Here is a 108,511-nt window from a genome sequence, read left to right as displayed (position 1 = left end):
GCCACCGGCTCGACCGGAGCAACCGGTGCCACAGGCGATACGGGCGCCACGGGTTCGACCGGAGCAACCGGAGCCACAGGTGCGACCGGCGATACGGGTGCCACCGGTTCGACTGGTGCTACCGGTGCCACAGGTGCCACTGGCGATACGGGTGCCACCGGCTCGACTGGGGCGACCGGAGCCACCGGTGCGACTGGCGATACGGGTGCAACAGGTTCGACTGGAGCAACCGGTGCCACAGGTGTAACCGGCGATACAGGCGCCACGGGTTCAACCGGAGCAACCGGCGCCACAGGTGCCACCGGCGATACGGGCGCGACCGGAGCAACCGGTGCCACAGGTTCAACTGGCAGTACCGGAGCAACGGGCTCTACTGGTGCCACGGGTGCTACGGGCTCGACCGGGCCGAAGGGCGACACCGGACCGAAGGGCGATACCGGACCCAAGGGCGCCACGGGTGCTACTGGCGCAACAGGTTCAACCGGAGCGACCGGGCCGAAGGGCGATACCGGGCCCAAGGGCGCCACGGGTGCGACTGGCGCCACGGGCTCGACCGGAGCAACCGGACCGAAGGGCGACACCGGACCGAAGGGCGCCACGGGTGCAACCGGCGCCACGGGCTCGACCGGAGCGACCGGGCCCAAGGGCGATACCGGGCCCAAGGGCGCCACGGGTGCGACTGGCGCAACAGGTTCGACCGGAGCGACCGGTTCGACCGGAGCGACCGGGCCCAAGGGCGCCACGGGTGCAACCGGCGCCACGGGCTCGACCGGAGCAACCGGGCCCAAAGGCGATACCGGGCCGAAGGGCGCGACGGGTCCGACCGGCCCAATCGGTCCGACTGGACCCTCGAGCGGTCATCACGACTCGGTTGTCGCTTCGACCACAACCCTGGCAACGACGACCCAAACGACCACCAAGGTCACGTCCGACTCGCTCGGCTTGAAGGACACCGGGCAATTCCTGCAGTCGGGCTCGACCGGCAATGGCAGCGGCGGCCTGCCGTCGCTACGCCACCTGATCGGCCTGGCGGCCGGTTCGGTGACGACCGATCTCCTGAATATCCTCAATACGATCAAGGGATTTGGTCAGAACCTGAACAAGCCGTCGGGCGCGAGTACGGACCAGACCTTGGATGTGACCAAGCACGGTACCGGCTATGCCAGTACCGACCACACCGCCAAGGCGACCCTGAAGGATCTTCTGAAGCCGCATGAGTGAGCAAGAATCCTGGCGACAGACCACCGAAGGGAAACGCGCGAACGTCGCGGGAGAGCGAGGTTCGCGCGTTAGACATGCCGGGACACGGATTGGCATGAGAGTCGCGCGGCCGATCAATTCGGAGTATAATGGCGGCATGATCGAAAACCTCGGCAGAGGCACTTCGGCCCGGGCATTGTCGAGTCCGCTCGCCTGCCGGAAGGCACGTCCATGGTGAACATCCCTCTGAATGCCGAAAACCAACCGGTCCCGATCGACGCCGGCATCGAAGCCGACACGACCGGCAAAGGTGGGGCTGTGAGCGAAGTGGGGCGGATTCCTGGCGGCCCCGCCGAATTCGACAAGATCGCGCTACGCCTCAAGGCGATGCTGCGGGCCGCCCGCTATCACGGTGTCGAGCTCGATCCGAACGAATTCAGGTCCGCGAGCGCGGTTCCGGCCGCTGCCGACCTGTCGCAGTGGGCGCAGGACGCCGGCATGTGGTCACGCGCCGTGCGCATCCGCTGGTCTCACCTTTTGCGTTTCCAGGAAGCCGGACCGGTCGTCCTGTTGTTCAATGATGGCGGCGCGGCTCTCCTTACCGGGGCGAGCGCCGAGCGAAACATCGTCTTCCTCAAAAGTGTGGATGCACCCGACGATGGTGAAGCCACCGCCATCGACGAGTTGCGGCTGTCGCAGGTGTGGACGGGCGAGGCGCTGTTGCTGCGCGCCGCCCGGTCCTATGTCGCGGCGGACGCGCCCTTCACCCTTCGCTGGCTCGCCGAACTGGTGCGGCTCGAGAGTCACGCCCTGCGCGATATCACCATCGCCTCGTTCACGCTGAGCGTCCTTACCATCCTGCCGCCGCTCATCGTCATGACGGTGGTCAACAAGGTGCTGCAGTTCAACAGCATCTCGACATTGGTGCTGCTGTCGGCGGTGATCGCCGTGGTGTTCGCCTACGAGACACTGCTTGGCCATGCGCGGCGACTGATCATCAATGTCGTCGGCGCCCGTCTGGACACCAAGCTGCAACTGCACGTCTTCAGCCGGCTCCTGCGCCTGCCGCTCGACTATTTCGAGCGGCATCCGGCCGGCGAGACGATGTATCACCTCGCCCAAGTCTATCGTATCCGCGAGTTCCTGACCGGAAAACTGCTCAGCACGTTCCTGGATATGATCACGCTCTGCGTGCTGGTGCCGGTCATGTTCTACATCAACGCCTCCCTCGCCTGGATCGTGCTGGCCTGCGCGGTGGTGATCATGCTGATCATCCTCGCCTTCCTCAAGCCGCTGCGCCGCAGATACCAGCGGGTGGTCGAGGCCGAGACCTGGAAGTCGGCGGCGCTGGGCGAGACAGTCGTCGGCATCAAGACGGTTAAGGCGCTCGGTCTCGAGCCCCAGCGCAAGGCGCTCTGGGACGAGCGGGTGGCGGAATCCGGAAAGGCGCGCCTCGCCTTCGGACAGCTGGCAAGCTGGCCGCAGACCCTGGTCACGCCGATCGAACGTGTGATGGTGCTCGGCACCATGCTGATCGGCGCCTATCTCGCGATGAACGACCGCACGGGCTACATGGTCGGCGGCCTGTTCGCCTTCATGATGATCGCCCAGCGCGTGGCGCAGCCACTGGTTGGCCTGGCGCGACTGGTCGAAGACTACGAGGAGGTCGGTGCGGCGATCGGCGAGGCAGCGTCCGTCCTAAACCGGCCGCTGGAGAGCAGTTCGAATTCAGCCGGCCTGAGACCCAGGCTCGTCGGCGAGGTCGCGTTCAGCGACCTGACCTTCAGCTATATCGCTACCAAGACACCGGCGCTCGATCGGGTCAGCTTCCACATTCCAGCCGGCACCATGTTTGGCATTGTCGGCCGCAGCGGGTCGGGAAAATCGACGATTGCGCGCCTCCTGCAGGGGATAAACCGCGACTACAGTGGTTTCCTCAAGCTCGATGGCGTCGACCTCAAGGAAATCAACCTGCGCCATCTTCGCCAGGGTCTCGGTGTGGTTCTCCAGGACAATTTTCTGTTCCGCGGGTCGATCCGCGACAACATCATCGCCGGGCGCCCGGGCCTGACGCTTTCCGACGCCATGCGCGCGGCGCATCTCGCCGGCGCCCAGGAATTCATCGAGCGGATGCCGAATGGCTACGACACCTACATCGAGGAAGGTTCGCCTAACCTGTCAGGCGGCCAAAAGCAGCGACTGGCGATCGCGCGCGCCCTCATACACGATCCGACCATCCTCATCCTTGACGAAGCGACCAGCGCACTCGACCCGGAGAGCGAGGCGGTGGTGAGCGCCAACCTCATGCGCATCGCCAGCGGACGCACGATGATCATCGTTTCGCACCGGCTCTCCTCGTTGACCGAGTGCGACAACATCCTGGTCATGGATCAGGGCAAGGTTCTCGACGTCGCGCCGCACGCGACCCTGCTCGAACGATGCGCGCTCTATCGCCAGCTGTGGTCGCAGCAGAACCGGCACCTCGACGGCCGCCACGGCCGCCCGGTCGCCGTTCCGCCGCGGTTGGTTTGACCATGTCGCGCGGCTCATATTCGCATCAGGTCCGGTAATCATGGGTAGCAGCACCTCTCTCACGGCCCTCCCCGCCCGGTGGCATCGGATGGAAACGAGGGATCCGACGACGCCGGCCATACTCGAGTTCCAGTGGCCGTCGACGGCTGTCGCCAATGCTCCCATTCCGCGGGCGGCGCGCGGCATCGTCTGGATCGTTTCTAGCCTGGTCATCGCGCTGATCGCCCTGGCGGGGCTGATACCGGTCGACCAGGTCGTAACGACCAGAGGGCTGGTGGTCTCGCAATCTCCCAACATCGTCGTGCAACCGCTGGAGACGGCGATTGTCCGCTCGATCGAGGTGCGGGAGGGACAGCGCGTCCAGGCCGGCCAATTGCTTGCCCGCCTCGATGCGACCTTTGCCTCCGCCGATCTGGCGGCACTGGCGATGCAGGTCTCGACGCTTGAAGCCGAGGTGGCGCGGTTGAAGGCCGAGGCCAGCGGTCAAGCGTTCACCTACAACGGCCTTGACCCGAGTTGGACCCTGCAGGTGTCTATATTCGAGCAACGCAAGGCGGTCTACGACGCCAAGGTGGAGAATTTCGAACGCCAGCGTGACGAACTCAGCTCGGTGATTTCGCGATCGCAATCGGATGCCGACGGCTATCGGCAGCGGCTCACGGTCGCCGACTCGATTGAACAGATGCGTAAGCAGCTCGAGGCAAGGCAGGTAGGAAGCCGCCTCAATACGCTCCTTGCCGAGGACAACCGGGCGGAAATGTCCCGGGCGCTTGGCAATGCCGAGCAGACCGCGGAAGCCGCCAAGCGCCAGCAAGCAGCGGTGGCCGCCGAGCGCGACGGCTATATTCAGGGCTGGCGAGCTGAAGTCTCGCAGAGTCTGTCGGAGGCGAGCTCGCGGATCTCCGACGCCCGCGAACTCCTCAACAAGGCAAAGCTTCGCAAACAGCTGGTCGAATTGAAGAGCCAATCGGACGCCATCGTTCAATCGGTGGCAAAGGTCTCCGTCGGCTCGGTCATGCAGTCAGGGGAACGCTTCATCACGCTGGTGCCGGCCGACGCGCCACTCGAGATCGAAACAAACATCGTTGGCAGGAGCAGTGGTTTTGTGCATGTCGGCGACCCCGTGGTCATCAAGTTCGACACCTTCCCCTATTCGCAATACGGCCTCGCCCACGGCACCGTGCGGGCACTCAGCCCTGATTCCTTCTCGGCACAGGAACAAGCGCGCGATCCGAACAGCTCGCTGGCCATGCTGCCTTCCGACTCCGAGCCGTTCTATCGCACGCGGATTTCCATCGACCAGATCGCCCTCCACGGCGTGCCTGCCGGTTTCGCCGTCAGCCCCGGCATGCCGGTGACCGCCGACGTCAAGGTCGGCCGGCGCACGATACTCAAGTACATTCTCGGTGTGATGCTCCCGATCGGCCAGGAGGCGATGCGGGAGCCATAGGGCACTGGAGGAATCAGGGGCTCGGATCGATGACAATCCTGGATCGGCTGACTGGACTGGCCTTCCCGGCGGCGGCGTTGCGCCGGGCGATCCAGCTCTCTGACAGCGGCAAGGCCGCTGAAGCCTTTCCGCTCATGGCCACAGCGGCGCGCGCGGGGATCGCCGACGCCGAGTACCGGGTCGCGCGTTGCTATCTCGAAGGCTCGGGTGTGCCGCCGAGCCGCATGGAAGGCGCGCGATGGCTGCTGCGGGCAGCCAACCACGGGAACGCCGATGCCCAGGCGCTCCTCGCCGCACTCTACGTCACCGGGCTAGTGACGGCGGAAACCGACGGCGAGGGCGCCGGATCGGAGCACTTGTTCAAACGGGATTCTGCGGGCGAACCGAACTTCACGGCTGCGTTCGGCTTTGCCACGAAGGCGGCCGAGGCGGGCTCGGCCACGGGACAGGCGATCCTCGGTTACATCCTGACCAGCGGCCCAGAACCGTTGCGCAATGCGGATGCAGCGCATGGCTGGTACGAGAATTCGGCTTCCGCCGGCTGCGCCGAGGGATGTCTGGGCCTTGCCCTGTCGCTGGCCCGGCGCGGCAGGCAAGAAGATCGGGCCAGGATCGCAAGCGAGGTCAGACGCGCGGCCGATGCTGGCCTGCCGACCGCGATCTATCTTCTCGCGGTCTTGAGCGAGAACGGGCTCGGCGTGACACGCGACATGGCTGCAGCCGCGAGACTTTATCAGGCCGCCGCGGAGAAGGGGCTTCCCTCAGCTCAGTTCCGGTTGGGATTAGCACTGATTGACGGCGCACTCGTAGACCAAGAGATCGCTGCCGGAGAAGCTTGGCTGCGGCGTGCCGCCTTGGCTGGCAATGTCGAGGCAGCCTATCTCCTGGGCGATCGCTATGTGAAGACGCAGCGGCCGGATTTTGCAGAAGCCGCAAACTGGTATCGGCGGGCAGCCGAAGCGGGCCACCAGGCCGCCGCCCGCGCTTTGGCCTCCCTCTACCTGACGGGAAACGGCGTGGCCGAGGACGTCGAAGAGGGAGCACGCTGGCTGCGCGCTTCCGCGAATGGCGGCAATCAGGAGGCGCAGATCGACCTCGCCAATCTTGTCCTCGGTGGAGCCGGCGAGACGGATGACGGTGCAAGCGTTGCCGGATGGTTCGAGGCAGCCGCGTCATCGGGCGACCTCATCGCGGCATTCAACCTTGGGCTCTGTTTCGCCAAGGGCGTCGGCGTCCGTCAGGACGAGGGGCAAGCGGCGCACTGGCTCAGGCGCGCGGCCGAGGGCGTCGCCGAGGCGCAATACATGTATGCCCGCCTCCTCCAGGATGGACGCGGCGTGGCGGCCGACCCAACGCAGGCCCGTGTGTGGTTTGCGCGGGCGGCCGAAGCCGGTGTGCTCGACGCGCGGGTGGCGCTTGCCGAGATGCTGCTCAACGGGCGTGGAGGCACGCGTGAACCAACGGCTGCGATTCAGCTGTTTGAGCGGGCCGCCGTCGACGGTCACGCCGGGGCGATGTTTGCGCTTGGCGCGCTGTACGGAGCCGGCCACGGCCTGTCGGTCGACCAGACGGCAGCGCAGAGATGGTACGCTGCCGCTGCTGGACGTGGGCATAGCCAAGCCCAACTTATGCTTGGTCGTTATCTCTCCAAAGGTCTCGCCGGGGAGTACGACCCGGCCGCCGGTCGCCTTTGGCTCGAGCGTGCAGCCGCGCACGGTATCAGTGAAGCGGTCGACGAACTCTCTGAGTTCGCTTCGGGTTGAGCCCTGCATGTGCAAGCACGCCAACCCACGCAGGTCCGCCACGCACGAGGATAATCAGAGAATTTTAGGTTTCGTGCGGCAGCTTTGAGTCTGTAGCCGAGGAACAGATCGCCTAATTGCACGTCGTTGCCGCCGATTACCGCACGCGTCGATGCACGGTCTTTCGAAATCGGGAGGGTTGAGCTACGTGAGACAAGTGCCATCAACTAGCGGAGAAACTTTACAAACAGGCCGACAACCGCTTCATTCAAAACTCCTGACAAGTAGCACAATAGGTAACACAAATGAGTGAAATGAAGCGGGATCGACGACCAGATAATTGAAATTATCCAGCAAATTCAATCACTTATTTGATAGTTCCGATGGTACCGTTGGCTGGGATCGACACCCTCACCAAGTTATTGTTTTTATTCTATTTTTTTCGTTCAAAAGCCAAATTTGTATCACAAAAGGTATCACAATATGTAGCACATTCTCGGCGAACTAACCGGCCGCAGGCGAGTGTCGAAGCCAGGGCACCATCCTCGCACAGCATCGACACCTCGGCGTCCTGCTACCCACTCCCTTGCGCTGGGCTGAACACTCTTCATCCACATGAAATTGGTTGGCCCGGACGGACGGGATTTTCAAAAGAGGCTTAAGGTTTCAGCGGCCGGTTCGCCAATCCATCAACGCCACGCTCGGCGAGAAAATCCCGCCTCGCCGCGTCTCGCGCCAGCGCCTCAACAATTCGCTTTACGAGCTCATCCTTGTGAGGGCCAGCCAAATCGAGGATGGTATCCACCTCAACACCATCGGCCGTAAAGAATCGAACTTGCGGGTCTTTTTTCTTTCGCCCCATTGTGAGCCTCTCGACTACCTCTCGACTAAAAGCATACCCGTACAAAGGCAATGCGAAACCGAAAAGGACGCGGCTGATTTCGCAACGTTGCCAATCTTCGCCACCCTGCCGCTTCAACACCTATCCGCACTGGTCGGCATTCATCTCATCCCTGTGGGATGACTATACTGGCCAAGCCGTCGTTTTTGCACGCTACTGGATGGCTTCGGCGCACGCGTGTGTCGCAGGCATTCCGGCGTTAAGTCGGATACGCATAGAATGCGTTGCACGCGAGTAACCATCGTCACGCGCAAGATGCGGTTGCATGGGCCAAAATGACGGGACGGAACGGTGATGTTGCGATGCCGGAGCCAGGAGATCTTCGACACCATCGGTTAGTCCCTCGCCGGGACAGCGGCGCCCGATATTGCGATGAAGCCGCGTAGGCCAATTTTTGAATGGATACGAGATGGTAGCGCCCTCCCGCTACCATCAATACAGCGTTAGGCGCCTCTCCTGGTTTCCGGTTTGCCAGGTTGAGGAGCTCCGCCAGCGCACCGTGGACCTTGAGCTCAATCTGCCCCCTGCCCTCGGTCGGAATGATCTCGATCTTCGCAACTAGCGAACGGACAATCCTCGCTGCCTCGTGACGCTCGCTTTCGTCGGATTGCAGCGCCCGCTGGAGTTCTGACACTTTCCGACGATAAGCCTCGATCGCCGCCGGGTGAAACTCCACGATGCTTTCAGCGGCTGCCATGGCTTGAAGCTCTCGCGCTAGACTTTCCTTCTCGCTCTCGAGGTCCAGCAACTTCGATCTCATGCTGGCCGTCGAGACACCGTCGGCAATGGCATCGACGATATTGGCGATCTGCCTGTCGATGCCGATGAGCCGCTTCTCAGCTTCCTTATTCCGTTGGCGGTTCATCGCATTCAGCCGCTTTTGCTCGGCGTGATATTCGGCAAGGAAGCCCGCAATGGCATCTGGCGCCAGCAATCGCCGCTGGACGCCAGCAAGCACACGCTTTTCAAGGTCGCCAACGCGGATCGTCCTGCTGTTGGTGCAGGTCCCTTTCTCACGATGCGCAGCACAGGCCAGTTGGTCTTGATTCTTCACGGTATAGGAAGCGCCACAGCAGCCGCACCGTACGAGCCCTGAGAACATATGTTTCGGCCGTCGGCGATGATGGAGCTTCGCACCTCCATACAGCTTCTTGCGAGCTTGGGCTGCTTCCCATAGCGCATCATCCACGATGCGCAGATGCGAGACCTCCATGACCTGCCACGTTTCGGGCGGGTTCGGCCGCGAGATGCGCTTGCCGGTTTCTGGATCCTTCACCATCTTGATACGGTTGAAAACGAGCAGCCCGATATAGATTTCGTTGTAAAGGAAGCCGCTTCTTCGCTTAAGATTGCCGTTGATCGTCGAGGCGCCCCAAGCGCCACCAAAGGGCGATGGGATACCTTCTTTATTGAGGTCAGCAGCTATCGCACGCGCTGATCGACCAACCGCGAACTCCTGAAAGATTCTGCGCACGACCTGAGCTTGATTCTCATCGATCTCGCGCAGACCGCGGATCGGTTCGCCGCTTTCATCGAGCTGTTTGACCACGCGATAGCCATAGGAAAGGCCACCAGCCGCATAGCCATTCAATATTCGTCCGCCTTGTCCGCGCCTGATCTTAACCGCAAGGTCACGCAAGAAGAGCGCGTTCATCGTTCCCTTGAGGCCCACATGAAGTTCGTCGACTGCACCCTCGGAGAGGGTGACGAGGTTGACGCCGGCGAAGCGCAGCCGTTTGAAGAGACCAGCCACATCTTCCTGGTCGCGTGAGAGGCGATCAAGCGCCTCGGCAAGAACGATCTCGAACTGCCCGCTTTGAGCATCACTCAGGAGCCGCTGAATGTCTGGTCGACGGACGATGCTTGCACCTGAGATGGCAGCATCGACATATGTCCCAACGACAGTCCATCTCTCTTTAAATGAGTGTTCTCGGCAAAGTCGCAGTTGGTCCTCGATGGAGGCTTCCCGTTGGTTGTCGGACGAATAGCGGGCATAGAGTGCAACACGGGTCATGGCGGCGGATCCTCTCTCCTGTTCCCAGAGGGTTTGCCATCCGGCTCCCTGGCCTCTCCCTCTCGGCGGCCCGGCCGATTGTCGTTGGCCACCAGCCCCGCCTCGAATGCCTCCCGCGCCAGCTGCCGGCCGATCAGCCGGGCAATATCCAGCACGACCCGATCCAGCCTGGCCGCCATGTTTTCTGCGCGACCCCCAGGGCTGGCGGGATCGCCGTTGTCGTTCGCCGGAACCAACTCCTGTGGGCCGGTCCTGGTTTCCTCTGCCATCGCGCGGTCGCTCTCCCAATGGTGGATCGACCTGCTATCAGAGGCGTCCGGATGGCGAAGAAAAGCACGAAGTTCATGTCGTAGGGTCACAGCGTGCAATGACTTGCGCGGTGCGATTTCGGCGTGTCAGGAGACCGCGACGTCATCACGGTACTCGGCCGCGCCTTCCTCTCTTAGCGCCGCGACCAACTTGACCGCCGCCCCCCAATGCTTGGCAACGTCGCTTCGCGTCATTTCCCGGCTCCGGCCACCAATCGGCAAACCTCCCGCGATCGCCTTTAAGTCACGCAGTACGGAAGCTATGTGCGGCCAAGGAAAGTCCGTAGGGTCACCAATATCTCGATCAGCCCCGACGATCATTTCTAACTTAGCGATGACGCCGACGAGCGACGTAGCCGCGACTTCGGGGATCGAATCTTGAAGTTTTAGAGCTTCAGTCATCGCAAAGACCTCGGCCTCCCGCGCAACCACATACTCCCGTGGATCACCGAGAGTACGCACAGTTTGGTTTCGAACCCGCGTCTGTGAATCTGCAGTCAATACCTGAATTCCGGGGTTGACCATGATTTGGCTCTCCAGCCGCTGCTGCACGCGGCATAGCAGCATGGAGACGTACCGAGCCATTCGCCAATCACTCAAAAGAACCAGTGCGGGATCGCGTAAGGATGCGGGTTGCAATTCTGGCTCGTTGCGGCTTGCGGCGAGAACAATCGGCTTTTTCGCTGGCACAGCATGGTCTCCTTCCGTGGGCACTCCCGCTGAGCGGGTCCAAAACCAATCACAGAACCCGGCTCTCCGAACGTTTGTCGAGAATACTCCGTGGTGAAATACTCTGCAAGGCGCTGTTCTCGAATTCATGGAAATCCGAGAAGTGTTTGCTCAAAACCTAAGAGCCTTGCGGCGGGCCAGAGGCCTGTCACAGGAAGAGCTTGCCCACCAAGCTGGGATTGATCGCACCTACATCAGTGCGTTGGAACGCAAAGTGTACAACCCGAGCATCGATGTCGTTGACCGGTTGGCTGAGGTGCTGGGCGTGGATGTCGCAGATTTGCTGAAACGACCATCAGGCGATCCGCAGAGATCGAAGTCTGAGCTTGATGAATAAAGACTGGCCTGCTGCCGGTTTTTCGGACACCAGGTTAAGCTAGCATAGCTTGTTCCTCGAACTCCACGGGGCTCAGATAGCCCAGCGTCGAGTGCCTCCGCCGAGGGTTGTAGAAGCGCTCGATATCGTCGAACACATCCGCCCTGGCGGCATCTCTCGTCCTGTAGACCTTGCGGGCTGTCCGCTCGGTTTTCAACGACGAGAAGAAGCTCTCCATCGCAGCATTGTCCCAGACGTTGCCCGACCGGCTCATCGAACACGTAATGCCGTGATCGGCCATCAGGCGCTGGAACTGCTCGCTTGTGTATTGCGATCCCTGGTCGGAATGATGCAGCAGGCTGTCGGGCTTGCCCGGCGCCAGATCGCCATGATGAGGGCGTCGGTGACGAGTTGCGCTGTCATCTCGGCCTTCATCGCCCAGCCGACGACCCGCCTGGAGAACAGGTCGACCACGGCGGCAACGTAGAGCCATCCTTCGGCGGTCCAGATATAGGTGAAGTCGGCGACCCATTTCTGGTTCGGCGCCGAGGCCTCGAAAGCGCGGTCAAGGAGGTTGTCCGACACAACCGCTCGCTCGCCAATATCCTTCGGGAGTCCTCGGCGCCGAGGCCTGGCACGCAGACCGTTCTCCCGCATCAGCCTCTCGACGCGATGCAGGCCGCAGGACAGCCCCTCAGCCAGCACGTCGTGCCAGACGCGACGGGCGCCATAGGTTCGGTCGCTGCTCTTGAAGCTATGGTCGATCCTGGAAACGAGGATCTCGTCATGGCGGGAGCGAGCGCTGGGGCTGCGGTTGAGCCAAGCATGGAAGCCCGAGCGAGAGACATCCAGCGCGTCGCACAGCCATGCCACCGGCCAGATGCTCCGGTGCCTGCGATGAAAGCGAACCTCATGTCACTTCCCTCGCGAAGTAGGCTGCGGCCTTTTTTAGGATGTCGCGCTCCTCCTTCAGCTTCGCCACTTCCTTGCGCAGCCGGTCAATCTCCTGCTGCTCCGGTTTCATTTGCCCATGACCGGGAAACGCATGCTGCGGATCGGACGAGAGCTCGCGCACCCACTTGCGCAGCACATTCTCGTGGAGATCGAGGTCGCGGGCAGCCTGGGCCACCGCAACGCCCCGATCCTTGATCAATCTCACCGCCTCAAGCTTGAACTCGCGGCTGAATTTTCTTCTCTGCATTCCAACTCTCCAGTTCCGTTAAACACCTTATCTCGGTGTCCACGAAACCGGCAGCAGGCCATGTCGTCGAACTTGCAGTAGGAGCTATATTCGGAGCGCCAATGGAGACCTGCCAGGTGTGAGTACTCTTGGTTGAGCTCGAAATAATTCCTGCCCGCACCGCTCCACCCTTCGCGTCGGCACCCTTGTCGGTCGCGACCTAAGAAAACACGCGCGACAGGAGCGGGCTCCCGCCCCCGATCAGTGAGCGATCTGCGCGCTCTTGTGGCTTTCGACCGAGTTGAGATAGCTTGCCACAGGCACAACTCCAGTCGGTTGCCTCCAAAAGCGAAGGGCATATCCTTCGGAGACTCTTGGCGATTTCAACGTGTCGGACCGATGCCCCCAACATCCTCCAAGCTAGTTCCTTTGCCAATTGACGCGGTGGCGGCACGGCCAACCCGAGAGTTGCCGCGCGTCCTGCTCTTTTTTGCCAATGACGACGAAGTTGGACACACCTACTTGCGCAACCTTGAGGCCGAGAGCGAGGCGTTGGCCGATGCGATGCGAAGAGCCGAATCGCTGGAGCTCTGCAAATTTTTCGAAGTACGCCAAGCGACGGCTTCAATGATTTTCGATTTGTTTGCAGACCCTGCGAATAGGGGGCTCGTCGCGGTGTTCCACTATGCAGGTCACGCGAACTCGTTCCAGCTTCTGTTGAGGTCAGCCGAAGGGGGATTGCGAACGGCTGATCGTAGGGGCCTCGCAGAGTATCTGGGTCAGCAGCAGAGCTTGCGCCTAGTCTTTCTCAATGGATGCTCGACAAGGATGCATGTCGAAGATTTGCTGCTCGCAGGCGTAGACGCGGTTATTGCCACGGATCGGGCAGTTGCCGACAGGACTGCAACAGACTTTGCTACCCGTTTTTACAGGAATTTTGGAAACGGTGCCTCGATCGGCACCGCGTTCGCCGAGGCAGTGGCAGCCGTCAAAACGGATCACGGCGCCGACCCTCGGGATCTGTACCATCCCGATCAGGTCGAGTGGAGCGCTGACCGATGGCCATGGAGCCTTCATCTACGACCCGGGGCGGCTGAAGCAGCCAACTGGAGCCTCCCGGTGGCGGTCGGAGATCCATTGTTTTCGCTCCCGCAGCCAGTGCCTAGAGAATTGCCCGAGAGGCCATTTCGAAATCTGCAAAGCTACGGGGAAGAGCATGCCGAGCTGTTTTCGGGTCGCGCGGACGAGATAAGATACCTCTATGACTGGTTAGCCGGTCCAGATCGAGCGCAGATCATGTTGGTCACAGGTCAATCTGGGGCCGGCAAGTCCTCCCTGCTTCAAGCAGGTCTCTTGCCACGACTAAGGGCGTTTTCGGCTCGATTTGTCGTGTGCGATGCGGGGCTGGGAATCGAGGCCTCCCTGACGAGCGCTCTGGGGGCAACGTCCCGCATAACTTTGGAGGAAGCCTGGCGGACTGCAGAGCAAGAGGCAGGACCCTTGTTCGCGGTGCTGGATCAGTTGGATCGGGCACTGGCCGGTGCAGATGAAAGGCAGAGTGGATCCCTGCCGTCATTTCTTGATGCTTTGGCGGAACTTTTCGGCGCCCCGCGCGATCGTCCGCGGGGACGCCTGATCCTCGCGTTCCGCAAGGAATATCTCGCGGACATCGAAGCGGGTCTTATCCGTCGTTCAATTCCATTCGAAATCTTCTCCATTCCTGACCTTTCGCGCCACGGCGTGGTCGACATAGTCATGAGTGCCACACGCACCGAGCGTCTACGCAGCGCTTACAAGCTCTCGATTGATCCCGCTTTGCCCCACCGTATGGCCGAATATGTGCTCAGCCATGAGGTGTCGAATGTCACTCCGCTCCTACAGGTTCAATTGTCTCGGATGTGGGATGACGCACCCCAGACGCCAACGGGTGAAAGGCATTTATCCGTCGACCTCTTCAGAGACCTAGTCGACAGGCAGCGTTTCCTCCACGATTTTTTCGACGAGCAGATCGAGCGACTTCGACAAGAAATGCCAGAGGCCGTCGGCACCGGGCTCGCGCTCGACCTCTTGGAGTACTTCACGAATGCCAACGGCACGGCTCGCGACCGTACGGAGACGGACCTAGTGGCCAACTTCGGTTCTTCGATCGTCAGCCTTGTTCGAAAATTAAGCGGATTATATTTTCTCGTGGCCTGCACCCACGCGGGACAGCCGGCGAACCGGTTGGCGCATGACGTCATCGCCTCATATGTGCGCAGCAGGTTCGAGGAATCGCAATCCCCAGGGCAGCGCGCACGCCGCATCCTCGAAGGGCGCGTTAGGCCTGTTGACGTCTCCACCCTCGAGGCCCTCCGGGTTTCGAGCCCGGACGTCCTCCGACCACTGGGCGAACGCGACCTGGAGCTGGTGGAACTCGGCCTTTCAGGGATGCGCCTGCCGACGCCGGATCAGATAAAGCTGATCGAGGTCAGCAAGGAGGCGCGCAGAAGTGCACGATTGCGCAGAATTGGTGTGGCTTCCGGGGCCATTGCAGCCGCTCTGCTGATTGCAGTCCTAGTTTTCGTGGCATGGGTGACCGACCAGCAGAGAGAATATCAGAGGCAGGCCGCCACGATCCGAGCTCTCGCTCAGCGCGCATTGCGCGATGCCCCGCAGTACAACCAAGCATCAATACTGATTGCCGAAGAGGCCTTCGAACTCAGCAGACGGGCCAAAGGGGTTGGCATGCTCGAGGTTGCGGATGTCTTCCGGCAGATTCTATCTCAACCCTTCCATCTAAGGAGCGTTGAGGCTGCCGACTTGTCGGTCGTCTCCGCCCGGAGTGACTCCGCTGAACGCCGCGCCGTACTTGTCGATAGAGATGGCGGCTTAGCTTTCCTAGACATCGAACAGCGCAGAACGTTTAGTCTTGCCCGTATCGAGGGCGAAGAGACCGTGGCGGCGGACATCCACCCATCCGGCACGATGATTGCGAGCGCGGCAAGGAGCGGCAAAATATACTTGCGCACCGGCAGCGCATTTGAACATATTGAGACGCTGTTTGACGAGAAGCAGGTAGAACCGACAGCTGTTGCTTTTTCGAGCGACGGCTCCGCACTCTTGGTGGGCGACGCGCAGGGTGGGATCGTCGAATGGATCGCGAACGAGGCAACCACTCCTGCTTTCGCCAACCCAGAGAGACTCGACCAGAAATGGCCGTCAGACCTGAAGTTACCACGCGTCACGACGATTGTGTCCGTACCAGATGGGTTCTACGTCGGCGGCGGTGACAAGGTATTATTCATCGCTAGAAGCAATCCGAACAAGGCTTTCGAGGTCTGCCGCCTTCCCGACAGCGGCGAGATTTCGACAATTACGATCGACGCGACTTCTCGTGATCCTGTTGTGGGAGCTCTCGATGGTTCAGTGCACGAATGCGATCAGGGTCGTCCTCAGACGATGCGCAAAGTGCTACCCTCAAGGGCGAGTGCCGTCGTTGGGATCGTCTCAGTATCCGACCCAGCCAGCCTCCTGATCTCGACACAGAGCCATGGTGCAACCCAGTATATCGCCTCCCGAGGAGAGGAAAGCGATCTCGGTGGAGACGGATTGCAAGTCCTTGCCTCGCTTGAGAAACGCCACTCATTGCTCGTGGCAGATTTTGGGACATTGGCCCTTCTGGAGGCTGCGGATGTGCTGCACCTCTCCCAAGCAATCCTGATGCGGGACCGTCCCGATGGCGGCCAGTCGGAGACCCTGTCGTACCTAGCGTTCGCGCGAAAAGATAATCTCTTGATTGCGGGGGTGCTACAAGAGGTCCCGAACGCTTTGCGGATGTGGGATATTTCTGGCGCCAACGCGTATGAGCTCCCTCCAATCCCACAACCAGTGCACGTCATGTCAGCGTATGTCCCGCCCGACGCTTCGCATGTCATCACAATCGATCCCTACAGCGTTGTTCGGGACTGGGACTTAGCTACTTACAAAGCACGCATTGTTCGCCCAGGGACAAGCGGCGTGGGATGGTCCCTTGCCGTGGATTCAATCGGCAACACCCTTGCCGTTTCAGTCGACGATTCCCGCTTAGAACTGATTGACATGGCTTCGGGCCATAGCCGTCAGATCGATTCGAACGGAATTGGCGTTACGACACGCGCGGTGGGCTTCTCTCCCTGGGACACGGACATCGTTTCTGGAGGGGAGGACGGAATGCTCAGGTTTTGGAGGCGGAACGGGACGGGCCAGTCAAGGGCTCCGATTCAGTTCGGCAATCCGGTGATGTCGCTCGCCGTAGATACGACGTCAGGCTCGGTTGCGGTTGGGGCAGGATCGACGGTTTATCTTCTCCGCAAGACCTCTGAAGTGAGCGTAACGAAAGAATTGCCAATGCTGAGCGCAGTAATGAAGCTGGCCTTCTCCCCATCTGGAAATTTACTTGCGGCCACCGATTCGGATGGCGGCGTGCTAGTATGGGACCTGCGTTACCTAGGCGGGGAGCCGCTCGTCTTCTCAAACAAGCAAGCATGGGCCTCCCGAGCTTTGGCGCTGGACGGCAAGGGAAGGCTCGGAGCCGGCACGGTCAACGGGCGCATCATTTTGGATACCGTTGATCCTTCGGTGCTCGCTGCCATCGCCTGTGCTCTAGTAGAAAAAGCAGCAACTGAGGATTGGAGTTGGACACAAAGCGTGACAGCGCTCAATGACAAAAGCTTGCTGGCTCCAATTTGCGTCAGGCCGGGACCGATGTGACGTAAGAATCCAGACGGGGTTGTTGGTCAGCCGTCGTAGCGAATGCGCGCTCTGCGAAGCCTGGTGAACCAATAGTATGGAACGCGCCCGTTGACCCAGAGACCCTCGGTGCAAGGAAAGTCAACGCGAAAATACGGAACGCCACTTCGTTGGCGCTAAGCCGGAGCACCCTGAACATTGCTACGCATATGGTGTACCCGTGGCGAGAAGGATGATGTAGCGTTCGCCTCCAGCCAAGTTCATTGGCCAAACACGCAATCTGCGCGGCGTTCTGCTGGAGCCGCTGCATTTCCGCATCGAAGTGAGCGACGAAAGCGATCGTTCCATTTTGGAGATGGATACCACATTTGTGGCGACCCAAGTCGGCTGCGGTAGTGAAGTCTTTTGAGCGGTTGGTGGGCTGCGATTTACTGACCCGCGTTTGCTCGCGTGGCTGGATTGCAGTTCGTCAGCCAGCAGAAAAAGCCAGGTTGAGCGTCCTCAGCGGTCAGCTTTTCAATCCGAGCAACTTCCTCTGCCGGGAGCCGAACTGTCGTAATCTCGTCAGCCATCTTTCCGCCGCCGGTCAACACAAGTCGCTCTACCTTTCGCCACGAGGTGTCGTTCGCGACGACCCATCTGTCGGAGATGCGTTGCAGGTAGGGCGCAACAAGAACTTCATCGAGTTTGCCCGACCAAACCGTTTGGTCAGAGGCTGGATCGAAAAGTGAATAGACCCTTTGGCCGTCATCGTCAGAGTAATGCCGGAATGTCATAAGGATACTGTTGGACGAATCGGCGCGTGCATCTACTAGGTCTGAATCCGAGACGTGCTCATGCCAACTAACAGCACGACCACCGTCGCGGGACCACGTCCCAACCGCCACTGCGGATGGGGAAAAGCGAAATACGATGCCAATACGATTATCCTTCAACGGCATGACATCGAAGATTTCGAAAATCTTCCGTCCAGGAGCCAGCGCGGCTTCTGGAAGAATGTAGCGTTGTTGAATTTCACCGGAGATACCGTCTAGTTGCCAAAGAACAGGTGTGACGTCCGGATCGTTTGCGCCACTTAGCATCAAGACAACGTTCGGGTTGTGCAACCGGCGCAGGGAGCTCCAGCCGCGAACCGGCAGCTCTTTGCTCCACATCCGCACAAATTTTAGAGGTCCGGGGGTTGGTTGCGCCGTCGCCTCCCACGCCTCCAGACGGCCCTGATGAACCTGAAATGCCCGGATTTTGTTTTCTTGCGAGTAATAGTCCGGCAATTGGGCCAATGATACAGGTCCGTAAGAGTCGAGTTCATTGTCAGGTATCTCAAGAGATGCCTGACCGTTATCAGTCCACCCGATCGTCAGGAGGGTCGTACGATCGAAGAGTATGATCCTGTTCGCCGTTCGCACGGACAGTGTCGTTTCGGCAATGGAGGCGTTCTCCGCCGGCGATTCCAACATTCTCGTCTGCAGCAGCATTCCGTCTTTGAAACGCGCAATTCTTTTGCTTGTTGCAATGTTCAATTCATTGCCAAAAAACGCGGCGGCCAAGATTCGCTCTCCTGGCAAAAGCTGTTCCAAGCGAGTTTCGTTGCCTGTGGCGAGATCGTATAGACGGTGATCGCTTTCGCCATATCGGACGAGCCAGTATCGGCGGTCCTCGCCCACAGAACGAACACCAGGAGCAAGGCGATCATAAAGGGCCTCAGGTATTCTTAGTCCTATGCTCAGGCTTGGCGGCCCAGCCGTCCGAACCCGAAACACGCTGACGGTGCCGAGCGCATCCAGAACAGCGATCCGACTTGAATCGGCCGCATACGCGATCCTGACTGCATGCGCTTGACTGGAAACGATTAGCGATGACCCATCGGGGTTGTTGTCGGGGAGAAGCGTCAGGTTCCAGCTCTCTAACGTCCCACGTCCCTCCTGATCACCCGACGTGCCCCGCACGTCGTTGGCAACGACGGCGAAACGGCCATTCGGAGAAACAGCGATGGTCTGGACATTCGCCATCGCGGTCGCCGGCAAATCTCCAAAAAGCAATCCGCTTTCGCGACCTTGGAGCGCCTCAACGACTTTGCCCCCATCCGCCACGTCATTCGAGCTATCCGGCCAGCGCAACGTAAACACCTCTGGTGCCATGCCCCTTTGTTCCTGGCTACGGACCCACACAATACGATTCCCATGGAGGTCCGAGGCCAATGCCTGTCGCCCAATGCCGCTGTCTTCCCACACAGCCTCCCGCAATATCTGCGTTCGACCGCTCAAAGCGTTGACTGCGGTAAGGATCGCTTTTCCGGCCGATTGCGACGCTGAATCCGAAGCCACGATTTCCAAAGCTACCAATTGGTTTGGGGCAGGTCCCCACACAATCCAGGGAAATTCTTCCTTGTAGATGTACCAGTTGCCAACCGCCAGGTTGAGGTTTCGCTGAATGATGCCTGCTGGAGACTTGAGGCCCCCGACCCATATTACCTGCTTGGCTGCTGTAGTCAGAAAAAAGGATTCGCCGGTTGGATGTAACTTGATGCGGGTCAGGCCAGGCCATATGCCAATTTCGCGAGAATCAATGGCCCCGGAATTGTCGCGCGAAAAAATCAGAACCGTGCCGTCGGCCTTGCCAACCACACATGGCCAAGCACCATTTGCGCAGCTGTAAACCATCCCGTCGTCTACTGTGACGCTGGGGCTCGCCAATCCTGCGGGACTCAGATCAAAAATTTCGAGACGTGGGCGGTTGCCCGGATTTTGTTTCAGCAAGGCTACGAGCTGCCTCGCATAGGGCTCGTCGTCCAAGAGTGTCGCCGACTTCAAGCTGAGATTCGCGACAATGGTCGACTGCGCAACGTCATAAAGAGCAAGTTCTGTTTCATCGGTGGGATGACGCATCAGGACATATGAGATATCCAAGTTGGCGGCAAAAGGCTGCTCCGACTGCTCGTATACCGGAGGGAATAGCGTCGTGGCATTTTTGTCGACCCGATCGGGTGGGAGACGCGCCCAGACCGGATTTTTGTAGGCTGCGCGCACATAAAGACCGCGAAGCTCATTTGTCGAAAGATTTGGATCCAGACGATCTGCGGCTTCAGCTAGGCGAATAGAGACAGCCGGGTCGTAGGCAAGTTTTGTTTCGCCGAGCTGCAGCATGCGCCCGGCGGCTTCTTCAATGGCGGTATTTAGCCGTCCGAGCGCAACTGTGGTTTGCGTTTGAGCATATTTTGCAGCAATCACCGCAGCTCCAAGGAGAAAGACCAGTGCGGATACCGTGATCGATCTCAAGATCGAATTTCGCCTGGCCCGTCTGACGCTCGATTCGGCAAATCTGCTTTCTATCCCGTTAAGCCCAGGGGTACTCGCAGCCCGCAATTCTTTCACGGTCGCAACCCGGGCAGCATCCGACCACAATAGGCCCGTTTTTTTCTGTGGCGAGGTCGCCCATTCCTCGGCGTTTGGCGTTAATAGCCTTAGCGCGGCGATACGTTTCGCATCCTCGCGGACCCAGTTGAGCAGCCGGTCCCAACCGAGGATCAGCGCATCGTGCGCCAGTTCCAGATAGGTGTCGCCGTTGACACTGTCGGTGACAGTCAGGCGTGTTTCGTCGAGACGCTTCAGAGCTTTTTCGATGCAGGTGTTTTCCGCCGCGCTTGCTACCTCAAGCTCGCGCTTCAACACCCGCCGTCGAGCAAAAGCGCCAGCCTCGATAGATACGAAGCGCTCCAGGATGCGGCGTGCCGTCGACTCGCCGATCTCGTCGACGATCTGGTTGGCGCGCACCCGAAGAGATCCGGTTACGCCGCCTCCGAGTGCATCGTAATCTTCACTGGTCAGCGTCCTGTCATCGCTCGACCGTTTCAGGTAATGGGCGTACATCTCGCTCAGCGCGAACGACAACATCGGCAGCGCGCCAGGCATCTGCACGACGTCATTGACGAGTTGGTCGACCAGCGCTTCCGATTCGAATCGCATTACTTTGACACTAGCCGGGCCTTCTACTACCCGCTGTAACTCGTCCTGTGTCATTGCCGGGATCAGATAGCGAGCGGCGGGCCAGCGATCCTTCAAGGCCGATTGCGCGAATTGCGGCTCGAATTCCGAGCGCAGCGTGAACACCACGCGAAGCCGCTCGCCGGCTTTATCAAGTGCAGCTGCGATCAGGTCGAGATATTTCTTGTCTTCGCGGCCCATGGTTATCAATTCTTCGACCTGATCGACGACGAGCAAAATCTCATAGTCGCCCGGCTGGGCCTTAACCCAGTTGGCCAAGGCCAGCCGGTCTGACTTCAACGTCTGTTCGTCGATCAAAGGCATTTGCGTGAGCGCGGCATTGCGAAGCCCCGCGGCGAGACTCGCGAAAGGCATCGGGCCAGGCCGGACGACGATCGAATGAAACTGGGACGCGTCAAGCCGCGGCAACAGGCCGGCGCGAACTAAGCTTGATTTGCCGAGTCCGGAGGCGCCGGTAACGACTATGAAGCGTTCCCGCAGGACGCGTGCAAACAGGGCGTCACTGGCTTTGCGACGGCCGAAGAACAAATCCGACTGCGCAGTGTCGTAAACCCTCAGTCCGCGCCATGGGTTTGCATCCGGATCGAGAGGTGGGGCGGGCGGAAGGTCGAGCTTTTGGCCTGGGACCAGGAAAACGAACTCACCCTTGCCGTGTTTCTGCAGCGGCCAAAGAATGGGATCCTGCCTTGGCCGGCCACCGCCCGCTGGCGGCATAAGTTTGTCTTCCAGATATAGAAAAAGCTCCGTCGCTGTAATCACGCCGTCGCCCTTGTCCTGATCTGCCCGATGCAGGTCGGCTGCACCCTCCAGCCCTTTGATCAGCGCACCGGCAAAGGGAGAATGTTCGGCATTTTGAACTCTGAGCCCCAGCGGCTGCTCGGATGCAACATCCATTGCCTTCTGATCGTGGGCGGCGGACGCGATCGCTTGCCAGGCCGCCCCCTCGATGAACCACTGATAGCGCTCCTGGCGCAGATCTCCCGGAGCGATCACAATGTCCCGTGTCGCGGCCCAGCGGAACGCGCCGGCAAAACAGCAGTCGAGAATGACTAGCATGTGCCGGCACGGAAGCGCCGACAAAGCCTTGTTCAGATCGACCATAGACAGATAGCGATCAGTCAAATCGCGGTCGGCATCTTGAGGGAGAATATAGCCTTTCGGGCCTTCATCGCTGGATAACGCGATGCCATGGCCTGCAAAATAGAACAGAACTCGGTCGTTGCTCCCTATCCGGTCCGGCAAGCTCGCTAGCAGCTCCGTCAGCTTGTCGAAGGTAGCATTGGCGTCCGTGACGATTTCCGTGTCGAACCCATGGCTATCGTGCAGCACCCTCGCCAGATCCGCAGCGTCGCCGATAGGTGTCTTGAGGGTCGGCACGCTTGCGTAGTTATCGATCGCCACGAGAATGGCTAGGTTCTTTCTGAAACCCTCGATCCTCTCGACCGGGCTCATCTTGGTAGGAGGGCTTGCATCAGCGCTGCACGCCCAGCCTCCGTTGTAAAAAATGTTAGGTGATCGCAAGCGACCTCAAAGGCGAGCAATGCGGGGTTGCGGGGTTCCGGGAGTGCCCTTGCGCTGGCGACGGCTACTGCGATGTCGTTGGGCTTATTCAGGAAGGCCAGCGCCGTCACGTCGTGCAGGACATGCTGTGGCGATAGCCGCTCTAGCAGGGACCGCAATGTGCCGTTTGCAACTGCAGCGGGAATAATCGAGGTGTTGCCTATCAAAAGCGAATAGGGCGTTCGAGGATCGTCGCTTTGCCCCAGCTCGGTCAGAAATGGCGAGCCTGGTGCCATTTCGTCGAGAGCGACGTCAACCCTTTCGGCTGCCGCTGCAAGATCGCCCAAGAGTTGCAGCGGCCATGCAACACTGCTCAAGCCATTCAGCCCAATGGCTAGCGCGGCATTTGCCCAGTTCTGGATCGTTGGCCAGGGCGACCCTCCGTTTGGTGTGCCCAGCATGACCAAATGCTGCACGACCCGATTGCCGCCTTCCTTTTCAATGAACCAGCGTGTGACCAGTCCACCCATAGAATGCGCGGCAACGTGCAGCATCTTGCCGTGATCGACGCCCAACCCCACCGCTTCAAGGCGGCTTTTCATGCTGCGCGCATTATCCTTGATGCTGGTATTGATGTTCTCATAGTCGAATGCGAGTACCAAATCATAATCGTCGGCGATGCGTTTCGATACCAAGCCGGGCATCGCAACCTTCGCCTTCGAGGCTGCCGTCATACCCAAGGTGTCCCCGAGGATGCCATGAACGTAGAGCAGGATCCTCTGCGCCTGACCGACCTTGCCGCGCGCCAGGGTCACGTCCGTTTCGTAGACAGGTTGATCCTTGGCGTTGAAGCTAACGGCGGCAAGGTGCGGGTAGTCGTATCCGACAGCAAGGTATGGGCTGACGATCTTTTGAAACAGAATGCGAAGCGAACTGACGATCCCCCGCTCGACGTCTGCGGCTGTGCTGAACACGGGAATTTGCCTGAGTTCGATCTCCAGCGCACCGTCGACCGGTCGGCCAATCCCAAGCGGCAGGTAGAATTCGCCGTCCCAAGCGTAGGGAAGCACATGCTCGCCCGGTGCAAGACTGGTTGCCACTCGAAAACGCAACGGTGCTTCGGTCGTCACCGATGCCGCATTCTCAATGCCGCTGAGTTGCAGCGCTCCGAGGCCGGGATCGGTTCCGCGCGCAGTCTCGAACAGGAACGGCTGCGACGTTACCGGATCGTCGCGGAAAATTGCCGGCGTTCCCAAGGCACCCAGGGAGCGTCCAACCTCGGTTGTCGAGACGAGGCTCACCTGCGCTTCGAAGGCGGGGTGACCCAAGAGCATTACCCCGGAGCCGAGCTCGACCTGTTCACCAGCTTGGGGAACCTGTGCTGCTTCGAGCGGCCGCACCACCGTTAAGGCCATATCGCTTGTGGCCCAATCCCCAAGCTTCTCGTCACCATCCGGTTGGGCAGAGATGTCGCGATAGTAAACACGTTTGGCCAGACGCTCGAGCATCGATCGCGGACGCTCGAACTCTCGGTTCAGGCTGCGCGTACGGGTATAGGTTTCAATGGCGCCTTGATTGAACAACGTTGCGTCGAACTGCTCCCGGCTGACGATCAGCTTGAGCTGATCCGTCAGTTCGGTCCGGCCCGTCTGCCATTTCGCGTCTGGGATGGTCATGCAAAGATCTCGTCCACCTGCCACAGCAAGCGACTCTCCTGAGGGAACAAGCTGAGCACCGGTGGGGAACAGGTTTGAGCTCACCGAATAGTCTTCACCGAGCCACAGCAGCGCGCAGTACAAGTCGAAATCGCTCGAATTCGTCAGCGTCAGGCGAAGCCGAGGTGCACGCCATTTGCCATTGGCGGACCGGGTGTAGTAGAGGCGGCTTTCAGCGCGCGGATCAACTTCATTCCAGGCGTTGGCCCTGCCGTCCGCAACCGGCAAACGCATCGAAATTGTCACCGGCGCTTCGCCCAGATGGCTGTCGAGGTTGCTCAGGGAAGACACAGCCTGCCAACGCGCCACATGTTCGAGACGCTCGACCACAAGGGCCGCTCCATCGGCATTGGCGCCCTCTATTTCCGCAACTAATGGACGGTCGGCAGAGGACCGGCTGATCTGATAGCCGGCCGTGGTCGCAAGCACGCGGAAGTTGGCGGTGTCTTCCGTCCTTGCCTCCTGGACCAGAAGCGAAGCGCTGCCTGCATCGCCGGCACGACCCAATGCTTCTCTGACAAGCTGGAGTGCGGACTCTTCGCCAGAAAGATAGACCAGTTTGGCCGGCAAAGGCGTCGCGACCAAGATCGCGCGATATGTCAGATTGCGATCGAGGTCGCCATGGCCGGAGGGCCGGATGTCGACGCAACTGAGTTCTGGTCTCACGTCGTGCACATCGGCCAGCGCCACAGCCGCATCGAGCGACCGCCATGCCGTAGGATCGGCATCGAGCGGGAAAATCGCAAAACTGGTGGTTTGCGAGCCTTGAGGCGGGGCGATGCCGTGAATCGCCCCGCCATCGATGATCCATTGCAGGCCACCATCGAAGCTCATCGTAAAAGTGGCTCGGCCTTGATGAACCGCGCCGTCGAGGAAAAACAGCTGCAGATCTTGGGGATCGCTGCTCTCGATCTGCGGCACTTGCTGAGCCACGCGCATGCGGAGTTGGGCTTCGGCACGCTTCATCAAGTCTCGGTAGCTGATCGATCCGCGTGTCTGTCGCAGGGCCGCAAGCAGTGCCGCGGTGAATGCACCGTGCGGTCTGCCATCGTCGTTGACCTCCTTGGCTGTCTCACTGGAGCGGCAGGCAGCCAGCAGCACATGCCGGCCCTCGGGCATTACAACCCAATTGGTGTCGGAGGTCGCTTTGTCGTTACCGGCTTTTGTCAGAAGCGAGCCGTTCAGGAATGCCGCGATCGGGCGTTCTCGTCGATCTGTCGGTGCTCGCCGGATTGCCAATCCTTCTTCCAGCGCCGCGCGCGTTCCACTTCCCGAATGACAACAGTCAAGGACGCATAGAAAATGCGGGGCGCGGCCTGCAATTTCGGCGATCAGGACGGCCAGCTCTTTGTCGGCGAGGTCCCAGTTGCCGCTGCTTCTGCTGTCGAAGCAAACCAGCGTCTCGTTGAGATGGTCGGGCTCGATATTCCAGAACTCAACCGGGGCGTTCTCCTGTGACCCATGGCCACTAAAATAGAAGAGCGCCACATCGTCCGGGCCTGCCTTGCCAAGATGGTCACGAAAACCGCTTATGACGTTCGAGCGAGTTGCCTGATCATTTTTCAGCAGCTGCGCATCGATGGCAAATGCTCCCGTCTGCCCAAAATTTTGAAGCAGGGCGGCGATCGCATCGATGTCATTGACACATCCCCTCAAGCCGGGAACGGGCGCGGGGTAGTCATCGATGCCTACCAGGACCGCATAAACCGTCCGGCCCATGAGTTTCCCGCCCCTATCTGGGGTTGATCGTGAATGGCCGCTCCAGCTCAAAGGCCGGATTGGGTTCACCGACGAAAAAATAGTTGGGCGTCTGGTCTCTCGGCATTCTTCTGACAATTGCGCTATGGAATTTTTGATAGTCCCCGTCAAACTTGCCACCGTTCCAGACTAACTTCAGCGTTCCCGTGAAGCGTCCGTTGAACGCGCCGTCAGCAGACAGCTGATTGTCCTGGCAGCCAGAAATCAGCAACGCGGAGGCCTTCACGTCCGCTCGGCTGTTCCGGAAGCGCGGGTCATTTCCAATGCCATCATAGAAGGCTCGATTGGCCAGATAGGTTCGTTGGGCGACCTCGGGCGGCATGGCGCGATAGCGCGTAGGATCTTTTTTGGTGGTGTCGCCGATGGCTTGCATCAGGGCCATGTCTTTGATCACGGAGCCGCTGTGGCAACTGTCTGACAGGATCAACAGTCGAACGCCTGCAGCAAACCGGCCAATGAAGTAGTAAATTTCGTCGTCGACGAACTCGCCATCGAACAGGCACCAGGTTTCATCGAGCCCGTCAGGCTCATCACCGTCGGTATCCGGCACTTGGCCACCGTGACCCGAATAGGTCAGGAAGAAAATGTCGCCCGCCTCAAGTGCCGCCGCGGCGTTCTCCAGAACATTCGTCACGGCTTGTCTTGATGCTCCTTCGGTCAGCAAAACAGTGGCCCCAAATCCAGACGCCTCGGCGATCATTGCCATGTCGTTGGCATCCATCTCACAAGCCGCCAATTCCCCTGACCATCCCTGGTAGTGCTTGGGGTCGACGGCATTCAATCCGACATGGAGGGAGATTCCTTTGCCCATGGTATTTTTCCCCTACTAAACTCCCGGCAGCGCATTGCTGCTCGTTTGAACTGGGTATTCGCACCAGAACACCAGCCGCGTCGCAAAAGGTGCTTATTTACATATGGCTAAATATCTATGCACCACGGATCGGTCCGCGGATCACAGTTGTCGTGATTTCGAGCGGCCGCCTTTAGACCAGTTGTCTTGGGTGGAGCCGCGATCCCATTCTGCGTCACGAATTCTTTTATTTTAGCCGCGAGCGTAGGGGACAAAGTGACGGTCACATCTTGATTGCCGAGCGCTCCCTGAAACTGGCCCTGAACATCCTTGCCGGCGGCGTCGATAGCCTTCAGTAGATGGCCCAGTCCATAAAGCCCCACCCGAACTGGGCCACGACGGCCGCCCGCCCTTTTGCCGTCGCCGGCAGACCCGCCTGCCGCTCGCCGGCTCTTCGGTACCTTCGCCATATTGGTCCCCTCTGATGTTCCGTTCAGTTCTCACCCCGGAAAATCTTTTGCTTCAGGAACTGATCTACCGCTGTGGCAGCGCCTTGCTCGGCCGGCCCACCAGCCGCCGTAATCAGGCCCAAGAAGATATCCGCCCGCGCTTTCTCGATTTGCTTTACACCAGAAGTGTCGAGATAAAGGCCGACAGTCAGCTTATGAGTATCAGTTCGCGAATTTGTAACTCCCAAAGCCGCCTCGGAGATATGAAAATCAGGACCACCTGGTGAGAACGTCACCGAAGGGTTCACAGTGCCGCTGACGGTCGTTTTGAATTCGAGTTGGTCAACCATTGTTGGCGGACCTTTTACTGCGGTAACGTCCTTGCTGTCGCTTCCAGCAAGGTTTCCAAAAAGCGCAAGCACGAGGAAGTCATCCACTGCGCGTTCCATGCCAACCTTGCCCGCTATGGGATAAACTACATTGGCTTCGACGATCTTGTCCTTGCAGTATCTGGCATCCGTTTTATTGATTAGATTTCCGAAATTGTCCGTCACTGTAAATGATCGTTCGTTACCTCGTTGCCTATCAAAACTTCCTTGAAGTCCCAGCGAGAATCCTGACTGTGGAAGCGTTCGAAGAATTTTCATCGACGGATCGACGTTGTTCACTATAACCATGTTGAGGTCAAAATTGTAGGCGATGCCGGTGCTCCACAGCAGCCCTATTACAACTTTCGAGAACCCAGAGAGCGCGTCTGGTTTGAACTGACGTATGGTTTGGGGATTCGTGTTGTACAGTTGCTGGAACGATAGGCCGATCTGTCGTGAACGGTCGTCAACTTTCCCGGCGTCGTGGTTTGCCTCGCTGGTCAGGTAGGTAAAGAGCGAGTCAATCACTGCTTGCCGAGTCTCGCACCGTATCTGGCGGACAATGTTGTATGTCGACAGCCCTGTCACATCGTCGGGGAGTGGATGAATTCCGCAGGCAGTCAAAACAAAACATGTCACAGCCAAGAATGGGATGTGCTTTGTGCTGCGGCTACGCATGCATTGAATGCGCCGCCGCCACGACCGCACGGCGTCCACTATAGTGCCCATCGTCTTTGTCGCAGCCCCCGCCAATCCGATAGAAATCAATATACAGTTCTTTTTGGCGCCACTTGCAAGCGATTTATTCTACGCAAGAATTGTAGGCAAACCGCAGGCGCACGGGGCTCGGTCGAAGCTTGCGCGGAAAGTCACTAGGTAATACGAGGAAAACTCCTTGTTCCTAGCGATATAGTGTACTGCATTCGCCAGAGTCGTCTGAAATTCAGACAGCAATTATACCCATATAGAACGAAATCAGAAAGCACAAAATAAAGCCATTGATGGGAAAAGGTTAGGTATTGCATCGTTAGTATTCTTCCAAGATGCTTTCAATACGGCTAGATTTTTCAAATCGCGACCATTAACGAGTGTCGGCATCGGTGGTTTCTGTCCGTGACTTGAACCCGCACCCGTTCCCGACGAAAACTTGACCGGAGGCAGACCGGCTAGAACGGAGGGGAGCCACACCAAGGCGATGGGAGAACACGGCACTTGCCTATGCTGCAAGAGCTTCGGCGTCTGCCTCCTCGTCAGCCATGACCTCAGGAAACAATCGCGAAAGAGCAGCCCCTCTTGCCGGGCGATCGAGGGCGTACGATGTTCGCGTATGCTAATGGCAGCTGCTTGGAAATCATAGTGCCAAGCACGCAAGAGACCTCTGGTCCTTATCGTGTTTGAGCTGACGGCATGGTTTCTGACGTAAGGGCGCACCTGTGGAATATGTCGTAGACCAAGACTCTGGAGAATGATCCGAGTAGATTGGGCGCGTACATTTGCGTGTCAGGAAGCCGATGTCGGACAGCGATGAGACCTACTTCTGGGGCCGATTGCCCCAGACCACCTATTACTCAAAGCGCATCACCCAAATCGGTGAGAAGGACATACCTCCTAAAAGGTTCATGTATCGGGTGGTTGAGGGCAAAGGGGGGATCATCGCAGTGAGGGAAGGCAAAGAGGTCGTCCTGCGCAGGAGCAATGCCGAGCGCTACCAGTTCAAGGCGACACTGCACGAGGACAGCAGCAAGATCAGCACCTTGACCTTCCAGAAATGGAACAGCAAGGACATGCCCTACGCTGTCGATACCTTCCCGCTGTACGGGAAAGAGATCGATGAGCTGCTGACATTCATTAAGGCCTGCGAGACGATGATTTTTGTGGGCGAGGATGGCGGCAAACTGCCCGACCGCGCCCAGGTCCAGTCGTCGTTCGATCGTCGCCAGATTGCCAAGGCCCTGGTGGAAGATCCCAAGCTCCTAAATGCGGTGCTTGAAACCGATGTGCAGGCTCAGGAAATCTACAGCCTCGCCCGTCGCAAGAAAGAGTTGGCCTACTTCAAGCGGATGCTTGATGACGATGAATTCCGCGAGAGCCAGAAGGTGGCGGCCAACGGGCGCATGGAGGACGCGTGGCAGGCCTTCTTTGAGCGGAACCCATGGATATTTGGCTACGGTCTCTCATACATCCCGATGAGCAAGCTGGACGGCCAGACGCTGAAGTCCAAGGTCGCCGGATACAACATCACCGGCCGGGGCAAGGAGGTGGACGGGCTCATGAAGACCGTCGCCGCCATCAACTCGCTGTGCTTCGTAGAAATCAAGACCTCCGAAACCGACCTCGTAAGGAGCTATCGACCCGGCGTCTTTGCCCCGAGCTTCGAGCTTGCAGGCGCAGTCTCACAGATACAGGTTACGGTCCAACGAGCGCTGGAAGACCTAACGGAAGTGTTTCGGCCCACCCATTCCGAGACGGGCGACTTGACCGGAGAGACCCTTTTTCAGTTTCAGCCCCGCTCATTTCTGGTCATTGGCAACCTTGGAGAACTCGATAGCCCGAACGGCGCCAACAAAGATAAGTTTCGGTCGTTCGAGTTGTTCCGTCGCTCGCTCCGCTGGCCCGAAGTAGTGACGTTCGATGAGCTATATGCCCGGGCCAAATTCATAGTAGATGACTCTGAGACCGTGACGAAATAGCCCACCGCTATCTGCGCGCTTACGCCGACGGCTACGCCCTCACGACGATCAACCCCAAAGCGGCAACTTTTGGCTCATGCTTACGAGCAGATCGCAGATGGCCAAGAGAGGGTCGGATCCCGACCGTTCACCGCGCGCGCCCGCTGTGCCCCGGAACGGCTCGACAGGGTGGATAGCGGGAATGGCTGCAATGCGGAGGGCTCCCACATAATGCTGCCACTAACGATCCCGTCTGCGTGATCTGAACAGGGCTAAGGTATAGAGTTGTCACCTACAGGGCGTCTTGGCCCGCACGGAGACAACAACGCGGTCGACCGCCCGAGTTCCTTCATCGGCGATTTCAAGCTGGCCGACAATGTCGGGCACAGCCTCGACGTAGTCCGTACATTGCGTACGCTACGGGAAGAAGCGAACCCCGCCCGGAAACGCTACCTCCAAAAGCCGATGATCATCCTGAACGTGGCGATCATCGAGGCCCTGCTCTACGACCTCCACAAGCGGGTCAAATGGTTCACGCATGAAGGCGTAATGGGTATGCCGGCGAATATCATCACCTACATCCGCGGCCAACAGATCGACAAGCTGGAGACCCTCATCGCGAGTTGCCGGAAGCACGACCTGTTCGATGAACCCGGATCGACGTTTTACGACGACCTTGACCTTCTCAGGCGGATTCGGAACCGGGTGCATCTGCAAAACGAGAAGAACGATCTGGAGCCGGACGACTCCAACGCGTTTTCGGCCGAACGGCTCGCGCTCTCCGAGCGGGCGGTGGAATTCGTCATGATGACGCTCGAAGCCAAGCATCCGCGGCCTGGCAACACCTACACTCAGCCGTTTCATCTGCCGTCGCTCCTACGCGGCGCTAGCCCGCCACGCGGATAGTTCGGAAACAAGGAGCGACGGCTTTCGGGAAGCCGCCAATGACCTTGGAACGACTGCAATGGAGGTCGACATCAGAATGGCAACTATCTGATGTTGGTCCCATAAGCCGACAGACGGCTCACGGCCCGAACTGGACATAGAGCAGATAAGTAGGCAGCGGCGGTTACCAGAGGGGATTGCTCCCCAGCGTCGTCAGGCGAAACGCCTAAGCTCGAAGGCGGTCCATCGCCGATCACCGGATGGCCGAATGGGCCATGTGAACGCGTATCTGATGGGTGCGGCCTGTCTCCAACCGGCATTCGACCAGGCTTGTGGCTCGTGCTGAAGGTTGTTTCGAAGCTTCATGCTAAGGCCGCAATCTGATCTGAAGTTCATCGAACTCGCTTGCATCGAAGCCATTGCCGACCAGCCGGACAAGGTGGGCCAGGAGATCGTCCTGTCTTGGCTGCCCAAACGCCAGTCGGTAGACCGTCAGGCTTCGTTTCAGCCATTGGAGCCGCTTCTCCTCTCGGCTCAATGGTATCAGCGGCACGCGCCGCTCTACCTTAGTCGAGCCCTCAAAAATCCAATATGGAATGAGCTCGTCGCGGCTTTTGGTAGCGCGTCGTGCTGCGGCGAACATGGCGGCCCAGGGGTCTGCAGGGGGCTTTCGGCCTTGTCGAACTGCGTGAGCGTGTGCCTCGGCGACGTTCAGGCGAATGGCGTGGCCCTTGAAGCGGTGGACCCGCCCTTCGCGCTGCTCCAGATCGACCGGGTTGCCTGGCAAGTTCCAGTGATAGACCCGGTGGCAATACGGATGGAAGTCCAAACCCTCCTGGCCGATCGAGGTCGTGGCAAGGACGAATGGCCTGAAGGGCGAGTTAAAGGCTTCGCGGACCGTTGACAGCCGAACGGCACCACCTTCCTCATCCTTGAGCTCGGCCAGGCGCATCGCAAACCGACCGCGCATCTTGATTGGCTTTCTGAAGACAATGCGCCCGTTCTCGGCCCTGACGTCGTCGACCTCGATCTGAGATGGGCGAATGGACAGCGCCCTGACCATGGCCTCTGCCACTCCTTTGGCGCGCTCGGTCGGCGACTTGGCGACCAACCCTTCGCCTTCTACGAGGTAATGGGCGTATTCGTCGAGAACGGATTGGAGATTGTGTGCTGCGGAATGGGCGAGAACGCTGCGCCAATAATGCTCATCGCTCTCCTGGCGTAGCAGCGCCACGGTCTCGTGCTGGTTGAACAGGGTCCTGAAACCCCACGCCACGTGGGCCGCGGCCTCCAGAAGCTCTGGGGCATCCCAGGCAAGTTCGGGCGCAATGCGTCGAATGGCGCGGACCGCGCACACCGCGGGGCTTCCCAGCGCAACATCCACGAGCAATTCCAATGCAGTTTCGCTGCCGTCTTCTCCGATACCTTTTGCGGAGATCAGCACGGCGACGTGGTCTCGGAAACCTGCTTCATTGCCGGTCGAGGCGAAGGCTCCGCTCCGCAGCCATTCCGATGCCCTATTGCCAGCCGCGACGTCCAGCAACGCTGCCGTCGACCATTCCCAGTCTCGCGCGCTCAAGGTTTCGCCATCCTTGGCCTTGGGAAGCCCAGCAAGACGTTCGGCGAGCTTGTTGCGCAATGCGGTCCGCATCTCCTCGATGGAGGGCCGTTTGGCAGCGGCCGCAAAAACCGCAAATGGGTCGCCCAGTTCGGCCAGCAGAGGGGAGGGATAGATGAGGTTGAGCGTGCGCAGCGTGGCCGGCCGATTGTTGGCATCCAGCCGAAACTGCAAAGGCCGGCGTTTCGCTGCGTCGGAATAGGCCAGCTTTGTTTCCGCAGCGCCCATACGTCGTTCGGCTTCGTAGGAGATGAGGGCTGCGAGCGCGTCCGGGACCATCTGCCAAGCGGAGAAGACCAACGCCTTGGTCAGCGGCGGCGCCTTGGCCGCTTCCCCATAGTAGGGGAGCGACGGGGTGATCCAGAGGTGCTGATCAAGCTTGGCGTCGAACAGGTCCGACATCAGTGCTCTCAGCCGGGCATTACCCGGCTCCACTGGCTGGTACTTCTCGATGTCGTCCGTCCGCAGTGCCAACGCTTCCGCCTCGGCAACTGCTGCGACAAGAGCGGGGTTGGGCTTCGCCACCGCGTCCTTAAGCAACTTCTTAAGTTTGTAGTCGCGCATGAAGTTCAGCAGGTAGGGCGCGGACTTCCAGTATTCGATGATCTCCGGCGCCCCAGCGCTTCGCGCGACCTGCGCCGCCACCATCGCTTGACGAAGATCCTCCGCGGCTACCTTCGCTTCCATCTGTGGCTCGCTCAGCATCGAGTCCCTCTCGATGGTGCTGTCGACCCTTTCGGTGCGGCTCATCACCTTCTTGAGGCGAGCTTCGATGCCCTTACGAGCCTTCTTCGCTTGCTTGGTCGCCGCCGGCAACTGCTGGAGGAAGCGTCGAAACTGGCGCATCTCCAGGTCGAGTTCATCAGCGACCGCGGAGGCGCGATCACGACCGTGCAGGAAGCCGATCGTCTTAAGGAAGTCCTTGTAATGGTCGCCGTCATCGGGCGAGTCCGCGGACAGCGTCAGCATCTTGTATGGGGTGGCCGAGAGCAGCAGGGTGCGGGCACCCGTTTCCTGATCGCCATACTCGAAGAGGGCGCGCGCCAGCTCGGCGGCATCGTCCTCGCCCGATAGCAGCTCGCGGAAACGCTGAAATTCGTCGAGGATGATCAAGTCTGGTTGTAACGCCATTACGCAAGCGTGCGAGAGCGTCTTTCTCAGTTTGGCGACCAGGGACGTGCGCGCCCAATTGGATGGCTTCGGGTTTTTCTTCCGGTACGTGCTGAAGAGCTCGCACACCTCGCCCAATTCGGCCATGAGCACTTTGTTCTTCGAGACGGCGGACTGGAAGCGATGGACGGTCGTCTTGTCGATGCCGTCCAGGGTCATCTGGCTGACCTGCCAGTTCCAATTCTTTCGGCTAGCGCCCACCTGCAAAGCGTTCTTTAGCGAGGCCAGTGGCGCCAACGGTTCGAGTAATCGCAGCAGCAGCGCGCGCTCTTCCATCACGCCGTTCGACGAATGCAGGTTGAAGGTCGTGCCGGGCGTGAGGCTGATGAAGTTCACGCCGTTCGCGTTGATTGTGTTCTTCTCGCGCATCCGCAGCGGCATCAACGTGATGCGCGTGGGCAGGGCCATCGCTTCCTTGCCCATCACGTTCAGCCGGTTGAGGTTCTGTGCCGCAATCGACTGATTGGAGCAGATGTAGACGATGTCGATGCGCTTCGCTTTGGGCCAGAGCATCTCGATGGTCTTGGCGACGATACCGCGGGCGACCATCGTCTTGCCAAGGCCGACCTCGTCGGCAACTAGGAATTGGCGCACTTGGTCGGACCCGTGCAAACGGTCGAAGACGTAGTCAACCGTTCTGCGTTGGAAGTGCTTGAGCTGTGCCAGCGACAACGACGCATCGAAAGGCTCACCGCGCATCTTGAGTCTCCAAGACCGTGCGGAACACCCGCCAGAGTTCCTTGAAGTGCGGTGGGAGGCGGTCGTCGGTGCCGTCCTTGGCGCTGGCTTCCATCCGGGTCACGAGCCTATCGACGGCGCCGAGGCGCCCGTCACCAGCGCAAAGGGCACGCATGAGATCTTCAAGGATTGGCTCGTCATCTGCGCCGGATCCCCAATCCCCCTTGGAGTTGCCGTTCGTCTTGTTGGGCGGTGGCAGTGGATGTTCGATGAAGGACGCCAGAAGGAGCCGAAGGTAAGCCATGAACTTTTGTCGGCTGTCGACGACCCAATTGAGGATGGCAAGATCGCGCTCCTCCGGCATGCCCTCGACGTCGAGACCCGTGCTGAAGATCTCGCTGCGACCCGTTGCGAGATCAGTGATCTCCATCGCGATGAAGCGGGTGAGGTCAACCAGCGGGACCGAACCGAGATCGATGGGAGAGTCGGTTCGGATGCCGTCAAGCACGTCCTTGGCGTGACCCTCTCCAAGAGTGATCGGCCACGCGCGAATCCGACCGAGCTCTTCAAGCTGCAAACCGTCACTCGGGATCAGCCACAGCCGCCAACGCTTGGTATCGTCCTGCAGCGCTTCGCAGCGAAGCGACAGTACTCCGCGTGCCAGAGTTCTTCGTGCATCAAGAAGGCGCTGCTCGGCAGCGACCTCTTGGGCTGCAGTCGCTTCGACCTCGTCCGGCTCGAATGCCCTCAACATCCTACCGAAGCCCTGGTCGCCCAGGATGTCGTCGATGGAGCCGAGCTTGGACTTCTGACCATGGAGGCTCGCGAAAACCTCCACGTTCCGAGTCGACTGTCCCCGTTTGTTGAGAAGGGCGGTACGGGTGGCGTTGCCCGACCCCAGAGTGAGCGTCGTACGTCGGCCTTCTTCCTGAACGAAGATTTTGGCGTGAAGGCCCTGCTGCTCATTCGGCAGAGGCTCCTCGCCATCGTCGCCTTCTGCCATTTCGTCGAGCACCAGGACCTGCTTGAACTTGCCCAACGTCGCCTTAGGGATGCAGGCAAGCTGGTCGGGCCTGCTGATCAGTTTCTTAGCCGCGCGCGGTGCCAAGGCAGCCAGATGCTCCAGGGCCTCTTCGTCAATGAATGGGGACATCACGGCGATGCTCCTGCTCTTGGCTGGCTTCCAGCCCCCGGCTCCAATGCCATTGACGTGTAAATCTAAGGCGTCGCAGCCCGGAGGCATGTCCCATTCGGCGTATCTGAGTTCGTCGGCCATTGCCAAGGTCATGCGTCGCCGCGCGTCGTCCATCGATCCAACGGCCATGCTTGGCAATTGTTTAAGCAGATCGTACAGTGGCCTGTTGCCAGCGGAGGGCCTCGATAGGACCGTCCCATCGAGCGACAGCGCAGCGTCCCAGGATCTATCGCGCGTCAGGTTGCGCGACAGGATCAGCAAGCGCATTTTAATTGGATCGTCGTGGTCGAGCGGCTTGAAGCGCATTGCCCACAACTTGGGATGGAAGCTGCCATCGCCCGGCGACTTCACTTCAACGATGGTCTTCTCAAGGAGTGAGGTCAGGCGTGATCCCTCGCCCCTGTCGGCATGGATCTGCCCGGCATCGGCGTAGACGACAAGTCTTTTAGCGGTGCGTTCAACGGCTTCGAGCAGTGCGACGTGGTCGCTCAGGACATCGTCTCGGTTCTTAGACACCAAGAAGGCAATGCTGACCGAGGTTGCCAAGGCAGTCTCGAAATCCATCGAGAAGGTTGTGGCCACCCCGCAATCGAACTCGTAGCCCGGGGGAGCCTTCAGGCTATCGCCGTAGAGAAGCCGCGTTTCCGGATCCAACGTCGACCTAGCCACGGGCAAGGTCCTGCAGATGACGGCTCGCTTGCGACCAGCGGAACTGGAGGCGGTAGGCGCCGGACGCCCCCTTCCAGCGGCTCAGTGCTGCCTGGTTGGTAAAGCGCGACAGTCCCTTCTTGAGGCGCCGCTCTCGCTCCTTCACCAATGCCAGCCCCTTGGCCTTGTTTCGCTTGAGGCCGCCACTGATCTTGAGCAGGTCGGTCCAATCGGTTACGAACCGTCGCGCCGGTTCGAGCACCCGATGCGCGGGGTGGCGGATCTCGTCCCAGAAGTCTTCCAGCGACCAGTGCTTCAACCGGGCAAGATCAAGGTCCTGCTGCCACTTCGCGATGCCCGACTTGTAGTCCTCGACCCAGTCCTCCTTGCCCCGGAGCTGGCTGAGCTGCAGATTGTAGTGAAGGGCAGCACCGTACATGGCCTCCGAGAAGATCGAGGCGTGCTCGACGAGCCGGCGCATGCGGGCCGGGAATTCGGAGACGTGCGGATGTGCCCAGATGTAGCCGGCCCGAGCATTGCCGCCCTTCCGAGCGAGGAAGGTCAGCAAGCTATCGGGATTGCTGGCGTTGAGGCGGTCCACGATGAATTCGGCTTCCTCATCGCTCAGTGCAAAGCTCGTGTTTTCGAAGAGGCCCTTTGGCGCCGCGGGAAGCTGCGGATGCCACAGCGCTAGCCTGGAACTGTTCGCATCATAGTCGTCTTCGGCGTGGTCCCTGCTGGACTCTTTCGGCCAGGACGGCAGCGAAGCGGCATAGGAGTCGATGGATCCGGGGAACAACCGGATGCCCCAATTTTCCAATCCAGCCCAATAGACGCTGGCCGGCGGCCTCTTCAATTCGCGGCCGGCATTCACGCCGATGACGCCATTGCTCTCCTTGCCCGCGACCAGGGCATTACGAAGCTTGAGCTGATCGGACCGCATCTGATCAAGCACCTCGATGGAGCTGCGATGCCGAGGAAGCCGGGAGAAGATCCAAGGCACGAACAGCATGTAACGGAGGCGAGTTTGAACGGTGCTGGTGCCGGGGAAGAGGTGATCGGCAATTGAATCCCGGATCGCGCCCAGCCCCAGCTCGTCCCTTGCCTCATGCTCGGTGAAGAGCTGCATCAGGGCGTTCGCCCGGTCGCGCTCCTTTTCGTCGAAATCAATCCATCCGATTGAAGACAAGAGTATCCCCTCATGTGCGGTGCACACAAAAACTAAATGTATGAAGCGCTTGGTGCGCCCCTTCACCAGCCATAGCAACGTGCACGAATAAATAGATTCGAGCAATTAGGGGGTAGAGGTTATTAGTCAGGTTTTTGCTGTTTTGACGCGCAGTGGAAGAATGCGTCGAATTATGACGGGTAATCGATAGAAGGGCCTCGCATGTATGAGCTGCGTGGTTCGCCGCGAGCTCCAAGCAGCGGGGATGATGGCGCAGGATTGGCTCTAATGAAAGAGGGGTGCGTAGCAAGAGTTAGGGGGCAGCGTCGATGCTTCTCAACCGGCCCCTTCGCTTCACGGAAGCGGGCACCTTAACGCCAAGCGCTTTCCGAAAGCGGACAGTCCGGATACGGTCCCAAACAGGACCATCTCTTTCTTTAGGATCTAATCCGGCTTGAGATTGTTCCCCTAGGTACTGACGACACACGGGGCTAGCATGGGGCTTACTGGGAGGTGGGGGATGACAAACGTCTCGATCCGCCGGGCAGACTTCATGATGGTCCTGGCCTATGCTTCGGACCTCGCCACGGGCCATTCTCGCGATTTTGCGCTGAAATCCTGCGTGCTTGCGATGCGGATCGCCACGCTTTCGGGCCTTTCCGACGAGGTTCGCCGTAACGCATATCACCAATCTATGCTGCGTTATGTCGGCTGCAATGCCGATACAGACCTGCTGTCAGCTACCTTCGGCGACGAAATCGCGCTCCGCCAGGACCTTGTCGGTCTCGACATGGGCAACCGTGCGGAGCTGGGCAGGGTTTTCGTGCAGGCCTTCAAGCGGGTCTACTATGATCTAGCCCCTGACGCGCAGGCTAGGGCGATCGAGGCCGCCATGTCGCAGGCGCTCGCGGTGGCCCGCCCGGTGCTCACCGCGCATTGCGAGGTAGCGCAACGGATCGGAGAGCGGCTTGGCCTGTCCGAGAACATAAGGCGCAATCTTGGCCAGATCTACGAACGCTGGGATGGCAAGGGCCTGCCGCGCGGCTTGAGCGGCGAGGATGTCTGATCACGCTGGCGCAGGATGCCATCGCGCTCAGCGAAGCAGTCGGTATCGACGGGATGGCCCGAACCATCGCCAGCCGCGCCGACGGCCCCTACGAAGCGGATCTGGCCCGGCTCGTCTCGGCCAATGCGGCGGGCCTGATGGAAGGCATCGGTGCGACGGTCGACCGCGAGACGATCTTGGCGCTGGAGCCCGATCCGCCGGTGACGCTGGATGAGGCCGCTTGCGATGAGGCGTTCCTTTCCATCGCCGACATGATCGACATGCGCATGCCGTTTACGCAAGGCCATTCGCGGATGGTATCGGAACTGGCCGCGGGTGCGGGTGAACGGATCGGGTTGCCCGGGACTGATGTGCGCGCGCTGCGCTGGTCGGGCTGCATCCATGATATCGGCGAACTCGTAGTGCCGGTGGCGACCTGGATGCGCAATGGCCCGCTGTCGGTGCGCGAGCGCGACGCGGCGCAGCTGCACGCTTATTACGGTGAGCGGGCGCTGGCTTCCTTCGGCCACGATGGCGATGCTATGGGCGCGCTCGTGCTGCGCCATCACGAGCGCCTAGACGGTTCGGGATATCACCGTAAGGTCAGCGGTTCCGACCTATCTCCGGCGGCCAGGATCCCCCCCCCCGCCGAGGCCTTTCAGACGTCGCGGGAGGAACGTCCGCACCGCAACGCACTGTCCAGCGAGGCGGCGGCGACGCAGTTGCGTGCAGCTATTCGTGACGGCTGTATCTGCCCCGACGCTGCCGAGGCCGTATTGTCCTTCGCCGGGCAGCAGTCTCGCCGGGCTTTGCCGCAGGCGCTAGCCGGCATGACGCGGCGCGAGATCGAGGTGCTGCGCCTGATCGCCGCCGGCCTTACGGTGAAGGAGACGGCTCGCAAGCTCGATATCTCGCCCAAGACCGCCGACCACCACATCCAGAGCGTCTACTCCAAGATCGGCGTGGCCACCCGCGCCGGTGCCGCGCTCTATGCGGTCGAGCACGGCCTTGTCCGGCCGGGCGAAATGCCGGCATAGGGAATCCACCCCATGCGCGCCCGCTCCGGCACGCGCATCGTGATCCTGTCGACGGACCAATGGTGGCCGCGACCGACAGGAGGAAATCAGATGCTTCTCGCAACGACCAAGGTGGCGGACGTCGACCACTTCATCCGTATCTTTTCGACCAAGGGCGCCGACAAGCGTCGGCTGCACGGCTCGAATGGCGCAACCGTGTTCCGCGACCCGAGCGAACCTGACCGCGTCTGGGCGATCTTCGACTGGGACGCCGAGGGTTGGAAGAACTTCGTGTCGGATCCGGAGGTCCCCGCGATCCTGCAGGAAGCCGGCCATGTCGGCAAGCCGCAGGCGGCATTGCTGCTCGGCCACTACGAGGCCTGAGGTCAACCCTGCGCGCCGCCTGCCATCGGCGTCGGCGCCCCCGACGAACGCCAGAAGACGAAACCCAAGCATCGGAGAAATCAGATGGATCCGAAACCTATCAAGATCGGCCTCATCGCCGAACTCACCGGCCCGTTGTCCTTCATGGGCATCGCCAACGCCAATCTCACGACCATGCTCGTCGACGACATCAATGCCAAAGGCGGCTTGCTCGGCCGGCCGGTGGAACTCGTCATCGAGGATGGCGAGACCACAGACAGCGTTGCCAAGGCAAAGGCCGCGAAACTAGTCGACGTCGACAAGGTCGACGTGGTCGTCGGCGGCATTTACAGTTCGACCCGCCTGGCCATCAAGAGCGAGGCGGTCACCCGGGGCAGGACGCTCTACATCTACACCGAGCAGTATGAGGGACAGGAAAACGATCCCCTGATCTTCTGCACCGGGCCCGTACCCGCCCAGCAGGTCGAGCCGCTGATACCATGGCTCATGAACAGCACCGGCGCGAAGCGGTTCTATTTGCCGTCGGCCGATTACATCTGGCCGCATTTGCTGAACAAGGCCGCGAGCCGGGCGGTGCGCGCCAATGGCGGCGAGATCGTCGGCGAGGAGTATTTTCCGCTGGACACGGTCGATTTTCGCCGGACGGTGCAGCAGATCATGGCGAGCGGCACCGACGTGGTTTTCAACACCCTCGTCCCGCCGGGCCTGACGCCGTTCCTCGAAGAGTTGCACAAGGCCGGTTTCGGCAAACGCGGCGGCAAGATCGTCTGCACCTACTTCGACGAGAATTTCTTCAATCTGGTGCCGTCCGATCAGATTGAAGGCCTCTACAGCTGCCTCGACTACTACCAGGAACTCGACGAGCCGTTCGGCCGCGCGCTGTTGCGCCGCTACGGTGAACGGTTCCCCGGTGGGGCTACCCTGACCGCGGGCAGCGGATGCACCGGGCACTACCGGGCGATCAAGATGTGGGAAGCGGCGGTGAAGGAAGCCGGGAGTGCCGAGCGGGACGCGGTCGTCCGGGCGCTCGATCACGCCCGCATCAGCGAGGGACCGGGTGGACCGGCCGAAATGGTCCCCAGCCAGCACCATGTGCGGATGAACATGTACATCGCCCAGGCACAGAATGGTCGTTTCAAGGTGGTGAAGAACCTGGGGCCGATCGATCCGAACGAGCGCATCCTTACCGACGAATGCCAACCGAGCAACGTGGGGTGAACTGCGCGGTCCCTGATCACCGCGCTTCCAATCCGCGAGGGCGGCAAGGTGCCCTCGCCATCCACCTTGTAGTCGCGACCAGCAACGGGCCTGCCCCGAGATGGGGACGCGAGCTGAAAGACACCTTTCAGGGCTATTCGTGCCCGAATTGGACCGCCAGCTTCCGGCCCGGTGCAGACGTTTGAAAGACAAGAGGCGAACCCAGTATAGCCAGCTGATGCGCTTCGCACCTTGTAGATTCTCACACCAGATCAATAAGTTATTATAAAATCGCACATTGAAGCAATGGCTCGCAATGTGCGAGAAATGGCGAAAACGCCAGCAAAAACAACCAACCGACCGTCGCGCAATGTGCGCCCTTTTATCTTGCCATCGTCCTCGGTCGGGTTTCGCAGCCTTCCCTCGATAATACCAAACCATCGCTCCACCGCGAGGCAAGGTCCGGCAGACCCTCTATTGGCCGAAGATCTACGAAAAGAAGCAGATGATCTCGAAGCATAGCGCTGATACCTGCGGAGACTGGAGTTTCAGCTGAGCTCGATCTGCAGTCGCCTTGATGCTGGAAGCGCATTCCTGATGCAATCGAGGGCACGTTGAAAACGCCGGAATTGACCTCGGGAGCGAGTGGCCGGCCTGTCACATCGACACTGCGAAGACGTGCCAAAAGCAACCTGGCTGAACAACATGGAGGTAAGCCGACGTGTGGCAGAAAGACATTCTTGTGTTGCCAGACGATCTGATTGCGTTCGCCTGGTCTGCGCCAATGCGGGACTTGGCGGCGAAGCTCGAACTGTCCGACGTCGGACTGAAGAAACTGCTGACGCGATGTGGAATTGCGTCACCACCGCAAGGCTATTGGAACAAAATACGTGCCGGAAAGAGAGTGCCAGCACTACCGAAGGCGCCACCGCGGCGCCCCGGTGAAATGGGCCGAGCAAGTGTCGACGCGCGCTTCAAAAAGGTTCTGCCGATTGCAGCCCCTCTTGCATCTAATGGGCCATTTGCATCCGCTCTGGTTCCAGAAGACCTCGACGAACTCCACGCACAGGAATTGAAGGCGATTGGCAAAGTTTCTGTCCCTCAGTCGTTGGACAGACCTCACAAAGGGCTCGTTCAAATACTCAAGCAGGAGCGGCGCCGGCGCGATAAAAATGCAGAACGCGAGTGGACCTTTGACGAACCCAAGTTCGACAATCCACTAGGCAAGCGCCGGCTGAAAATCTTCAATGCGCTGTTTGCGGCACTCAGCAAGCGCGGCCATGACGGCGATGCCTACGAGCACGATGGAGAAATTCACGCGCGAGCAGCCATCGGGGACACCTATCTTGGTTTGGACATAGGAATAGTCGGCAGCCACCGCACCCTGCGTCAGCACGGGTACCTCCGGCCGGCGCCAGACCTGCCAGCATCAACCCCGCTAGCGCTGCGGATCGATCCGGGTTTTGACCGCAAGAATACAGTTTCTTGGCAGGATGACGGTGACGCCAAGCTTGAGTCAAAGATCGCTGAGATCGCGGCTGCAATCATCGTGGCGGGCGAGAAAAAGTTTCGCCTTAGTCTGCGGGAAGCCAAGGAGCGTGCAGAGCGGGAGCGGATTGAAAAGGAGAAACAGCGCCAGGAATGGCTGATTCAACTCAACCAAAAGCGCCTGCAAAATCTGCGGAACAGCGGCGAGCTTCTACGTCAAGCCGAAGACATTCGCGCGCTTGTTGAGCGCGTCCGTCGCGCGATCGATGATGGTTCGGCTGATATCGATCCCTCAGTGCTGGAAGCATGGCAACGTTGGGCACTCGAAGAGGCCGACAGGATCGATCCAGTGCGGTCTGGTCAAATTTTAACGCATCTCAATGAGCCGTCGAAATAGTAAGTCGGTGACGCCTTTCTGACCGACAGCCCGACTGTAGGCGAACATGGCTGGAAGCGATATGGAATAGCGGAATGAAGAGACGTACGACCCCATAGATGGCGGCATCAATAAGTGCAGAACGGTCCTTCCCACGACTGGCGGGAACGCAACAATGGCATGGGAATCCACGACAGAAATTCCTCTTGGAATGGCGATCTCTTTCCTCAGTATATTCGGTCGCCATGCAGACGCCGGTTTTCAAAGTGGTGGCCAATCGAAGCGAGGCGCCACCCTATGATCACATGCGAATCAGCTGGATAGGCTGGAATTCAGCAGATGCAATTCGGCGCAGAAGCAACATCACCAGGGAAAATTTTCGCAACAAAGCCGGCAGAACTCGCCGCGCCACTACCATCCAAGGTTAGTTAGGTCCTCGGATTGGCGAGGCCAAGCGGCCCTCTTTCATCCTGAGTTTCCTTCCCAACCGTATCGGTCACGGCAAAATGGAGACATCGGCTGCAGCAATCTGCAACAAACTCGGCCATTTCGAAGGATCGTTTTCGGGCGTACCTTTTGCCCACACCCTCACCACTTCGGCGGGTATTAAATCGTATGAGGCGATAGAGCCAGACTGTTGCACCACGTGGGCAAAGATCACGTCGATCCGCATCTCTGGTGCTTCCCGCTGTTTAACGTCAACCAAATTCCAGCTGCCTGGGTAAGACCAGTCTATGCCTATGCGCTGAGGTAGGTCCGAGTTACTGATGGACAGAAGCATTTGAGGGTAGTCCCTGTTGGGACGCGTGTTGAACGCGAAGATTGGCCGGAGACAGACGATTGCACCCGAACCATCACCTAGGGCCGCTGCGATTACTGCATCAATTGTTGCGCCAGGGTTGCGCGGCTCGATACCGGAGGCCTTAAGCCCGGCAAGGCGATCGAGGCCGCTGACATGCACGAACCAAGAATGGCTGTTGATGACGATCGTGCGGGCTCTTGCCATCCCCCCCGGCGTTAGCAGCTCGATGTGCGTGGCACTCAGCATATTTTCCTGCTCTGAGTAATCGGGATAAAGGAAGGTACGATCTATCGCTGAAGGAGGTCTTTGACCCTACGGTAGGCTAATTGTCTTCTCGAGGGTTCGCCGCAGCGGTGGGAACCTTGATCTCCACGAGAAGGGCGGGACCGCCTCCCAATGTGAAATCGCAATACGAGACATCAGAACCACTTTCATGACCCGAACTCCTCATCTCCAACAATCCGAAGCACTGACGTGAAGGAAGCTATGACGGCGTTATGTGGTGTTATCGTGTGAAGATCGTCATTTTCGAAATAATACTGTGTGATCCCGCCGAAAGTATCTGGCGAAATCGGATTGCGAGCATTCGGGTTGTGAAATATTTGCAGTTCGTCCGACCAGTATTCCTCATAATCTGGGGATAAAACATCTTCCTGAAAAGGGATACCGACATATGCATCAGGTGACGGATCGTATCGGTAACCGTGACGAAAATACATGTGTTTGTCGGGTACAAAGCCTGCGCGGAGCCCCATACGGTTGAATTTCGGCAAGGTGCCCGCATTCGAGAAAAGCACAGCTGATACGTTCTCTGCGCCTGGTAGGTCAAAGAAGCCTGTTGGAACGGTCTTACCGCCATATATGTGCTCGTCACCTTTCACCATGCGCCAATATCCGCCGCCGCCCTCTTCTTTCACCTCGAACACCACACGCTTGCCGTACAGATATGGCCAAAGCGCTGAATGGCTGTAGGTCATCGAACCCAGCTTTTCTAAGTCAGCCGGTTTATGGAAGTCCGCGACAGCGATGATGAAAGGCTTCCCCCGAGTTTCAGAACGGTCCCAGTAGGGCTCTCCCGCAGCGTTCTTTTTGTTGAGCTTACTGGTCAGGCTCGAGCCGAATTTCATCGGCATGTAGTTCTTCAAGAACTCTGCCTGCTCTTCTGGTGTTGTCGGCTCGGGATGCACCGCCAGTGGCCCCGCATTGGATGGAGAGACTGCTGTAGCTTCGACAGTGAAAGCAATTCCTGGTGCGCGGCATGAAAAATCTGGTGCTTCGGGTTGCGTAACGTCGAAACCAAGTTCTCTGAAGGCCGCCCACAGATAGAGTTCCCAAATTCTCTGATCGAACGCCGTAGTCTGAAATTCTTTGACGAAGTGCGGATCGGAAGGCGCGAGCCATGGCCCGATCTCTTTTAGTGCTGCGCGAGCAGGCATATGGCCAGCATCGTTCAATACCTCGAAGTAAGGGTGCAGTTTTTCGCCATGGTTAACACTAAGAAGGTCGAAAGGCGCGTTCGGCTCATCCCCCTGCCAACCGAAATCGGCGGGAATTCCCTCCTTCACCAGCCTTGCCATTTCTTGGAGCATCATCTCTGTCGCTAGAGGTTCGCTTTTGATACTGGCTTCTACTCTGCAACACCTAAACCGCCCGATCCGGTCTCGTGCGAGTATCATCCAAACGAAGTCCTCATCGGTAAAGTCGATACTGATCAGTCCAAGGATTCTCTCTTCATGATCCGCCCAGTACGAGATTTCGCCCGACAACAGACGACTGACGGCCATCCGGACTCCGATCGAGAGCAAGTTAAAGCGGGCCTCGCTGAGCGGCTTTATGAGCTTCTCGTTTTCTGACCGTTGCGCCGAACGCTTTTTCGCTTCACCCATTTTCCATACTCCCACACACGTTGCGACGAGAACTAGCATCCTGCTGAGACCTTCAACAAGAACAGGATAAGAGTATTGAATGCCTCGACGTAGGCAGTCGGTCTTCGCCCCGAAATAGACGCTGCGCGAACTGTCCTGTTGGCCGCATCGGGTGCCAAGAGCCCAAGACCAACGGCAAGGCCAAGCGGTTCATCCAGACCACGCAAAAAAGTAATGGGCCTATGCCATAGCTATCCGACCTCGGACCACCGCGCGGCCGAACTGTCGGTATGACTCCACCGATACAAATTGCGTCGCCCGCACAGCAGCTTAAAGTCCAAAATGTCGATCAGTCGCCTCGCCATAGCCGGGACAACCTGCTGAGGCTACACATCTAGGCCACCTTCTGAAAATGCTTCTGGAAAGCTGTCAGCAAGCCGTCATCGTTTGTGGCCTTGCAGAGGAGCGCAATGTCTGAGCCGGTCCTTAAGCGCACCGTGTAACGCGACGGTTTAATGGTCGCCGCTGCCTTATCGAACAGGGCTAGAGCTGTATCCTCTAGGGGAGCCGTCGCCCAAAACTCAAACTCATCCGCGGCAGCCATGTATCTGCCTGTGGCGCGCTCCCCGGACGGTCAACCGGGTCTGGGCTCGTAGATCGGGAATGCCTCGCAAAGCTCCTCGACCGACCGCCGAGCCGCCTTCTCCTGTTCGGCGCCCCATTGCGTTCCGACCGCATCCAGCACGTCGGCTATGAGATTGCCGACACGGGCAAACTCGCCCTCGCCGAAACCGCGCGTGGTGGCGGCCGGTGTGCCCAGCCGTATACCGGAGGTGACGGCAGGCGGCGCCGGATCGAAAGGAATGCCGTTCTTGTTGCAGGTCAGCCCTGCCCTGCCCAACGCCTCCTCCGCGTCCTTGCCGGACAGGCCCTTGCCGCGCAGGTCGACCAGCAGCAGATGCGTATCGGTTCCGCCGGAGACAATGTCGAATCCGCGCTCGCCAAGCGTCGCGGCCAGCTTTCTGGCATTCGCCACCATCTGCCGGGCATAGGTCTTGAACCCGTCCTCCAAGGCTTCACCCAGGGCAACGGCCTTGGCAGCAATGACATGCATCAGCGGGCCTCCCTGCAGGCCAGGGAACACCGCCGAATTCAGCTTCTTGGCGATGTCCTGGTTGTTGGTCAGGATCATGCCGCCGCGCGGGCCGCGCAGCGTCTTGTGCGTCGTGGTGGTGACGATATCGGCGACCTCCACCGGGTTGGGATGCACGCCGCCGGCGACCAGGCCGGCGAAATGCGCCATGTCGACCATCATCAGCGCGCCGACGGCATCGGCGATCGCCCGGATGCGCTTGAAGTCGATGATGCGCGGATAGGCCGATCCACCCGCGATAATCAGCTTTGGCCGTGTTTCCCGCGCCTTGGCCTCCAGCTCCTCATAGTCGATAAGGCAGTCGCTCTGGCGCACGCCGTATTGCACGGCGTTGAACCATTTTCCCGACAGTGTCGGCCGGGCACCGTGCGTCAGATGCCCGCCGGCGGCGAGCGACAGACCCATGAAGGTGTCGCTCGGCTTCAGCATGGCGAGCATCACCGCGCCATTGGCCTGGGCGCCGGAATGCGGCTGCACATTGGCGTGCGCCGCGCCAAACAGCCGGCAGGCCCTGTCGATGGCAGCCGCTTCGGCCAGATCGACATATTGGCAGCCGCCGTAGTAGCGGTGCCCCGGATAGCCCTCGGCATATTTGTTGGTCATCACCGAGCCTTGTGCCTCCAGCACAGCCGGCGAAACGATATTTTCGGATGCGATCAGCTCGATTTCGGACCGCTGCCGGCCCATCTCGCGTGCAATCGCATCGGCGACCACCGCATCCTGGAGCTTGAGGTTCCTCTGGAAAAAGCCGGTCATTCTGCTCGTCTCCTGGCGGCAAAAGGCGGACACGGTTTTCGGCGTCGCCATTGCCTGGTGTTGGAATTGAAACGGGGAGCTAGTTCACCGCGTCGGGCGGGGTGCGGCCTTCGAAGAAGGCCGACAGATTGTCGATCACCCGCATGCCCATTGCGATGCGCGTTTCGCTGGTGGCGCTACCCAGATGGGGCAGCAGCACGACATCTTCACGCTCCGTCAAGGCGCGCGGCACGGACGGCTCCGTCTCGAACACGTCGAGCCCGGCACCAGTAATCCGACGCTCACGCAGCGCCTGGACCAGTGCGTCCTCATCCACCACATCGCCACGCGCGGTGTTGATCAGGAAGGCTGATTTCTTCATGCGGGCAAGACGATGTTCGTTGATGAGGCGGGTGTTTTCGCCACCGCCCGGACAATGCAGCGACACGAAATCCGAGGCCGCCAGCACCTCGTCCACAGTCGCCAGCTGCCGCGCCGGCATGCCGGGGTGGGGAACCGGCTGGCTGTCGAAGAAGACGACCTCCATGCCGAAGCCGAAGTGACAGCGCCTGGCCATGGCCTGGCCGATCCTTCCCATGCCGATGATGCCGACGGTCTTGCCGCTGACCTGGGTGCCGCAGAGATGCGTCGGCCGCCAACCGGTCCATTTGTCGGAGCGCAGCTCGCGCTCGCCCTCTCCGGCACGGCGCGCGCACATCAAAAGCAGCGTCATGGCGAGATCGGCGGTGGCATCGGTCAACACGGCGGGCGTGTTGGTGACGATCAGCCCTGCTGCGCTGGCAGCGGCAATGTCGATGTGGTTGAAGCCGACACCGAAATTGCCAAGTATTCTTGCCCTGACTCCGCCTGCAAAGAGATCCGCGCCAAGCCGGTCGGTTACGGTCGGCAGCACGGCATCGGCAAGCAGCAGGGCCTGGCGAAGCTCTTGTTGCTCATAGGGCCGATCGGCTTCATTCAGCGTGACATGGAAATGGTCGCCAAGGCGCTGTTCGACGTCATGCGGCCAGCGCCGGGTAACGATTACCTTCGGTTTGCTCATGGCTACGATCCTCTCAAGCCGCGCGTTCGTGCCGCGGCTGCAGGGTCCGGCCGATCTCGGCGCGGTACCATTCCTGCGCAGCGGCAACACCGGAGCCGGCCTCGATTCGGGCTCCGGCGTCGCGTAATGACATTTCCGCCGAGGCCAGGGCGGCGAGGCACATGACCTCGTTGAGGTCGCCGAGATGGCCGATGCGGAACACGCGGCCAGCCACCTTGCTGAGGCCCGCGCCGAAGGATGTGCGATATCTGGAATATCCGTTGGCGATGACCTGTCTGGCATCGACATCCTCGGGGACGACGATCGCCGAAACCGTATCCGACCACCATTTTTCCTCGTTGGCGCAGAGCTTTAGTCCCCACGCATGCACGCCGCGGCGCACACCTTCGGCGAGCCGGTGGTGCCGGGCAAAAATCTGCTCCAGTCCCTCGGCAAAGATAAGGTCGAGGCTGGCTCTCAGGCCAAGCAGCAACTGCGTTGGCGGCGTATAGGGGAAGAAGCCGGTCTTGGACGAAGCCTGCATATCCTCGAAGCTGAAATAGCAACGCTCCATGCGCGACTGCTTGTGCGCTTCCAGAGCCTTGGCGCTCACCGCCAGGATGCCGAGACCGGCAGGCAGCATCAGCCCTTTCTGCGAACCGGTGATGGCAAGGTCGACGCCCCATTCGTCCATCCGGAAATCGATCGAGCCGATCGAGCTGACGCCGTCGACGAATAGCAGCGCATCGTGAGCCGTTTCGTCGAGCGCGGCACGCACGCCGGCGACGTCGGACGTCACGCCGGTCGCGGTCTCGTTGTGGGTGGCGAATACCGCCTTGATCTTGCTGCCCTTGTCGTCGCCCAGCCGTTGCCGATAGGCGTCGAGCGGAACCCCCTCACCCCATTCGACATCAATGCAATCGACCTCAAGTCCAAGGCGCTCGGCCATATCGACCCACAGGTGCGAGAACTGGCCGAAACGCGACATCAGCACCCGGTCGCCACGATTGAGCGTGTTGGAGATCGCCGCTTCCCAGGCACCGGTGCCCGAGCCGGGAAAGATGAAGACACTGCCGGTCTCGGTCTTGAATATCCGCTTCAGGTCGTGAAACAAAGGCAGGACCAGTTCCGGAAAATCCGGGGCGCGCATATCCTGCATCGGCACGTTCATGGCCCGCCGCACAGCGTCGGGAATGTTGGTCGGACCCGGGATAAAGAGATGCGCCGTTCCATTTTTCATGATCTGGTTCTCCTGTTGATATGAGCATCGCCACACACGGGTCGGTGTTACCGCCTTACGCGAACACAACCGTTTTTCGTCCGTTGATCATCACGCGGGCTTCGAGGTGCCGTTTGATGGCACGCGCCAGAACGCGGCTTTCGATGTCACGGCCGGCCGCGATAAAATCCTCGACGCTCATGGAATGCGTTACCCGCTCGGTTTCCTGCTCGATGATCGGCCCCTCGTCGAGTTGGGCGGTCACATAGTGAGCCGTGGCGCCGATCAGCTTCACTCCGTGCTCGAAAGCCTGGTGATACGGCCGCGCGCCCTTGAAGCTTGGCAGGAACGAATGGTGGATGTTGATGACCTTGCCGAACAGGCGCCCCGCGAGGTCGTCGGAATACACTTGCATGTAGCGAGCCAGGACGACGAGGTCGGCGCCGACGTCCTCGATCACCGCCAGCATCCGGCCTTCCTGTTCCTGCTTGTTCTCCTTCGAGATGGGCAAGACGTGGTAAGGAATGCCAGCCCATGCCGCAGTTTCGGGGCTGTCTTCGTGGTTGGAGATGATCGCTGCGACCTCGGCTTCGAGCCAGCCAACACGGATCTGGTAGATGAGGTGAAGCAATGCATGGTCAAATTTCGAGACCATGATGACGATTTTCGGCCGACGGCTCCGCTCAAGCAGGCGGCTGCTCAGGCCGAAGCGATCCACCACAGGCGCAAGTCCCTTGGTGATGGCATCGGCAGACACCCAGGCGGGCGCCGAAAAGGCAATGCGCATGAAGAAACGGTTCGAGGCCCTGTCCCAATGCTGGCTGCTTTCAGCAATGTTCGTGCCAAGGTTGGCGAGTTCGGTCGTCACTGCCGCCACGATCCCGGCCTGGTCTTCGCAGGACAGCGTCAGAATGAAAGACAGTCGAAGCGCTGCACAATTCATCGTTCGTTAACCCGCGGCCAGCACGCCTCGCGATAATCGGCGAACCAAGCAAGCGTCTTTTCCCATCCGCCGAATGGGAAGAAATGGAGGTGTAGTGGCGCGGTCGGCGCCGGGTAGCTTGCCGCCATGGTTTGTAAAATCTCGGCTGGGTTCCGGTCGGCCACGATGTTGAAGAGGCCGCTGGCGGAACGCCGCAGCGCCGCGATCGAAGGGCCGACACCGCACATCATGGCGAACCGGATGAGTTTGGTAAGGCTGGTCACACCGGCCAGACCAACATGAACCGGCAGCCCGGGATGCGCCGTATGCAGACTGCTCGCCCAGGCGGCGATCGTGTCGCCATCGAAGGCGAATTGCGATACGACCCTGGCTTCCAGCGACCGCTCGGCACAGATGTCGAGCTTGCGCCGCAATGCGTCCGTCAGCACGGCTTCGACGATGCTTGGATGCCCTTCCGGATAGCCGGCGACGAAGGCGGTTCGTATCGCACTGTCTTTGACCACGGGATGGGCGAGCAACTGGGTTGCCTCTCCCAACGGCCCCGGAAAGAGAGCCGGATTGCCGCCAAGAAAGAGCGCTTCGCTTATCCCGTTTCGACTGTGGGCGGTGACAAGATTGATATAGTCCTGCTCCGAATTGAAGTTCCGCGCGCCCAGATGTGGCACCGGCACAAAGCCCAACTCCTTGATCCGGCGCGCTGCTTCGATTTGCAAAGCCTCGGGCTTGCCGGGAAGGTGAGTAAGAAAGACGCGCGAGCCAAGCGGGAAGCAGTCGGCTGGTGGCGCAAAGGTGCGTGCCTGCGCCGGTGCCAGTTCGATCGACACCTCCGCGTCGAACGCAAATGTAGCCGAACCTCGCGTCTGGATAAGCTCTTGGCGCATGTCGTTCATGATCTTTCCAGGTCTCTCCCGACCAGCTTCACGATTTCGCGGCACCGTAGGCCGCGGCAATGGGAGCCGGGCAGACCAGCTGCCCGGCTTGTCGTCACGGGAGGATGCAACGACAGGACTCTCAGTTCTGAAACAGCGTTTCGCTAACCGTTGGCGGCGCGTTTGAGCGACAGGAACGGCAGCCCCACGACACGCGCCCTGACATCGGCCGCCACGCCATCCTTGTTCCACTTCAGCGTGAGCTCGGTGCCGGTCTCGGCGGCCTCACGCCGCAGATGGCCGAAGCCGATCATCCTGCCGGTCGAAGGTGACCAGGCGACGCTGCTGGCGTGCCCAACTTCCTTCCCGCCGCGAAAGGCTTTCAGCGGATACCACTGCACGCGCCGCAGATTTCCGGGCGCATTGCTCTCAAGCCCCTTGCCGTCGAGGGCTTGCGACCAGTCGATGTCGAGCCCGACGAGCTGGCGACGGTCACCCGTGTTCGACATGCGCTGCAGCGCCGCCTTGCCGATGAAATCGGCCTTGCGAAAGTCGACCAGCCGGCCCAGGCCGAGGTCGAAGGGCGACGCACGATACTTTCCAGCTGCCTGAATGCTGGCGCCGCCATGGTCTGGGCCGGCACTTGTATAGTCGTAGCCAACGATCAGCAGCCCGGCTTCGAGACGTGCTACGTCGAGCGCCCAGGCGCCGGCAGGAAGGATGCCAAAAGGCTTGCCTGCCGCCTCGACTGCGTCCCACACGGCGGCGCCGTCATCCGCCTTGACCCACAATTCATAGCCATGCTCGCCGGTAAAACCCTGGCGCAGGATCTCGACCCGTCTGCCGGCAATTGTGACGATGGCCAAGCGAGAGAACGGCAATTCCTGCACGGACTGGGTGACAGCCTCCAGCACTTCGCGGGAACGCGGTCCCTGCAAGGTGAGGATGCCGTAGCTATCGGATATGTCGGTGACACGGACGTCGAGGCCTTCGGCATGCTGCTTCCACCAGGAAAGGCCGGGATCGGCGGAAACGCGGAAGGTGGTTTCGTCCATGCGGAAAACCAGACCGTCGCCGACGACATGGCCGTTCTCGTCGCACCACGGTGCATAGTAGATCTGGCCGACCTGCAGCTTCTTGATGTCGCGCGGGATGAGCGCATCCATCATCCTCTCGGCATCCGGACCGGCAATGACATATTTCGACAGTGGTGACATGTCGCCCATGGCCACCCTGTTGCGGATAGCCGCCAGTTCCTCGACCATATCCGAGTAGCAATCGACGACCATGTTCCTGTCCCAGCGCATCCAGAGTGCGTTCTGGTTCAGTGGCGCCGTCCGTTCGGCGAAGGGCGTGCCGCGAAAGGCGACATGGGCATCTGCCACCACGCTCAGGCCGGACGTGAATTTGATGTCGTTCATTCCAGGTCTCCTCCCAGTCGCAAGGCACTTTGCTGCGGCATTCGACGACAACGAGTGGGGAACAGCGCACCTCGCGCCATGGAAACGAAACCATCCAAGCGCAGACTGCAGGGACGGCTTCCTGCGAGCAGCAACCCGCTCAGTCAGATGTCTCTTGCCTCATCCGTATCTTGGGTGAGACTTTCACTTCGCAGCGTTTTTCGGAATGCCCCCGGTTGCCGACGGCATACCCGCAGTTCAACCTGAATATTTGAAGCCGCCGTCGGATTGCTTTCGCTGTCAGCCTTCACCGGCAAATGCTCGCTTGCGGTCGATCAGGTAACGCCGTCGCACCGCATAAGCTCGGCCCGTTCAGCCGTAGCATCGAAGCCTGAATTGGCAGCTCGACGCGTGGGGGGAAAGGCGGTAGCGCGCTCCCGCTACTGACCCCGACGGGTAGAGAGCCTTTCCCATTTGCACGCCGCAGCCGCCGATTAAAGCCTGAGCCGAATGCAAGCCCTTCACTGCACCAGGAAAGTCCGCCTACGCATATGGCATGGTACATTCCTGGCCCTGCCGAAAGGCGAAGCCGTGAGGCGATATTCGCGCACGCTTCCACCAATCACTACGCAGCGGATTGAGCGAGCGCTCGACCGCGTCGCCGAGATCATCGTGGCGAGAGGCGACCATGGTGAGGCATGGCTCCCGCTATACGAGCATTTGGAGCGCGCCCTGCAGGATCTTCAAGCGAAGGAGGAGCGCCTCGCCGCAGTGCGCCATCGTGTCAAACGATCGCTGGATCGAACGGCAGAACGATCTTCATAAGTTCCTCTTGCCACATCTTCATGTCGCCGCCCTCGCCGTATTTCGGACGGTCGATCGTGTGGCCCATCAGCATGCGCCGAAGCTCCTCGTCCAGCCTACCATTCTTCATGCGATCTTCGAATGAATGGCGCAGTGAATAGACGCTGTGACTATCGGTCGGGAACAATTTATGGCTCTTGAAGTGCTTGTTGAGCAGGGCTGACAGCGACGCCTCACGATCCTTGTACCGTGGGAAGCCTTTGGGATGCTTCTTGAACACCTCAAGCGCCACACCGACCAACGGCACCTTGCGCACCGACGAGGCGGTCTTGATCTCTCGTGGATCGTCAGGATCGTCGCGGGGCTCGACTGAAATATGCGGCACCTCATGATCAACGTGGATGACACCCTCATGCAAGTTCGCAAGTTCGCTCGGCCGGGCCCCGGTCTCAGCGAAGGCAAGCACGATTCCTCGCGCCTCCTCATTAAGTGCCGCAAGCGCGCCAGGCGCAAATATCTTGTCGCGAATCCAGTCGGTGGGGAACGGCGGCCGACTGCGCTTCGACCTGTCGGTGAATGACAGATCGGCAAACGGGTTTTTCTGTTCGGGGAAACCGAGGTGGCGAAAGTAGTCGGCGTAGAGGGTTCTAAGGTTGCCCATGTTTCGGTTGCCTGTCGATGCGGAACGGTCCGCTTTGCCTTTTTCGGGTGCAATTCGGTCCAGCCAGTATTTGTGCACCACTCGCGCGTCATCGCGCGTGATCTCGCTCATCGCCTTGTCGCCGACCAAGCCGATAAACACATCAACGCTCATTTCGCGTTTTGCCTTCCAGCGCTTCTTTTGGTCAGGGCTTTTCGTGCGGATTTCGTCGCGAGCAATCTCGTTGAAATACAAATTCAGCGCTTCCGATATCTTGTCGTCAGGACGGGAGACTGCGCCGCCGACCGCGTCGACAGATGGTGATTTGGCAGGCTCGCCTATTGTGCTCTCAACGCGCTGCAGAATCGTATCAAGCGGCTCGGCGACCAGGATCTCGGCGAGTGGTCGATAGATGAATCCCAGCGACTCGGCACGCTTGATGGCCTGGCGATATCGGACGCGCGCCGCCTGTGGATTCTCACCCAACATCAACGAAGCCCACAAAGCGTTGTCAGCTGCCTCGTGGAGATCTCTGGCGGTGCGCGCCTTTATGCGGTCAGTCGTGTCGAGGGCACGGCGCACGAACACGCCGCGCTCGTCGAGGTCCCTGACCTCTCTGGGCACCCGTCGGTAGTAATGGAAATGATCGCCCCTCAGTTGCAAGAAGCGGTCAGGATCCTCTGCTTCGCGTCGCCTTCCCACGCCTCTTGAGACCCCATTTGTATCACAATAGGTAACACAATATGTAACACAAAATCGAGAATCGCCGCAAGGCCGATCACCAAAACCACTAAATTCTTTAACAAATTCAATTACTTAAGGGGAGAGCCGATGGTACCGTTGGCTGGGATCGAACCAGCGACCTCCGGATCCACAATCCGGCGCTCTAACCATCTGAGCTACAACGGCACGTTTGCCCTGAGCAGATCGAGGTGGGAAGTCCCGGCGATCTGCTCTGTCGTTCGGCGATGCGTCCTTACGGGCTTATGGATTCTAATTCAAGGCTTTTGGAAAGCAAAGGGCAGTTGCCCACATCTCGCCGCAACGACGCTGGTTTCGCCGGGCAAAGAAAAAGGCCGGCGGGAGGAGGTGCCGGCCTTTTCCTGTTACGAGCCAGCGGGAGGAGGTGCTGGCTGGTCACCCCGGGAAGCAGAGGGAGGAGGTTCCACTCGCCGGGTATTCGTTGATAGCTGTCATCATACGCTTTATTGGCTTGAAGAAAACGCGACCTTTTGTTGCATCTTCCAACCAAGCGCAAATATTAGGCAGCCTTAATGTCCTTCACGGCCTTCTCGAAGGCGGTCTTGATCGGCTTGGAGACGTCTTCGGCCGCCTTGGAGGCAACAGCCTGGAAGTCCTTGGCCTGCTCGACGGTCATCTCGACGCGCTTGCGCAGGAAAGCGGTCTGCAGCTCCACGACTTCCGACAGCGACTTGGCGCCGATCAGGGCTTCGAGATGCGAGAAGCCGGCTTCGGCATTGGCGCGCAGCGCCGCGATGGTCTTGAGCGACAGGTCGCCGGAAACAGTCTTGGCGGTCTCGTAGGTCGACTCCAGAGCCTTCTGGGTCTCCTCGGCGCCGGTCTTCAGCTTGGCATAGGCCTCTTTCGACTGCTCAACGCCCTTTTCGGCGAAAGCGCGGATCTGGTCGGTGGCCTTGGAAGCGTCGAAGCTCGGGAATTCAACGTTTTCGATCGTCTCGGCGGTCTTGGTCCTGGACATTTTCCATCCTTTTCAGCGGCAGCGGCTTTGACAGAAAGCCGTCTCGTTCATGTATGATGGCAATATAAAGGCAATTTTTGTGCATTGCAATATCTTTGTTGCACTGCACAAAAAAATGTTTTCCGCCGTTAACCAAAAGCCCAAATTCCAGCCTTTGCACGTTCTGGCTTGTGGACCTTCGCGCCTCCGGCTTTTATTAACAAAGCGTTAACTGCAAATTTCGCCGCTCCGTGAGGATTCGCCAAGCGCATGCCGTCCGAATACTCCTTCCTCGATGTCGCCGTGCTCGACGCGGTCCGCCAGCGGTTTGCCGCCGGCGACGCGATCGCGATCCTGTCGGTGGATCTGGAACAGGTGATCTGGGCCAATGGGCCGGGTGCCGCCGCGTTCGGCTATCCCGACATCGAAGCCATCATCGGCGCGTCGGCGCGGCTGCCGCTGATCGCCCGCCGCCAGATCATGGCGACCAGCGGCTTTCCCGAGATCGGCAGCGACCGCGCCATCACGGTCCGGCTGGCAACCGGAATGACCAGCCGCGCCGCCGGCTTCCTTGCCAGCGCCGTGACGCTGCCCGATGACGAGAAGGCGATCATGCTGGCGGTGCCGGCGGCCCAGACGGGTTCGCGCAGTGCCGCCGAAATCGCCAACCGGGCGATCAGTGGGTTTACCGAAGACGGTCATTTCATTGCCTTCATCGATGCCGAAGGCAAGGTCGAGGCAGCGTCCGAGGGCTTTGCGGCGCTCGGCATCCAGCCCGAGACGCTCGCGGCCCTGGTGGCCGACGTGGCTGCCGAGAGCGAGCGCATCGTCAAGCGCCTCGTTCCGGGCGGCAAGACATCCTACCCGGCCGGCCTCGCCCGGCTGACGCCGGAGCGTCATCTCCTGGTGGTGATCGACGAGAATCAGCTCGAGGAGAGCGGCGCCACCGAAGGAGCGCCGGCGGACGACCGCTCCGACGGAGTGGCCGCTGGCGCCGCCGTGCAATCCCAACCCGAGCTCGACAACGAGCCGGCGGCAGAGCCGCAGGCAGAGACGGTGGGCCAAGAACCCGGCGGTGCCGGAGCCGCCGCTGAAGACATCGTGGAACCGGCAGCGCGGGAGAGCGCGGAAACGGCCGGGCAGACACCGGTCGCGGCAAACAGCGACCAGCCGCCGACAGGCGGAGCGCCGTCGCAGCACGACCACTGGTACTTCAATGCCGACGAGGACGATGGGCGGCCAGCGCCCGCGACGCCCGACCCGGAAACCGTGCCTGGTCAGACCGCCGCTGACGCTGCCGTCGAAAAAAGCGGAGCGGATGGCATCCAGGCAACCTCCCCGACTGTCCCGACCGCAACCCCGGCTGCCAGGACGATAGACCGCTCGGCGGCGCCGATGCGTTTCGTCTGGCGCACCGACGCCGAAGGTAAATTCAGCGCGCTGTCACCGGAGTTCGCCGATATCGTCGGCCAGCCGGCCGCCGATGTGATCGGCCGGCGCTTCAGGGATGTCGCGGCGGCCTTCGGCCTCGATGCGTCCGGCGAGATCGCCGGCCTTTTGGAGCGGCGCGACACCTGGTCCGGCCGCACCGCGCTGTGGCCGGTCGTCGGCACCGACCTGAAGATCCCCGTCGACCTCGCGGCTTTGCCTGTCTATGGCCGCAGCCGCGCTTTCGAAGGCTTCCGCGGCTTCGGCGTTGCCCGCCCCAGCGACGCCGTCGTCGATCCCGAAGCGATCGGCATGGCACTTATGCCCAACGGCAAGGCTCCGGCGGCACCAGAAGCTGTCGAACCTGCCGCCGAAGAGCCGAAAGCCGGCGAACCGAAGGCGGATCCGTTCAAGGGCGAGGTACCGGCGCTGACCATCGTGCCGAAACCGGAGCGGCGCTTTGCCGACAAGGTGATCCGGCTGGCTGAACACCGGCAGCCGGTCAATGACAAGGGGTTGTCGACCCTGGAACGCAGTGCGTTTCGCGAGATCGGCGAACGGCTGAAGAAGGACAGTTCGACGGCCGAGCCGCCGGAGGCTGAAAAGCCCGGCGTCGAAAGCCACCCCGCGGAGCCGGCGGCAGGAGCACCCGCTGAACCCGTGGCGGAAGCACAGGCGCCGACCGTGAAGGCGGACGCTCCAGCCGATGCGACCGGCGAGGTTTCGGAGGCAGACACCGCAACGCCGCCCGAAGAGCCGAAGGATGCCGGCGAACACCCGACGACAGAGCCCCAAGGCGACGCGGCCCTGGCCGAGCCCTCCGAGACCGAAGTCGATGCCGAGGACGAAGCGGATCTTGCGCGGCTCGACGGCGTGGACGAAGACGGCGTGGACGAAGCAGTTCGTGCGGAAGACGACACCTCGCGCGGCGCAACCGGCTCGCTGCTCGACTATGCCGACCAGAGCGAACCCGGCCCCGTCGCGGACAATGACGAGCCTGCCGTCTCCGAACCGGCAGCGGCGGAACCGGAGAGCACCGAGCCCGCGACGGACGCCGAACCGATTGGCGCAGACATGACGCATGAGCCTGTCGACGACGACAGCATGACATCAGCCGATTTTCGCGATGCCGAGGACAATGAGGATTGGGCCGGCAGCGAGGAAGGCGCCGCGCCCGACGAGCAGGCGGCCAGTGACGGGGCAGAGGCCCGCGCCGAGCGGCCGCGCCTGCAGGTGCCACCGCTCAAGACCGAAGGGTTCACGCCGTCTGCATTTTCCGTCGGCGACGAAAGCAAGGCTCCGGACACCTTGCTGCTCGGCAAGCTGCCGGTGCCGCTGCTCATTCATTCGGGCGACCAGCTGCACTACGCGAATGAGGAATTCCTGAACCTGACCGGCTACGCCGCGCTGGACGATCTCGAGGATGCCGGCGGCCTGGGCGCGCTGTTTGCCGACCCCTACGCCGAGGACGGCGTCTCCGACGGCAGCGACCGGGCGCTGCGGCTGAAGACGCGCGATGGGCAGGAATTTCCGATCGACGCCATCCTGCGCTCCGTTCCCTGGCGCGACGGCAAGGCACTGATGCTGGTCGTGCGCCGTTCCGGCGAGGATGAGACGCCTGTAGCTCTGCATGTGGTCGGTGATGAGCCTACACAGCCCGACATTTCCGAACTCAAGGCGCGCATCGCCGAAATGCGCACCATCATCGATACCGCCACCGACGGCGTCGTGCTGATCGGCACTGACGGCACCATCCGCTCGATCAGCCGCCCGGCCGAAGCGCTGTTCGGTTTCGACAGCGACGAGGTGACCGGCAAACCGTTCGCATCGCTGTTTGCCATCGAAAGCCAGCGGGCGGCGCGCGACTATCTCACCGGACTGTCCGAACCGGGCGTGGCGAGCGTCCTGAATGACGGCCGCGAGGTCATCGGGCGCGAGGCGCAGGGTCGCTTCATCCCGCTGTTCATGACCATCGGCCGGCTGCCCAACGACAGCGGCTTCTGCGCCGTGGTGCGCGACATCACGCAGTGGAAGCGGGCGGAGGAGGATCTCACCCAGGCGCGTGCGGTGGCCGAACGCGCCTCCTCGCAGAAGACCGATTTCCTCGCCCGCATCAGCCACGAGATTCGCACGCCGCTCAACGCAATCATCGGCTTTTCCGAGCTGATGGTCGACGAGAAGTTCGGGCCTGTCGCCAATGACCGCTACCGCGACTATTTGCGCGACATCAACCGCTCGGGCAACCATGTGCTGGACCTCGTCAACGACCTGCTCGACATCTCCAAGATCGAGGCCGGCCAGCAGGAGATGGCCTATGAGGCGGTGTCGCTTAACGACACGCTGGCCGAGACGGTGGCGATGATGCAGCCGCAGGCCAACCGCGAGCGCGTCATCATCCGCTCCAGCTTCGCCTCGCGGCTGCCGGAAGTGGTGGCCGATTTGCGCAGCGTGCGCCAGATCGCGCTCAACATCCTGTCCAATGCCATCCGCTATACCCAGGCGGGCGGCCAGGTGATCGTCTCGACCGCCTATGAGACCTCGGGCGATGTCGTCATGCGGGTGCGCGACACAGGCATCGGCATGAGCCAGGCCGAGATCGAGCAGGCATTGAAGCCGTTCAAGCAGATCAACGCCCTGAAGCGCGGGCGTGGCGACGGCACCGGACTTGGCCTGCCGCTGACCAAGGCCATGGTGGAGGCGAACCGCGCCCGGTTCACCATCAATTCGACGCCGGGAGAAGGAACGCTTGTCGAGGTCGCGTTCCCCTCGACCAGGGTGCTCGCGGAATAACAGGTTGGGCAGCCAGAAGGTCGGGCAGCCAGCAGCCAATTCCGGCAAAAAGAAAAGGCGCCCAAAGGACGCCTTAGAGATGGAATTGCTGTCACAACGGGGGCTTGAGCGAATTCAGATCCTCCGGGGGCTGAGGAACGGGATTTCTCCCTCAAGTTACATGCGACTATCGACGCCGGGCCTTAACAAGTCCTTACCGGCGCCGCGGAAAATTTACGAATGTGTACCACTCGTGAAATCTAGGTAAATTCGCGCGACATATTTGGTTAACCATGCCGCTTGTGGTCACTCGGCCAGCTGCGGCAGGTCGCGGAACAACTCCAGCGCCTCTGGATTGGCGAGCGCTTCCTTGTTCTTGATGACGCGGCCGTGGACCACGTCGCGTACCGCGAGCTCGGTGATCTTGCCAGACTTGGTGCGGGGAATGTCCGACACCGCGACGATCCTGGCCGGCACGTGGCGCGGGCTTGCGCCACTGCGGATCTTGGCGCGGATGCGTTTTTCGAGTTCCTCGTCGAGCTGCACGCCGGCTGCAAGGCGCACGAACAGCACGACCCGCACGTCATTGTCGAAATCCTGGCCGATGCACAGTGCCTCCAGGATCTCCGGCATCTGCTCGACCTGGTTGTAGATCTCCGCCGTTCCGATCCGCACGCCGCCCGGGTTGAGCGTGGCGTCCGAGCGGCCGTGGATGATCATGCCGCCATGGACGGTCCATTCGGCAAAGTCGCCATGGCACCAGACATTGTCGAAACGCTCGAAATAGGCGGCCCGGTATTTCTTGCCCTCGGGATCGTTCCAGAAGCCGATCGGCATCGCCGGAAAAGCCTTGGTGCAGACCAGTTCACCCTTCTCCTGACGGACCGGCCTGCCGTCGTCGTCCCAGACATCGACGGCCAGACCAAGGCCAGGCCCCTGGATCTCGCCGCTCCAGACCGGCTCGATCGGCACGCCTAGCACGAAACAGGAGACGATGTCGGTACCGCCGGAAACCGAGGCGAGATGGACGTCCTTCTTGATGCCGTCATAGACGAAGCGGAAATCCTCGGGCGAGAGCGGCGAACCGGTGGAGGAGATCGCCCGCACCGTCGACAGATCATGGCTGCGGATTGGCTTGAGACCAGCCTTGCGCACCGAATCGATGAACTTGGCCGAGGTGCCGAAGAAGGTCATCTTCTCGGCATCGGCGAAATCGAACAGCGTGTTGCCGTCGGGGTAGAAGGGCGAGCCGTCATAGAGCAGCAGCGTCGCGCCCGAAGCGAGGCCCGACACCAGCCAATTCCACATCATCCAGCCGCAGGTGGTGAAATAGAAGAAGCGATCGCCGTCGATGAGGCCGGCATGCAGCCGGTGTTCCTTGACATGCTGGATCAGCGTACCGCCGGCCGAATGGACGATGCATTTGGGAACGCCGGTGGTTCCGGACGAAAACAGGATGTAGAGCGGATGCGAAAACGGCAGCGGCTCGAAGGTGACGGGCTTGACGGCGAAGGGCGAGAGCGCCTCTTCCATCGCCACGGCCTTGTCGATGGTCGCGGCCACATCGGCAGAGGTGCCGAGGTAGTCGACGACCAGGACCTTGCGGACGGTACCGAGCCTGGCCGCGACCGCCGCGATCTTGTCGGCGACCCCGATCGCCTTGCCATTGTACCAATAGCCGTCGGGCGCGATGAAGACGACAGGTTCGATCTGGCCGAAGCGGTCGAGCACGCCCTGCTCGCCGAAATCGGGGGAGCAGGAAGACCAGACGGCACCGATCGAGGCCGTGGCCAGCATGGCGGCAATGGTCTCCGGCATGTTGGGCATCATCGCGGCAATGCGGTCGCCCTTCTTCACCTTGAGCGACAGGAAAAGCTGCTGCAGGCGCGAGACCAGGCCATGCAGTTCACTCCAGGACAGCCGCCGTTCGACCTTGTCCTCGCCACGAAACACGATTGCCTCGCCAGCGCCGGTCTTCTTCAACAGGTTCTCGGCGAAGTTCAGTGTGGCATCGGGAAAGAACGATGCGCCGGGCATCTTGTCGCCATCGACCAAGGCGCGCTCGCCCTTTTCGCCGACAATGCCGGAAAAATCCCACACCAGGCTCCAGAATGCCTCGCGGTCCTCGACCGACCAGCGGTGAAGCTCGGAATAGGAAGGAAACGCTGCGCCGGCTTTCGCCTCCGCGGCCTTCATGAAAGCGGTCAAGGGCGCGGCATCAATCTGGTCTTGTGTCGGGGTCCAGAGCGGTACTTCGGCGGCCATGATCGATCCTCCCAAGGTCGTCACCGCTTATGCATATCGCAGCGCAGCAGAGCAAGATTTTGTTCGGCCGATGCGGGCAAGTGTGCGCAAATGCCATCGCCGGGCCATAAAGACTTGAAATGCCTCAGCCCTAAGTCGTAGTGACGACTGGACGATTTTTGTCGGAACGGAAGCATACAGGGCGATATGCCGTCATCCTTCATCCGCCGCGGAGTATGGGCGATCGGCGCTGCCGTAATCGTCATCGCTCTCGTGGTCGCCGCCCTGCCGCTGATCGCCTCGACGCGCATCGTGCGCGACCGCATCGCTTGGGAAATGAGCGCGTGGAGCGGCTTTCGCGTCGCCATCGATGGCTCGCCGCGCATCGAGGTCTGGCCGAATTTCCGCGCGATCCTGACCGATGTGACGCTGTCGAAGTGGACGGACACCGATGCGCCGCCGGTCGTCGAGGCCGAACGGGTCGAGGTCGACCTCTCGGCCATGGCGGCATTGCGCGGCGATGTGGAGTTTTCCACGGCACGGCTGGTGCGGCCGACGATCCGGGTGCAGCGGTCGGCGGACGGCCTGTTCCTGCCGACGGCGCCGACCGGCGGCCGCATCGCGCGCTCCATCGACGCGGCGCGCGGCGTGGTCAGTGCCGATCCCGCCAAGCCCGATCTCGACAAGCTGCCGACCGACACGTTCGGCACGGTGGAGTTCAGGGACGGCCGCATGGTGGCATCCGTCAACGGCAAGGACGTGGAGATCCTGAGCAGCCTCAGCGGCCAGGCGACCTGGGCGGCGATGAACAGCAATGCGACGCTGTCGGCAACCGGAATCTGGCGCGGCGAAAGCGTGACCGTGGACGCCGCCTCGGCAAAGCCGCTGGTGCTGTTTGCCGGCGGCATGGCACCGCTTGCCCTGTCATTGAAGGCTGCGCCCGCCACTTTCTCCTTCGACGGCACGGCCAGCATGTCCGAGAACGCCTATTTCGACGGCCAGGTGAAGTTCGCGGCTCCCTCGCTGCGTCGCGTGCTGGAATGGACGCAGGCTGGCATCGCGCCGAGCGCGGCGATCGGCTCGGTCAGCATTTCGAGCAAGGTCACCGCGTCGGCCGGGCGCATCAAGTTCGAGAACACCGCACTGGCGCTGGACAACAATCCAGGTATGGGCGCGCTGGACCTGTCGCTTGGCGACGCGCAGCCGGTGATTTCGGGCACGCTTGCCTTCGACACACTCGACCTCAGGTCGTTTCTGTCCGCCTTCACGCCGCTGGGACCGGCAAGCGGAGCCGGACCAGGTGACGTCGAGACAAGTTTTGCCGATCGGATCAACCTCGATCTCAGGCTGTCGGCGGCGCATGCCACGGCGGGTGCCATCCAGCTTGCCGATGTCGCCGCCACCGCCCAGGTCAAGGATGGCCTTTCCGTCTTCGACATCTCCGACGCCTCGGCCTTTGGCGGCAACATCCAGACCAGCCTTCGTTTCGACCGCAAGCCCGAGGGCACCCAGGTCGAAATCCGGCTGCTCGCATCCGATGTCGACGGCGGTGCGTTCGCTACGGCTGCCGGGATGACCCGGCTGGTGCCGGTAGGCACGGGTACGGTTTCGGTCATCCTCAAGGGACCGGGCAGGACCTGGGATTCGATCTTTGAAAATGCCGATGGCTCGGTCTCGGCGACCTTCGGCCCCGGCGCGCTCAGCAAGTTCAACCTGCCGGCCTTCCTCAAGCATACCGAACAAGGCGGCTTCTTTGCACTCGATGACGTTTCGGACGGGACATTGCCGATCGACGGCGCCGAAGTGAAGGCAACCATTTCGAGAGGCGTGGCAAGGCTGGACAAGGCCGAGGCCAATTCGGCGAAATACAAGATCTGGCTTTCCGGGATCGCCTCCTACGCCGGGCGCGGGCTGGCACTGTCCGGCGGCGTCATCCAGCCGGACCAGGCCGCCACGCAGGCGAATGGCCAGCAAGGCCCCAACCAGTCGTCCTTCTTCGTCGGCGGGACATGGAGCACGCCGTTCATTTCGCCGATAAGCCGCGGCGTTTCGGGCGAGTAGGCCCCACCCGAACATCCACCGCGCAGCTAACCGCGCTGGGCGGCCTGTTCATCCAGCTGGCGCTGCACCTCACGCCGTTTGTTGGCGATCGAGGCGATGATGACGCCGATCGCGACCACAGCGATCAGGATGGTGCAGGCCGCGTTGATTTCCGGCGTCACGCCGAGACGGACCTGGCTGTAGATCTTCATCGGCAGCGTGGTGGCGCCCGGCCCGGAGGTGAAGCTGGCGATGACCAGATCGTCGAGCGACAGCGTAAAAGCCAGCATCCAGCCGGACACGATCGCCGGCATGATGACCGGCAGCGTGATCTGGAAAAAGGTCTTCGTCGGCGTTGCACCAAGATCCATCGCTGCTTCCTCCAGCGAACGGTCGAAGGAAACCAGGCGCGACTGAACGACGACCGCCACGAAGCACATGGTCAGCGTGATATGAGCGAGCGTCACGGTCAGGAAGCCACGGTCGAGACCGACGGCGACGAAGAGCAGCAGCAGCGACAGGCCGGTGATGACTTCCGGCATGACGAGCGGGGCGAAGACCATGCCGGAAAACAGCACCCTGCCCCTGAACCGGGTGTAACGCGTCAGGGTGAGCGCCGCCAACGTGCCGAGCACGGTCGCCACCGTGGCCGAAATGACGCCGACGCGCGCCGTGACCCAGGTGGCGTCCATCAGGCCCTGATTGTGGAACAGCGACACATACCATCTGGTCGAGAAGCCGCCCCAGACGGTGACGAGCTTGGACTCGTTGAAGGAGAAGACGATGAGCAGCACGATCGGCAGGTACAGGAAGGCAAAGCCCAGCACGATCGAGGTGACGTTGAAGCGGCTCCAGGTGGTGTTCATTTGTCCTGCTCCTGCGCCTTCGCCTGTGCCTGCTGGAAGAGCATGATCGGAACGGTCAGCAGAAGCAGGAGGATGACGGCCACGGCCGAAGAGACCGGCCAGTCACGATTGGCGAAGAACTCGTTCCACAAGGTCTTGCCGATCATCAGCGTCTGCGAACCGCCGAGCAGGTCGGGGATGACGAACTCGCCGACGGCCGGGATGAATACCAAAAGGCAACCGGCAATGACGCCCGGCAGGGATAGCGGGAAGGTGATCTTCCAGAAAGCGGCGGTCGGCGGGCAGCCGAGATCCTTGGCCGCCTCGATCAGCGAATAATCCATCTTTTCCAAAGACGAATAGAGCGGCAGCACCATGAACGGCAGGTAGGAATAGACGATGCCGATGAAGATCGCCGTGTAGGTGTTGAGGATGACCAGCGGCTGGTTGATGATGTGCAGCGACAAAAGCAGCTGGTTGAGCAGTCCCTCGGGTTTCAGGATGCCGATCCAGGCATAGACCCGGATCAGGAACGACGTCCAGAACGGCAGGATCACCAGCATCAGCAAGGTCGGGCGGATGGTGGCCGGCGCGCGCGCCATGCCGTAGGCGATGGGGTAGCCGACCAGCAGCGTGAGCACGGTCGAAATGGCGGCGATGATCAGGCTGGTGACGTAGGCTTTGAAATAGAGCGCATCCTGCGTCAGCCAGACATAGTTGTCGAAGTTGAGATCGCGAAACCCGGCGAAGAAGCCTGACACGCCGTCCTTGAAGCCCAGCACCGGCGTGTAGGGCGGCATGGCGATCGCTGTCTGCGACAGTGAAATCTTGAAGACGATGACGAAGGGGACGAGGAAGAAGAACAGCAGCCAGAGATAGGGGACGATGATGACGAGGCGGTTGACGAAGCCGGCGCCCAGCCGCGCCAGGAACGGCTTGTCGGCGACCGATGGCACGGCGGCGTCGGTGACAGCGATGTTGGACATATCAGCCCCCTACCGCGCCAGCACGACGCCGGCGTCGGGTCGGAAAGACACCCAGGCGCGGTCGTTCCAGGTCAGCGGATCCTCGGTCACGCGCACCGCGTTCAAGGCGCTTGCCCTGATGATCTGCCCGTCGTCCAGCCTGACGTGATAGACGGTCATGTCGCCGAGATAAGCGATGTCGTAGACTTCGCCCTCCAGAGCGTTGACGGCATCTGCCGGCTTCTTCGACGAGACCCTGATCTTCTCCGGCCTGATGGCGAAGACGATGTCGGCATTGGCCTTTGCAGCCGCGCCACCATTCTCGACGACGATCTGGGCTCCGCTTGGGCCGGTGATGCGCGTCGTGTTGGCTGACTGTTCGGCAACCTTGCCCTCGAACATGTTCACGTTGCCGACGAAATGGGCGACGAAGCGCGATGCCGGAGCCTCATAGACTTCCGCCGGTGTCGCAACCTGCATGACTTCGCCCTTGTCCATGATGGCGATGCGATCGGCCATGGTCATCGCCTCTTCCTGGTCGTGGGTGACGACGACGAAGGTGAGGCCGAGTTCCTGCTGCAGGTCCATCAGTTCGAACTGGGTTTCCTCGCGCAGCTTCTTGTCGAGCGCGCCGAGCGGCTCGTCCAGCAGCAGCACCTTCGGGCGCTTGGCGACAGAGCGGGCAAGGGCGACGCGCTGGCGCTGGCCACCGGAGAGTTGGTGCGGCTTGCGCTTGGCGAACTGCTCGAGCTTGACCAGCTTCAGCATGTCGGCGACGCGCTTTTCGATATCGGGCTTGGCCATGCCTTCCTGCTTGAGGCCGAAGGCGATGTTGTTTTCCACCGTCATATGCGGGAACAGGGCATAGGACTGGAACATCATGTTGACCGGCCGGCGATAGGGCGGAATGCCGCGCAAATCCTGGCCATCGAGCAGGATGCGTCCCGCCGTCGGTTCCTCGAAGCCGGCAAGCATCCTGAGCAGCGTCGACTTTCCACAGCCGGAGGCGCCCAGCAGCGCGAAGAATTCGCGCTCGAATATGGTCAGCGACAGATTGTTGACGGCGGTGAAGTCACCGAACTTCTTGGTGACGTTCTCGAACTGGATGTATGGCTTGGCGTTCGGGTCGTTCCATGGCGCGAAATCCCTGCGGATGCTGCCAAGCGATTTCATATCCCCACTCCGTCTGTCCTGAGTCCCCAAAGAAAATCGACCCCGGCAGTTGGCTGCCGGGGTCGTGTCGGATTGCTTACTGGCCGGTGACGATCTTGGTCCAGCTGCGCGTGATGATGCGCTGGGTCTTGGGATCGTACGGCTGGACAGTGTAGAGCTTCTGCAACGTCGCCGCGTCAGGATAGACCGACGGGTCGTCCAGAAGAGACTTGTCGACGAATTGCTGCGACGCCTTGTTGCCGTTTGCGTAGAGCACATAGTTCGACGATTTGGCGATCACTTCCGGCGTCATCATGTAGTTGATGAATTCGAGTGCCTCGGCGGTATGCGGCGCATCGGCCGGAATCGCCATCTGATCGAACCACATCTGGGCACCTTCCTTCGGCACCGAATAGCCGATTTCCACGCCCTGCTTGGCCTCGACCGCGCGGTTGCGTGCCTGGAATACGTCACCCGACCAGCCGACCGCCAGGCAAATGTCGCCATTGGCGAGTGCGTTGATGTATTCGGAAGAATGGAACTTCCTGATGAAGGGCCGCACTTTCATCAGCGCGTCCTCGGCCTTGGCGATGTCCTCGGGCGAGGTGCTGTTCGGGTCCAGACCGAGATATTTCAGCGCCGCCGGAATGATGTCGGCTGGTGAATCCAGCACATAGACGCCGCAGTCCTTCAACTTGGCGAGGCTGTCCGGATTGAAGAACGTATCCCAGCTGTCGATCTTGTCGGTGCCGAGTGCCGCCTGCACTTTCTTGATGTTGTAGCCGATGCCGACGGTGCCCCACATGTAATTGACCGAGTATTCGTTGCCGGGGTCGTATTTGGCTGTGCGCTCCGAAACCGTGTCCCACATGTTGGAGATGTTCGGCAGCTTCGACTTGTCGAGCTTCTGGAACACACCGGCCTGGATCTGGCGAGCCAGGAAATTGCCGCTCGGCACGACGACGTCGTAGCCGCTGCCGCCAGCGAGCAGCTTGGTTTCCAGGATCTCGTTGGAATCGAAGGTGTCGTAAACCACCTTGATGCCGGTCTTCTTGGTGAAGTCGTCGATGATCGAACTGTCGATGTAGTCCGACCAGTTGAAGACGTTGACGACGCGGTCCGCGGCGTGACCGCCGGCGGTGAAGAGGGTCAGAAATACCGAGGTCGCCGAAAGCCAGAGCGCTTTGCGGATCATGCTATTCTCCTTTGGTGAGTGTTCCGTCGCCGGCTCGTCGCGGCATGCGCGCGGCCGGGCATTTTCGTCAGGGTGTTGAGCTTTCCAGGGGACAACAAGCACCAATCGGCGCGCCGCCTGCGGCCGTCCGGCTGTCCTGGACTGGAAGGAATTACGGCGCCGTCAGAAGCTTTCGCCGCCGCGCGGACAGAAATACAGGAATGTGGTCCGGTCTCGATCGGGCCGCCGGGGAGACTTGGCAAGATACGCCTGTCTTGTTGTTGCCGTATTCCCAGCCTGCCCGGGCGGCAGCGACGTTGTCAATGGCAAAGCTTCGGGCCGGCATCAATTAGGCGACGGCACCCCGGTGACGCCTGCCCGCTGCGGCCGTGCCTGGCGCTTGAACTCTAGCCCGATATGGACAAGCAGCGCCGTGACCACCACCGCGCCGCCGACGATGGTGCGCCCGGACGGCACCTCGGAATGGATGAGCCAGACCCATATCGGTCCGAGAATCGGCTCGAACGTGCCGAGCAGCGCCGCGATGGCCGCCGGGACCAGGCGCGCGCCGGTGGCGAAGAAAGCGAGGCCAATGCCGAGATTGACGACGCCGAAGGCGAAGAGGAAGCCCATGTCGCTGGCCGACACCGCGAAGGTCGACGCCTGCGACGCCGCCAAGCCGGCAGCCAGGATCGTGCCGAGACAGGTCGCAGGCGTCATGCGCACGCTGGAGAACCGCCGGGTGATGACGGTTGCGATCGAGAACATGAATGCGATCAGCAGCGCCAGCCCGTCCCCCATGGGCGAAACGGCGCCATCGAGCGATTCCGACACCATTATGGCAACGCCGGTGATGACGGCGGCGATCGCCACCCAGGTCACCACAGTCACCCGTTCGCGAAACAGCACCCAGGCAAACAGCGCCGCCAGAAGCGGCACGCCAGCCTGCATCAAGAGGATGTTGGCAACAGTCGTGTAGGCGAGTGCCACGACGAAGGATGTCGACGCGATGGCGAAGCAGAACCCCACGGCGAGACCGGGCAGGCCCATGTCGCGAAACGATCTCAGCATGCCGCGCCAGCCGTCACGCCAGGCCATGAAGGAGAGCAGGAAGGCGGCGGCCCAGACGGAGCGCCAGAAGATGACCGTCCAGCTGTCGCCGACGGTGATGAAGCGGGCGATGGTGCCGCCGAAACTCCACATCAGCGCCGACAGGAAGACCAAAAGCATACCGACCCGTTCCTCGCGCGGCGAGGCTGTCGGGTTAACAAGGCCGGGCGATGATGCTGCGTCTGTCATGGGCGCGACTGTCGAGCTTTTGTGGACGGGACGATGCGCAAGGGACGACAAAAAACTGCTCTGTTCGCGTAGCGCAAAGACTTGAGCCGCGGGTGATCCAGACACCGGCGACGATTGTGGCACCTTTGCTGCCGCGTTACTGGAAGTCGAAGGCGCTCAGGCCGGTTACCATCTCGTCGAGGCCGAGCGGACGCGTCACCGGCGGCTCGGCACGCGCCAGGCAGCCGACGCGTTCGCAAAGCCGGCAGGCGGGCCCGACCGGCGTCGCCGCAATGGCACCTGGTCCGGACTTTCCGGCGGACGCCGCGCCGGGCAGTGCCGCGCCATAGACGATGTCGTCGCGAAAGCCGATGTCGCAGCCGAGCAGCATCGCGGTGCGGCGCGGTCGTTCGGAGAACGCGCCCTGCGGCCCTTCCAGCGTGCGGGCGATGCAGAGGAACTCGGCGCCGTCGGGCATTTCCACCGCTTCGACGAAGACCTGGCCGGGCTGGGAGAAGGCGACATGCACGGGCAGCTTGGGGCAGCCGCCGCCGAAGCGGCTGTGCGGAAAACCCTGGCTGCCGGCCTTGCGGAAGCGGTTGCCGGCATTGTCGACCTCCAGCATGAAGAAGGGCACCCCCGGGGCGCCCGACCGCTGCAGCATGGTCAGCCGGTTCGCCGCCTGCTCGAAGGAGACGCCGAAGCGCGAACGCAGGACATCGATGTCGTAGCGGGCGCGAACGGCGGCGGCGTAGAAGGCCTGATAGGGCATCATCAGCGCATGCGCCGCATAGCGGCCGAGTTCGAAGCGGGCGAGACGACGGGCTTCGTCCGTGCTCAGCTTGAGCGCCTGGATCTCGCCGGCGACCGCGACCGTCATGCGGATCAGGCAGGCTTCCATCGCCACTTCGCGCAGCTGGTCGAACGGCGATAGCCGCTCCGACAGGAACAGCCGCTGCGAGTGGCGATCGTAACGGCGGCGCCAGTTCGGCATGGTGGCAACCGGCAGCACCTTGACGACGATGCCGTATTCGCGCTTCAGCCAGGCTTTCAGCGCGCCGAACAGGTCGTCGCCGGGATCGAGCACTGACGTAAAAGCCTCGGCTTCCTCCTCGAGTGCCGAAAAATGGTTCGGCCGCCGCTCGAAGGTCTCATGTACCTCGTCGATCGGCAGGCGGGCGCCGGAAAGCGCCGTCGCCCGCCCCTCGCGGGCGAGAAGCTCGTTGAGATCGGACAGCCGCTCGGCCTGCTCGCGATAGGCGCGAAACAGCTTTATCACCGCGGCGGACGCATTGGGCGCCGCCTCCGCAAGCTCGATCAGCTCCTGATCTCCAGGCAACTCGCCGACCAGCAGCGGATCGGTGAACACTTCCTTCAGGGCAGCGACAGACCCCCTTGCCTCGCCCTGCAACTCATGCGGATCGACCTTATAGACGGACGCCAGTTTCAGGATCAGCTGCACCGTCAGCGGCCGCTGGTTGCGCTCGATCAGGTTGAGATAGGACGGCGAGATGCCGAGCCCCTCGGCCATCGCCGTCTGGGTCAAGCCCTTGGCGTTGCGGATGCGGCGGATGCGCGGCCCGGCGAAGATCTTCTGGTCAGCCATCGGCTATCCTTGACAGGAATTTACACACTTTTTTGGCAATCACGCTGCCGGTTTCTTTACAATCTTGACAAATTTACAGCGACTCTCTGTCAAACACAACACAAGTTTTCCCTTATATCCCGGCATGTTTGTTGATTTAACTGGCTCATTCCGCGCCGCAATGTAAATTCAGTCACATTCCAGCAAGCCAATGAGTGGCCGCCGGCCATAGCGCAGCAATCCTTCGGAGTATCCCATGACTGATTTTTACAACCTCGTTCCATCGGCGCCGGAAGGCCGTTTCGACGGGATCGAACGTCCCTATTCGCCGGGGGATGTGAAGCGGTTGCGCGGTTCGGTGCAGATCCGCCAGAGTCTCGCCGAAATGGGTGCCAACCGGCTGTGGAAGCTCATCCATGAGGAGGATTTCGTCAACGCGCTCGGCGCCATGTCCGGCAACCAGGCGATGCAGCAGGTGCGCGCCGGGCTGAAGGCGATCTACCTGTCGGGCTGGCAGGTTGCCGCCGACGCCAACACGGCGTCCGCCATGTATCCGGACCAGTCGCTCTATCCGGCCAATGCGGCGCCCGAGCTGGTCAAGCGCATCAACCGCACACTGCAGCGCGCCGACCAGATCGAGACCTCAGAGGGCAACGGGCTTTCGGTCGAGACCTGGTTCGCGCCTATTGTCGCCGATGCGGAAGCCGGCTTCGGCGGACCGCTCAACGCGTTCGAGATCATGAAGGCATTCATCGAGGCGGGCGCCGCCGGCGTGCACTACGAGGACCAGCTGGCGTCGGAAAAGAAGTGCGGCCATCTCGGCGGCAAGGTGCTGATCCCGACCGCCGCGCACATCCGCAACCTCAACGCCGCACGCCTGGCGGCTGACGTGATGGGCACGCCGACGCTGGTTGTCGCCCGCACCGATGCGGAAGCCGCGAAGCTGCTGACCTCCGACATCGACGAACGCGACCAGCCTTTCGTCGACTATGGCGCGGGGCGCACGGTTGAAGGTTTCTATCATGTGCGCAATGGCATCGAGCCCTGCATCGCCCGCGCCGTCGCCTATGCGCCTCACGCGGACCTGATCTGGTGCGAGACGTCCAAGCCGGATCTGGCGCAGGCCAGGAAATTCGCCGAGGGCGTGCGCAAGCATCACCCTGACAAGCTGCTCGCCTACAATTGCTCGCCGTCGTTCAACTGGAAGAAGAACCTCGACGACGCAACGATCGCCAGGTTCCAGAAGGAGCTCGGCGCCATGGGCTACAAGTTCCAGTTCATCACGCTCGCCGGCTTCCACCAGCTCAACTATGGCATGTTCGAACTGGCACGCGGCTACAAGGCGCGGCAGATGGCTGCCTATTCCGAGTTGCAGGAAGCCGAGTTCGCCGCGGAAGCCAACGGCTACACCGCGACCAAGCACCAGCGCGAGGTCGGCACCGGCTATTTCGACGCCGTGTCGATGGCGATCACCGGCGGCCAGTCGTCGACCACCGCCATGCATGAATCGACGGAGCACGCGCAGTTCAAGCCGGCTGCGGAATAAGTCCACGAAAAGACGACCAACAGAGGAAACGCCCGACAGGGCTTCGGACACAGGAGAAGACCAATGGCATCGATAAGCCGCGTCAAGGAACGGGCGGAAGAGCAGTCCACCACGATGAGCGTCGACCAGCAGGCGACGATCCGCATGCTGGCCAACGACCTGCACAGGCTGAACCAGTCGGTGATGAAGGCGGTCGAGGCAGGTGTCTCGGTGGAGCTCGTGCGTTCGGCCAGGCACCATGGCGGCGACGGCAATTGGGGCGATCTGCTGATCCCGGTGATCGTCACGCAGCAGAGCCATGGCTGACCGGGCTGACCGGAAATCGTTGCAACCGGCCCTTCACCTGCGCAGCATATGCGCAGGTGAATTTTATTTTCATGCGACCAAGCAGTGGACAGGGCAGTACAGTACTGTTGCTTGACTCCACTGTCGTACCAGGTGCTCTCGGGAGCCTTTTTATTTCAACTTGACACGGGGGCGATCTCACGCCAATTGTCGCTCGGATTTCAACTCTGCATTGAAACGGGAGCGAGCTTCTTGGCCGACTTGGGTGCCCTGTGAATCGTGAGGGCGAGACCGGAAGACATCTGAATCCGGGGACCCGAGGTTCAAGCAGCGAGACGATCCACGATCCCTCGAAGGTGCTGGTCGTCGGAAAATCGCCGATCAATCGCGTGGTGGTGTCGAAGATTGTCGAGCGCTCCGGGCTCCGACCAATCTCGGAATCACCCGACATGGCGGCGCGGACCTTGCGCTTGCTGGTCCCCGGCGCGATCGTGCTGGACGGCGGCCCCGACAACAAGGACTGCGACAATCTGATGTCCGGCATCGAAACGTTGCGGCGCGCTTCGGGGAAATCGTTCCCTCCCGTGATCCTGCTTTCGACCAATAATGGCACCGCGGAAAGCCTGGGCTTGTCGAGTATCATCGATGCGATTGTGACCAAGCCGATCACACCTGAACGGCTGCAACCGGTGATCGATCGCCTGGTCAGCCGCTAAAGCAAGTCGGGGAAGCGGTTTTCAGTCCGGAACCGCGAGAGACCTGGCTGGTGGAAGCAGCGATCAACCTCGTTTCGTGATGCCCTGAACAAGTTCGGGCAATTGCCCGAGATCGGATATCTGCAGGAACCGCGGCTCGGCGACCGGCGCCTCGACATGGTCGAGCACCCAGGTCAGTTCGTGCGGCACATGCACGCCCCAACCGCCGGCCTCGATGGCCGGCACCACATCCGACTTCAATGAATTGCCGACCATCATGCTCTTTGCGGGACCGTCACCATGGCGGCTGAAGAGGCGCGCATAGGTCGCGGCATTCTTGTCGCTGACGATCTCGACCGCGTCGAACAGGTCGCCGAGGCCCGATCCGGCCAGCTTGCGCTCCTGGTCGAAGAGATCGCCCTTGGTGATCAGCACCAAGCGGTAGGCGCCGGCGAGTTTCTCCACCGTCTCACGCGCGTGCGGCAAGGGCTCGATCGGGTGGCTCAGCATCTCGCGGCCGGCATCGAGAATCTCCGCTATGACCGAAGCCGGCACCCGCCCGTCGGTGACCTCGATCGCCGTTTCGATCATCGACAGCGTAAATCCCTTGATGCCGAAACCGTAAACGGCAAGGTTGCGCCGTTCGGCCTCCAGCAGTCGCGCCGAGATCTGTTTCTCCTCGGCATGATCGGCAAGCATGGCGGCGAAGCGTTTTTCGGTCATGCGGAAGAACTGCTCGTTCTGCCAAAGCGTATCGTCGGCGTCGAAGCCTATCGTCGTCACTTCGCTACTGGTTCGCATCGCCGATTTCTTCTGTGCAGAACGCCCCTAACGTAAGCCGACCCGCGGGCGATTTTCAACCGCGAAGCCAAATGCCGGCAGTGGCTCCCCTTCCCTTCGGTAGCCGGGCACGGCTATACTCCGAAATCCGCAACTCCATCTGGTGAATGATGCCGCCTGCAAAAAAGGAAGTCCGTCCGTCGAGCCGCGGAGGACGGGCGCGCACGCCTGCTTTCGTGAAAAACCTGCGCGGCGTGAAGAACTGGAAGGAAGTCAGCGAATGGCTGGAATGGCGCGGCATCGAGGATATCGAATGCATCACGCCTGACCAGGCCGGCGTCGCGCGCGGCAAGATGATGCCGTCGAAGAAATTCACCTCCAACACCTCGCTGGCGCTGCCTTCGGCCGTCTTCATGACGACGATTTCCGGTGGCTATCCCGAGGACGGCAACGGCTTCCATTATCCCGAGGACGACGGCGATCTCAAGCTGATGCCGGACCTGTCGACGCTGACTGTGGTGCCCTGGGAGGAAGACCCGACCGCCGCCGTCATCTGCGACCTCGTCCATCAGGACGGCCGTTCGGTCGAATTCACGCCGCGCAATGTCTTGAAGCGCGTGCTCGCAGCCTACGACAGGCTGGGGCTGAAGCCGGTGGTGGCGCCCGAGATCGAATTCTACCTGGTGCGCAAGAATCCGGATCCGGACTATCCGCTGACCCCGCCGGTCGGCCGCTCGGGTCGCGCGATCGGCGGCGGCGCCGGCTATTCGATCGCCGGCGTCAACGAGTTCGATGAACTGATCGACGACATCTACCATTTCTCCGAAAGCCAGGGCCTGGAGATCGACACGCTCATCCATGAAGAGGGCGCCGGCCAGCTCGAGATCAATCTGCGCCACGGCGACCCGATCGAGCTTGCCGACCAGGTGTTCATGTTCAAGCGCACGATCCGCGAGGCGGCGCTGAAACACGAGATCTATGCCACCTTCATGGCCAAGCCGATCCAGGGTCAGCCGGGTTCGGCCATGCATATCCACCAGTCGATCATCGACAAGAAGACGGGCAAGAACATCTTTTCGGCCGAGGACGGCTCGGAAACCGAGGCGTTTTTCCATTTCATCGGCGGCATGCAGAAGCACGTGCCGAACGCGCTGGTGATGTTCGCGCCCTATGTCAATTCCTACCGCCGGCTGACACAGGCGGCCTCGGCTCCGGTCAACAACAAATGGGGCTATGACAACCGCACCACGGCGTTCCGCGTGCCGCGTTCCGATCCGGCGGCGCGGCGTGTCGAAAACCGCATCCCGTCCTCCGACGCCAACCCCTATCTGGCGCTGGCGGCCTCGCTTGCCTGCGGGCTGATCGGCATCACCAGGAAGATCAAGGCCGAGCCTCCGGTGCTGACGACCGCCAATGCGCACGAGATCGACCTGCCGCGCAGCCTGCTTGAAGCCGTCGACCTGTTTGAGGGCGACGAAGAACTCTGCGCGCTGCTGGGCAAATCCTTCGCCGCGACCTATGCGGCGATCAAGCGGGCCGAATTCGAGACCTTCATGGAAGTGATCAGCCCGTGGGAGCGGGAGTATCTGTTGCTGAATGTGTGAGGAAGCGAATAGCGAATAGCGAGTAGCGAGTAGCGAATAGCGAATAGCGAATAGCGAATAGGGAATAGGGAGGAACCGGTATTATTTCTATTCGCTATTCGCTATTCGCTATTCGCTCTTCTGCCCCTTCCATATCCCTGAGTCTTCGCCGTACCATGCCTTACCAATCCCCAATTTCTCCTGGCCGCTCCTGGTATGAAGACACGGCCGGCCCTCGGCCTGAGTATCCTGTGCTCGATGGCGACCGGAGCTGCGATGTTGTCATCGTCGGCGGCGGGTTCACCGGCCTGTCGGCGGCAACGCATCTCGCCAAGGCGGGAACCAATGTCGTCTTGATCGATGCCTGCCGTTTCGGCGATGGCGCGTCCGGGCGCAATGGCGGCCAGCTCGGTACCGGCCAGCGTGCCTGGGCCGAGGATATGGAGGCGGAATACGGATTGTCGCGAGCCAAGGCGCTGTTCGATCTCGCCGAGGAGGCGAAGGCGCATCTCATCGAATTCGCCGCCACCAACCAGATCGATATCGACTACATGCCAGGCCAGCTCTCGGTGGCGCACAAGCAGCGTTACGTCGACGGCTACAAGGCGCATGCCGAGATCATGGCCAGCCGTTTCTCCTACCCGCATATTTCCTTCATGGATAAGACGGAAACAGCGGAGCGGCTGGGCTCGACCGCCTATTTCGGCGGCACCCGCGACACCGGTACCGGCCACATCCATCCGATGACGCTGGTGATCGGCACGGCGCGGGTGGCGGCACAGGCCGGCGCGCAGCTGTTCGAGGGGACGCCATCGACCGGCATCATTTCCGATGGCGGCAAGGTCAAGGTTTCGACACCAAGTGGCACCGTGACGGCGCAAAAGTGCCTGATCGCGGTCAACGCCTATGGCGGAACGCTCGAACCGGTGAGTGCGGCGCACATCATGCCGATCGGCTCGTTCATCGGTGCCACCGTGCCACTTGGCGCGGGATCTACGGTGCTGCCCGGCGGCGAGTCGGTCGATGATTCCCGCTTCGTCGTGCGCTATTTCCGCAAGTCGAGGGATGGCCGGCTGCTGTTCGGCGGACGCGAGGTCTATGGCGTCAACGATCCCAAGGACATCCACATTCATATCCGCCGCCAGATCGCGGAACTCTATCCGGCGCTGGGCGATGTCGAGATCACGCATGGCTGGGGCGGCTACGTCGGCATTACGGTGCCGAGAAAGCCGTTCGTGCGCGAAGTGATGCCGAATGTGATCTCGGCCGGCGGCTATTCCGGCCATGGCGTCATGCTGTCGAACTTCTTCGGCAAGCTCTATGCCGAAACCGTCGCCGGCAATCGCTCCCGGTTGAAGCTGATCGAGGACCTGAAAATTCCGCCATTTCCCGGCGGTCGCCGCTTCCGTACACCGCTGCTATTCCTGGCGCTCAACTGGTTCGCGTTGCGGGACAGGATCTGAAGCGCGACGCGCTTCAGATCCTTTATTCATGTCGTTATCCCAAAACCGTAGACACTTTTGGGCGACATTGCATGAAGCGCCACGCGTTTCAGGTATTTTATGCATGTCGTTGTCCCAAAACCGAGGTCACTTCTGGGCGACATGCATTGGGCCGGATCAGGCCAGCCGCGATGCCATCGCCATCACGGTCTCATGTAATATTGTAATATTCACTGTAACATTTGTTGCCCGGGCGACACATTGCGCAATTGCCGGCAAAGGCGCAGAATCTTCTATAATGGCGCACTGATGCCACAATCGCGGGCGAAAGGTGCCTCTTCTGGGTGATTGTTCGGGGGTTGCTGCGGGCGCCTGCCCGTGTTGATTTTGGGACCGATGCCGATCAAATGCCGAACTTGCGGCACGATCGAAAGAACCTCGGCCCGCTTATGGAGGTGGCGAGATTGAGAGAGCCCTTCAGTTTCGGTGCTCCGGAACGTCGGCGCTTTGCCATGCAGTTCGGCTATGACATGCGCCCGTCCTTCTGGCAGGAAGTCCGTTCGAATTCACATTTGGTGATTGCCGCGGTCGGCACTGCCGCGTTGCTTGGCGTGGCCGCGGTGGCGCTCTGGCTGGCATTGCCGGCCAGCGAGAGGCAAGCCGCCGCCAGCCAGGAGCAGAGCATTCCAAGCATTCCGGTGAAGACGACCAAGATCGTCCCGGCCGGGACCACGGTAGCCGCGGCGGCAACAGTGCCGCAGGCGGAGCGCAAGGCCAATGAGGCCTCTTCGGCCAAGGCTGTCGCCCAGGCCGCCATTCCCGCACTCGCTGCCAACGATCCTCGCTGGACCGGCTCGCAGACAAAAGCCGCACCAGCTCCCGCTTCAGCCGGCCAAGGGACAAGCAAGGCCGAGGAGGCGCCGGACAAGCCGGCCACCACGGCGGCGTTCGCGCAACCGGCGGCCGATAGCGATGCCGCCGCCGAACTTGCCAAAGTTGCCGCGCCGCCCGCGGGGGCAAGTGGCAGCAATCCCGATGGCGCGCAAACCGCGGCTATCCCGACGGTAAAACCGCTGGCACCGGACCAACAGGACGACAATGGTCAAGCCACGGCAAAGCCACGGAAAGTCGCGGCCGCTGGCACTGGACGCGTCCTGAGAGCCGTGACCATGCGCAGCGGTCCGAAGAAGCATGCCGCCGCTATCGTCACGGTGCCAGCCAAGACGTCGGTGCAGGTGATGAGCTGCAAGCAATGGTGCCAGATCGTCTACAACGGCAAGACCGGCTGGGTGTATAAAAGCTATATCAAGCCCGGCGCGTAACTTGCCTGCGCGTCTGGCACCGGCCTCGCTTTCGAGACCCTACGACGACCCGCCACCCAACAGGCCGCGGAATTGCCGCCACACCTTGGCGCGCCGGCGTCGCATGACATGGGCACGATGCTGCTCGTAAGGCAATTCATATAGACCGCAGGTGTGGCAGCCCTCCGACTTGCCGCAGACCGGAACCCAACATTTGACATCATGCGTCCAGGCAAGCGCGATGCGTTCGAGGTGAAGGTTGGATGAGCTTTTGACGAGTATCAGTTCGCCGGGCACAGCCGTTCGCTTGATATGGTCGGAGACTTCCTTCGCCGTCCGAAGCTCGACAAACCGGCCGCAGTCGCGATCGGTCTGACTGGCACGCGAGCGATGTGCGTTGTCTCCCGTATAGATCACCTGATCGACGATTCCCCGCGCGGTTTGATAGGCAAAGGCATATTTCTTGGTGGAGCCGGCGTAATCCGAAATCTGGCCGAGCACGATGCGCTTGCGACTGGAAGTGGCCTTGGCCATCATGTCCAGGGCAAGATTGATCGAGTGCCAGGGTGCCTTAGCGGCATCGAGGATGAATTGCGGGCCGCCTTCGGTGACCAGCACGGCACAGCGATTTACGACCGGCTGGAACGTTGCCACCTGGGCGGCAACCTTGTCCGGGGGGACACCGAGTTCAAGCGCTGTCGCAACGGCGGCAACGGTCGGCAGCCAGAAATGTTCGGCTGGAAAAGGCGTCTCGAGCTGCAGCAGCCCTCTCCGCCAATGGATTGAAAACGTCAGCCGATCTGGATAGGCGGCGCGGATGTCGGTCACACGATAGTCGGCCGTCTCAGCCATGCCGAAGGTGACGACGCGGCATCCGGCGCCGGCAGCCATGTCGGCAACATAAGGATCGTCGGCATTGAGGACAGCAAGGCCGTCTGGCCGTAACGCCGAGACCATCGCACGTTTTTCGACGGCGACGTTTTCGAGCGTCCTGAACCTGGCAACGTGCTCCAGACGAACCATGGTGACGACGGCCACATGCGGCTGCAGCATTTCCGCCATTGGCCTGATCGTGTCGATGCCGGACGCGCCTGCTTCGAAAACAACATAGTCGACCTCGCCCGCTTGCGTCATGCGTTTGTAGAGCGTGCTGACCAGCGAGTTGAAGGTGTTGGCCAGCACGCGCGCATAGGTCGGCCGATGGGCGGCCAATATGTGCCCAAGCAGCGCCGTCACGGTCGATTTTCCCGAACTGCCGGTGACGCCGATGAAGGTCGCCTTGCTTTTCGCCCGGGCACGTCTGGCCCTGGAGGCGCTTACGCGCCACCGCAGGTCTTCGAGAATTTTCCGCAATTTCGACTTCATCGCACCAGCGGCCCCCGGGCGCCCCTGGAAGAACTCCAGGCCCCGCAACCTCAAGTCAAGTCGAAGCCCGAGGCACGGTCAAGCCGGCGATTGCGCCTGACATGGTGCTTCAGATGCAGCGCCCGCCATCGACCTCCAGCGCCACTCCGGTGATGAAGGCGGCTTCGTCCGAAGCCAGCCATAGCGCCGCATTGGCAATATCGAGCGGCGTCGACAGCCGGCCGAGCGGGATCGAGGCGCGGAATTTCTCGCGGATCTCGGGCGTGTCGGCGCCCATGAATTTCTCCAGCATGCCGGTCTCGCCGGCGACCGGGCACAAGCAATTGACGCGAATGTTCTTGGACGCCAGTTCCACCGCCATCGACTTGGTGGCGGTGATCGCCCAACCTTTCGATGCATTGTACCAGGTGAGACCTGGCCGTGGCCGCAGGCCGGCGGTGGAGGCCGTGGTCAGGATCACCCCGCCGCCTTGCCGCTCCATGATCGGCACGACGGCAAGGGCCGCATGGTAGATGGCCTTCATGTTGACTGCCGTGATCAGGTCGAAGGTCGCCTCGTCGACCTTGAGCAAATCGCCATTGCGGTGCGTAAAGCCGGCATTGTTGACCATGATGTCGATGCGGCCGAAAGCGCTTTTGGCGGCGTAGATCATCTCGTCGAATTCGGAACGCAGGGAAACGTCGGTCTGCGTCCAGATCGCCATCTCGCCGATTTCGCCGGCGACACGTTCCGCGCCCTTGGCGTTGAGATCGGCAACGACGACCCTGGCGCCTTCTTCGGCGAAGCGCCTTGCAATGCCTTCGCCAAAGCCCGACGCCGCACCGGTGATGACGGCAACCTTGTTCTCCAGACGCATGCTTTTCCCGCTCCTTGAGTTCATCCCGCCCCTTGCACGAAAGCGCTGCTCGCCGCCGAGGCCCGCACGCCGACGGATACGGCGCAGATTTCTCCCTTAGCTTTCGTCACATTCACGCTCTATGCTGCAACTGCGAAGCGTCCGGAGTCTTCGATCACCGACAAGCCTCCGGGTGGCGCCAAGTGTCAAGCGCACACATGGACCCAATCAATGTCCAGCGATTGGTCCTCGATGTGACACCGTGGCACTGGAAAATTTAAATCGATTAGAATATATCAGCCGCGTACTCGTTAGCGGCGTCAGAGCGGACAGACCATGACCAGCCAGATCATCCCCGTCGACCCTTTCGACTTCATCATTTTCGGCGGCACCGGCGACCTGTCGGAACGCAAGCTTCTGCCGTCGCTCTACTACCGCCAGCGCGACCATCAGTTCTCCGAGCCGACACGCATCATCGGCACGTCGCGCTCGAAAATGAGCGACGACGAATTCCAGGCCTTCGCCAAGCAGGCTATCTCCGACCACGTCAAGCCGGCCGACATCGACCCCAAGGAATTGAAGACTTTCCTGGCGCGGCTTTCCTACGTCTCGGCGGATGCGACGAGCGGAGCCGGCTTCGACAAGCTGAAGAAGGCGATCGGCGAAAGCGACCGCATCCGTGCCTTCTACCTGGCCGTGGCGCCGGCACTGTTCGGCGATATCTCGCACAAGCTCAAAGAGCATGATCTGATCACGCCGAACTCGCGCATCGTGCTGGAGAAGCCGATCGGCCGCGACCTGGCCTCGGCGCAGGCGCTCAACGACCTGGTCGGCGACGACTTCCACGAAAGCCAGATCTTCCGCATCGACCACTATCTCGGCAAGGAGACGGTGCAGAACCTGATGGCGCTGCGCTTTGCCAACGCGCTCTACGAGCCGCTGTGGAACTCCGCCCATATCGACCACGTCCAGATCACCGTGGCCGAGACTGTCGGCCTGGAAGACCGCGTCACTTACTACGACAAGGCCGGCGCACTGCGCGACATGGTGCAGAACCACATGCTGCAGCTGTTGTGCCTCGTCGCCATGGAGGCGCCGTCGTCGATGGACGCAGACGCCGTACGCGACGAGAAGCTGAAGGTGCTCAGGGCGCTGAAACGCATCAACGGCAACGAGGCACCGAAACACACCGTGCGCGGCCAGTACCGCGCCGGCGCCTCGGCCAGCGGAGCCGTCAAGGGCTATGTCGAGGAGCTCGCCCATGACAGCAACACCGAGACCTTCGTCGCCATCAAGGCCGAGATCGGCACCTGGCGCTGGGCGGGCGTTCCGTTCTACCTGCGGACCGGCAAGCGGCTGGCGACCCGGGTTTCGGAAATCGTCATCGAATTCAAGCCGATTCCGCATTCGATCTTCGGCGACACCGCGGGGCCGATCTTCGCCAACCAGCTGGTCATCCGGCTACAGCCCGACGAAGGCGTCAAGCAGTTCATCATGATCAAGGATCCTGGCCCCGGCGGCATGCGGCTGCGCCAGATCTCGCTCGACATGAGCTTCGCGCAGTCCTTCGACGGCCGCGCGCCGGACGCCTATGAGCGGCTGATCATGGACGTCATCCGTGGCAACCAAACGCTGTTCATGCGCCGCGACGAGGTCGAGGCGGCATGGAAATGGATCGACCCGATCCAGAATGCCTGGGAAGGCGCCAGGCAGGAAGCGCAGGGCTACACGGCAGGCACATGGGGGCCGTCGGCCTCGATAGCGCTGATCGAACGTGACGGGCGGACATGGCACGAGAGCAATTGAACGGCGCCAGCTACAACTGGAACGGCTTTGCCGGGCGCCAGGACTTGGCGGCAGCCCTTGCCGGCCATGTCACGGCGCGCCTGACCAAGGCCATCGACGAGCGCGGCACCGCCCTGCTTGCCGTTTCCGGCGGCACCACGCCAGCGAAGTTCTTCGCCGCGCTGTCGGCAATTCCCATTGCCTGGAACAAGGTGACGGTGACACTGGTCGACGAAAGGTTCGTGCCGGCCTCCTCACCGCGCTCGAATGCCGGGCTGGTCGCCGCCAACCTGCTCCAGAATGCAGCGGCCGCGGCGCGCTTCGTGCCGCTGTATCACGAGGCCACAAGCATCGAGACGGCGGCAGGATCCGACGATACGGCACTCAAGGCACTGGCCTGGCCGCTCGACGTCGTGGTGCTCGGCATGGGCAGCGACGGCCACACCGCTTCGTTCTTTCCCGATGCCGACAATCTGCCTGCCTTGCTCGATCCCGCCTCGCAGAGGATCGTGCTGCCGGTGCACGCGCCAAGCGGCGGCGAGCCGCGGCTGACGCTATCGATGGCGCGCATAATTGCCGCCGGCTTCATTGCGCTGCATATCGAGGGCGAGGACAAGCGCACCGCCTTCGAGGATGCGATGGGACCGGGTGCGAAAAAGCCCATTCGCAAAGTGCTCGAAGCAGCACCCATACCAGTAGAGGTGTTCTGGGCACCTTGATTTCACGAAAAGCAGCCCCGGCAAACAGTGGGAGGACGTTCTCCGGGGCTCGAAAGGACCGACCATGACCGCAAGACGCGATATCGAAGCCATCACCGAGCGCATCCGCCAACGCTCGAAGCCAGGACGCGAGCGTTATCTCGGCCGCATCGCCAAAGCCTCGAACCAGACCGCCAACCGGTCGGTGCTGTCCTGCGGCAACCTTGCCCATGGCTTCGCCGTCTGCAGCCCTTCGGAGAAGCTGGCGCTCGGCGCCGACAAGGTGCCGAACCTCGGCATCATCACCTCCTACAACGACATGCTATCGGCGCATCAGCCTTTCGAAACCTTCCCCGCCCTGATCAAGGAGGCCGCGCGTGAAGCAGGCGGCATCGCCCAGGTGGCCGGAGGCGTGCCGGCGATGTGCGATGGCGTCACGCAGGGCCAGCCGGGCATGGAGCTGTCGCTGTTTTCGCGCGACGTCATCGCCATGGCCGCCGCGATCGGCCTGTCGCACAACATGTTCGACGCCGCCGTCTATCTCGGCGTCTGCGACAAGATCGTGCCGGGACTGGTGATCGCGGCGTTGACCTTCGGCCACCTGCCGGCGGTGTTCATTCCGGCCGGTCCGATGACGACAGGCCTGCCCAACGATGAGAAGGCCAAAGTCCGCCAACTCTATGCCGAGGGCAAGGCGGGTCGCGCCGAACTTTTGGAAGCCGAGTCCAAATCATACCACGGGCCAGGCACCTGCACCTTCTACGGCACGGCCAACTCCAACCAGATGCTGATGGAGATCATGGGCCTGCACACGCCGGGTGCTTCCTTCGTCAATCCCGGGACGCCGCTGCGCGAGGCGTTGACCCGCGAGGCGACGAAGCGGGCGCTGGCGATCACCGCGCTCGGCAATGCCTATACGCCCGTCGGGCGCATGATCGACGAGCGCTCTATCGTCAACGGCGTCGTCGGCCTGCATGCCACCGGTGGCTCGACCAACCACACCATCCACCTGATCGCCATGGCGGCGGCGGCCGGCATCGCCATTACCTGGCAGGACATTTCCGACCTCTCGGAAGCCGTACCGCTCCTGGCTCGCGTCTATCCGAACGGGCTTGCCGACGTGAACCATTTCCACGCCGCCGGAGGGCTCGGCTTCCTGATCCGCGAACTGCTCGACGAAGGCATCCTGCACGAAGATGTGCAGACGGTCTGGGGCGAAGGCCTGCGGCCCTATGCGGTCGAGGCAAAGCTCGGCGCTGATGGTTCCGTGGTGCGCGAGGCAGTCCCGCTCCAGAGTGGCGACGAGAAGGTGCTGGCGCCGTTCAGCAAGGCCTTCCAGCCGACCGGCGGCCTGAAGGTGCTGGCGGGCAATCTCGGCCATGCCGTCATCAAGACGTCCGCCGTCAAGCCGGAGCGGCGCCTCATCGAGGCGCCGGCCAAGGTGTTCGACAGCCAGCAGGGGCTGAACGACGCGTTCAAGGCCGGCACGCTGACAGGCGACTTCATCGCCGTCATCCGCTTCCAGGGGCCGAAGGCCAACGGCATGCCGGAACTGCACAAGCTGACCACCGTGCTCGGCATCCTGCAGGATCGCGGCCAGCGCGTCGCACTGGTCACCGACGGGCGCATGTCGGGCGCTTCCGGCAAGGTGCCGGCGGCGATCCATGTGACGCCGGAAGCCGTCGAGGACGGTCCTATCGCCAGGATCCACGACGGCGACGTCATCCGCCTCGACGCCGATGCAGGCACGCTGGAGGTGCTGGTGCCGGGGACGGAGTTCGCGCTGCGCCGCACCGTCGAAGCCGATCTCATCGGCAACGAGTTCGGCTTCGGCCGCGAACTTTTCGCCGGTTTCCGGCAACTGGTCGGACGCGCCGACCACGGCGCCAGCGCATTTGGAACTGCCTGATCTTCTTTCAGACTGTCCCTTGTTTCAGACCATCCCCTCTTTCAGACTGGCAATGAAAAGGGCGGCACGAGGCCGCCCTTTCTTATTGTCTGGATGGATATTTACTGGACTTTAAGCTCGGCCCGCTCGCCGGCCTTGACGGTGAAGGGTGTCTCCTTGTCGGCCTTGTCGGTGGTGAAATTGGTCACGAGCACGTAGTCGCCCGCCGCCAGCGTGGTCTGCATCTTTTCTCCATAGGCGTAGGTCACCTCTTTGCGCTCGCCCTGGATGTCTTTCTTGGCCTCAAAAATCTTGAAGCCGTCAGCACCTGGCGCGTCGACGGACAGCACGCCCGCGTTCAGCGTCACGTTGACATCGGTCATCTGTCCGACCGTCACGCTGAAAGGCTGTTCGGCGGTCGCGGCCTGCACATCGACGCCCATGACATAATCGCCCGGCGGCAAATCGAACTGGCTGTCGGGGCCGTAGGCGTAAGTCACCTGATCGCGAGTGCCGTCGAGCTTCTTGGCGGCCTTGTACACCTTCCAACCCACATCGGTTCCGGCCTTCTCACCGCCCTGGGTGTAGAAGGCATTGGCCTTGGCCTTGCCGACACCGACGATGATGTCCTTGTCGACGACCTGGCCGGCGGCGAGTTGCAAGGTCTCGCTCGCCTCGCCAGCCCCCAGCTTCACGGTGACCTTGGTCTCGCCGGCCGGAACGACGAATTTGACCTCGCCATAGTTGCTGTCCGACGTGCCGCCGGGATAGGCGATGCTGATCTGCGCATTTCGGTCGACATCGGCCTCAGGCGCCGGACGGGCGTGGATGGAGAGCTCCGCGGCGTTCAGATTGAGCGCTACGTCCGTTGCCTTCTCCGCGGTCAGCGAAACCTTCTGCTCCGCCCTGGCGGCACCGCTGGTGGCGACGACGATGTAATTGCCGGCAGCAAGATGGAACTTGACGACGCTGTAGCCGGAATCGACATGCTCGCCGCTGGCCCCCTTGGCATCATCCTTGAAGATTTCATAGTAGACGTCGGACTTCGGCGCCGGGCCACCATCCTTCAGCAGCGCCGTCGGGATGAGATTGAAGTCGACCTCGGCTGCTTTCGGCTCGGGTGCCGGAGTGGGCGCAGGTTCGGGTGCGGGCGCCGGCGCCGTGGCGGCGACGGTTTCGGCCAAAGCTTCCTGCAGCGCCTTCTCGTCGGAGGCCTGGATGTATTTGCCGCCGGTGTTGTCGGCGAGGCAGGCTATCTGCCTGCCTTCGTCGGCGGTCAGGCCGAAGCCGACGACGTCGGCCGTGAAATCGACACCGGACGCTTCGAGTTCCTTGCCAAGCGCACAGGGGTCGCCGCCGCAGGTCTCGAGCCCATCGGTGATGAGGACGACCGTCGCCTTGTCCTCGGTGTATTTCAGCGCTTCGGCCGCCTGCTTGACGGCTGCCGTCAGCGGCGTCTTGCCGAGGAATTTCAGACTGTCCGCGGCATCCGTGATGGCGCTCGCCGAGCCAGCCTGAGGCGGCACGATCAGTTGGATGTCGTCGCAGCTGCCTTTCTCGCGATGACCATAGGCCATGAAGCCGATCTCATCGTCGGCGGGAACCGATTGCAGCACGGTCCTGAGCGATTCGCGGGCAATTTCGAGCTTCGGCTTGCCGTCGATCTGGGCCCACATCGACCCGGAAGCGTCGAGAATGATGAGGACCTTGTTGGCGGCAAAGCCGAACGTCGTCATCGACAAAAGGAGGATCGCCGCAGCGACGCTCCGTGCAAGTCCCGCCATCGAAATCTCCTGATTGATCCACCCCGTTCGCCGGCCGAAGCTATTTGAGCCCTCCTTAGTACACAAGCCCGGACGCGGCCCTGTCCTTCAGGCCTCTGGAGTCTTGGCCACGCTGTAGCGTGGAGCAGCTCAGTAAGTCGTCCGGCGCTCTTCAGAAGGCGGACGGCCGAACTGCAGCCGATAGCTCTGGGCAAAATAGGAATGCGAGGTGAAGCCGGTCGCGATCGCCACATCGAGGATCGGCATGTTGGTCTGGCGCAGCAATTCGCGCGCCCGTTCCAGACGCAGCCGCATGTAGTAGCGGCCGGGCGTGACGTTGAGATGGCGCAGGAAAAGGCGCTCCACCTGGCGCACGGACAGGCCGGCCGACTTGGCGAGCTGTACCGCCGAGAGCGGCTCGTCGAGATGGTCGGCCATCAGCTCGACGATGCGCCTGAGCTTCTCCGACTTGCCGGTGAGATCGCGCTCCGGTCCGACGCGCTGGCGGTCGCCGGCCGAGCGGATGCGCTCATGCTGGAACTGGTTGGCGACGCCATTGGCGAGGTTCGAGCCGAAATCGCCGCGCACGATCTCCAGCATCAGGTCGATCGAGGTGGTGCCGCCGGCGCAGGTGTAGCGCTTGCGGTCGATCTCGAAGACGTTGCCGGTGCAGTTGATGTCGGGAAAACGCTCGACGAAGCCGGCGCGGTTTTCCCAATGGATGGTGCAACGATAGCCGTCGAGCTGGCCGGCCTCGGCCAGCAAATAGGATCCGACCGAGAGCGCGCCAAGCGCGTTGCCGCGCCGGCCCCAGCTGCGCAGGGCAGCCAGAACCTTGCTCTTGCCGGGAAATTCCGTGGTCAGGCCGACCGAGACGAAGAGGATGTCGACCGGCGGCAGGTCGGCGACGCTGTAGTCGATCTTGAGCGGCAGACCGTTGGAAGCCATCACCGGATCGCCATCGGCCGATACCGTGGTCCAGCCGTAGAAATCGCGGCCGAGCAGACGGTTCGCCGACCGGAACGTGTCGATCGCGGCGGCCAGCGAGAACATGGAAAACTTGTCGACCAGCAGGAAGGCAAACTGCCGGCCACCTTGAACGGGATCATTCGTGACCGGCCGTTCCTGGGAAACAGAGGGGTTCGGCAAAGCTGTGGCTTTCAGGGACAACCCGGGCTCAGAAGGAGGGCCGTTTCAATCCGGCCGCAAGGTAGGCCGAAGCTAACGTATTGGCCATCAGCATGGCAATGGTCATCGGCCCGACACCGCCGGGTACCGGGGTGATGGCGCCTGCTTCCTTGGCCGCCTCGGCATAGGCGACATCGCCGACGAGGCGGGACTTGCCCTCGCCCTTCTCGGGCGCTGGAATGCGGTTGATGCCGACATCGATGACGGTGGCGCCGGGTTTCACCCAATCACCCCTGATCATTTCCGGTCGGCCAACGGCGGCGACAAGAATGTCGGCCGTGCGGGCCAGCGCCGGCAGATCCTTGGTGCGGCTGTGGGCGACGGTGACTGTGCAGTTGGCGGCAAGCAGGAGATTGGCCATCGGCTTGCCTACGATGTTGGAACGGCCGACGACAACGGCGTTGAGGCCCGACAGATCCTTGCCGCGCACGCGCTCGATCAGGAGCATCGACCCGGCGGGCGTGCAGGGAACGAAGGCGGTGTCGAGCTCACCGGTGCCGAGCTTGCCGACATTGATGAAATGGAAGCCATCAACGTCCTTTTGTGGCGAGATGGCCTGGATGACCTTGCCGGCGTCGATATGGCCGGGCAGCGGAAGCTGCACCAGGATGCCGTTGACCGCCGGATCGGCATTGAGCTCGCCGATGATCTTCAGCAGCGCGTCCTGGGACGTGTCCGCCGGCAGCGTGTGCTGGAGCGAATGAAAGCCGCATTCCTTGGCGGTGCGGGATTTGGAGGCGACATAGACCTGGCTGGCCGGATCCTCGCCGACGATGACCACGGCAAGGCCGGGCTTGGCCCTGCCCTTGGCGACCAGCTCGGCGGTCAGCGCCTTGACTGTCCGCACCACGTCTTCGGCAACGCTCTTTCCGTCAATCACTTCGGCCATGGACGACTACCCTCAATACCGTTTCGCTCAAATCCTGGATCAAGTTCCAAAGGCATGCCTTTGGCGACTTGCGCAAGCGCGGCATTCTCACGAAAATTCAAGCACGCAATCCCGTCAAAGCGCCGTCTCATGCCGTTTACTCGAAACCGGCACGGTTTTGTTCGGCACCAGCGACTTTCGTATGGCTCAGAAGTAGCGGCGGCGGGCGCGGCTCTCGGTGAGTTCGCGGACCGCTTCGCGGAATTCGCGCAGGCTGGCGCGAATTTCCTCGATCGGCGCCTGTTCGGCGCTTTCCTCGACCTGCGAACGAGGCTCCGCCGATGGCTGGGCCGGATAGGCCTGCGGCTGCGGTTGCGGATAGGGCATATGTCCTGCATAGGGCGCCATGGCCTGGGCGTAGGGAGAGCCCGCCGGCGGCTGCCACGGCTGCATCTGCGGATGGCCCGCCGGCTGCACCGGGGGATAGGACGGCAAGGGGGGCGCCGGATAGTTCGCCTGCGGCGGCATCACGGGCGACCGCGACGGCGGGCCCATCGACCCTGAATAGGCGGCGTCGAAGCCTGGCTGAAAAGGCGGCCGGGGATAGGCCGTCGCGCCCGGCGGCGGCATGAAGCCGGAATTCGGTTTCGGATAGCGAGAAGGCATGGCGGCATCCGCCGGCCACGCATTTTCGCCAAAGGCGGCGAACTCGCTGGAGTTGTCGTCGTCCGCGGCGGATGGCTTGCTGGACATGGCGTTGCGCAGCTTCGCCATCAGTGCGCCGATCCGCCCCGGACGTTCTTCGGCAACGGCTTCGGCCCGCGCAATAGGCGCAGGCGGCGGCGAGGCAGGCGGAGGGGGAGGAGGCGGTGCCGGGGGCATGGGCACTGCCGGCATTGGCGGCGCAGGCGGAGGGGGTGCGCGGAACGCCTGGTCTTCGAGAGGCGCCTTGCGGTCGCGGCGCGAGCGTGATGTCGCTGTCTCGCGCAAGCTTTCATAGGCGCCGCGCATGGCGCCGAGACCAATGCCGGCGGCAAAGCCCAGAAGCAAGCCGGCGAGCGCCGTCACGGCCCGCGACGGGCCTGTCGCCTCGAGCGGCGCAAAGGCCTTGGAGATGACGTTCATGTTGGCGGTGTTGATGTCCTTCTGCTCGCCGGTCTCCTTGGCGCGCAGCAGGAACTGTTCGTAGACGGAGCGCTTGGCGGTGGCTTCACGCTCCAGTTCACGCATCGACACCAGGTCGTTGTTGACGTCGCCGCTGCGGACCTTGAGCTGGGCAAGGCGCGAAGAGAGATCCTGTTCGAGCTGGACGGCGCGTTTCAGGTCGACCTGCAGCGAGGACGCGATGCGGCGCAACTCACCGGCGATGCGGTCGCGGGCGCCAGCGATCTGTGCGTCGAGGGCCTGGAGTTCAGGATGGCGCGGCCCGAGCCGGATGGCGGCGCGGTCGGCTTCCTGTTTGAGTGTTGCATATTGCGAGCGCAGGTCGCTCATCGTGTTGGAGTTGATCTCTTCCGGCAAGGTGCCGGAGAGCACCGAATTGACGTCGACCGAGCGCGCCGAAGCCGCCCTTGCATTGAGCTCCAGCGTGCGGGCGCGGGCGACCGAGAGCTGTTCGTTGAGCTTCAGCATTTCGTCGTCGCTGATCAGATGGCCCTGCGCGTCGACAAGATCGTGCGTGGCCCTGAAATCCTCGACCTTGCGCTCGGCCGCCTCGACGCCCTTGCGCAGCTCATCGAGCCTTGCCGTCAGTTCGTCCGTCGCGCGGCCGGCCGTATCGGACTGGATCTGACCGAAGGTCTGCAAAAAGACATCCGTCATCGTGTTGGCGATGAGGGCGGATTTCTCGCCATTCTGCGTGGTCGCGCTGACGGTGATGACGAAGGTCTTGCCGCCGCGCTCGACCGAAAGGCTTTCGGCCAGATTGCCGACGGCGAGCGCACGGCGACGCACCTCGTCGACACTGCCCGGGCCATCCTCGCGCGACAGGATCGAATGGATGAGCGACCTGATGCCGAGGCCGCCGGACCCTTCGCCATTGAACTCGGGATCGTTCACCAGGTTGAGCTTGTCGACGACCTTGTTCAGCACCGTGCCCGAGGTCAGCACCCGGACCTGGTTTTCGACGATGGCGAGCGTGGCGTCGGAAGCGACCACATTCTGGGTGAGATCGCGGTCGGTGAGCTTGAGGTCGCGCGGATCGACGATGAGTTCGGCCGTGGCTTCATATTTCTTCGGCGTCGACAGCGCTATGGCGATGCCGAGCCCGGCACCCAGTATCGTCGTCGTAATGATCAGCAGCTTCGACCTGGCGACGCCGCGCACCACCTGCATTGGATCGATCAGCGGCTTCCATTGCTGATCGTCGCCGCGATGGCCAAAGGATGCATCCGCTTCGCCATCCCGGCGGGATCCGGACCTGTCATGAGAGCGGGCGCTGGCGGAAACCTCCTCGGCAGCCATCCTTGCGCGCGGCGGATCGCTGGCGCCATAGTCGTCCTGCCCGCGCCAGGTGTCATCCCGTGCAGCCGCTTCCGGCTGTTCGTCCGGCCGGAACCGCCCGGCTCCGACGTCGGCAGACGAGGTTGGATCCGTACGGGCCTGACGCCGTGAACGGGCAAGACGATGGCGCGTGGCGGCATCCTCGCGCCATGACGGATCGGCCCGGTCCCCTATCGAGACCAGGGATGCGTCGGAATCATCCTCACCGCGCACGGCCTGGCCGAGCGCCAGCAGCGAACGCTCACGCTTCCAGTCCTCGCGGTTTTCCCTGTCAGCCATTGTCCTGGAGCTTTACCCTTGGAGGCTTGCAGAACGGCGTTGGCCATTCGTTAAGCCACGCTAAACAGGCATGGAAAACAAAACGTTAATTTTGCCCGCCCGGCATGCCGTTTCTCCGCCCGGCGGCACAATTTTCCCAACGCACCCAAAAGCCTCAGAACGGCACGTTAAGCTTTCCCACCTATGCATTTCCTTGACGCATGACTGAGGCCAGCGACATACCGCAAAGGCGGCCCCTCGCCCGGATCGGCACTTTCGTGGCCGAACGACGGGGGCTGGTCCGCGACTATTTTTCGGCGATCAGCGGCGCCGGCGGTCGGCTGGTGTTTTCGCTGGCCTATTTCATCGCGCTTGCCAACACGCTGTCCATCTCCGAATTCGGCATGTTCGCCACAGCGTCCGCCGCCGGGGTGATGCTGTCGCGGCTCCTGGCCTTCGGCTTCATTTCGGCGCTCTACCGCACCGCCACCATCCGGCCCAACCTGATCGGCACCTTCACCGCCGGCTTCCTGCTGCTCGGCATCATCTCGCTGCCGCTGCTGGCGGCAGCCTCATTCGGCGTCTACCTGATCTTCTTCGCCAACACCGTGCCGCTGCCGGTGTTTTCGGCGATCGTGTTCGCCGAAGCGCTGCTGTGGCGGCCGGTCGAGGTGGCGCTGATCGTCAACAACGGGCTGGGGAAGTTCGGCCGCGCCGCCCTGCTGGCGATCCTGACCACGGCGCTGCGGGCGCTTGGCGCGGTGCTTTTCATGATCTCAGCGCAGCACAGCGTCTGGGTATGGTCGTGGTTCTATATCGGCGCCAATGCCGCCTCGCTGCTTCTGGCTTTCGGCTGGTTCTATCCGCGCCAGCGGCTGCGGCTGCGCATCGAGCTCTATCTCAGGCGGCTCGCCGATTCCGTCTACGTGGCCGGCGCCGAGGTGCTGTTCTACCTGCAGATGGAGTTCGACAAGCTTCTGGTGCTGGCGATCGGCGGGCCGCATCTGGCCGGTATCTATGCCATCATCATGCGGCTGGTCGACCTGACGGCGATCCCGATCCGTACCTTCTCGATGATGCTGGTGCAGCGCATGATGCGCGCGCCCGAACTGTTGTCACGGCTGGCGGTCAAGAGCGGCATCGAGGGCGGTGTGTTCGCGGTCTCGACGCTTGCGCTGCTGACGCTCGGCATCGTGCTGCACTTCTTCCCCAACGCGCTCGGCAGGAACGTCTCCGAAGCCGCCCCGCTGGTGGCGCTGGCGATCTGCGTTCCGGGACTGCGCAATCTGGTCGAATACCAGGCCGAGCTTCTGTTCGCGCGCGGCCAGACGCTGGTGCGGGCGCTCAATCTCGGCCTGCTCGCCGCTCTGAAGGCGCTGCTGCTGACTTATGTGCTGACCACCATCTCCGACACGCCGAAGTTGGTGCTGTCGCTCAACGTCGTCTTCCTGCTGCTCTATCTGGCGTCGATGCTGCTGACCTATTCGGCGCTGCGCAGGCCGGCAAAGCCGGTATAGGGCATCCGGTTCCTATTCTTCCGGATCATGCCTCAGCCAGCCCGATCAGGCGGCGGATGCGGTCGATGTCGGTACCGATGAAGGATTGCATGCCGATCGCCACCTGCTCCGGCGCCATGCCGGCAACGAAGCGGCGGAATTCGTCGTCCGACAGCGCCTCGCCCGTCCAGTGGACGCGGCAGAACTCTTGCGAACCGTGAAAGTGGCCGGCGCCGTCGAGCAGATCGTCGACGTAGCGGCCATAGATCATGCATTCGGAGAATTGGCGCGCCGAGCCGATGACCTCGACCCAGTCGCGGCCATGGACCTTCTCGATCCGGCCGCACATGGCCAGCACGGTGTCGCGGCGCCAGGCGATCAGTGTCGAGATATAGTCGTGGGCCGACGTTCTGGGCAAACCGATGCCGAGCGCCGAGCCGGCATTGCGCGACCAGATGCGGTGCTCGTCATGCCCGTCATCGGCAAGCACGTCATCGGCAAGCACGCCGTCGCGGCGGAACAGCCGCGCCTTGCCGTCGCGCCAGAAGGCGCTGCAGTCGAAAGGCCTGAGGAACGCAACGTCGGAATCGCAGAAGACCAGCACGTCTTCCCTGGCGTGGGCCGATATCGCGATGCGGCGCAGTTGCTGCACGTGCCAGCCGCGCAGCGGCTGCGTTTTCAGGCTGAGCCAGACGCGCCGGCGAAACAGACTGAGTGGATCGTCGAAAGCGCGCAGCCAGCGCGGCAGCAGGTCCCGTTCATCGACGACCGTGCGCCGGCTGGTCTGCAACTGGCGGAAAAGCGCGACGTCGCGATGTTCGACCAGGATGTAGTGGTGCGCGGCGCCCGAGACATGCCGGTCAAGCGTTTCGCACAACAGGCGGCAACGCTCGAAATCCGGCGCGTAGCTTGCCGTTACCACCGCCGCCGTCGGCGTCTTCGGCAACAGGCCCGAGCCGGCAAGGGGATCTGGGACGAACCGCTTGTTCAACGGAGCTCTCCTGGTGCATCCGCGACAGCCCGGCCGCCCGACCATTTCTGCTTGACGACCCGCCATAGGAACAAGGGATTGCCGACCACGTAGCGGCGCCAGAGCCGGCCCGGTTCGACCGCCAACCGGAACAGCCATTCCAGCCTCAGGCGGCGCATCCACATTGGTGCTCGCGGCACCGAGCCGCTCAGGAAATCGAGCAGCGCGCCGACCGCGATCGGCAGCGTGCAATGGCGTTCGTCGATATGGCGTTCGATCCACAATTCCTGGCGCGGCACCCCCATGGCGACCAGCAGCATATCAGGCCGCAGCCTTGCGATCCGGCCGATGATCTCCGGTTCCTGCGCGGCGGAGAAATAGCCGTCGTGAATGACCACGAAGCGGTGCTGCGTGGCAAGGGCCGCCAGCTTGACCGACGCCGCCTCGGCGTTGACACGCGTGGCACCAAGCAGACCGACGGTCAGCGGCTTCGTCGATGCCCGCAGGAAGGCCGGCACGAAATCGGTGCCGTTGAGATTGTCCGGAAACGGCGCGCCGTAGAGCAGCTTCGCGGCAAGATCGACGCCGATGCCATCCGGCAGGATGAGGAAATCGTCGAGCGCCTCGGCAAAGACAGGGTCGGTATAGGCGATGTTGGCATTGTGGGCGTTGAGAAAACTGACCTTGGTGAAGCGCCGCTCGGAGATCAGCCGGTTCAGCAGGGCGATCGCATCATCCCAGCGGATGGCGAGCACCGAGATTCCGAGGATCGTCTTCAACGTGTCGAGCCCGGACGCGGCGCGGGCGGTGTGCATGTTCATGCAAACGCCTCCTGCCTGACCACTCCGATTTTTTCGAGGCCGAGCCGGATGGCAGCATCGAGCGCCCTGATTTGCTCGCGATGGAACGCGCTGCCGTCGACGTCGCGGATGTCGGCTGCGGCAGCTTCCAGCGCCCTGGCGAAGCTGGCCGGATCGTCGGTGACGATACAATTGGCGGGCCGATGGCCGATACCGCGCAGCGAGCGGCTGGTGGCGACCGAAGGCAGGCCGAGTTCGAAGGTCTCGATGGTCTTCAGCTGCACGCCGCTGCCGGCGATGCTGACCAGCGGGATGACGGCGGCGGCGCGCACGAAGGCCTGGGCATCGGGCACGCGGCCGACGAATTCGACACCGGGATGCGCCGAGGTGACGCCCGACGGCATGCTGCCGGCGATCCTTATGCGGAAATCGGGCCGCAGATGCGGCACCACCCTATCCAGGAACCAGTCGAGGCCGATGCGATTCGGCTGCCAGGTCCAGGTGCCGATCAGCGCCGCGTCACAGTCGATGTGGCGCGGGCCTTTCCGGGCCTTGGCGCCGGTTACCAGCGGAAGCACCGCCGAGCGGTCATCGGAGGCAACACCAAGGGCTGCACGATCTTCCTCGGCCAGCGTGAAGACGAAGCGCGCTTGGCGGCAGAGACGCTCTTCCACGACCTCGAGCAGGCTTGCCTCGCGGCGAAACAACAGGCGCTGGAAGATGCCGGTGACGGCAGCGGCATTTTCCCGTGCCGAAAGATGCTCGACATTGTGGGCGACGAAGATCGAAGGCCGGTCTTCGAAGAGCTTTTCGAAAGCGCCGGCGAACTGCACGGAGTTCAGTACATAGCCGTCGAAGGGGCCGGCGCGTTCGATGGCGGCAAGAACATCGCTGTCGGACACCGCCCGCAACTTGACCGACGCGAAGGTAAGACCCGAAAGCATCGCCTTGCCGACCCAGGCCAGCTTTTGCAGTGCGGAGGCATTTTCGGTGCGCACGTCGACGGCACCCAGCACGACGGTGTTTTGCGGATCGGCCGCGGCCCTCCCCGGCCAAATGAAGCCGATGACCGTGACGCGCGCGCCAGCGCGCCGCAAGGCGGCGATGATTGCAGCGTTGGCGATCTCGTAACCGGAGGCGGGAGCGCCATCGGGCACGATCGATGTGGCGAACAGCAGATGCATCTCACCTATCCTGTGGTGTAGCCGGTAGCAAAGCGCGGTGAACCCTTGATTAAGCGAGCACGATCAACGGCCGAAAGCCCATAGCCGGCGGGCTTCTCCGTGCAAGGTGATTAACGAAACCTTATCACCGTGATGCTACCAGAACCCAACTCACTAGGCGGCTGGACACGGATGATCCCTTTGCCATCGGACGGTTCGGTATCGATCGCAGGACGGTCTCCCCGGCTTGATGTCGAGGCCGTCGAAGCGGTCGTCACCTTGCCGACCTTCAAGCGGCCCGAACAGGTGCTGGAAACGCTGGCATCGCTGCGGGCGCAGCGGACCGGCAGGCGCTTTGCCGTCATCGTGATGGAAAACGAGGCCGAGGCGCGTGAAGGCGCCAAGGCAGTGCTGCCACTGTTCGAGCGCGGCGAGATACCGGGCATGGTCATCATTGCGCATGAGCGCGGCAATTGCAGCGCCTACAATGCGGGATGGCAGACGGCGATCCTGCACTTTCCGAACTTCAGGCATTTGCTGGTCATCGACGATGACGAGATCGCCGAGCCGCAATGGCTGGAACGGATGTGCCGAGCAGCCGAAACGCTCCGCGCCGATATCGTCGGCGGCCCGCAAGTGCCTGTCTTTGCCGATCCTTCCCATGCGCGATGGGCCGAACATCCGGTCTTTGCACCTCCCTACCGGGAGACCGGCCGGGTGCCGGCGCTCTATTCGTCCGGCAATCTTCTGGTCGGGCGCGACGTGCTTACCGCCATGGGGCCGCCCTTCCTCGATCTCAAATTCAATTTCATGGGTGGCGGCGATTCCGATTTCCTCAGCCGGTCGGCGCAGAGAGGCTTCGTGCTGGGGTGGTGCGCCGAAGCGGAAGTGCGGGAGATCGTCCCGGCGCGGCGTGTCGAAGCCGACTGGATCCGTGCGCGCAGCCTGCGCAACGGCGTCATCTCGACGCTGGTCGAGAAGAAGAAACGTGCCGGCACGCCGATGGCCGGAGCCAAGGTGTTTGCGAAGAGCCTGGCGCTGCTTGCCGCCTCGCCGTTTCGCGGCCTGATCCGGCTGGCGCGGACAGGATCGCCGGCGATCGCCATCTATCCCATTCATGTGGCGCTCGGCCGCGTGCTGGCCGAATTTGGATATGCCAATGAGCAGTATCGCCAGCCCGAGAAAAACTGAGCGCGCGCCGCTCAGCGCCGCGTTCACGCGTGACGGCGTGGCGACCGCGATCGCCGCATTGCTGTTCACCGTCATCATGGTGTCGTTCCGTCCGTTCCAGCCAGCCGGCGCCGAGCTCACCGGTGACGGCGGCGACATCGTCAACCAGCTCGGCTTCGGAGCGCTCGGCGGAATTTCGATCTTCTCGCTGATGGCTTTCGCCGATCCGCGCATCGTTCGCTCGCTGCTCAGCCCGTCCTGGATGCTGATGCTGGGCTTCTTTTTCCTCTCGGTGGTGCTGGCGACGGACCCGCCTTCGGCCATGCGCGCCGCGTCCTTCACCATGATCGGCATCCTGACCATGGCAACGATCCTGGTGCTGCCGCGCGATGCCGAAGCCATTTCCAAGGTCATCATCTTCACCGCTGTCGTGGTCATGGGCCTTTCCTATCTCGGCCTCATCGTTTTTCCGCACGAGGCGATGCACACCGCCGATTCACAAGAGCCCGAGCACGCGGGCCTGTGGCGCGGCGTGTTCACTCACAAGAACATCGCTGGCCCGATCATGGCCTGCTTCAGCTTCGCGGGCCTCTATCTCTACCGGCGCGGGCAGCGCTGGTGGGGTGCGGCAATCTTTTGCGCGGCGATGATCTTCATGCTGCACACCGGGTCCAAGACCACCGCCGGCCTGGTGCCGTTCTCGATCCTGATCGTGATGTTCCCGAGCCTGATAGGCATGCGGCTCGGGACGCCGATCCTGTTTGCGCTGGCGATCGTCGCCACGGCGGTCGGCACGCTGGGCATCGTCTTCCTGCCGCCGGTCAAACATTTGGCGGCGATCTATTTTCCCGATCTCACCTATACTGGGCGCACGACGCTATGGGAGTTCGCCGGCTCGATGCTGGCGAAGAAGCCATGGACCGGCTACGGCTATGAAAGCTTCTGGGGCACACCGCTGCTGCTCAACCAGGACCAGCCCTTCGACCGTCCCTGGGACATCCGAACCATCGTGCACGGCCATGACGGCTATCTCGACATCGCCGTGCTGATGGGCATTCCGGCGCTTTGCGTGGCGGTCTACACCTTCCTCATCGCGCCATTGCGCGACTACATGCGCATCCCGCTGCGCAAGGAAAACATCTTCCTCGGCGACTTCTTCATGATGGTGGTCCTGTTCACGGCGCTCAACGCTTTCCTCGAAAGCTTCTTCTTCCATCGCGGCGACCCGGTCTGGCTGTTCTTCGTGCTCGGCGTGCTTGGCCTGAGGCAGGTGTCGTTGCGGCCGATCGCAGTGCGCAACGCCTCCCGCCCGGCCTGACAGGCGCTTCCCCAGAGAACCGCGAGCGTCTATGTCAGGGCCTTGCTTCGGAGGGCTTTCGATGACTATCAGGCTTGTTCTCGCCGGCTGCGGCAATATGGGTTACGCCATGCTCTCGGGCTGGCTGAAATCCGGCAAGCTTGCACCTTCGGCGGTTTTCGTGGTCGAGCCCAATGCCGACCTGCGCAACCGCGCCGCCGCACTGGGCTGCGGCACCGCGGCGGATGCCGGCGCTGTTCCCGCCGATGCCGTGCCTGATCTCGTCGTCATCGCGGTGAAGCCCCAGGTGATCCGCGACGTCACCGCCGCCTACAAACGTTTCGGCGATGGCCGCACGACCTTCGTCAGCATCGCCGCCGGGACGCCCTCCGCCACTTTCGAGGAAATCCTGGGCAACCGCGCACCGATCGTGCGCTGCATGCCGAACACGCCCGCGGCGATCGGCAAGGGCATGATGGTGGTGTTTTCCAATCCGCTCGTCTCTGACGATACAAAGCGCTTCGTCGCCGATCTGCTTTCAGCAAGCGGCGAAGTGGCCACCATCGACGACGAGGGACTGATGGATGCGGTGACCGCCGTCTCGGGATCGGGGCCGGCCTACATCTTCCACTTCATCGAAGCGCTGACCGTCGCCGCCGAGAAGGCCGGCCTGCCGACGGCGACCGCCAAGCTGCTCGCCATGCAGACCGTCTATGGCGCCGCCTCGCTCGCGGCCGAGAGCGGCGAGGAACCCGGCCTGCTGCGCCAACAGGTGACCAGCCCGAACGGCACGACAGCCGCGGCGCTTGCCGTGCTGATGGGCGAGGACCGGCTGACCAATTTGCTGACGCAGGCGGTGGAGGCAGCGCGGCTGCGGTCGATCGAGTTGGGGAAGTAAGCCGCCCGTCGAACGTCGCCGATGCTCGACATCAGGGATTGCCCCACATGTCGTCGATCTCAGCCTTGTTCACAGCCGGCCACCCTCGCTACCTTTGGTCCTGAGATTGCCAGCGATTGCAGCCAATCGTTCTGACAGGAGCGTGCGGCCTGTTTCTTGATTCAGTTCAGCGCCACCGTACAGCATCTCGTCCTGCAGCCGGCGCAAGGCGAACAGCCTCGTCGTGTGGTCGGGCGCGGCGTTGTCGGCGGTCAGCAATTCGCCTTTCCTGACCGGCTTCAGCACCTTGCCGCCCTCGAGCAGGCCGACCGGGACGGCGCGCTGGGCACGGGCTTCGCCGACGGTCATGGTCCAGGAGCGGTAGCAGGTCTCGCCGATCGCATCGAAGGCTTCTCCGGCCGCGAGATCGCGCTTGGCGACCGCGCACACTTCGGCGACCGGCCGGGGCAGCGGCACCATGTCGGGCTTGCCGAAGAGCACGATGCGGGCGGCGGTCAGCGGCACTTCCAGCGAGGTCAAATGGTACGGCCGGAACAGGCTGTAATAGGGGCCGTGGCCGATATGAAGATCGTCCATGCGCTCGAGGATGCGCGGATGCGTCGCTTCGACGATGACGAAGACACCGGGCGCGACGCCCTTGCCGATCGTGTAGTCGACGACGCCTTTCTTCAACAGCAACCCGCCATCCTCGCGTGGTATGAGTACCTTGACGAGGTCGTCGCGGTCGGCTTTCGGGCCGTGCATGCCGGGCACGTCCGGGACCAGACCGGTGGCGTTGGCGATGGCGCACATCTCGACCATGGTCTTGGAGCCATCGACGAACTCGACCAGCATGCGCGGGTTCATGTTGCGGCGGATCGCTTCATCGCGATAGTCGTCAGGCACCGCATCGTGGTTGAGCGGGTTGTTCTTGCCCTTGCCGGCCGAGATGATGGTCAGGCCCAGCGCGGAGGCGAACTCGATCAGCTCCATGCAGCTCGACGGCTCGTCGCCGGCGCCGACCGAATAGACGACGCCAAGCCTGTCGGCCTGCTGTTTGAGGTAGCAGCCGATGGTGACGTCGGCCTCGACATTCATCATCACCAGATGCTTGCCGTGCTCCATCGCTGACAGGCAGAAATCGGCAGCGACACCGGGCTTGCCGGTGGCGTCGATGACGATTTCGATCAGCGGATTGGTCACCAGCATCTCGTTGGAGGTGATGGCGATTTTTCCCGCTTCGATCGCGGCGGTCACCTTGGACGCGGTGTTTGCTTCAACCGCCATGGCTTCATCGCCATAGGCTATGCGGATGGCCTCGCGCGCCGTGTGCGGGCGCCGGGTCGAGATCGCGCAAACCGAAATGCCAGGCATCAGCATGCCTTGGGTGACCAGATCGGTGCCCATTTCGCCCGAGCCGATGACACCGATGCGCACCGGCCGACCCTCGGCGGCACGCCTGGCGAGATCGCGGGCAAGCCCGGTCAGGGCGACATTGGTCATGCTGGCGCGTCCATGGTTCGTGATCTAGAGGCGGCAATAGCAGGGAACCGCCCTCCCTTGCCAACGAAACCGCCTGATGTGGCTTCACACCACCCTGACATAGCTCGTCATTCCCGATTTCTGGTGCTCGATGATGTGGCAGTGCAGCAGCCAGTCGCCGGGATTGTCGGCGACGAAGCCAAGCTGAACCTTCTCGTTCGGCTGGATGAGATAGGTGTCCGAAATCAGCGGCTGAACCTGGCGCGTCGAGGACGACAGCACCTTGAAGCTCATGCCGTGCAAATGCATGGGATGCGATTGCGGCGTCAGGTTCTCCATGTCGATGACATAGCTCTTGCCCAGCTTCAATTCAGCGAGCGGTGCCGTCGGATCCGGCGTATCACCCGGCCACGGCACCTTGTTGATGGCCCAGAAACTGTAGCCGAGCGAACCGCAGATGCTGTCGCTCGGGACGTTTTCGGCCGTGGCGCTGAGGGCCAGGGAAATATGCTGGGCAGCGGTGAGATCCACTTCCTTCACCGGATTGACCTCGAGCGGAGCAATGTCACGAACGTCCCGTTTGAGCGAGCCGCCGGTCGCGCGCAGGTTGGCGAGGATCTTGGGCTTGGTGCCCCTGACATCCCGCAGGCTGACGATCGCGCCCTCGTCGTCGGGCATGCGGATGGCGAGTTCCATGCGCTGTCCCGGTCCAAGCAGCAAGGCATCGGGCGAAAAACGCTCAGGCACCGGATTGCCGTCGAGCGCCATGACGGTCGCCTCGGCCCCGTCGACGCGGAAGGCATAGATGCGGGTGACGTCGGTGATGGCGACGCGCAGCCGCACCAGCCCACCCGCCGGTGCATCATATTGCGGCTGGTCGAGCCAGTTCGCGGTCCGCACCGTGCCGTAGGTGCCGGTTCTCGCGGCATCACGCGGCCGAAACTGGTCGATGAACTGGGCGTCGTCGCCAAGGCGCCAGTCGCGCAGATTGAGGACGAACTCTGCGTCGAATTTCGGATCGCCGGGGTTTTCGACCACGATCACACCGGTCAGGCCGTGGCCCATTTGCTCCAGCGTGTTGCAATGCGGGTGATACCAGAAAGTGCCGGCGTCGGGCGGCGTGAAGGCGTAGTCGAAATGGTCGCCGGTGTAGACGTAGGGTTGGACCAGGAAGGGCACGCCATCCATCTTGTTCGGCACGCGAATGCCGTGCCAGTGGATGGTCGTCGGGTCGTCGATGGCGTTGACAAGGCGTGCGGCGAAAGGCTCGCCCTTTTTCATCCTGAGCACCGGCGGCATCCCGGCATTGCCATAGGTCAGTACATCCCTGGTCAGGCCGCCGTCCATCAGCTTCGTCTGGATTTTGGCCGTCTGCAGCACCACCGGTTCGGGCGCGGCGGCTGCCCAGCTACCGAGCCGGCCGATGGCGGAAAGCCCGACGCCGCTGACGCCGGCGACGGCGGCGGTTTTCAAAAGCCGGCGGCGTGTGAGTACGGTCATTCGGCGCTCCAACTGCAAGGCGACGGCCCTGGACTCTATCGCCGCCCTGGATCATGAGCGAGCCGCCCGTGCAAATGGCGATATCGGCACATCCATCTCAGTGCAAGTCGGCCAGCAAGGCTTGCGCCTCTGCGAGGTTTTTCTCGGAGCCCAATCCTGGTTGATGGCGACCGGTCGGTGGCGTCGGCCTTCCGGCTGATCTATGCCTGATCCACGCTTGCCAGGAAGCGGGCGAAGATCGGGTCAAAACGATCCGGTGAATCCCAGAACGGCGCATGGCCTGACCTGTCGAGCAGATGAGCCTTGCCTTCCCAGAGGTTGGAAAACTTCACCGCGGCAACGAAATCGGTGTTGACGAAAGGCTCGTCCATGCCGTTGAGAACGGCGATCGGCGGCGTCTTGCCGGCGACGATCTCGCGCTGGTTGCGGCCGGTGCCAGCCGCGAATTTCTCGAACATCAGCCGCCGCGCCCGTCCGTCGGTGCGCGCGACCGTGTCGAGGAGGAAGGGCTCGAACGGCTCGCCGCAGGTGCTGCGCGCATAGGCCTCGACATCGGCGGCAGTGAAGGCTTCCTGCCCGGCAAGGTGCATATGCGGGCTCGACTTGAAGCCGTTGCCGACCTCCTCGGGTGAGACCGGCGGAGTGCCGGTGATCATCAAGCCGAGCAGGCCCGGAAATCGGTCGATCATTTCCAATCCAATATGGCCGCCGAGCGACCAGCCGAAGACGATCGCCTTGTCCACGCCGAGCAGCCCGAGCACTTCGGTCATGGCATCGGCATAACCTTCCATGCTGTAGGAGCGCTCCGGATCGATCGCGTCGCCTGATGCCCCGTGCCCCGGCAGATCGGGTGCGATTAAATGGTAGCGCTCGCCCAGCGGGCTCTCGAGCTGGTTGCGGAAGACCGCGCTGGAGGACGAGTTGCCGTGGATCAGCATCACGGCGGTGCCTTTGCCGCCGGTCTCGCGAAGGGCGATCTTGCCGTGGGTCGTTTCAAGGGTCTTCTGCGAGATCGTCATGGTTTGCTCCGTCGGGAATGCCTTGTTTTAATGCAGATGCGCAGCAAAGCGCCACCTTGGGCGGGAACCGACTTCCCAGTCAGGTTGCGTTGAAAATTCCTTTTCAAATAAGAACAATTATGCGTAGATTGTCAATTATCCAACTCCCGATGAACGGGAGGAAAACAGGGAACGGCACGATGAAATCCAAATCCGCAGCCAACAGAATCCGCCATATGCTGATCAGCACCGCGCTGATCGGCGCCTTTGCCACGGCGAGCGCGCCCGCCTTCGCCGAGGTCGTCAAAATCGGCCTGCTCGCGCCGATCACCGGACCCGCCGCGGCGGACGGCCAGGAATTCCAGCGCGGCGTGCAGATGGCGATCGACGAGGCGAATGCGGCCGGCGGCGTTGCCGGTAACACGTTCGAACTGGTGGTCGGCGACGTCAAGGATCAGTCCGCCGGCAACGTCACCAGCGCGGTCGAGCGCCTGCTCGGCGATCCCGGCGTGCAATTCATGCTGACCGGCTACGCCAGCCTGACCAATTTCGAGATCGACAACATGGCCGAGGCCGAGATGCCCTACATGCTGGCCGCCACCTCGCAGCAGACCAAGGACATCATCGCGCCGGACCCCGACAAGTACATGTGCTGCTGGTCGCTGACGCCGTCCTTCGACGCCTACAACACCGACGTCACCCTGTTCGTCGAAAAACTCGCGGCCGACGGCAAGATCACCTTGCCGACCAAGAAGGTCGCCATCATCTCCTCCGACAACGCCTATTCGAAAACCATCTCGGAAGGCATGAAGAAGACCTTCAAGGAGAAGGGCTGGACCATCACCGTCGACGAAATCGTGCCGTTCGGCGAAGTGACCGACTGGCGTTCGATCCTGGCCAAGGTGCGCCAGAATGTTCCCGATGTCGTCATCAACACCGATTACCTGCCGGGCAACTCGGCATCCTTCCTGAACCAGTTCCTCGAACAGCCGACCAAGAGCCTGGTCTTCCTGCAATACGCGCCGAGTGTTCCCGAATTCGTCGAGCTGACCGGCAAGAAGTCGGACGGCGTCATCTACAATCTTCTGGGCGGGGCGCTGACGACGCCGAAGAACCCGCGCGCCGACGAGGTGGCGGCCAAATTCAAGGCGAAATACGGTGTCGAGAGCGGCACTTACGGCGTCGGCCTCTACGAGATGACCAATGTCTATTTCGACGCGGTCAAGAAGGTCGGCGGCGCGTCCGATCACGCGGCGATCATGAAGGCGCTGTCGGAGACCGACAAGCAGGTCGCTGAAGGCCGGCTGAAATTCGATCCGGCCACCCACCTCGCCACGCAGGGCGACGACTATATCCCGATCACCTTCTTCCAGATCTGGGACGGCAAGCGCGCGCTGATCTCCCCGGAGAAATACGCAACCGGCGCCTTCAAGCCGCAGCCCTGGATGCAGTAAGGGATGGCCCTGCTTGAACTGGACGACGTGTCGAAGGCCTTTGGTTCGCTGAAGGCCGTCGATGGCGTGTCGTTCAAGGTCGAGGCCGGCGAGATCTTTGGCATCGCCGGCCCGAACGGCAGCGGCAAGAGCACGCTGTTCAACATCATCACCGGCATTCCGTTCGGCCCCGACCGGGGTCACATTCGTTTCGATGGGACCGCGATCAACGGCAGACCGGGACATGCCATCGCGCGCCTCGGCCTTGCCCGCACTTTCCAGCGCGAGACCAGTTTCGACGGGCTGACCGTGTTCGAGAACGCGCTGATCGGCGCCAGCTATGGCAAGCAGGAAAAAACGGCCGCGGCAGCCCGCGATGCGGCCGCCGAGGCGCTGGAATTCGTCGGCCTGGGCGCCGCGTCCTTCGGGCGGCTGGCCGGCGAGCTTTCCGTCTTCGAGCGCAAATGCCTGATGCTGGCCACCGCGATCGCCATGAAGCCACGCATGCTGTTGCTGGACGAACCGGCGTCGAGCCTGACCAAGCCCGAGATCGAGACGTCGATCGGACTGATCCGCCGCACCGCCGAACGCGGCATCACCATCCTCCTGATCGAGCACGTGCTGACCTTCCTGATGAGCCTGTCGCGGCATCTCCTGGTGCTCAACAACGGCCGGGTGCTGGCCGCCGGCGAACCGGCCGATGTGATCGCCGACCAGCGCGTCATCGAGGCCTATCTCGGAACCAGGAGGGCGGTGGCGTGAACCCCATCCTGACCGTCGAAGGCGTCACCGCCGGCTATGGCCGTGTCACCGTGCTGCACGACATTTCGCTGGAGGCCGGCCGCTTCGGCAATGTCGGCCTGTTCGGACCCAACGGCCACGGCAAGACGACGCTGCTGCGGACGATCTCCGGGCTGCTGCAGCCGAAGAGCGGCCGCATCCTGTTCGACGGACAGGATGTTGTCGGCCGCAGCGCGCGTGCCATCGTCGGCGCCGGCCTGATCCATGTGCCGCAAGGCAACCGGCTGTTTCCCGACCTTTCCATCGCCGACTGCATGGCACTGGGCGCCTATTCGCCGCGTGCCCGCCCACATGAGGCGGAGAACCGGGAGAAGGTGATCAAGCTGTTCCCGAAACTGGCGGAACGCTGGCGCCAGCGCGTGCGCACGCTTTCGGGCGGCGAACGACAGATGGTGTCGATCGGCACGGCGCTGATGAGCCATCCGCGCCTGCTGATCCTCGACGAGCCGACGCTGGGGCTCGCGCCCAAGATCAAGGACGAGCTCTGCGCCTCCGTCATGGACATTTCGCGCGGCGGCGTGCCGCTCATCGTCGTCGAGCAGGACATCGAGTTCCTGCTGGAGCTGACGCAGCAACTCTACCTCGTCAATCACGGCGCGGTGGCGACCGAGATCAAGCCGGGTGAAAGCCTCGACCACGGCGAGATCATGTCGATGTATTTTGGCCATTAGGACAGCAGCATGAGCGCACTGGCGGAAATCCTGTTCGGCGGCCTGTTCCAGGGCTCGCTCTACGCCATGATGGCGGTCGGTCTGGCTCTCGTCTGGACGACGATCGGCGTGTTCAACTTCAGCCATGGCGTGTTCATGATGCTGGGCGCCTACATTGCCTGGCAGCTGGTCGAACTCGGCCTGCCGGCAGCCGTGGCCTTTCCAATTGCCGTCGTCGTCATGGCCGGCGTCGGCTGGATCCTGCAGGCGAGCGTCGTACGGCCGCTGATCGGCCGGCCCAACATCGTGCTGGTCGTCGTCATCACCACGCTGGCCGCCGGATCGCTGATCGAGAACGGTGCCTTGACGATCTGGGGGCCGCGCTCGAAGCAGATCCCGGCGCTGATCGACGGCAATGCCACAATCGGTGGCGTCGGCGTTTCCCTGCACCAGATCGCCATCATCGTCATCACGCCGCTGATCTTGGCGGCGCTGTGGATGTTCCTCAACCGCACGCGGCTGGGGCTGGCGCTGCGCGCCGTGGCGCAGAACGAGGACGCCAGCCATCTGGTCGGGCTGAACGTCACCGCGCTCTACGGGCTCGCCTTCGCCATCGCCGCTTCGCTGGCGGGACTGGCCGGCATCTTCATGGGCGGCTATCGCTTCATGTCGCCGGTCATGGGCAGCGACCCGCTGCTCAAGGCGCTGATCGTCGTCGTCTTCGGCGGCATATCGAGCATATCGGGGCCGATCTTCGCCGCCTATCTGATCGGCTTCTTCGAGGCTGCCTGCAGCTATTATTTCGGCCTCTACTGGACGCCTGCGCTGCTGTTCGCCGTGCTGATCCTGACCCTGATGGTGCGCCCCGAGGGCATCTTCGCCAGCCGCTCGCGAGGCCTCGCATGACCGACACGACATCGCCGATCGCCTCGATCCGTAGGGAAGCGGCAAGCCCGGTCGCTCCCGGCCGCACGCCGTGGAAGCACGAGGCCGTCGGCTTCGTGCTTGGCTTCGTGCTGCTGGCACTGCTGCCGCTGGTCTTCGGCGACACCTATGCCCGCCACATCCTGATCATGGCCTTCATCTATGCGATCGTCGCGTCGAACTGGGATCTCAGCCTAGGCTATGGCGGCGTTTTCAATTTCGGCCATCTCGCGCTGTTCGGCATCGGCGTCTATGCCTACAGCCTGCTGACCAAGCTCAGTGCATTCGACCCGTGGATCGCGTTGTTTGCCAGCGGCATCATC

74 protein-coding genes, 1 tRNA gene and 4 pseudogenes (1 of these 79 cut by a window edge) are annotated in these 108,511 nt (G+C 61.7%); 35 read left to right on the top strand and 44 right to left on the bottom strand.

The features are described 5' to 3' along the window. The 5 genes and pseudogenes from LB568_RS33510 to LB568_RS17945 form a co-directional block, all read left to right on the top strand. A pseudogene (locus LB568_RS33510) lies at positions 1–1,221 on the top strand (hypothetical protein); the annotation flags it as partial. A gap of 210 nt (positions 1,222–1,431) precedes the next feature. Then, positions 1,432–3,732, top strand: a complete 2,301-nt coding sequence (locus LB568_RS17960) for a peptidase domain-containing ABC transporter (protein WP_224730823.1) — start codon at positions 1,432–1,434, stop codon at positions 3,730–3,732. Between the two features lie 40 nt (positions 3,733–3,772). After that, positions 3,773–5,182, top strand: a complete 1,410-nt coding sequence (locus LB568_RS17955; RefSeq protein ID WP_224730822.1) for an HlyD family type I secretion periplasmic adaptor subunit — start codon at positions 3,773–3,775, stop codon at positions 5,180–5,182. A 29-nt stretch (positions 5,183–5,211) separates the two neighbouring features. Then, the gene (locus LB568_RS17950; protein WP_224730821.1) at positions 5,212–6,945 is read left to right on the top strand and encodes an SEL1-like repeat protein; all 1,734 of its coding nucleotides are present in this window, start codon (positions 5,212–5,214) and stop codon (positions 6,943–6,945) included. Between the two features lie 604 nt (positions 6,946–7,549). After that, entirely contained in the window at positions 7,550–7,948 is a 399-nt protein-coding gene (locus LB568_RS17945) for a hypothetical protein (RefSeq protein WP_224730820.1), read from the top strand. A gap of 121 nt (positions 7,949–8,069) precedes the next feature. Here LB568_RS17945 and LB568_RS17940 read toward each other — a convergent pair whose 3' ends face one another. The 3 genes from LB568_RS17940 to LB568_RS17930 all read right to left on the bottom strand — a co-directional run bounded on the left by LB568_RS17940 (position 8,070) and on the right by LB568_RS17930 (position 10,837). Further along, entirely contained in the window at positions 8,070–9,839 is a 1,770-nt protein-coding gene (locus LB568_RS17940) for a recombinase family protein (protein ID WP_224730819.1), read from the bottom strand. Then, on the bottom strand, positions 9,836–10,108 hold the full coding sequence (locus LB568_RS17935) for a hypothetical protein (RefSeq protein WP_224730818.1): 273 nt from the start codon (positions 10,106–10,108) through the stop codon (positions 9,836–9,838). The genes LB568_RS17940 and LB568_RS17935 overlap by 4 nt, the downstream gene beginning before the upstream one ends. A 126-nt stretch (positions 10,109–10,234) precedes the next feature. Next, the gene (locus LB568_RS17930; RefSeq protein WP_224730817.1) at positions 10,235–10,837 is read right to left on the bottom strand and encodes a hypothetical protein; all 603 of its coding nucleotides are present in this window, start codon (positions 10,835–10,837) and stop codon (positions 10,235–10,237) included. Between the two features lie 127 nt (positions 10,838–10,964). On the opposite strand from LB568_RS17930, the gene LB568_RS17925 reads away from it, so the two are divergent. After that, positions 10,965–11,213, top strand: a complete 249-nt coding sequence (locus tag LB568_RS17925) for a helix-turn-helix domain-containing protein (protein ID WP_224730816.1) — start codon at positions 10,965–10,967, stop codon at positions 11,211–11,213. Between the two features lie 34 nt (positions 11,214–11,247). On the opposite strand, the pseudogene LB568_RS17920 reads toward LB568_RS17925, so the two are convergent. After that, positions 11,248–12,393 (bottom strand): annotated as a pseudogene (locus LB568_RS17920) (IS3 family transposase). A 447-nt stretch (positions 12,394–12,840) separates the two neighbouring features. Between LB568_RS17920 and LB568_RS17915 the strand changes: the two are divergent. Continuing rightward, positions 12,841–17,100, top strand: coding sequence for a CHAT domain-containing protein (locus LB568_RS17915; protein WP_263497059.1), 4,260 nt, complete (start codon positions 12,841–12,843; stop codon positions 17,098–17,100). Between the two features lie 407 nt (positions 17,101–17,507). On the opposite strand, the gene LB568_RS17910 is transcribed toward LB568_RS17915, so the two are convergent. The 5 genes from LB568_RS17910 to LB568_RS17890 form a co-directional block, all read right to left on the bottom strand. Then, positions 17,508–22,532, bottom strand: a complete 5,025-nt coding sequence (locus LB568_RS17910) for a caspase family protein (RefSeq protein ID WP_224730814.1) — start codon at positions 22,530–22,532, stop codon at positions 17,508–17,510. Continuing rightward, positions 22,529–26,014 (bottom strand): caspase family protein, encoded by a 3,486-nt coding sequence (locus LB568_RS17905; protein ID WP_224730813.1) that lies wholly within the window; start codon positions 26,012–26,014, stop codon positions 22,529–22,531. The genes LB568_RS17910 and LB568_RS17905 overlap by 4 nt, the downstream gene beginning before the upstream one ends. 13 nt (positions 26,015–26,027) lie before the next feature. After that, complete coding sequence (locus LB568_RS17900; protein WP_224730812.1) at positions 26,028–26,864, bottom strand: caspase family protein; 837 nt, start codon at positions 26,862–26,864, stop codon at positions 26,028–26,030. A gap of 107 nt (positions 26,865–26,971) precedes the next feature. Further along, entirely contained in the window at positions 26,972–27,313 is a 342-nt protein-coding gene (locus tag LB568_RS17895; protein ID WP_224730811.1) for a hypothetical protein, read from the bottom strand. Between the two features lie 23 nt (positions 27,314–27,336). Further along, complete coding sequence (locus LB568_RS17890; protein WP_224730810.1) at positions 27,337–28,338, bottom strand: hypothetical protein; 1,002 nt, start codon at positions 28,336–28,338, stop codon at positions 27,337–27,339. An 833-nt stretch (positions 28,339–29,171) separates the two neighbouring features. Between LB568_RS17890 and LB568_RS17885 the strand changes: the two genes are divergently transcribed. Then, positions 29,172–30,350 carry a Shedu immune nuclease family protein gene (locus tag LB568_RS17885; RefSeq protein WP_224730809.1) on the top strand — a complete coding sequence of 393 codons (1,179 nt, stop codon included), beginning with the start codon at positions 29,172–29,174 and terminating at the stop codon, positions 30,348–30,350. A 264-nt stretch (positions 30,351–30,614) separates the two neighbouring features. Then, complete coding sequence (locus LB568_RS17880) at positions 30,615–31,235, top strand: hypothetical protein (protein WP_224730808.1); 621 nt, start codon at positions 30,615–30,617, stop codon at positions 31,233–31,235. A 224-nt stretch (positions 31,236–31,459) separates the two neighbouring features. Here the strand turns inward: LB568_RS17880 and LB568_RS17875 are convergent. The 4 genes and pseudogenes from LB568_RS17875 to LB568_RS17860 form a co-directional block, all read right to left on the bottom strand. After that, a pseudogene (locus tag LB568_RS17875) lies at positions 31,460–31,548 on the bottom strand (pseudouridine synthase); the annotation flags it as partial. 33 nt (positions 31,549–31,581) lie between these two features. Continuing rightward, positions 31,582–34,701: a helicase-related protein gene (locus tag LB568_RS17870; protein ID WP_224730807.1), complete on the bottom strand. Its 3,120-nt coding sequence runs from the start codon at positions 34,699–34,701 to the stop codon at positions 31,582–31,584. Continuing rightward, positions 34,691–36,544, bottom strand: a complete 1,854-nt coding sequence (locus LB568_RS17865; RefSeq protein WP_224730806.1) for a phospholipase D family protein — start codon at positions 36,542–36,544, stop codon at positions 34,691–34,693. The genes LB568_RS17870 and LB568_RS17865 overlap by 11 nt, the downstream gene beginning before the upstream one ends. Beyond that, positions 36,537–37,778, bottom strand: a complete 1,242-nt coding sequence (locus LB568_RS17860) for a DUF6361 family protein (protein ID WP_224730805.1) — start codon at positions 37,776–37,778, stop codon at positions 36,537–36,539. Before LB568_RS17860 ends, LB568_RS17865 begins: the two co-directional genes overlap by 8 nt. Positions 37,779–38,211: 433 nt before the next feature. Between LB568_RS17860 and LB568_RS17855 the strand changes: the two genes are divergently transcribed. The 5 genes from LB568_RS17855 (at position 38,212) to LB568_RS17835 (ending at position 43,218) form a co-directional block, all read left to right on the top strand. After that, positions 38,212–38,757: an HD domain-containing phosphohydrolase gene (locus tag LB568_RS17855; RefSeq protein ID WP_224730804.1), complete on the top strand. Its 546-nt coding sequence runs from the start codon at positions 38,212–38,214 to the stop codon at positions 38,755–38,757. 53 nt (positions 38,758–38,810) lie between these two features. After that, a complete protein-coding gene (locus LB568_RS17850) occupies positions 38,811–39,773 on the top strand; it encodes an HD domain-containing phosphohydrolase (RefSeq protein ID WP_224730803.1) in 963 nt (320 codons plus the stop codon). 90 nt (positions 39,774–39,863) lie between these two features. Next, the gene (locus tag LB568_RS17845; RefSeq protein ID WP_027024197.1) at positions 39,864–40,136 is read left to right on the top strand and encodes a hypothetical protein; all 273 of its coding nucleotides are present in this window, start codon (positions 39,864–39,866) and stop codon (positions 40,134–40,136) included. A gap of 84 nt (positions 40,137–40,220) precedes the next feature. Next, on the top strand, positions 40,221–41,354 hold the full coding sequence (locus LB568_RS17840; RefSeq protein WP_224730802.1) for a substrate-binding protein: 1,134 nt from the start codon (positions 40,221–40,223) through the stop codon (positions 41,352–41,354). Between the two features lie 700 nt (positions 41,355–42,054). Next, a complete protein-coding gene (locus LB568_RS17835; RefSeq protein WP_224730801.1) occupies positions 42,055–43,218 on the top strand; it encodes a hypothetical protein in 1,164 nt (387 codons plus the stop codon). A 475-nt stretch (positions 43,219–43,693) separates the two neighbouring features. Here LB568_RS17835 and LB568_RS17830 read toward each other — a convergent pair whose 3' ends face one another. Then, positions 43,694–44,245, bottom strand: a complete 552-nt coding sequence (locus LB568_RS17830) for a hypothetical protein (protein WP_224730800.1) — start codon at positions 44,243–44,245, stop codon at positions 43,694–43,696. Between the two features lie 185 nt (positions 44,246–44,430). Next, positions 44,431–45,885, bottom strand: a complete 1,455-nt coding sequence (locus LB568_RS17825) for a hypothetical protein (protein WP_224730799.1) — start codon at positions 45,883–45,885, stop codon at positions 44,431–44,433. A gap of 161 nt (positions 45,886–46,046) precedes the next feature. Between LB568_RS17825 and LB568_RS33690 the strand changes: the two are divergent. After that, a pseudogene (locus LB568_RS33690) lies at positions 46,047–46,262 on the top strand (integrase core domain-containing protein); the annotation flags it as partial. Positions 46,263–46,498: 236 nt separating this feature from the next. On the opposite strand, the gene glyA reads toward LB568_RS33690, so the two are convergent. From glyA to LB568_RS17780, 9 genes are all read right to left on the bottom strand, one after another. Further along, entirely contained in the window at positions 46,499–47,773 is a 1,275-nt protein-coding gene (gene glyA / locus LB568_RS17820; protein ID WP_024505107.1) for a serine hydroxymethyltransferase, read from the bottom strand. A 79-nt stretch (positions 47,774–47,852) separates the two neighbouring features. After that, positions 47,853–48,812, bottom strand: a complete 960-nt coding sequence (locus LB568_RS17815) for a 2-hydroxyacid dehydrogenase (RefSeq protein ID WP_224730798.1) — start codon at positions 48,810–48,812, stop codon at positions 47,853–47,855. A gap of 13 nt (positions 48,813–48,825) precedes the next feature. Then, positions 48,826–50,031, bottom strand: a complete 1,206-nt coding sequence (locus LB568_RS17810) for an aminotransferase class V-fold PLP-dependent enzyme (RefSeq protein ID WP_027163728.1) — start codon at positions 50,029–50,031, stop codon at positions 48,826–48,828. Positions 50,032–50,086: 55 nt separating this feature from the next. Beyond that, positions 50,087–50,953, bottom strand: coding sequence for a formyltetrahydrofolate deformylase (gene purU / locus LB568_RS17805; RefSeq protein WP_224730797.1), 867 nt, complete (start codon positions 50,951–50,953; stop codon positions 50,087–50,089). Beyond that, complete coding sequence (locus LB568_RS17800; RefSeq protein ID WP_224730796.1) at positions 50,950–51,843, bottom strand: methylenetetrahydrofolate reductase; 894 nt, start codon at positions 51,841–51,843, stop codon at positions 50,950–50,952. The genes purU and LB568_RS17800 overlap by 4 nt, the downstream gene beginning before the upstream one ends. Positions 51,844–51,986: 143 nt before the next feature. Next, positions 51,987–53,243: an aminomethyltransferase family protein gene (locus LB568_RS17795; protein ID WP_224730795.1), complete on the bottom strand. Its 1,257-nt coding sequence runs from the start codon at positions 53,241–53,243 to the stop codon at positions 51,987–51,989. A gap of 763 nt (positions 53,244–54,006) precedes the next feature. Beyond that, positions 54,007–55,329 (bottom strand): integrase, encoded by a 1,323-nt coding sequence (locus LB568_RS17790; RefSeq protein ID WP_263497058.1) that lies wholly within the window; start codon positions 55,327–55,329, stop codon positions 54,007–54,009. A gap of 169 nt (positions 55,330–55,498) precedes the next feature. After that, a tRNA-His gene (locus LB568_RS17785) sits at positions 55,499–55,575 on the bottom strand. 352 nt (positions 55,576–55,927) lie between these two features. Then, positions 55,928–56,386, bottom strand: a complete 459-nt coding sequence (locus tag LB568_RS17780; RefSeq protein ID WP_013893743.1) for a phasin — start codon at positions 56,384–56,386, stop codon at positions 55,928–55,930. Between the two features lie 249 nt (positions 56,387–56,635). Here LB568_RS17780 and LB568_RS17775 point away from each other — a divergent pair, with 249 nt between their 5' ends. After that, positions 56,636–60,583, top strand: a complete 3,948-nt coding sequence (locus tag LB568_RS17775) for a PAS domain S-box protein (RefSeq protein ID WP_224730793.1) — start codon at positions 56,636–56,638, stop codon at positions 60,581–60,583. A gap of 285 nt (positions 60,584–60,868) precedes the next feature. On the opposite strand, the gene LB568_RS17770 is transcribed toward LB568_RS17775, so the two are convergent. Next, a complete protein-coding gene (locus LB568_RS17770; RefSeq protein WP_224730792.1) occupies positions 60,869–62,827 on the bottom strand; it encodes an acetoacetate--CoA ligase in 1,959 nt (652 codons plus the stop codon). Positions 62,828–63,013: 186 nt separating this feature from the next. Here LB568_RS17770 and LB568_RS17765 point away from each other — a divergent pair, with 186 nt between their 5' ends. Then, entirely contained in the window at positions 63,014–64,867 is a 1,854-nt protein-coding gene (locus tag LB568_RS17765) for an AsmA-like C-terminal region-containing protein (protein ID WP_023776571.1), read from the top strand. Positions 64,868–64,893: 26 nt separating this feature from the next. Here LB568_RS17765 and LB568_RS17760 read toward each other — a convergent pair whose 3' ends face one another. The 6 genes from LB568_RS17760 to LB568_RS17735 all read right to left on the bottom strand — a co-directional run bounded on the left by LB568_RS17760 (position 64,894) and on the right by LB568_RS17735 (position 71,866). Beyond that, on the bottom strand, positions 64,894–65,712 hold the full coding sequence (locus tag LB568_RS17760) for an ABC transporter permease (protein WP_224730791.1): 819 nt from the start codon (positions 65,710–65,712) through the stop codon (positions 64,894–64,896). After that, positions 65,709–66,677 carry an ABC transporter permease subunit gene (locus tag LB568_RS17755; RefSeq protein WP_224730790.1) on the bottom strand — a complete coding sequence of 323 codons (969 nt, stop codon included), beginning with the start codon at positions 66,675–66,677 and terminating at the stop codon, positions 65,709–65,711. Before LB568_RS17755 ends, LB568_RS17760 begins: the two co-directional genes overlap by 4 nt. Before the next feature lie 9 nt (positions 66,678–66,686). Then, positions 66,687–67,829 carry an ABC transporter ATP-binding protein gene (locus LB568_RS17750; protein ID WP_013893736.1) on the bottom strand — a complete coding sequence of 381 codons (1,143 nt, stop codon included), beginning with the start codon at positions 67,827–67,829 and terminating at the stop codon, positions 66,687–66,689. 76 nt (positions 67,830–67,905) lie between these two features. Next, positions 67,906–69,003 (bottom strand): polyamine ABC transporter substrate-binding protein, encoded by a 1,098-nt coding sequence (locus LB568_RS17745; protein WP_224730789.1) that lies wholly within the window; start codon positions 69,001–69,003, stop codon positions 67,906–67,908. Positions 69,004–69,327: 324 nt separating this feature from the next. Beyond that, a complete protein-coding gene (locus LB568_RS17740; RefSeq protein WP_224730788.1) occupies positions 69,328–70,281 on the bottom strand; it encodes a DMT family transporter in 954 nt (317 codons plus the stop codon). 136 nt (positions 70,282–70,417) lie between these two features. After that, positions 70,418–71,866 (bottom strand): helix-turn-helix domain-containing protein, encoded by a 1,449-nt coding sequence (locus LB568_RS17735; RefSeq protein WP_224730787.1) that lies wholly within the window; start codon positions 71,864–71,866, stop codon positions 70,418–70,420. A 235-nt stretch (positions 71,867–72,101) separates the two neighbouring features. Between LB568_RS17735 and aceA the strand changes: the two genes are divergently transcribed. From aceA to LB568_RS17720, 3 genes are all read left to right on the top strand, one after another. After that, positions 72,102–73,391: an isocitrate lyase gene (gene aceA, locus LB568_RS17730; RefSeq protein ID WP_224730786.1), complete on the top strand. Its 1,290-nt coding sequence runs from the start codon at positions 72,102–72,104 to the stop codon at positions 73,389–73,391. A gap of 63 nt (positions 73,392–73,454) precedes the next feature. Then, positions 73,455–73,697, top strand: a complete 243-nt coding sequence (locus tag LB568_RS17725) for a hypothetical protein (RefSeq protein WP_006202762.1) — start codon at positions 73,455–73,457, stop codon at positions 73,695–73,697. A gap of 251 nt (positions 73,698–73,948) precedes the next feature. After that, the gene (locus LB568_RS17720) at positions 73,949–74,392 is read left to right on the top strand and encodes a response regulator (protein WP_224730785.1); all 444 of its coding nucleotides are present in this window, start codon (positions 73,949–73,951) and stop codon (positions 74,390–74,392) included. A gap of 63 nt (positions 74,393–74,455) precedes the next feature. Here LB568_RS17720 and LB568_RS17715 read toward each other — a convergent pair whose 3' ends face one another. Then, positions 74,456–75,172 carry an HAD family hydrolase gene (locus LB568_RS17715; RefSeq protein ID WP_013893730.1) on the bottom strand — a complete coding sequence of 239 codons (717 nt, stop codon included), beginning with the start codon at positions 75,170–75,172 and terminating at the stop codon, positions 74,456–74,458. Positions 75,173–75,318: 146 nt separating this feature from the next. Between LB568_RS17715 and LB568_RS17710 the strand changes: the two genes are divergently transcribed. The 3 genes from LB568_RS17710 to LB568_RS17700 all read left to right on the top strand — a co-directional run bounded on the left by LB568_RS17710 (position 75,319) and on the right by LB568_RS17700 (position 79,498). Then, positions 75,319–76,755, top strand: a complete 1,437-nt coding sequence (locus LB568_RS17710) for a glutamine synthetase family protein (protein WP_224730784.1) — start codon at positions 75,319–75,321, stop codon at positions 76,753–76,755. Positions 76,756–76,910: 155 nt separating this feature from the next. Next, the gene (locus tag LB568_RS17705; RefSeq protein WP_224730783.1) at positions 76,911–78,197 is read left to right on the top strand and encodes an NAD(P)/FAD-dependent oxidoreductase; all 1,287 of its coding nucleotides are present in this window, start codon (positions 76,911–76,913) and stop codon (positions 78,195–78,197) included. 443 nt (positions 78,198–78,640) lie between these two features. Continuing rightward, positions 78,641–79,498: an SH3 domain-containing protein gene (locus tag LB568_RS17700; RefSeq protein WP_224730782.1), complete on the top strand. Its 858-nt coding sequence runs from the start codon at positions 78,641–78,643 to the stop codon at positions 79,496–79,498. Positions 79,499–79,537: 39 nt separating this feature from the next. Here the strand turns inward: LB568_RS17700 and LB568_RS17695 are convergent, their stop codons facing one another. Further along, positions 79,538–80,830: a Mur ligase family protein gene (locus LB568_RS17695; protein ID WP_224730781.1), complete on the bottom strand. Its 1,293-nt coding sequence runs from the start codon at positions 80,828–80,830 to the stop codon at positions 79,538–79,540. A 121-nt stretch (positions 80,831–80,951) separates the two neighbouring features. After that, positions 80,952–81,698, bottom strand: a complete 747-nt coding sequence (locus tag LB568_RS17690) for an SDR family oxidoreductase (RefSeq protein WP_224730780.1) — start codon at positions 81,696–81,698, stop codon at positions 80,952–80,954. A gap of 315 nt (positions 81,699–82,013) precedes the next feature. Here LB568_RS17690 and zwf point away from each other — a divergent pair, with 315 nt between their 5' ends. The 3 genes from zwf to edd all read left to right on the top strand — a co-directional run bounded on the left by zwf (position 82,014) and on the right by edd (position 86,069). Next, a complete protein-coding gene (gene zwf, locus LB568_RS17685) occupies positions 82,014–83,483 on the top strand; it encodes a glucose-6-phosphate dehydrogenase (RefSeq protein WP_013893724.1) in 1,470 nt (489 codons plus the stop codon). Further along, the gene (pgl, locus tag LB568_RS17680) at positions 83,465–84,181 is read left to right on the top strand and encodes a 6-phosphogluconolactonase (protein WP_140572553.1); all 717 of its coding nucleotides are present in this window, start codon (positions 83,465–83,467) and stop codon (positions 84,179–84,181) included. Before zwf ends, pgl begins: the two co-directional genes overlap by 19 nt. 64 nt (positions 84,182–84,245) lie before the next feature. After that, positions 84,246–86,069 carry a phosphogluconate dehydratase gene (gene edd, locus LB568_RS17675; RefSeq protein ID WP_224730779.1) on the top strand — a complete coding sequence of 608 codons (1,824 nt, stop codon included), beginning with the start codon at positions 84,246–84,248 and terminating at the stop codon, positions 86,067–86,069. A 101-nt stretch (positions 86,070–86,170) separates the two neighbouring features. Here edd and LB568_RS17670 read toward each other — a convergent pair whose 3' ends face one another. From LB568_RS17670 to LB568_RS17655, 4 genes are all read right to left on the bottom strand, one after another. After that, the gene (locus tag LB568_RS17670) at positions 86,171–87,832 is read right to left on the bottom strand and encodes a vWA domain-containing protein (RefSeq protein ID WP_224730778.1); all 1,662 of its coding nucleotides are present in this window, start codon (positions 87,830–87,832) and stop codon (positions 86,171–86,173) included. A gap of 129 nt (positions 87,833–87,961) precedes the next feature. After that, positions 87,962–88,960 carry a GlxA family transcriptional regulator gene (locus LB568_RS17665; RefSeq protein ID WP_032923168.1) on the bottom strand — a complete coding sequence of 333 codons (999 nt, stop codon included), beginning with the start codon at positions 88,958–88,960 and terminating at the stop codon, positions 87,962–87,964. A gap of 28 nt (positions 88,961–88,988) precedes the next feature. Further along, entirely contained in the window at positions 88,989–89,888 is a 900-nt protein-coding gene (gene folD, locus LB568_RS17660; protein WP_224730777.1) for a bifunctional methylenetetrahydrofolate dehydrogenase/methenyltetrahydrofolate cyclohydrolase FolD, read from the bottom strand. 186 nt (positions 89,889–90,074) lie between these two features. After that, on the bottom strand, positions 90,075–92,648 hold the full coding sequence (locus LB568_RS17655; RefSeq protein WP_224730776.1) for a GumC family protein: 2,574 nt from the start codon (positions 92,646–92,648) through the stop codon (positions 90,075–90,077). Between the two features lie 200 nt (positions 92,649–92,848). On the opposite strand from LB568_RS17655, the gene LB568_RS17650 reads away from it, so the two are divergent. Continuing rightward, entirely contained in the window at positions 92,849–94,144 is a 1,296-nt protein-coding gene (locus LB568_RS17650) for a lipopolysaccharide biosynthesis protein (RefSeq protein WP_224730775.1), read from the top strand. 25 nt (positions 94,145–94,169) lie between these two features. Here LB568_RS17650 and LB568_RS17645 read toward each other — a convergent pair whose 3' ends face one another. From LB568_RS17645 to LB568_RS17635, 3 genes are read right to left on the bottom strand one after another with little or no spacing between them, the layout of a single operon-like run. Beyond that, positions 94,170–95,114, bottom strand: coding sequence for a DUF6492 family protein (locus tag LB568_RS17645; protein ID WP_224730774.1), 945 nt, complete (start codon positions 95,112–95,114; stop codon positions 94,170–94,172). After that, positions 95,111–95,914 (bottom strand): WecB/TagA/CpsF family glycosyltransferase, encoded by an 804-nt coding sequence (locus LB568_RS17640; protein WP_224730773.1) that lies wholly within the window; start codon positions 95,912–95,914, stop codon positions 95,111–95,113. The genes LB568_RS17645 and LB568_RS17640 overlap by 4 nt, the downstream gene beginning before the upstream one ends. Further along, positions 95,911–97,077, bottom strand: a complete 1,167-nt coding sequence (locus LB568_RS17635) for a glycosyltransferase family 4 protein (RefSeq protein WP_224730772.1) — start codon at positions 97,075–97,077, stop codon at positions 95,911–95,913. The genes LB568_RS17640 and LB568_RS17635 overlap by 4 nt, the downstream gene beginning before the upstream one ends. Positions 97,078–97,248: 171 nt before the next feature. Here LB568_RS17635 and LB568_RS17630 point away from each other — a divergent pair, with 171 nt between their 5' ends. From LB568_RS17630 to proC, 3 genes are all read left to right on the top strand, one after another. Then, positions 97,249–98,247, top strand: a complete 999-nt coding sequence (locus LB568_RS17630; RefSeq protein ID WP_224730771.1) for a glycosyltransferase family 2 protein — start codon at positions 97,249–97,251, stop codon at positions 98,245–98,247. Further along, positions 98,216–99,544: an O-antigen ligase family protein gene (locus LB568_RS17625; protein WP_224730770.1), complete on the top strand. Its 1,329-nt coding sequence runs from the start codon at positions 98,216–98,218 to the stop codon at positions 99,542–99,544. The genes LB568_RS17630 and LB568_RS17625 overlap by 32 nt, the downstream gene beginning before the upstream one ends. Positions 99,545–99,605: 61 nt before the next feature. Then, positions 99,606–100,421 (top strand): pyrroline-5-carboxylate reductase, encoded by an 816-nt coding sequence (gene proC / locus LB568_RS17620; protein WP_224730769.1) that lies wholly within the window; start codon positions 99,606–99,608, stop codon positions 100,419–100,421. A gap of 69 nt (positions 100,422–100,490) precedes the next feature. Here proC and LB568_RS17615 read toward each other — a convergent pair whose 3' ends face one another. The 3 genes from LB568_RS17615 to LB568_RS17605 all read right to left on the bottom strand — a co-directional run bounded on the left by LB568_RS17615 (position 100,491) and on the right by LB568_RS17605 (position 104,401). Next, positions 100,491–101,903, bottom strand: a complete 1,413-nt coding sequence (locus LB568_RS17615; protein ID WP_013893710.1) for an NAD(P)H-dependent oxidoreductase — start codon at positions 101,901–101,903, stop codon at positions 100,491–100,493. A gap of 84 nt (positions 101,904–101,987) precedes the next feature. Beyond that, positions 101,988–103,382, bottom strand: a complete 1,395-nt coding sequence (locus LB568_RS17610) for a multicopper oxidase family protein (protein ID WP_013893709.1) — start codon at positions 103,380–103,382, stop codon at positions 101,988–101,990. 200 nt (positions 103,383–103,582) lie between these two features. Then, the gene (locus LB568_RS17605) at positions 103,583–104,401 is read right to left on the bottom strand and encodes an alpha/beta fold hydrolase (protein WP_224730768.1); all 819 of its coding nucleotides are present in this window, start codon (positions 104,399–104,401) and stop codon (positions 103,583–103,585) included. Positions 104,402–104,580: 179 nt separating this feature from the next. Between LB568_RS17605 and LB568_RS17600 the strand changes: the two genes are divergently transcribed. The 5 genes in view from LB568_RS17600 to LB568_RS17580 are tightly spaced (at most 9 nt apart) and all read left to right on the top strand, a layout consistent with a single transcriptional unit that may run on beyond the window. Continuing rightward, positions 104,581–105,834: an ABC transporter substrate-binding protein gene (locus LB568_RS17600; protein WP_013893707.1), complete on the top strand. Its 1,254-nt coding sequence runs from the start codon at positions 104,581–104,583 to the stop codon at positions 105,832–105,834. A 3-nt stretch (positions 105,835–105,837) separates the two neighbouring features. Continuing rightward, complete coding sequence (locus tag LB568_RS17595) at positions 105,838–106,575, top strand: ABC transporter ATP-binding protein (protein WP_224730767.1); 738 nt, start codon at positions 105,838–105,840, stop codon at positions 106,573–106,575. Further along, positions 106,572–107,285, top strand: coding sequence for an ABC transporter ATP-binding protein (locus LB568_RS17590; RefSeq protein ID WP_224730766.1), 714 nt, complete (start codon positions 106,572–106,574; stop codon positions 107,283–107,285). The genes LB568_RS17595 and LB568_RS17590 overlap by 4 nt, the downstream gene beginning before the upstream one ends. Before the next feature lie 9 nt (positions 107,286–107,294). Continuing rightward, complete coding sequence (locus LB568_RS17585; protein ID WP_224730765.1) at positions 107,295–108,170, top strand: branched-chain amino acid ABC transporter permease; 876 nt, start codon at positions 107,295–107,297, stop codon at positions 108,168–108,170. After that, positions 108,167–108,511, top strand: partial view of a branched-chain amino acid ABC transporter permease gene (locus LB568_RS17580; RefSeq protein ID WP_224730764.1) — the start only. 690 nt of this gene lie beyond the right edge of the window; 345 of the gene's 1,035 nt are visible here — the first part of the coding sequence; its start codon is at positions 108,167–108,169; its stop codon lies beyond the right edge, outside the window. The genes LB568_RS17585 and LB568_RS17580 overlap by 4 nt, the downstream gene beginning before the upstream one ends.

This window comes from Mesorhizobium sp. B263B2A (assembly GCF_020165775.1).
GTDB lineage: Bacteria > Pseudomonadota > Alphaproteobacteria > Rhizobiales > Rhizobiaceae > Mesorhizobium > Mesorhizobium opportunistum.
The sequence above is the reverse complement of the archived record's forward strand: the minus strand, read 5'-3'. Positions and strand labels throughout refer to the sequence as shown.

Coding starts and splice junctions, on each gene's coding strand:
- LB568_RS17715 (WP_013893730.1), bottom strand. CDS start 75,172: ATGCGAACCAGTAGCGAAGTGACGACGATAGGCTTCGACGCCGACGAT.
- LB568_RS17780 (WP_013893743.1), bottom strand. CDS start 56,386: ATGTCCAGGACCAAGACCGCCGAGACGATCGAAAACGTTGAATTCCCG.
- LB568_RS17655 (WP_224730776.1), bottom strand. CDS start 92,648: ATGGCTGACAGGGAAAACCGCGAGGACTGGAAGCGTGAGCGTTCGCTG.
- LB568_RS17585 (WP_224730765.1), top strand. CDS start 107,295: ATGAGCGCACTGGCGGAAATCCTGTTCGGCGGCCTGTTCCAGGGCTCG.
- LB568_RS17870 (WP_224730807.1), bottom strand. CDS start 34,701: ATGCGCGGTGAGCCTTTCGATGCGTCGTTGTCGCTGGCACAGCTCAAG.
- LB568_RS17890 (WP_224730810.1), bottom strand. CDS start 28,338: ATGCGTAGCCGCAGCACAAAGCACATCCCATTCTTGGCTGTGACATGT.
- LB568_RS17905 (WP_224730813.1), bottom strand. CDS start 26,014: ATGGGCCGGACGGTTTATGCGGTCCTGGTAGGCATCGATGACTACCCC.
- LB568_RS17900 (WP_224730812.1), bottom strand. CDS start 26,864: ATGGGCAAAGGAATCTCCCTCCATGTCGGATTGAATGCCGTCGACCCC.
- LB568_RS17840 (WP_224730802.1), top strand. CDS start 40,221: ATGGATCCGAAACCTATCAAGATCGGCCTCATCGCCGAACTCACCGGC.
- LB568_RS17630 (WP_224730771.1), top strand. CDS start 97,249: ATGATCCCTTTGCCATCGGACGGTTCGGTATCGATCGCAGGACGGTCT.
- LB568_RS17650 (WP_224730775.1), top strand. CDS start 92,849: ATGACTGAGGCCAGCGACATACCGCAAAGGCGGCCCCTCGCCCGGATC.
- LB568_RS17725 (WP_006202762.1), top strand. CDS start 73,455: ATGGCATCGATAAGCCGCGTCAAGGAACGGGCGGAAGAGCAGTCCACC.
- LB568_RS17705 (WP_224730783.1), top strand. CDS start 76,911: ATGCCTTACCAATCCCCAATTTCTCCTGGCCGCTCCTGGTATGAAGAC.
- LB568_RS17615 (WP_013893710.1), bottom strand. CDS start 101,903: ATGACCAATGTCGCCCTGACCGGGCTTGCCCGCGATCTCGCCAGGCGT.
- glyA (WP_024505107.1), bottom strand. CDS start 47,773: ATGACCGGCTTTTTCCAGAGGAACCTCAAGCTCCAGGATGCGGTGGTC.
- LB568_RS17830 (WP_224730800.1), bottom strand. CDS start 44,245: ATGCTGAGTGCCACGCACATCGAGCTGCTAACGCCGGGGGGGATGGCA.
- LB568_RS17600 (WP_013893707.1), top strand. CDS start 104,581: ATGAAATCCAAATCCGCAGCCAACAGAATCCGCCATATGCTGATCAGC.
- LB568_RS17605 (WP_224730768.1), bottom strand. CDS start 104,401: ATGACGATCTCGCAGAAGACCCTTGAAACGACCCACGGCAAGATCGCC.
- LB568_RS17740 (WP_224730788.1), bottom strand. CDS start 70,281: ATGACAGACGCAGCATCATCGCCCGGCCTTGTTAACCCGACAGCCTCG.
- LB568_RS17640 (WP_224730773.1), bottom strand. CDS start 95,914: ATGAACATGCACACCGCCCGCGCCGCGTCCGGGCTCGACACGTTGAAG.
- purU (WP_224730797.1), bottom strand. CDS start 50,953: ATGAATTGTGCAGCGCTTCGACTGTCTTTCATTCTGACGCTGTCCTGC.
- LB568_RS17710 (WP_224730784.1), top strand. CDS start 75,319: ATGATGCCGCCTGCAAAAAAGGAAGTCCGTCCGTCGAGCCGCGGAGGA.
- pgl (WP_140572553.1), top strand. CDS start 83,465: ATGGCACGAGAGCAATTGAACGGCGCCAGCTACAACTGGAACGGCTTT.
- LB568_RS17960 (WP_224730823.1), top strand. CDS start 1,432: ATGGTGAACATCCCTCTGAATGCCGAAAACCAACCGGTCCCGATCGAC.
- LB568_RS17690 (WP_224730780.1), bottom strand. CDS start 81,698: ATGCGTCTGGAGAACAAGGTTGCCGTCATCACCGGTGCGGCGTCGGGC.
- LB568_RS17895 (WP_224730811.1), bottom strand. CDS start 27,313: ATGGCGAAGGTACCGAAGAGCCGGCGAGCGGCAGGCGGGTCTGCCGGC.
- LB568_RS17950 (WP_224730821.1), top strand. CDS start 5,212: ATGACAATCCTGGATCGGCTGACTGGACTGGCCTTCCCGGCGGCGGCG.
- LB568_RS17855 (WP_224730804.1), top strand. CDS start 38,212: ATGACAAACGTCTCGATCCGCCGGGCAGACTTCATGATGGTCCTGGCC.
- zwf (WP_013893724.1), top strand. CDS start 82,014: ATGACCAGCCAGATCATCCCCGTCGACCCTTTCGACTTCATCATTTTC.
- LB568_RS17795 (WP_224730795.1), bottom strand. CDS start 53,243: ATGAACGACATCAAATTCACGTCCGGCCTGAGCGTGGTGGCAGATGCC.
- LB568_RS17760 (WP_224730791.1), bottom strand. CDS start 65,712: ATGAACACCACCTGGAGCCGCTTCAACGTCACCTCGATCGTGCTGGGC.
- LB568_RS17940 (WP_224730819.1), bottom strand. CDS start 9,839: ATGACCCGTGTTGCACTCTATGCCCGCTATTCGTCCGACAACCAACGG.
- edd (WP_224730779.1), top strand. CDS start 84,246: ATGACCGCAAGACGCGATATCGAAGCCATCACCGAGCGCATCCGCCAA.
- LB568_RS17625 (WP_224730770.1), top strand. CDS start 98,216: ATGAGCAGTATCGCCAGCCCGAGAAAAACTGAGCGCGCGCCGCTCAGC.
- LB568_RS17755 (WP_224730790.1), bottom strand. CDS start 66,677: ATGTCCAACATCGCTGTCACCGACGCCGCCGTGCCATCGGTCGCCGAC.
- LB568_RS17800 (WP_224730796.1), bottom strand. CDS start 51,843: ATGAACGACATGCGCCAAGAGCTTATCCAGACGCGAGGTTCGGCTACA.
- proC (WP_224730769.1), top strand. CDS start 99,606: ATGACTATCAGGCTTGTTCTCGCCGGCTGCGGCAATATGGGTTACGCC.
- LB568_RS17935 (WP_224730818.1), bottom strand. CDS start 10,108: ATGGCAGAGGAAACCAGGACCGGCCCACAGGAGTTGGTTCCGGCGAAC.
- LB568_RS17735 (WP_224730787.1), bottom strand. CDS start 71,866: ATGGCTGACCAGAAGATCTTCGCCGGGCCGCGCATCCGCCGCATCCGC.
- LB568_RS17765 (WP_023776571.1), top strand. CDS start 63,014: ATGCCGTCATCCTTCATCCGCCGCGGAGTATGGGCGATCGGCGCTGCC.
- aceA (WP_224730786.1), top strand. CDS start 72,102: ATGACTGATTTTTACAACCTCGTTCCATCGGCGCCGGAAGGCCGTTTC.
- LB568_RS17825 (WP_224730799.1), bottom strand. CDS start 45,885: ATGGGTGAAGCGAAAAAGCGTTCGGCGCAACGGTCAGAAAACGAGAAG.
- LB568_RS17845 (WP_027024197.1), top strand. CDS start 39,864: ATGCTTCTCGCAACGACCAAGGTGGCGGACGTCGACCACTTCATCCGT.
- LB568_RS17775 (WP_224730793.1), top strand. CDS start 56,636: ATGCCGTCCGAATACTCCTTCCTCGATGTCGCCGTGCTCGACGCGGTC.
- LB568_RS17610 (WP_013893709.1), bottom strand. CDS start 103,382: ATGACCGTACTCACACGCCGCCGGCTTTTGAAAACCGCCGCCGTCGCC.
- LB568_RS17925 (WP_224730816.1), top strand. CDS start 10,965: ATGGAAATCCGAGAAGTGTTTGCTCAAAACCTAAGAGCCTTGCGGCGG.
- LB568_RS17595 (WP_224730767.1), top strand. CDS start 105,838: ATGGCCCTGCTTGAACTGGACGACGTGTCGAAGGCCTTTGGTTCGCTG.
- LB568_RS17750 (WP_013893736.1), bottom strand. CDS start 67,829: ATGAAATCGCTTGGCAGCATCCGCAGGGATTTCGCGCCATGGAACGAC.
- LB568_RS17955 (WP_224730822.1), top strand. CDS start 3,773: ATGGGTAGCAGCACCTCTCTCACGGCCCTCCCCGCCCGGTGGCATCGG.
- LB568_RS17885 (WP_224730809.1), top strand. CDS start 29,172: ATGTCGGACAGCGATGAGACCTACTTCTGGGGCCGATTGCCCCAGACC.
- LB568_RS17810 (WP_027163728.1), bottom strand. CDS start 50,031: ATGAAAAATGGAACGGCGCATCTCTTTATCCCGGGTCCGACCAACATT.
- LB568_RS17745 (WP_224730789.1), bottom strand. CDS start 69,003: ATGATCCGCAAAGCGCTCTGGCTTTCGGCGACCTCGGTATTTCTGACC.
- LB568_RS17635 (WP_224730772.1), bottom strand. CDS start 97,077: ATGCATCTGCTGTTCGCCACATCGATCGTGCCCGATGGCGCTCCCGCC.
- LB568_RS17815 (WP_224730798.1), bottom strand. CDS start 48,812: ATGAGCAAACCGAAGGTAATCGTTACCCGGCGCTGGCCGCATGACGTC.
- LB568_RS17850 (WP_224730803.1), top strand. CDS start 38,811: ATGGCCCGAACCATCGCCAGCCGCGCCGACGGCCCCTACGAAGCGGAT.
- LB568_RS17770 (WP_224730792.1), bottom strand. CDS start 62,827: ATGGCCGCCGAAGTACCGCTCTGGACCCCGACACAAGACCAGATTGAT.
- folD (WP_224730777.1), bottom strand. CDS start 89,888: ATGGCCGAAGTGATTGACGGAAAGAGCGTTGCCGAAGACGTGGTGCGG.
- LB568_RS17670 (WP_224730778.1), bottom strand. CDS start 87,832: ATGGCGGGACTTGCACGGAGCGTCGCTGCGGCGATCCTCCTTTTGTCG.
- LB568_RS17910 (WP_224730814.1), bottom strand. CDS start 22,532: ATGAGCCCGGTCGAGAGGATCGAGGGTTTCAGAAAGAACCTAGCCATT.